Origin of the sequence: Aeromonas sp. 75A (assembly GCF_051919425.1) — a bacterium.
Classification (GTDB): domain Bacteria; phylum Pseudomonadota; class Gammaproteobacteria; order Enterobacterales; family Aeromonadaceae; genus Aeromonas; species Aeromonas veronii.
Genome location: NZ_JBQBES010000002.1, coordinates 2,592,501 through 2,704,448 on the forward strand (window position 1 = coordinate 2,592,501; position 111,948 = coordinate 2,704,448).

Consider the following 111,948-nt stretch of genomic DNA (forward strand, 5'->3'; position numbering starts at 1 on the left):
GAGTAGGGCGGGACACGTGACATCCTGTCTGAATATGGGGGGACCATCCTCCAAGGCTAAATACTCCTGACTGACCGATAGTGAACCAGTACCGTGAGGGAAAGGCGAAAAGAACCCCTGTGAGGGGAGTGAAATAGAACCTGAAACCGTGTACGTACAAGCAGTGGGAGCCCTTCGGGGTGACTGCGTACCTTTTGTATAATGGGTCAGCGACTTACATTTTGTAGCGAGGTTAACCGTATAGGGGAGCCGTAGGGAAACCGAGTCTTAACTGGGCGTCTAGTTGCAAGGTGTAGACCCGAAACCGGGTGATCTAGCCATGGGCAGGTTGAAGGTTGAGTAACATCAACTGGAGGACCGAACCCACTAACGTTGCAAAGTTAGGGGATGACCTGTGGCTGGGGGTGAAAGGCCAATCAAACTCGGAGATAGCTGGTTCTCCCCGAAAGCTATTTAGGTAGCGCCTCGGACGAATACTACTGGGGGTAGAGCACTGTTTGGGCTAGGGGGTCATCCCGACTTACCAACCCCATGCAAACTCCGAATACCAGTAAGTAATATCCGGGAGACACACGGCGGGTGCTAACGTCCGTCGTGAAGAGGGAAACAACCCAGACCGCCGGCTAAGGTCCCAAAGTTCTGGTTAAGTGGGAAACGATGTGGGAAGGCTCAGACAGCTAGGATGTTGGCTTAGAAGCAGCCATCATTTAAAGAAAGCGTAATAGCTCACTAGTCGAGTCGGCCTGCGCGGAAGATGTAACGGGGCTCAAACCAGGCACCGAAGCCGCGGATTCACACTTATGTGTGAGTGGTAGGGGAGCGTTCTGTAAGTCTGCGAAGGTGTATCGAGAGGTATGCTGGAGATATCAGAAGTGCGAATGCTGACGTAAGTAACGATAAAGGGGGTGAAAAGCCTCCTCGCCGGAAGACCAAGGGTTCCTGTCCAACGTTAATCGGGGCAGGGTGAGTCGACCCCTAAGGCGAGGCCGAAAGGCGTAGTCGATGGGAAGCAGGTTAATATTCCTGCACGACTTGTAATTGCGATGGGGGGACGGAGAAGGCTAGGTGGGCCAGGCGACGGTTGTCCTGGTGAAAGTGCGTAGGTGGTGTTTCCAGGCAAATCCGGAGACACAACACTGAGACACGAGACGAACGCACTACGGTGCGGAAGCCATTGATGCCCTGCTTCCAGGAAAAGCCTCTAAGCTTCAGATTACAAGTCATCGTACCCCAAACCGACACAGGTGGTCGGGTAGAGAATACCAAGGCGCTTGAGAGAACTCGGGTGAAGGAACTAGGCAAAATAGAACCGTAACTTCGGGAGAAGGTTCGCTCCTGACAGTGAAGTCCCTTGCGGATGGAGCAGTTGGGAGTCGCAGTGACCAGATGGCTGGGACTGTTTATCAAAAACACAGCACTCTGCAAACACGAAAGTGGACGTATAGGGTGTGACACCTGCCCGGTGCCGGAAGGTTAATTGATGGGGTTAGCGCAAGCGAAGCTCTTGATCGAAGCCCCGGTAAACGGCGGCCGTAACTATAACGGTCCTAAGGTAGCGAAATTCCTTGTCGGGTAAGTTCCGACCTGCACGAATGGTGTAACCATGGCCATGCTGTCTCCACCCGAGACTCAGTGAAATCGAATTCGCCGTGAAGATGCGGTGTACCCGCGGCTAGACGGAAAGACCCCGTGAACCTTTACTACAGCTTGGCACTGAACATTGAACCTACATGTGTAGGATAGGTGGGAGGCTTTGAAGGCGTGACGCTAGTTGCGCTGGAGCCGTCCTTGAAATACCACCCTTGTATGTTTGATGTTCTAACGCAGGGCCCTGAATCGGGCTCGCGGACAGTGCCTGGTGGGTAGTTTGACTGGGGCGGTCTCCTCCCAAAGAGTAACGGAGGAGCACGAAGGTTGGCTAATCCTGGTCGGACATCAGGAGGTTAGTGCAATGGCATAAGCCAGCTTAACTGCGAGACGGACAGGTCGAGCAGGTACGAAAGTAGGTCATAGTGATCCGGTGGTTCTGAATGGAAGGGCCATCGCTCAACGGATAAAAGGTACTCCGGGGATAACAGGCTGATACCGCCCAAGAGTTCATATCGACGGCGGTGTTTGGCACCTCGATGTCGGCTCATCACATCCTGGGGCTGAAGTCGGTCCCAAGGGTATGGCTGTTCGCCATTTAAAGTGGTACGCGAGCTGGGTTCAGAACGTCGTGAGACAGTTCGGTCCCTATCTGCCGTGGGCGTTGGATGATTGAAGGGAGTTGCTCCTAGTACGAGAGGACCGGAGTGAACGAACCTCTGGTGTTCGGGTTGTCACGCCAGTGGCACTGCCCGGTAGCTAAGTTCGGAATCGATAACCGCTGAAAGCATCTAAGCGGGAAGCGAGCCCTGAGATGAGTCATCCCTGACCCCTTGAGGGTCCTAAAGGGCCGTTGGAGACCACAACGTTGATAGGTGGGGTGTGTAAGCGCGGTGACGTGTTGAGCTAACCCATACTAATTACCCGTGAGGCTTAACCATACAACACCCAAGAAGTGTTCTGGGCCTTGTAGCGAATGAGCGAACTACTCAAATTCAGTGATAGTGACAAGCCAAGCGCAACATCACTACTCACGTCAGCTTTCCAAGATTGAAGATTTTGCCTGGCGGCCATAGCGCCGTGGAACCACCTGATCCCATGCCGAACTCAGAAGTGAAACGCGGTAGCGCCGATGGTAGTGTGGCATTCGCCATGCGAGAGTAGGACACTGCCAGGCAACAAATTAAACGGTGATGTGAAAACACATAGCCGGCTGCGAGGATGACACCTCAAAAGAAGCAGCAGAAGATTTAGCGCAAGCTAACCGAATGCGGAGCGGTAGTTCAGTCGGTTAGAATACCGGCCTGTCACGCCGGGGGTCGCGGGTTCGAGTCCCGTCCGCTCCGCCACTAATTTGAAGGCCTTCCCAGATGGGAAGGCCTTTTTGCTATGGGCGATTTTGTCCATAAGACCCACAGATTTGCACACCAGAATCAACACAAAGCCCAGTCTGACCACCGGGCTTTTGTATTTTTAGCGTGTTAAACCGCCAGTGTTAGCATTTATCTGCAGGAAGAGAACTAAAACCCTGTCACCTCCACCATTTTCTATCTATATCAAGCCCTTATCTGATGGATTACTTGCCATTTTAACTGGTTTACTTTTGGCCAAACTCTGTTCATGGTGCGCGATTAGGGTTGTATCTCGCTTATAACTCGGTAGAGTAAGGGCATCTTGAGTTTGCCTGTCCCGCGCCTAGCTTGCCGGGTTCCAGGTGTAACTTGGCCAGTTTTTATCAACCTTAAGTCAGTGGTATCGATATGGAACAAGTAAACAAGTCCACCTTCAGCGATGTACTGGAATATGTGCGTATGTCCCGTCGCCAGAACAAACTCAAGCGTGAAATTGCGGATAACGAGAAGAAGATCCGTGACAACCAGAAGCGCGTGCTGCTGCTCGACAACCTGAGCGACTACATCAAGCCGGGCATGAGCATTGATGATGTACAGGCGATCATCGCCAACATGCGTGCCGACTATGAAGAGCGCGTGGATGACCACATCATCAAGAACGCCGAGCTATCCAAAGAGCGCAAAGATCTGAGCACCAAGCTGAAGGGCATGAGCTCTCACAAATAAGCGTTGCGCTTCGCTTAAGAGACACCGGCCACTGGCCGGTGTTTTGTTATCAGCTCGGATCTCTGCCACTCCTGCAACAATCGGCTCCCCTTTTTAGAATTGCCCTGTTACCATCACCACAAAGCGGTCAATAGTTTCAAGCCATTGACTTGAAAAGACTAAGCTTGAGTGAAACACAATAAATTGCGCAACCATGGTGGGGCTGATATGGGCGCATCAGAACAGACGGATTTGACACAAGTGGCATCTCAAGATTCATCTGTCCAGACCTCGGACGGGAACCCAAAGCGCAAGCGCCGTCCCTGGTGGCGTTGGCTGTTCTGTTTTCTCTTTTTATTGTGCCTGGGGGCGGTGATTGCTCTGGTTGGCTATGAGATGAAAACCTCGAAGCTGCAATCTCAGGAGATCTCCCGCTATGCCGCCAAGCTCACCTATCAGGTCGAGCCTGGCCAGAGCAAGCAGATCGCCTTCCCTGAGGATGGCCCATTCGACAAGCGGCTCGGCTATGTGCAACTGCCGATGATGCAGGAGCGTTTGCTTCAGCGGGGCTATGAAGTCAGCAAGCAGGTGCATTTCTCCGACGCGCTCTATGACTACGCCAGTCGTGGCTTCTTCGTGCCCTATACCGAGAAGGTGCAGGCTGGCCTGACGTTGCACGATTGCCGCGCAGAACCTTTCTATCAATTCAAGTATCCGACCCATCACTATCCGGATTTTGACTCCATTCCGCCGCTCGTCATCCAGTCGCTGCTGTTTATCGAGAACCGCGACTTGCTGAGCAATGAAGAACCGTTGGCCAACCCGGCGGTCGACTGGCCCCGTTTTGCCAAGGCCGCACTATCTCAAGTGGGCAAGGCGCTCGATATGCAGGATCAATCTGCCGGTGGCAGTACCCTGGCGACCCAGGTGGAGAAGTATCGCCACTCGCCGGATGGCCTGACCCTGTCGCCGACCGAGAAGATCCGTCAGATGGCCTCTGCCAGCGTGCGGGCCTATCGTCTCGGGCCGGAAACCCTCGAAGCGCGCAAACTGGTCGCCTGGGCCTACCTCAACTCGGTACCGCTCTCGGCTGCGCCGGGATATGGTGAAGTACATGGTCTGGGAGATGGCCTCTGGGTCTGGTTTGGTGCCAATGTCGATGACGTGAACCGTCTGCTGGACCCCGCCCGCAACCAGAACGCACCGCTGGCCGAACAGGGACTTGCCCTGCGTCAGGTTGTCTCGCTGATGATTGCGCACCGCCGTCCCTCTTACTATCTGGCTCAGGGGCGAGAGGCATTGGCTACCCTGACCGACAGCTACCTGCGCCTGTTTGTGCAGGAGGGAATGATTACGCCACTTCTGATGGAGGCGGCGCTCAAGGCCAAGATTACGTTCCGTGACTTCCTGCAGTCCCCGGCTATCACCCGGGTGAACAATAACAAGGGGTTGCAGGTTGCCCGTACTCGCCTGAGCCGTCAGCTCGGGGTGCAGCTCTATGACCTTGACCGGATGGATCTGACCGCCGATACCAGCCTCAACATGCCGCTGCAGAACGAAATCTCCCGTTATCTGCAACAGCTGGCCGACCCGACGTTTGCCGCTCAGGTGGGACTGTTTGGTGAGCGCCTGCTCTCGCCGGAGAAGACCGGCGATGTGCGCTACAGCTTCACCCTGTTCGAGAAGTCGGCGGAAGGGTTCAAGGTGCGGGTACAGACCGACAACACCGATCAGCCGTTCGATATCAACGAAGGTTCCAAGCTGGAGTTGGGCTCAACCGCCAAGTTGCGGGTGCTGACTACCTATCTGGAGATCGTAGCCGAGCTGCACGATAACTATGCCGGGATGCCAGTCGAGAATCTGCGCAAGCTGGCTGCCGTCTCTCAGGACAACCTCAGTCGCTGGGCCATCTCCTATCTGATGACGGCTCAGGACAAGAGCCTGCCTGTAATGCTGGAAGCTGCGCTGGATCGCAAATACTCCGCCAGCCCCAACGAAGGGTTCTTTACCGGTGGCGGCATGCACACCTTCAACAACTTCCGCCGCGAGGATAACAATCGTATTCCGACGTTGCGTGACTCTCTGCGTGAGTCGATTAACTTGCCCTTTGTGCGGTTGATGCGCGATATCGTGCGCTACAGCCTCTACAAGGAGGGCAACCGTGCCCAGTTGCTGAAGGATGACAAGGATCCCCGTCGTCAGGAGTATCTGGCCAAATTTGCCGACAAAGAGGGGCAGACCTATCTGCTGCGCTTCTGGCGCAAATATCGCGGCAAGACTCCCGAGGAGCAGCTCGATACCTTCCTCGACGGTCTCAAGCCGAGTGCGGTACGTCTGGCGGCGGTTCACCGCTACCTGATGCCGGAAGCCAGCGAAGCGGCTTTTGCTGCCTTCCTGGCGGTGCGGTTGCCGAGAGAGAAGCTGAGCGCCAAGCGGGTTAATCAGCTCTACGTCAGCTATGGCCCGGGCAAGTATTCACTGCCGGATCAGGGCTACATCGCCCGGGTTCACCCGCTGGAGCTGTGGTTGCTGGCCTATCTCAAGCAGTTCGACAAGGCGACCTTTGCCGACGCGGTGGCGGCCAGTCGTGACGAGCGGCAGGAGGTCTACAGCTGGCTGTTCAAGACCCGTCATCGCAGTGCCCGTGACAGCCGGATCCGTACCATGCTGGAGGTTGAAGCCTTCCTCGATATCCATCAGCGCTGGGCCAAGCTCGGTTACCCGTTCGACCATCTGGTGCCTTCGCTGGCGACCGCCTTGGGCAGCTCCGGCGATCGTCCGGCTGCACTGGCCGAGTTGATGGGGATTATCCAGAATGGCGGTGTCCGCTCGCCAACTTTGCGTATCGAGCATCTCTCGTTTGCCAAGGGGACGCCCTTCGAGACCGAGTTTGAGCCGCAGCACACCGAGGGCACCCGGGTGATGCCGGCAGAGGTGGCTGCTGCCCTGCGCAGTGCGCTCTCCAAGGTCGTTGAAGGGGGCACGGCAAGACGTATCGCCGGTGCCTTTACCCTGCCGGATGGCACTGTGCTGCAGATGGGGGGCAAGACCGGGACCGGGGATAACCGGATTGAAACAGTGGGCCGTTATGGCAACGTGACCAGCTCGCTGGCGCGCAACCGCACCGCAACCTTCGTCTTCTATCTGGGTGAGGATCACTTCGGTACCCTGACCGCCTATGTACCGGGTAGCCAGTCTGACAAGTTCCGTTTCACCTCGGCGCTGCCGGTACAGGTGCTCAAGGGGATGGCTCCTCTGCTGACGCCTTACCTGCAACCGGGCTCCCATACCCAGTGTCTGGCGAACCAGTGATACGCACGAATTACCGCTCATCACGCAGATAACTAACCAGAGAAAAAACGGGGAGGCTGACAGCCTCCCCGTTTTTATTTCCTTATCGGACGCAGTGGCGCTCGATTGCGATCAGGCGTTCAGTACGAACTGCTCGATCACCTGAGCCACGCCATCTTCATCGTTGCGGGCAGTGGTGTGCTGGGCGAGAGCCTTGATCTCGTCGGTGGCATTGCCCATCGCAACCCCGAGGCCAGCGTACTCGATCATGTGGCGATCGTTGCCCGCATCCCCGACGCAGATCACCTGATCGGCGGTCAGGCCCAGGTGCTCGGCCAGCGCGGCGACGCCGGTTCCCTTGTTGCTCTGCTTGTTCATGAACTCGAGGAAGAAGGGGGCGCTCTGTACCACGGTATAGCGCTCATAGAGCTCTGCAGGCAGTCGCTCGATGGCGCGGGAGAGCTGGGGCGGCTCGTCGATCATCATCACCTTCATGATCTGCTCGTCGGCAGGCAGGGTGGCGAAGTCGATCAGATTGATCGGCATGCCGATCAGGCGGGATTCGTGCTCGGTGTAGGTGCTGACACGGGGACTGATGAGGCCCTGGGTGACCGAGAAACCATGGACGTTCACTTCCAGCTCATCAGCCAGTTTGGCGACGGCGCTGGCGTCACTGCCGGTCAGCAGCTGGCTGCGGATGATGCGCTGATCGGCCACCTGTTGCACCAAGGCGCCGTTGTAGCAGATGACGTAGTCATGCTCTGTGGTGAGGCCGAGCTCTTCCAGATAGCGGCTCATCCCTTCCAGCGGGCGGCCGGAGGCCAGCACAACGGTTACCCCTTTGGCGCGCGCGGCGCTGATGGCGGCGTGGGTGCGGGGAGTAATCTGGCCCTGCGGGTTGAGCAGGGTGCCATCCATATCCAATGCGATCAGCTTGTACATCTCTCACTACCTGAGTCTGGGTGGCCCGCCCGGTGGGGCCAAGGAAGTGGCGAGTGTAGCGAAAATCGGCGGCGGGATCACGGTCGGCACAGAGAGCGGTCCGTGTAGGTTGAGCTATTTGTGCCCCTCGTAAGGGGTCATCTCCAGGGTTTCATCATGGATAGTCAGGCGGGTAGGGCCTCGGGTGATGGTAACCTTGCGTTTGAAGCTGGCCATCTCGACCTCGATGCCGGAGTAGAGGTGCTGGGTGGCAATGACCTCCATCTGAGCCATCAAGTTTCGCAGCTCCTCCTGGTTGGCGGTGAGCTGCTCATCGAGCTGGGCCAGTTCGGCCAGCTGATGGTCCCGGATCGGTTTGAGCTTGCGCAGGGTATCCGGATTGCGCTTGTCGCCGGGCAGTTGCAGCAACTTCATGACCAGCTCCTTGATTTTCTCCAGCTGGGCCTGACACGCCTGCTGGCGCAGCTTGAGCTGGTGTTCCTGCTCCTTGTGGGTGAAGTAGCCGCCAAGGATCTGCAGCCGGGTATGGTTGGCGGCCTCGGCCCCCAGGCTGGGGGCCATGATCAGGCGATTGGCAATGCTGGTGCCCCCCAGCAGAGTGCCTTTGCGCATGTTGCTATCGCCTACCTTGATATCTTGTCCGCTGCGGGAGTAGCAGTGGCTGAGCTGGCTCTGGATCTGGATATCCCCCCCGCTTCCAGCTGGGCATACTGGGCGTAGCTGGCGTGGATTTCCCCTTGTGCATTGAGCTGGCAAAGGTACTCTCCCTGCTCGTTGCGGCGGCCAATGATGCCGTGGCGTACCGTGATGCTGCCCCCCGCCTCGATCCAGCCCCCTTCGATAAAGCCGCCAATCACGATGTCACCGCTGACCCGGATCTTCATGCCCGGGTTGACGTCGCCGCTGACGATTAAGCCCCCTTCAAAATCAATGTGACCGTGGCGGGCATCCACCTGTTTGACGCTGAGCACCTCGTCCACCTTCATGCCCGCTTTCTCCTGACAGGGCAGGCCAGCCCGACCGGCAATCAGCAGGTCGGGATCGTCGGGGGAGATAAAGGTGCCCTCGCCAGCACTCATCGGGCTGTCTTTGCCATCCTTGGCGGGCAGGTCCTGACCGGTCACGGTAAAACCGGGTACCCCGACGGTGGCCGGATGACGGCGCATCAGCGGAGCGCCGGCCTTGACGGTGACGATGGAGCCGAGATCCCGCAGGTCGACCTTGCCATGACCCAGCTCCTGCGGTTTGAGGATCCGTTCGGCCGGGGTCTCCACCAGCCGCTCATAGCGAGTGTCCTGACCATTGACAGCAGGCTGGCCGTTGGCAATCACCAGCTTGAGCTGACTGCCGGGGGCGGCCTCCTTGGCTGACTGGATGGCAGCGGTGAGCAGTTGCTCACTCACCCCCTGTTTGATTTCGCTGATGGCGATCGCCTCTTTCAGCTGTTCCAGCGTCACATACTTGCCCCCCCAGTCGGCAGTGATCTGGGCGATGGCGCTCATGCGATCCTTCTCCACGATTACGGCGAGTCGGGCATCCTGACGCTTGCCGACAGGGATGGGGTTGGCGGGGACGGGGGCGGCAGGGTTGGTGAGCAGGCTATTAAGCAGGCTGATGGCCTGTTTGATCCCCTCGGGCAGCGGCTGATAGCGGCGACAGTTGGAAGCGAGCAGCAGAGCCTGCACATCCTGTTCCGTGACAGGTTTGGTGAGACCGGCGGCAATCCGCAGGCAGACCAGTTCCATATCGCTTGATAGCAGCAACCACTCTTTGCTTAACACCGCATCTCCTTGCTGGATGAGAACGGAACGATCGGCTCGCTCCTCTACTGTCATTTAATCTCTCAATGATTAACAAAGCGAGTCACCAACCCTGAGAGTGGGCAGTATTCAGATATTTCCTCTGAATGGTCAATGAATTGAAGTCAAATCGGTGATGGCGGCCGGATAAATATGGGTGCTGTTTGGCAACGGCATGAAAAGGCGGATCGCAGCGCCAGCAACATAGGGTCGCTGGCAGGGGCGGTAGTTATCAGCTGCGCTGGGCTGTTCTGGCCAGGGTGAGGTAATCGCCGAGTACCGGCTCACCCAGCATATGGCGGCGCAGCATGTCGAGGGCAGCAAAGGCGAGGATCTTGCGGCGGCTCTCCGGGTCGGGGTGGCTGACCTTGACCGTCTGACCGATGTGCTTGCCATCGGCGCTGAGCTGCAGTGGCACTCCCTCCGGCCCCTCTCGCCCTATGGTCAGTTGCAGGCCCGCATCGGTGGTCGGCAGTTGCGCCAGCTCATCGGCCAGTTGCGCGCTGAAGTTGGCCTCCAGCCTGGGATGGCCGTGACAAAGCGCCAGCAGCGCACCTCCACTCTCCCCCTCCAGCAGAGTCAGCGGTTTGTCTTGCAGCAGCGCCAGGATCTGCTGCGCCGGTTCCGTATCTCCGCTGCCAACCAGCCAGGGGCGGATCGTATCCAGCAGTCGGCGCTCTGCACTCTCCATGTCAGCGGCACTGGCGCCGTGGCCGATCAGCTTCAGCTCGATAAGGGGCATGGAGGAGCGGTAACCCAGCTCGATGCTGGCTGGCCAGGGTTCGGCATCCAGCATATCGCTGAGGGCTGATTCCGAGATGCCGAAGGTGTAAAAGCGACGCAGCTCGGTATCGATCTGCGCACCGGCCAGCTGTTTGAGGCGCGGCAGAATTTGCTCGCGCACCATCTGCTTGAATTCGAACGGCACGCCCGGGGTGAAGAAGAGCTGACTCTGGCCACTTCGCACCACAAAGCCGCAGGCGGTGCCGACCGGGTTGTCGAGGATCTCGCTCCCCTGCGGCAACCAGGCCTGTTTGGCATTGCTTTGTGCCATGGGGCGACCACGGCTGGCGTAGCGCGCTTCGATGGTAGCGAGCCAGTCGGGGAAGAGGGTAAGTGGCTGGTCAAAGGCTTCAGCGGCTGCCTGAGCGGTCAGGTCGTCGGCAGTGGGCCCGAGCCCGCCACACACCAGCACCACCTCGGCGCGGTTGGCACTCTCTTGCAGCACCGTTTTCAGGTCAGCGAGGTTGTCACCCACCGTCAGGCGACGGCGCACCTGCCACCCCTGCTCCAGCAGCAGAGCGCTGAGCCAGGCCGCGTTGGTATCCACCACCAGGCCCGTCACTATTTCGTCTCCGGTACTGATGATCTCGATACGCATGGCAGGCTCCTTGGATTAAACGGGTGGCAACGGTTGGCCTCGGGCCAACACAATCAGGCTTTGTTGTGCTCGAAGTAGTAGCTGATCCGGGTACGCGGATTGAGGTACTCGAACACGGCGGGCGGCAGCCGTTTGGGGTGGATCACCTTGGCGATCGACAGTTCGGCTTGCTGCAGGTCGATGATGGCGGCTTCTTGACGGGGAATGCGCGGATCGTAGACCAGCACCGAGGGGTAGAGCAGGCGGGAAGCGTTGACCGACATCACCAGCCCCACCTGACCGTTGGAGAGTTGCACCACGCTGCCGGGGGGGTAGATCCCCATCAACCGGATCAGCATGCTGAGGTACTCCGGATTGAACTGCGCCTTGCGCTGCTTGTAGAGGCCGCTCAGGGCCGAGTAGGGCACCTTGGCCTGCATATGGCAGAGGTTATCGTACTCGTTGATCAGCGACACCATCTGGGTCAGCGGATCGAGCTGGCCACCCTTGAGCCCTTCCGGCCCGCTGCCATCGAGATATTCATGGTGATGGAGCACGATCCCCTTCGCCTCGGCCGGGAAATCCTTGGCCAGATTGAGCAGATCCAGCCCGTAGCGCGGGTGCTGGGCCATCAGGTTCTGCTCCGGCTTGGTCAGCGGCTCGGTCTTGCGCAGGATCTGGCTCGGGATCTTCAATTTACCGATGTCGTGGAATAGAGCCCCCATGCCGACCTGACGGATCTCGTCGGCCGTCATGCAGCACTCCTTGGCCAGCAGCATGCTGAGCACGCTCACATTGAGGGAGTGGAAGTAGAGGTTGTTGCCATCCTCGCTGTCGGAGACCAGATGAAGCACCATCTCGTCAACCGAGAGCAGCTGTTCGGTCATGGCGTTGACCAGTTCCTGCGCCTCGCCGATGGCATTGAGGGGGCGGGACTGGATCTTGCTCATCACGCTGCGCACCTGCGCCAGCGACTGCTGGAACTGCTTCTCGCACTGCTGCAGGTTGCGGCGATAGAGTTGCAACTGCTCGATGCGGCGATCCTTCTCCTGCTGCATCTGGGCCTGACGCTGGGCGGCGTCTGCGCTCTCTTGTTGCTGAGGCTGTACCTGATTGAGAGGCTTGGGCGGAACGTCGCTCTTGTCGGGAATGATGGTGACCAGTTTCAGGCCGAGACGGCGGATCAGCTCGATCTCTTCTTCACTTTTGATCTTGAAGCTGGAAAACAGGAACGGGTGTTCGCGCCACCCCAGTGGCAGGGATACATAGTTGCCGACTTGCAGTCGATCTACGGAAATCTTGATACCGGTCATTATCTTGGAAGCAGGAGACACACTGAGCCGTATGCTAGTCAAAGGCGGGGGTGAATACAAAAGGTATCTGATGACAGGGCAGGAGCTTTATTATAGGCTTCTGGATGTCCAGACATATTTACTGATGCAGTACAGGGAGTAAGCATGCCGATCAAGATCCCGGATCAGTTACCCGCCGCCGAAGTGCTGGGGCAGGAGAACATCTTCGTGATGACGGAATCCCGGGCCGTCACCCAGAACATCCGCCCGCTGCGGGTGCTCATCCTCAACCTGATGCCAAAGAAGATTGAGACCGAGATCCAGCTGATGCGGATGCTCTCCAACTCGCCGCTGCAGGTGGATGTGGATCTGCTGCGCATCGATGACAGGGAGTCAAAGAACACGCCGCAGGCCCATCTGGAGAACTTCTATCACGACTTCGAGCAGGTGCGTGGCAACAACTACGACGGCATGATCATCACAGGGGCGCCGCTCGGGCTGGTGGAGTTCGAAGAGGTGGTCTACTGGCCGCGCATCGTCGAGATCATCGAGTGGTCCCATCAGCATGTCACCTCCACCCTGTTCCTCTGCTGGGCGGTGCAGGCGGCGCTGAAAGCCTTGTATGGTATGGAGAAGCAGACCCACGGCGAGAAGCTCTCCGGGGTTTATCGCCACCATCGCCTCGATGAGCACGAGCCGTTGCTGCGCGGTTTCGATGACGAGTTCGTCGCCCCGCACTCCCGTTACGCGGCGTTTGATGGCGATCTGATCCGTGCCCAGACCGACTTGCAGATTTTTGCCGAGTCAGAAGAGGCGGGGGTCTATCTGGCGGCGACCAAGGATTGTCGTCAGGTGTTTGTCACCGGGCACCCGGAGTACGATGCCCTGACGCTGGACGGGGAGTATCAGCGGGATCTGGCGGCAGGGCTCGACCCGGCCATTCCGGTCAACTACTACCCGAATAATGATCCGAGCCGGACGCCGCGCGCCAGCTGGCGCAGCCATGGTCATCTGCTGTTTGCCAACTGGCTCAACTACTACGTCTATCAGCTCACCAGCTATCGGGTGGAAGATATCGGCAAGGTCTTCACCTACGACCAGGGAGGTAAATAGTCAGTCGCCCTGCGCCAGCCGCTCGGCCAGCTGGTCTAGCCATTGGCGGTGGCAGGCCAGGGTAAACGCCTTGGGTCTGTGGGCCTTGATGGCGGCCATCGCCTCTTGCTGTGGCTGGCCGAGGGTCATCAGCAGCGCGGCGGCGACCAGACCGGTACGACCGCTGCCCCCTTTGCAGTGGATGACCAGATGTTTGCCATCGCCCAGCAGCTCGCGCAGCTGTGGCAGCGCCTGTTGCCAGGCCGCCTCGAAGTCGGTGTCGGGGGCCAGATCATCCTCGATGGGCAGATGGAACCAGCGCATCCCTTCGTGCTCGACCTGCTGGCCGAGCTGCGCCAGTTCGAGTCGGATCAACTCGGCGCTTGTCATCAGGGTCACCACCCCGTGGGCACCGGCCAACCGCAGTTGATCGAGCGCCAGGGTCAGCGGCACCTGCTGGGTGCCGGGGCAGGGTGTCAGCAGCAGCTGACCGTCGACACGGGGAACCTCAAGGCTCCAGAAGGGGTGATACGGGTGCATGGCGGATCCTCGCGTGGTGGCCGCAGGGTTGCGGCCGGTGAATGGCGCCAAGGATAGGCGGGGCAGGGGGGATGTCAATGGCCGTTGTGTTTGCCCCGGTTTACGGGCAGAGTCTAAAAAATTGAGCGGTTCAAGGAGTTAAGATGAGAAACCTGGATCAACTGGATTTGGATATCCTGGCCCATCTGTTTCGGGATGCGGGCATGACCAACAAGGATCTGGCCGCGCTGGTGGGCGTTGCCCCCTCCACCTGTCTGGAGCGGGTGCGCAAGTTGCAGCAGGATGGCGTGCTCAAGGGAGCGCACTGCGAAGTGGATTATCAGGCCCTCGGTGGCCACATTCAGGCCATGGTCTCCCTGCAGCTGGCCCGTCACAGCCGCCAGATCATCGATGCTTTCCGCGATGCCATTCTGGCGTTGCCCGAAGTGATCAGTCTGTTCCACATGGGGGGCAAGGATGATTTTCTGGTGCACCTCTGTGTCTCCGATACCGAGCACCTGCGCAACTTCGTCTTCGATCACTTCACCTCCCGCGAGGAGGTGGTGCACCTCGAAACCTCGCTGGTGTTCGAGCACAAGTTCAGCCGCTCCCTGCCCTGCTTTCCCCAGCCATAACGGCCAGTGGGCCGATAGTATGAATAGATAGAAAAAACCGCCAGCTGGCGGTTTTTTCCATTCTGCTATCGATTGAATTTGCACGGGTGGCTCAATTGGCGGCGGTGCGTTCATCCTTGGCCGTCTGATAGAGGCTCTTCTGATAGGCCATGCTGCCCCACAGGGCCAGACCAAGGGCATCCTCCTTCAAGGCGTCCGGCTGCGCCGCCAGGGTCAGCTTCTCGCTGGCATTGTCGTAGACATAGCCCTCTGCCGCCCGTTCCGGTTGCAGGATCACCACATCCTTGCCGCGCATCAGGGCGAAGTTCTTGTCGTACTGCATGATGGCGCGCCCCGGCCAGTCAGCGGGCATGCGGGTCAGATCCTTGCCGAGCATGGGGTAGTCGGCACTGATCCCCATCAGTGAGAGCAGGGTCGGCGCCATGTCGATCTGGCTGACGATGCGCGGATCCTTTCTCGGCGCAATACCGTCGCCTACGATAACCCCCGGAATATGGAAGCGGGGAATGGGCACCAGACTGGCGCCACCGACCCGGCTATCGTGGTCGGCTATAACCAGAAACAGGGTATCCTTCCAGTATTCGGACTGTTTAGCCTTCTTGAAGAACTCGCCGATGGCGTAATCCGCATACTTGGCCGCGTTGTTGCGGGTCTGCTTGGGCTGCTCGAAGAGTTCGATGCGGTTGTCCGGGAATTCGAACGGATCGTGGTTGCTGGAGCTGAACACCAGACTGAAGAAGGGTTTACCCTCCTTGTGCAGCGCTTTGAAGGTCTCGTCGGCCTTGGCCATCAGATCCTCATCGGAGGCGCCCCAGGAGCCCTTGAACACCGGATTGTCGAAATCCTTTTGTTCGACGATGGTGGTAAAGCCGTTGCCGAGGAAGAAGCTACGCATGTTGTCGAAGTGGCTCTCGCCGCCATAAATAAAGCTGGTGTCGTAACCCCGCTGTTTGAGCAGATCCGCGATGGTAAAGAAGTTGGTCTGGCTCTTGCCGAGTTTGACCACCGCCTGTGCCGGGGTCGGCGTGAAGCCGGTTAGTACCGCCTCGATACCGCGCACCGAGCGGGTGCCGGTGGCGTAGAGTTGATCGAAGGCCCAGCCCTGCTGCGACAGGGCGTCGATGTTGGGGGTAAGCGGCAGGCCGCCGAGGGAGCCGACAAACTGGGCGCCCAGGCTCTCCTGCAGCAGGATCACCAGATTCTTCGGTTTACCTTGGAAGCTCGCCTGGTTGAAGGTCTGGCTGGGCAGCAGATCGGAGTTGAAATCACTGGCCGGACGGCCACTCTCCTTGCGCATGACCTCGAGCACCTTCTGAGGGGTCATCTCGCCGTAAAACTGGCCGGCATCTTCCTCGGCGCCCATCTGCTTGATGGCAAAGAAGAGGGAGTAGGCGGAGTTGACGGTGAGCGAGTTGACCAGCGGATCCTCGGCAAAGGCGACCATGGCCGGGTTCAGGGCGCGGTGGCCGAGACTGGAGCGGGCACCGAGAAAACCTATGGCCAGAATGAGCAGGGCGAAGGCCGGACGCAGATACCAGCGGGGGAAGCTGAGACCATGCACCAGACGGCCGCTCAGCCACCAGCCACCGGTCAGCGCGGCGCCACTGAAGAGTAACGCCAGCAGCAGCTCGGCTTTGCGGCCCGCCCACAGCATGGCGAACACCTCTTTCGGATAGATGAGGTACTCCACATAGAGACGGTTGGGGCGCACGCCATACTCGGTGACAAACGAGGGGGTGGAGATCTCGAGGAACAGCATCAGCCAGAGTCCGACGGTCAGCCAGACGCGCATCAGTTGCAGCCAGCCTCGGCCGATGGCATGGGGGCCTGCCAGTAGCAGAGTGAGCATGGCGGGGACACCCCAGACCCAGCAGAGGGTCGCAAAGTCGACCCGGATCCCTTGCAGCAGCATCTCCTGCCAGCCGGCCACGGCATCCACCCGTTCCAGTTGCCAGAGACCGAGGGCGATTCGGCTGAAAGAGAGAGAGAAAAGCGCGAGTGCGCAGAAGACGGCGAAGGGCCAAAACGGGCCGAGTCGCTGTTTTAGATCTGTCATGTTTGTTCCTGAATGAGACTCTAAACGTCTGTCCACAGACGTTTTTCTAGTTGTTGTGAGGTTATGACAGATCGAATTGGTTAAGGTTGCATTCAAGTTTGTTAAAAGTCGGCATTAACACATTTATCATCTAAAAATGTGATGCCACGCCACTAATGAGCACAGAATAATCTGCTGGATAAAATGTGAGCCACAGCGTGTATGGATGGGGAGTTGGTGTTTATAATTGCCGCGAATTATCTCAATCGGAGCCGAAGGGATGCCGGTCTTTATCGATGTCGAGTATGTGCGGGGATGGCGCCTGTTTTTGGTGTTATCGGATGGCACCACGGGGGTGCTGGATCTGACCCCCTGGCGAACCCAGCCGCTGTTTGCAAAGCTGGAGAGCGAGCGTCACTGCGCCCGGGTCTTCATCAACCGTCACCACCAGCTGGAGTGGCCTGTTGGCTGCACGCTATCCGCCCATGAGGTCTATCACCTCATCTCTCCCATTGATGAGCGGGAAGCCTTCAGCTAATCCCCATTTTTTGTGAGCCAACGCCAGATTCCTGTTGCTGGAATGTTTGCCCGTTTGCCTTTCTGAGCCAACTTGGGTAAAACCTGCGCAACATTTTGCCAACTTGCCTTCGCTTCACCTGACAGAGGCTTGCCGCTTTCGCGCCGCAGGCCTTTTTTGCGGCCTGACGGCAAACCTTTCCCTTGCTGAAAGGTTTGATTGGTTGAATGAAAATAACAAAACAAACAAATACATAAGGAAAATGTATGGCTTGTCATATGCGCACTCCTCTTGCCCTGCTGGTGGGCGGGCTCGCCTGTCACGGCGCCGCCGGTCAGGAGTCGGTGCAACAGCTGGATCCCATGGTGGTGGTGGCAACCCGCCCCGCCAGCACACTTGAAGTGACGCTGGATCCCAAGAAGCCCGGTTCCCCCATGCCCGCTGCCGACGGCGCCGGTTATCTGAAGAATGTCACCGGCATGAGCATGGTGCGCAAAGGGGGGCTGGGTGGCGATCCCGTGCTAAGGGGAATGGGGATGTCCCGACTCAACGTGCAGATGGATGGCGGTATGCTGGCCGGTGGGTGTGGCGGCCGGATGGACCCGCCCACGGCCTACGTGTTCCCCCAATCCTTTGACCGGATCCGGGTGCTGAAGGGGCCGCAATCCCTCGAGCAGGGGGCCACCCTGGCGGGAACCGTGCTGTTCGAGCGGGACAGGCCCGAGTTCACCGCACCGGGCCTCAAGGCCGATGCCTCGGCCCTCTTTGGCAGCTTCGGCCGCGATGACCAGATGGTGGATATGACGGCGGGTTCGACCGACGGTTATCTGCGCGGTCAGTTCACCCACTCCGACAGCGACGATTACCGCGATGGTCACGGTAACAAGGTGCGATCTTTCTATCGCCGCGAGAACGGCACCGCCCAGCTGGGCTGGACGCCGGGGGAGCACACCTGGCTGGAACTGACCGCCGAGCGCAGCAATGCCCGCGCCGCCTATGCGGACCGCACCATGGATGGCCCCATGTTTGATCGCGAATCCTTCGGGCTGAAGCTCAAGCAGGAGCAGATCACCACTCACTGGCAGCGCAGCGAGCTGACCCTGTGGGACAACTACATCGACCACATCATGGACAACTTCAGCCTGCGGCCAAACAGCGGCATGAAGATGCTCTCCAACCCGGATCGCCGCAATACCGGCGGGCGCTGGGCCAACGATATCGCCCTGCCTGCCGACTGGCTGCTGACCGCCGGGCTAGATAACAACCGGGATCAGCATCGCAGTCGGAGTGGGGTCGACTATGCCACCAAGGATCGCCAGCGCACCCTGCGTTTCGAGCAGCAGGGCGGCTTCGCCGAACTGGGTCGTCAGCAGGGGGCTCACAGCTACAAGGGCGGTTACCGTCAGGATAGGGTAGAGACCACCCGCTATGGCGCCGGTGAACAGACCCTCTACAGCGATACCCTGAGTCTTAACAGCGGGTTTGGCCGCTACGAGTACCAGTGGTCGCCACGCTGGTCCAGCTATTTGGCCTGGGGGCAGGCAGAGCGTGCGCCGGACTACTGGGAGCGCAGCAAGGACAGTACCCCGTTCACCCTCAACCCGGAGCGCAGTCGCCAGTGGGATGCTGGGTTGGCCCTGCGCAGTCGCGAGCTGGACCTGACCCTCTCCCTCTTTAGCGCCGATATCAAGGACTACCTGCTCTACAACAGCAAGTCGAACAAGGTGCGCAATATCGATGCCCAGACCCGGGGTGGCGAGCTGGAGGGGCGCTGGCAGTTTGCCGAGCAGTGGCGTCTCGATGGTGGTTTGGCGGTGGTCTATGGCGAAAACCAGAGCGACAACAAGCCGCTGGCCCAGATGCCGCCGCTCGATGGCAAGCTGGCCCTTGGTTGGCAGCCAAATGAGGCGCTGAACTTCACCCTGCTGGGGCGCGCGGTGGCGGCGCAGGATCGGGTAGATCTCTGGTCCGGTACCGTTGCGGGTCAGGATCAGGGGGAAACTCCGGGCTTCTTCACCATGAACCTGAGTGGCGCTTGGCAGTTTGCCAAGGGGTGGCAGCTCTCGGCCGGGGTGGACAACCTGTTCGACACCTTCTACTACGAGCACCTCTCCAAGTCGGTGCACGCCAGTCAGGCAGGCCTGGGCTACGAGCAGAGCGGCCGCATCCCCGAGCCGGGCCGTTCCTACTGGCTCTCGCTCAACTACCGTTTTGCCTCGGCAGGGGTGCTCTAACCAGTTGAGTCAGATAACGTTTTCAGTCACAGACACCGCTGTGTGAGCATCGCTATCATGGTGAAAAACAGGCGTATCAGACGCCTGCTCTCACAGCGGGAACATAACAATGAAACAGGGAACGTTACGCTATGGCGGCCTGCTCGGGGCCGCCCTGTTACTTGCGGCTTGCGGCGGCAGCGGTAGTTCAGGAGGGGAGAGCGCTCCCCCCGTCGTCAATCCGCCGGTCACCCACCCTCCGGTCGCCACGGCCAGTCATGCCTGCTATGGCGACGATCAACCCGCCTGCAACCTGCGCATCTATCAGGTGATGGTGGAGTCGTTTGCCGATGGTGACGGCAGTGCCAACTACGGCGTCGGCTATGGCCCCTCCCAGCACAACGGCGATCTGCAGGGGATCATCGACAGTCTCGACCACATCAAGAGTCTCAACGTCAACGCTATCTGGCTCACCCCGGTGTTCGACTCCTGCGCGGGGCAAGGCGGCGATAACAAGCTCGATGCCACCGGCTACTTCGCCTGCGACTTTTTTACCGTTGATCCCAACTTTGGCAGCAATGCCAAGCTCAAACAGCTGGTAGACGGGGCGCACCAGCGCGGCCTCTATGTCTTCCTCGACGGGGTGTTTGGCCACGTCAACAAGGTGGGGGTGAGCAAGCCCTCGCCAGAGGGGCGTCTGCCAGCCCTCACCAGCGGCGGTGCGGGTTATCCCGGCCAGCTGGTGGATTACAGCAAGCTGGAGAGCCTCGCCTACTTCAAGGAGGTGGCCCGCTACTGGGTCGAGCAGTACGGCATCGACGGCTGGCGCCTCGATCAGGCCTATCAGCTTGGGCTGGATGATTGGCGCGCCATTCGCAGCGAGGTGGAGCAGGCCAGCGCAGCGCGCAAGGCCGCCGGTCAGCAGTGGGGCACCCTTGGCTACATGGTGGGTGAGGTGTGGAAGGGGGCTGACGACATTCGCGCCCAGGCTTACGGCAGCAGCGACAATCCGGCGCTCTCATCTGCGTTCGACTTCCCGCTACGCTACGGCATCGTGCAGGCGCTGGCGGTGGAGGAGTCCGGCAAGGGCGGGCAGGGGGCCAGCGTGCTCGATGCCAGCTGGAACAAGGTGGAGAACTACCCGAATCACGCCATGCCGAACCTGATGCTGGGCAACCACGATCTGGTGCGTTTTGGTGATCTGCTGGAGCGCGGCAACTTCAAATCGACCGAGTACTGGCAGCGCCACAAGGCGGCCTTCAGCTTTATGGCTGCCCGATCCGGCCCCATCACCTTCTACTATGGCGAGGAGTTTGGCGACGAGGTGCCGGGCTTTGCTGCCAAGGTCAGCGGTGACTGTGCGGCGCAGGGGCTCTGTGACGATCACGTGGCCCGCAGCGATGGCAAGGTGCCCGCTGTCACCGGTTTTGTGCCGGGTAGCGAACAGGCCGAGCTGAAAGAGTGGCTGGCCCAGCTACTGGCGATGCGTGCCGCGCACCCCGCTCTCTATCAGGGGGAGCGAGTCAAACTGGTGGCCGAGGGCAGTCTCTATGGTGACATCAAGCAGACGGCGGGGGAGCAGATAGTCTACCTGCTCAACCTCTCCACCACGGCGCTCAGCTACAACCTGCCGACGGGCAAGTTGCGCAGCGGCAGTGCGCTGGTAGACCTGCAAAGCGGCGAGAGTCTGGCCATTGGCGGCAGCAGCGTAACGGTGGAGATACCGCCCTTGAGCGGGCGTTTCCTGCGTCTGCAATAAGACAGCCGCAGCACGCTTTGATATGAGAGAGGGCCCCTTCGCGGGGCCCTCTCTGTCATTGTGGGCGACAAAGTCATGGCGGGTTATGCGGTGGTCTGGCCCCGGTTTTCCAGCCGCTGGCGGAAGGCACGGGCCAGTCGCTCGTAGAGATCCTGCGCCTCCTTGTCTTCGATATCGCCGCGGATCCAGGGGTTGTCGACGATCTCCAGCAGCACGCAGTCGCGCCCTTGCTGGCGCAAGTCGAGCCCGTAGAGGCCATTGCCGAGCTGATGGACGGCACGGCGGGCGGTCTGCAGTACCCGCTCCGGCACCTCGTTAAGCGGCAGCGCCTCGATGCGGCTCATGTCGAGGGGGTGCTTGCGGCGGCGGATGCGGTTGCCGGGTTCGGGCCGGTAGCGGCGACAGGCGAACAGCGGCGAGCCGTCGAGAAAGCCGATGCGCCAGTCGAACTCGGCGGGGATCCGGCTCTGCACCAGCAGCAAGGCGGATCTCCCCAGCCCCTCGTCCAGCAGGCGAGCCAGCTGCTGCTCGTCGCTGGCCATGGCCAGATCCCGTCCCTGCGCCCCGTCGGGCACCTTCACCATCAGCGGCAGGCCGAGCCGCTGCACCAGCTCGTCCACGTGGTGGCGGCCGCGGCGGGTCACCACCATGGTGGGCGGCATGGGCACGCCGCTGCGCACCATCAGCTCGTAGAGATAGAGCTTGTTGCTGCAGGCGAGGATGGCGCGGGAGCTGTCGATCACCGGCATCTTGAGCTGCTCGGCGCGGCGGGCAAATTCGAAGGTGTAGTGGCCGACTGCCGTCTCGGAGCGCAGCCAGAGGGTGTCGAACTCCGGCAGCCGCTCGATGGCTGACGGCGCCAGGATCTCGGCCCGGATCCCCTGCGCCGCGGCCGCCTTGATAAAGCGCTCCAGCGCCAGCCCGTCACTGCTGGCACGGCCATCATCTGGGTCGACCAGAATGGCGAGCTGGTAGAGCGGCGCCGCCTGCTCCTCGTCACCGGTCCCCACCAGTGCCTGAGCGTGGTGTAGCATCAGCTCTTTCTCGCTTGGGCTCAGCTCCAGCGGCGACAGGCTCTGCTGCTGGCGCACCGACCAGCCGTGGCGGCCGCGCTTGAGGGTCAGCTCCTGCAGCGGCAACTGGCTGAGGCCATAGTAGTAGCGGGCCAGCCCCGCCAGCTCGCTCTGTTCACACTGGCCGAAGATGGCGCGCACTCTAATCCGATCCTCGCTCTGCTGGGCCAGCCACCCTTGTGCCTTGCGCCACAGTTTGGCCGGTGGCTGCTGGGGTTGCAGTCTGCTGATGGCCTGCAGACCCGGCAGACAGTGGTGGCCGCGTGCCTGGGCCAGCAGCGAGCAGTAGTAGCCTGCGCTCAGGTGCTCCAGATTGCGGCAGAGGTTGATGATGCGGGGTCGGCCGCCGGTGGTCGGCACGCCATGTTGCAGATAGGTGCGGGCGGTCAGCAGATAATCGGCATGGCAAGGCCAGTCGCCCAGCTCTTCGACGATGACATAGGTACTCATATTTTCGGCTCCACAGATCAGACTGCCTTAACAGGCAGGATCCCCAGTGGGCTTCGATGCACCGACAAGCACGACAATGGCGCGAGGGGAAACAAGAGGTTACAGTGCCTAATATGACGCCTTGGTAACTTGTGATACAAGTCGCATTTTTGGTGCTGAGGATAAATAACCGAACAAGGACTCCCCGTGTTGACCGTACGTGCGGCCCGAACCGATGATCTGGGCGCCATCGTGAATCTGGAACGCTACTGTTTTCCTCCCGAAGTCGCCTTTGGCCGCAGCCGCTGGCACTATCTGCTGGCCCACGCCAAGGGGCGCACCCTGTTGCTGCTGGATGAGAAGCATCAGCTGATGGGCTATCTCTGCCTGCTGGAGCACAGAGGCTGGGATCGGCTGGTCATTCAGGCGCTGGCTATCCGCTGGACGGTGCGCCGTCTGGGCTGGGCCCGCCGCCTGCTGGAGCAGGTGATCCGCGAGGGCAAGGCCGCTGGCTGGGGGGCGATTCGCCTCGAAGTGGGGGACGCCAACGAAGAGGCGCTGGCGCTCTATCAGGGATTGGGATTTCGTCCCCAGCAGCGGCTGGCGGACTACTATGGCCGCGACCAGCACGCCCACCGGCTGGTGCTGCCGCTGGTGAGCGACGAGGAGCGTGAGCGGCGCAGAGTGGCTCGCACTCAGGCGCGCAAGCCATCTTCACAGGCCAACTGATCATGTTGAACGAGCAGAATTGAGGAGCAGGATGAGCTGCGACAACTGTCTTGCCACCGCCATCAGGGCAAAGCTGGGGCGCTGTCCGGTCTGCGCCATCCAGACCTTCATCATCGGTCTGAGTGGCTGGCTGGTCTGGTGGTGGTGTGGCGCCGATACCTCGGTCAACGCCCTCACCGGCCTGCTGTTCGCGCTGGGAGGCTCGGGCCTGTTGCTGCTCCATCTGGTGGTATTTGTCTGGCGCAAGGCGACCGGACGTGAATTGAGCGATGAATGAATCTGAATAGATTCAAACAGATAAATAACAATATCGGTGTAGATATGGAGGTTCAGATGATTGCAATGGTAACGGGCGCCTCGTCCGGTTTTGGTGAAGCTATCAGCCGCCAGCTGGTGCAGGCGGGCTACAAGGTGATCGGCACCGGTCGCCGTGCCGAGCGGCTGGCTGCGCTGGCTGACGAGCTGGGCGAGCAGTTCCTGCCGCTGGCGTTCGATGTGCAGGACAAGGCGGCCACCCGCGCCGCCATCGCTGGCCTGCCAGCCGCCTGGAGCGAGGTGGATCTGCTGGTCAACAACGCCGGTCTGGCGCTGGGTCTGGAGCCGGCCCACAAGGCGGATCTGGAAGATTGGGAGCAGATGATCGCCACCAACATCAGCGGTCTGACCCTGCTCACCCGATTGCTGCTGCCGGGCATGGTGGCGCGCAATCGCGGCCACGTCATCAACATCGGCTCCATCGCCGGCACCTACCCCTATCCGGGCGGCAACGTCTACGGCGCCACCAAGGCGTTCGTGAAGCAGTTCAGCCTCAACCTGCGTGCCGATTTGGCGGGCACCGCCATCCGCGTCACCAACGTGGAGCCGGGCCTGTGCGGCGGCACCGAGTTCTCCAACGTGCGCTTCCACGGTGACGATGCCAAGGCGGCCTCCGTCTATCAGGGGGTGGAGGCGATCCAGCCGGAAGATATCGCCAATACCGTGCTCTGGGTGAGCCAGCAGCCGGCTCACGTCAACATCAACAGCATCGAGATCATGCCGGTGGCGCAGACCTTCGGCCCGCTCAATATCAGCCGTCGCTGATCGCTGCATTGGTTGAAACAAAGAGGCTCCTGTGGGAGCCTCTTTGCGTTGGCGAGCCGGTCACAGGCTCATGATCTTCTTGAACTCCTCCGGCGAATACTTCTTCTCGCTGCGCTTGGTGAGATCCGTCATCAGCTTGTAGCGCAGCGTTTTGGCCATCTGATAGGTCTGCTCCAACTGGCCATAGGAGTAGTCGGCAGCCAGCCCGATGGCGGTAGCCTTGTCGCTGGCGTAGGCCTGCTTGAGGCTCTTGTCGAGCAATGCCACCTCCTTGTAAAGCTTGCTGCTCTCCTTGCTCCAGACGCCGCGCAGCAGCGGCAGGTACTTGTCCGGATCGGTGCTGGCCAGCGCGGTCAGGCTGCGGAACTGCCAGTAGGCGGAATCATCGGAGTAGCTGTCGCTACCGGTGCGATAGGGCAGGGGGTAGGATTCCAGCGCGTTGTAGAGCGGCACCATCACAGATTCGGCCAGCACGCCATAGCTCTGCCAGATGAGCCCCTGCAGCTCTTTGGGCATCTCCTTGCGCAGTTGGATGACGTGGGATTCCAGCTGGCGATCGACGCGGATCGGCCGCTCCGCCTTGCCGGCCAGCGGTGTGCCGTCATAGGTGGCGCTCAGCACCCTGGCCACGTCCGGCACGGCGATGGGGGCATCCGGCTTCATAAAGAGCGGATATTGCGCCTGCCGGGTCGCTTGTTTGTGGGAGGCCGTCAGCATGTTCTGGCCGAGCCACTCCCGATCCACGTTATACGGGTCAGCGATGACCCCGAACGCCTTGGCGAAGTTGAACTCTTTCGGGTCGGCGTTATCCAGCAGTTTGTGTTCGCGTACGAACTCCAGCAGCTTGGGCGAGTGCAGCACATCTGCGCCGTCGAGATTGACGCCGTGGATGCGCAGGCCGTTGGCCACCATGGCGTAGCTGTCGTCCGGCACCCGCACCGCGATCCAGTGGTGGCCGGAGCCGATCTCCATCAGCCAGGCCTCGTTCACATCCGCCAGATAGAGGCTGTTGCCCTCACCGGCACCATATTGCTCCACATAGCGGCCGAGCAGCTCGACCCCCTCTTTGGCCGTCCTGGCCTGCGGCAGGATCAGGGTCGGGATGATGGCTTCAATCACTCCCTTCTCGATCAGCGGATCGGTTTTCCGGGCCTTGTCGTTGACCTCGGCACTGGTGGTGGCCGAAATGGCGACGTTGAACTCGTTGATGCCGCGCTCCTCGTAATACTTGCCGTCGGGGTCGCTGGCTGTGGCATCCCAGTCACGAATGGCTGAGTAGGCGAAAAACGCCTTTGGCATCGGCACTTCCAGTCCGTTGCCCAGCCTCCAGACCTTGCCCTCGTTCTGCTGCGCGGGCCGGAAGGCGAGGTACTTGTTCCAGTTGTTGACGCCAAAATCCTCGTTTCTGGCGATCATCACGCTGCCGTCGGCGCTGGCCCCCTTGCCGACGATGAGGCCGGTACAGGCGTCGGCACTGGTGCCAAGCAGGGTGAGCAGGGTGGCAGAGAGAAGACTCAAGGTGTGTTTTTTCATAGGTGTACCCGAAGGGTTGCGGTGAGTGAGAGTCAGGCGAGGGGATGAGGTGTGGGGAGGCTGCAACTCCGAACTGGCAGCGGAGTGAGCACGGCAGATTGGTCTGCCTGTTATTGGTTTTTCGAACAGATCATCCATGACACGGCTGGCTGGTTGTGATGTGCGCCAAAATTGTATTCCTGAGTGGTTGTTTATTTTGTGATCGAGCTGCTGTTCCTGACTTTTCTCTGGCGTCGTGGTGCGCGGACGGCGAAATGTGCCAAAACAGCGTGAACCGGCAGCAGATGAGTCATGATTCTGACGCCAGCCTTGCGTGTGGGGCGTGGTGAGATCCGCCATAGCGCGGGATCTTGCAACATCTGACAAGTTGGCCTGTAACTTGCTGGTTTAATTGATAATGGTGGGGCCTGACGCCCCATGTGACCGGATCAGCCTGTGCCCATTGCCGCAGATGCGCACTGAATTGGAGCCCCCATGGATATCAAACCCTACAGCCAGCAGCTTGCCCAGAGCGCATCCAACAACCGTGCCCTCGCTACCCTCAACAGTGCCAGTAGCGGCGGTCAGGGCGGTGGCTGGGAGGAGATGGTCAGCCTCTCCACCCAGCGCATGACCGGCCAGGCCCAGCAGGTGCTGACCTACGAACATCTGGCCAAGAACAACAAGTTGCCACCGGCGCTGGATATGAGCTCCGACAAGGGGGGCGTGGTGCAGCAGCTGGTGGACAAGGCGCTTGGTTTCGATCGCAAGAAGTTCAACGAGATCGAAGAGAAGCTCAAGACCATCGCCGATAACAAGAAGCTGACGCCGGAAGAGCGGGCGGAGCAGAGCAAGCCGCTCAACGAGCAGCGAGAGGCGATGCTGAAAGAGGCAATGGATCGTCTGACCGGCAAGAAGAGCTCATCCAAAGATGAGGCCAAAACTGCCTGATCCTGCCGCTGTTCTGAGATCTACCCGGTCGGCACCGATGGGCCAGTGTCGACCGCCGATGGGCAAGCTTCTGCCACCTCTTTTGACCTCACCTCCCCACAGGCGCACAATGTCCGCGCATTGAGCCAGTCGAGGAGTCCGCCGTGTACAACTTCCAATATGCCAATCCGACCCGTATCTGTTTCGGCGAGGGGCAGATCGCCAGCCTGCCCGAACTGATCCCGCCCGGCAGCCGGCTGCTGGTGCTCTACGGCGGTGGCAGCATCAAGCAAAACTGCGTCTATGAGCAGCTGACCCGGGCGCTGGAAGGGGTGACGTGGCAGGAGTTTTCCGGCATCGGCGCCAACCCCAGATTCGAGCTGTTGATGGAGGCGGTGGCGCAGGTGAAACGCGAGCGCATCGACTTCTTGCTAGCCGTCGGCGGTGGCTCGGTAGTGGATGGCACCAAGTTTGTTGCGGCGGCCGCCTGCTATGAGGGGGATGATCCCTGGGATATCTGCGGTAAACAGGCGAGCGTGCACAAGGCGCTGCCGATGGGCTGTGTGCTGACCCTGCCGGCGACCGGCTCCGAGAGCAATCCCACCTCGGTGGTGAGCCGCGGGGATGTGAAGATCTCCTTCAGAAGCTCGCTGGTGCAGCCGCAATTTGCGGTGCTCGATCCGGCGACCACCTACAGTCTGCCGCCTCGCCAGACCGGCAATGGAGTGGTGGATGCCTTCGTCCATATTGCCGAGCAGTACCTCACCTTTCCGGTGGGAGGCGAGGTACAGGATCGGCTGGCGGAAGGTTTGCTGCAGGTGCTGGTGGAGAACGGCCCCAAGGCGCTGGCGGAGCCGACCAACTATCAGGTGCGGGCCAATCTGATGTGGGCGGCCAGTCTGGCGCTCAACGGCCTTATCGGTTGCGGGGTGCCGCAGGATTGGGCCTCTCACGCCATCGGCCATCAACTGACGGCGCTCTACGGGCTCGACCACGGCCAGAGCTTGGCGGTGGTGCTCCCTTCGCTGCTCCGTGAGCGGGCGAGCCAGAAGCAGGACAAGCTGGCTCAGTTCGCCGAGCGGGTGTGGCATTCGACCCGCGAGGACAAGGCCCTGCGCATCGAGGAGGCGATCATCCGTACCGAGCAGTTCTTCCAGAAGATGGGACTGGGGACCCGGCTTGCCGACTATGGCCTCAGCGAAAGCTGCATTCCGGCGGTCTGCTCCAACCTCAAGCGGGTGGGGCGCACCGCGCTCGGTGAGCAGCAGGATATCGACCCGGATCGGGTGGCACGCATTCTCGCCCGGGCGCTATAAGTCGGCGCCGGTTTGTGTCCCTGGCTGATTCATTTTCCCAATTAAAGAGGGCCGCTTGTTGCGGCCCTCTTGCATGACTGGTTAGCCGATCACTCGGTGCGCGCCTTCAGATAACCGGCGTAATCCGGGATCTGTACGCTGAACGCTTGCCGCATATGGGGGCTGTCCATGATGAAGTCGGCGGTCGCTTCGTTGGTGGCGACCGGGATGTTCCAGACCGCCGCAAGGCGCAGCAGCGCCTTCACGTCCGGATCGTGCGGCACCGCATTGAGGGGATCCCAGAAGAAGATCAGCACGTCAATCTTCCCTTCGGCAATCAGGGCGCCGAGCTGCTGGTCGCCCCCCATGGGGCCGGAGAAGAGGCAGGTGATGGGCAGCTGCGCCTTCTTGCCGAGCATGGTGCCGGTGGTCCCGGTCGCATAGAGATGGTGGAGCTTGAGCTCCTCCTTGCGGCGCATCACCCAGTTCAGCAGGGGGGTCTTCATGTTGTCGTGAGCCACCAGTGCCACCCGTTTGTGGGGCGCCATCTCGCGTGCAATCTGTTCCATGGAAATCGTCCGTAGCATTGTTATTGGAAGAGAGTCGTATCCTAATCGAAAGCCATGACAGATGCTGTGTCGGGCGTATTAACTGTGATCCTGTCGAAAAGTTTTCGGGTCATGCGACTCAAATATGGCGGTCCAAATAAAGAGACCCGCGCTGGCGGGTCTCTTTGCTTGCTGGCCTGCTGGCTCAGGTGCCGTGGTGCAGTTGCGACTGCTGGTAGTTCTCCAGCCCGATGCGATCGATAAGGTCTAGCTGGGTCTCCAGCCAGTCCACGTGCTCCTCCTCATCCTCCAGGATCTCCTGGAACAGGTCGCGGCTGATGTAGTCCTGCACCGACTCGGCATAGGCGATGGCTACCTTGAGGTCGGGGATGGCATCCATCTCCAGCGAGAGGTCGCAGCGCAGCATCTCTTCCACCGTTTCACCGATACGCAGCTTGCCCAGATCCTGCAAATTGGGCAGCCCTTCGAGAAACAGCACGCGCTTGACCAGCTCGTCGGCGTGTTTCATCTCATCGATGGACTCGTGATACTCCTTGTGCCCGAGCGCCTTGAGGCCCCAGTCATCGTAGATGCGGGCGTGCAGGAAGTATTGGTTGATGGCAATCAGCTCATTGGCCAGCACCTTGTTGAGGTGGGCAATGATCTTGGGATCTCCTTTCATCGACAGTGCTCCTTGGTTCGTGCCTGAGGCTCCGATCGTTAGAGTTTAGTCCAGAAAAGTGACAACAAGGGGTCTGGCGAGCCAGCTCGCCTGAGAAAAGAGGTGACCCTGTTGGCGGGTCGCATCAGAAAAGAGGTGTCCGGATCAGGCCACTTCGTAGTAGAGCACGGGTTGCTCCTGCTCCATCTTGTCGAGCTCGGCGGCAATGATCTCCATGGTCATGCGCACGCATTTTCCACATTGGGCGCCCACCTCGAGCGACTGCTTGAGTTGGCGGAATTCGCTTTTACCTGACTGCACCGCTTTGCGGATCTGGGTATCTGTGATGCCGCGGCACAAACAGACGTACATGATGGTCACCTCTTGTGGAATGAGATGAAATCTAAATGAGAATGGTTCGCAGTGCAAATAACCATTGGTAATAAGATCCCCTGCTTGCCACTGTGCAACCCCTTGGGGACAATGCTGGCAACCAGAGGAGATCACCATGCTCAAGAAACTGTTCAGCGCCCTGTTCGGGGGCGAGCCGACCAAGGTTGTGGAAGTGACCCCGACCGAATATGCCGGCTATCTAATCTATCCGGAACCCATGGCAGAAGGTGGCCAGTATCGGCTGGCGGGCCGCATCACCAAGGAGCTGGACGGCGTGCTGCAAACCCACCGTTTCATCCGCTCCGATCTGTTTGCCAATCCGGCCGATGCCGAGCGTTTCATGGTGCAGAAGGCCCACACCTTTATCGATCAGATGGGGGATCGCATGTTCGAGCCCCGCAAACCGGCTGACAGCCAAGCTTCATGACACTGCAAGAGGTCACCCTGCTGCGCGAGGCGCTGGCCCGCGCCGGTGAGCGGCGACTGATCTGGCTGGAGGGGGAGGAGGCCGAGTGCATTGCCCGCGCCCAATCCCTGCTCGGCGAGACCGTCTTCTGGCTGGGTGCCGGGCCCGAGTGCTATGCCCCTCAACCCGCTGCCAAGGCGCTGCAGCGGCTCGGTCAGGAGTGCGACACGCTGGTATTCAATGCCTTCAGCGGCTTTCACCCCGATGCCTTCGGGGCGCTGGCAGGCACTCTATGCGCCGGTGGCTTGCTGTTGCTGCTGACGCCGCCAAGAGTAGAGTGGCCTGCATGGCCGGATCCTGACCGGATCCGGCTGGTGGCCCAGCCGGAAGAGGCGAGCCGGGCCGGCCACGGCTTTATCGCCCGACTGGTGCGGTTGCTGGAAGGTGATCCAGCCCTCTCTCTGGGGCCGCCGGTTTGCTCGCAGCCGTGGCAACCGCTTGGGCCCGAACGCAGACTGAGCTGCGATCAGGAACAGGCACTACCTGCTATCCACAAGGTGTTGCACGGTCATCGCCGCCGGCCGCTGGTGCTGAGTGCCGACCGCGGTCGTGGCAAGAGTGCGCTGCTGGGCCTGGCTGCCGCCGAGCTGCTGCGCCAGCAGCCCCGGCTGAACATAGTTGTTACGGCCCCCTCGCAGGCAACGGTGGCGACCCTGTTTGCCCACGCCGCTTGCGGGCTAGATTCTACGCCGGAACAGCTGACCGGGCTGAGCTACTGTGCGCCGGATCGGCTGGTGCACGAGGCGATTAATCCCGATCTGCTGCTGGTGGATGAAGCGGCCGCCATTCCGACCCCGCTGCTCGAGGCCATACTGGCCCGCCACAGTCGCATCGTGTTTGCCACTACCGAGCACGGTTACGAGGGGACGGGGCGCGGTTTTCACCTGCGCTTCAAACGGGTGCTCGATAGCCAGACCCCGGAGTGGCAGGAGATCCGCCTCTCTGAACCCATTCGCTGGAGTGAGCGTGATCCGCTGGAGCCGCTGATTTTCCGTCTGCTCGGCCTCAATGCCGAAGTGGCAACTCCCTTGCCGCCGACCAGCCCGAGCTGGCGTCTGGTCAACCAGGAGGCGCTGGAGAGCGACGAGACGTTGCTCAACCAGCTGTTCGGCCTGCTGGTGCTGGCTCACTACCAGACTACGCCGAGCGATCTCAGATCCCTGCTGGAGAGCCCGGATCTCGACATCCATCTGCTGGAGCAGGATGCGAGCCTGCTGGGTGTGGCGCTGGTGGCGCGGGAAGGGGAGATAGATCCCGAGCTGGCCGAGGCGATATGGGCCGGTCGCCGCCGTCCGCGCGGCCATCTGCTGCCCCAGTCGCTGCTGGCCCACGCCGGTTTTAAAACGGCGGGGGCGCGCAGCTACGCCCGGGTGATGCGTATCGCCATCCACCCCGAGCTGCACCGGCACGGACTGGGTTCGCTGCTGCTTGGCAGGCTGGAAGAACATTATCGTCAGGCGGGGATCGACTACCTCGGTTCTGCCTTTTCGGCCAGCGCCGACCTGCTCCCTTTCTGGCGCAAGGCTGGATTGACGGTGCTGCGCATCGGCTTGCAGCGGGATGCGGCCAGCGGCTGCCACGCAGCCCTGCTGCTCAAAGCGCTGAAACCCGAGCATGAGCCCGAGCTGGATCTGTGGCAGCAGCGTTTTGTATGCCAGTTGCCGACCCTGCTGGCGGGCGAGTTGAGCGAGCTGGATCCCGAGTTGGTATGGCAATGTTTGCAAGGCAGCACCGTCACCGCGGCTGAGCTTGGCGAGTTCGAGCGCGACGAGATTGAATGCTTTGCCCTGCATCACAAGCCGTTTGAACTGAGCCAATGTAGCCTGCAGTTGTGGCTGGCACGCCATCTGGCTGTGTTGGCTTCACTGACTCCTGAAGAGCGTTATCTGCTGATCGCAGCCATCTGGCAATATGCCGACTGGGGAAGACTGGCTGCGAGGTTGCAACTGGCGGGCAAGCCCGCCGTGACCAAGAGGTTGCGGGCGCTGCTGGCGCGTCTCTTGAGTTCCTCTACCACTCGATAGGTTTACCCTGCCAGTCGAGAAAGCTCAGCTCGCCATCCGGTTGCAGCCGGTTCATCAGGTTAATCAGATGGTCGGCGACCAGTTCGGGACTCTGCACATTTCCCGCCGGTACATTGGCGTGAAACGGGCGGGAGAGTTGGGTATCCACGGTGCCGGGATGGAAGGCCAGCAATTTGACGCCTGGGGCCCGCCGGGCCAGCTCGATGGCGGCACACTTGAGCAGCATGTTGAGGGCGGCCTTGGATGCGCGATAGCCATACCAGCCACCCGCTCGGTTGTCACCAATGCTGGCGACCCGGGCGCTGAGAACGGCCAGAGTGCAAGGCTCGCGGCCAAACAGCGGTAACAACTGGCTGATCCAGCGCAGCGGCAGCAGGGCGTTGGTCTGGTAGAGGCGGGTCATGGCATCGAGATTGATTGCTTCGAGTCGCTTCTCCGGCTGGATCTCCCCCTGATGCAGGATGCCGTTGCAGATCACCACCCGATGGGGTCTCGGCGCCAACTCCGCGATGCGGGCTACCGCAGGTGCCATCTGCTCATCGCTGTAATCACAACATAGCCAGTGCAGGGCTGGCGAAGAGGCGCCTGCTGGTGCGGGATGACGACTGATGGCAATCACTGGCCCGACACCCGCCGCCAACCAGTGTGTCACCAGAGCCGCCCCGATACCGCCAGAAGCGCCAATCACGACGATACCTTTACTCATCTCAGGCTCCTTGTGAGTGCATGATGGATTTCACCATCCGCCAATGTTGTCCTGATTGGCAGGTACGATCCCGCCAGCCTGCGGGATCAAGCGGTTAACGATGCAATCTTGCCGAGATCCGAGCCGCTGGGTGAATTCCATTCCTATACTGAAAGAAAACCGCAGCGGTCTGCTGCCCGCGCAACCTGAATGAGAGTCACCATGATGTCCAAAGATGGGGAAGAGCGTAAATCTATCCTGACCGAAAGTGGCACCAACGAGCTCGAGATCATCGAGTTTCACCTCAAGAAGCAGCTACCGGACGGCCGTGAAAAAACCGCTTATTACGGGATCAACGTCGCCAAGGTGCGCGAGGTGATCCGGGTGCCTGAGACCACAGATTACCCCAATGCCCAGCGTCATATGGTGGGGGTATTCTCCCTGCGGGATCGCCTCATCCCGCTGGTCGATCTGGCGGGCTGGCTCGGCATCAAGACCAACCCAGACCCCAGCCACAAGGTGGTGATCGTCACCGATTTCAACAAGATGGCCAACGGCTTCCTGATCGATAGTGTCAGCAGGATCCACCGGGTATCCTGGGAGGATGTGGAGTCACCCAGCCAGTTTCTGGAGGCGGGGGAGAACGACTGCGTGGTGGCCGTGGTCAGGCGTGATGGCAACCTCATCATGATCCTCGATTTCGAGAAGATCATCGCCGATATCAACCCCGAGCTCAGCATGGAGAAGTACGACGTCACCCAGGATCGCAAGGTGCTCATCGACGATCGCATGATGGCGCTGCGTCAGGGCAAAACCATTCTGGTGGTGGACGACTCGGCCTTTATCCGCAAGATGATCGAGACCACCCTGCGCACCGCTGGCTACAACGTGATTACGGCCAAGGACGGCGGCGAGGGGCTGGAGATGATGACGGATTTCGATCGTCTGGCCCAGGAGGAGAGAATGCCGGTGACCGGCTTCGTCAATGCGGTGATCACCGATGTGGAGATGCCGCGCATGGATGGTATGCACCTGCTCAAGCGGCTGCGGGATACCCCCTCCTACAAGGAGATGCCCATCGTGATGTTCTCCTCCCTGATGAGCGATGACAACCGTCAGAAAGCGCTGCAACTGGGGGCCAACGATACCATCACCAAGCCCGAGATAGGGCGCATGGTGGGGATGATGGATCACATGCTGCTGGGAATTGCCCCGCCTTCGCCCGCCAACAACATCTGACCTGCCATTAACTTGCCATTGGCCGGTCGAATCCACTGACCGGTTGCCTCAAGCGGCCACTCTTTGCCAAGGGGTGGCCGCGCTGTTTTGGCTGTTTGCTGCGATCCCGACGCCCCTTGTCTCCCGGATATGATTCATGTAATGATAATTATTATCATTTGTTGGTGTGAAGCATATGACAGCAACCTGGGTGAAGGGGTGGGTCGAGTCGACCGAAGGTGGCAGCAGCATGAGTCACTGGAAACAGCAGACCCGAGAGGGCAACCGGCTGTTTGACTGCGGCGAGTATCATCAGGCGTTGGCCCATTATCAGCAGGCGCTCTGGCTGGCTCGTCAGCAATTGGTGCAGTGGCATGACGCCGATGAGGCGGTGGCTGCGCTGGTTGTGGCTCACCACAATCTGGCGGATCTGCTGGTGGCCATGACCCTGCCCGATCGCGCCGCCGACCTGCTCTACTATGTGCACGACTGCCTGCTGGCGACCTGTCACTCCCCCGCTTGCTCCTCTCGCCTGCGAGAGGCGGCTTTGCGCCATACCCGCACAACCCGTGCCGAGTTGCTGACGTTCGTACAGCGCCACGGCAGCCACGCCGGGATCATGCGCTCGCTCGGTCACTGCCTGTGTCAGAGCGAGCCCTCATCCCGGCTCCATTAATCCGAACAGAGGTCATCATGAGCCATACCCTGCCAGCCCTGAACTATGCCTACGACGCACTGGAACCCCATATCGATGCAATGACCATGGAGATCCACCACAGCCGTCATCACCAGACCTATACCAACAACCTCAACGCCGCGCTGGAAGGATCGCCCGAGCTGGCCGTACTGCCGGTAGAGGAGCTGCTGCGCCGCTTCGACACCCTGCCAACCGCCCTGCAGGGGGCGGTACGCAACCATGGTGGCGGCCATGCCAATCACTCCCTGTTCTGGCTGGTGATGAGCCCGCAGGGGGGCGGTGAGCCGAGCGGTGAGCTTGCTCTTGCCATCGAGCGGGAATTGGGGGGATTCGATGCCTTCAAGCAGGCCTTCACTCAGGCTGCCCTGAGCCGCTTTGGTAGCGGCTGGGCCTGGCTGGTGGTGGACAAGGCGGGCAGATTGCAGGTGGAGAGCAGTGCCAATCAGGATAGCCCCCTGATGCATGGCCATACCCCGATCCTGGGGCTGGATGTGTGGGAGCACGCCTACTATCTCAAGTACCAGAACAAGCGCCCTGACTATATCGCAGCCTTCTATCAGGTGGTGGATTGGGCCGAAGTGGCCCGCCGCTATCAGGCGGTGCGAGGCTGACTTGGTCGCTGGGAATTGGTTTGCAGTACAGCCGCCACAACCCGCGCTGTAATAACAAGACCCGCCAGTTGGCGGGTCGTCTGTTTATGGTGTGGCAGTGCTGACGCTGGCGGCTGAAGGGGTCATCGGCAATGTGGGCAAGGCCGCGCTGGGCATCTCGGCGGTGGTTTGTGCCGCGGGTTTGGCGGGAGTGACCGGCTCAGTGGCTGCCGCTGCAGATAACGCAGGAGTGACTTGTTCAGTCGCGGCAGATGGAGTAGCCGACTCGGTGGCAACCGCGGCAGAAACTGCCGCTGGCTTGGCCTCATCCACCGCCGGTTTGGGCTGTTTGAGGCAGGGTTGCAGGCTGCCGATGGTGCTCAGTGACTGGCAAGGCACAGGCAGACCGATGGGCACAGGAGCGCCGAGGAACTTGGGTCCCTTGTCCAGCACATAGAGGTCGAGCAGCCCCATCAGGCGGGCAAAGACTTCCCGCACCCGGGTGCGGATCCCCTGATAGGCGCTGGGATCCTCGGCATTGAAGCCAACCGCGTCGATACCGAAATGGCGGGCGATGAAGATGGCCCGCTCGTTGTGAAAGCCCTGGGAGACCACGGTAAAGCGCTCCTGGCCGAACACCTCCTTGGCGCGAACCACAGAGTCGAGGGTGCGGAATCCGGCGAAATCCATATAGATGGCGGAGGCGGGGATGCCCGCTTTGATCAGGGCGCGGCGCATCTGGCGTGGCTCGTTGTACTGCACGGTAGCGTTGTCACCGGAGACGATGATGAAGTCCACCTTGGCATTGTTGTAGAGCTCGGCCGCCGCCTTGATGCGGTATTTGAAGTAGTGGTTGGGGCCGCCACCGGAGAGATATTTGGAGGTACCCAGCACCACCGCAACCCGGTTGTAGGGCACCTTGTCTACCCGATCGTAGGTGTAGTGACGGGCATCCGAGACGATCCACTCGCTGTAGCCCAGCAGCATGGCAATCAGGGCCAGCAGCAAAACGAGGCAGGCGAGGAGGATCTTGGCAAACTTCTTCATGCGCGGTGCGGTCAGGGTCTGAAGTTGGGAGTGGCTATCGGCATTCTATTACAACTCGGCCGCTGGCGTCAGGCTTGATAACGGGCGGGCACCTCATTCGGGCAGAGGTTGTCGCAGCAGAGGCCGGGAGAGCGGGAGGATAAAGAGAGGGGCTGCGGTGGCAGCCCCTCTGGTCGGTGAAGGTTTATCAGTGGGCGGAGTCGTTACCCTTGCAGGCGTCTGACTCCTTGTTGGCTTGCCACCAGGGCAGCAGATCCCGGGCGAGCCACGCCTGATAGGCGTCGCTGTCGTTGGCGATCAGCCGGTCCATCTCCCCTTCGAAGTCGCTCATCGCCTGCTGCCGATCCGGATTGCGCAGCGCCTGTGCCAGCGCCAGCCAGCTGGCGCCGCGACCGGTATCGTTGAGGAAGCGGTGCACGGTATAGGACCAGGAGTAGACCATCTCGCCACCCTGGTCGTAGTCAAGGTGGAGGATCGCCGCCAGTGTCGGGCGCTGGTTGGCAGGGCGGTTTGCCACGTTATCCAGACCCCGGGCAAAGCACTGGCCGTGGGCGATGTACTCAGCAATTCCCTCGGCCCACCAAGTGGTGCGGTTGAGCGGATAGTGGCCGAAGCTGCCGTACTGGTTGAAGCGACCATCCAGATAGTGAACGTACTCGTGGCGCAGGTTCCACACCTGGAAGGCAGGGCGTTTCCACTCCGCCTCATAGGCGAAGAAGCGGGCCTGATTGCCGGGGCGAGCCGGATCCCCCTCGATATAGATGCCGCCATTGTCGGTGGAGACGCCAAACAGCGCGCTGCCGTAGCGGCCCCAGTCGGCGGAGGAGTTGAAGATCACCAGCTCCAGCGCTTCGTTGTGGTCATCGGCCACCGGTTGCCAGCCAGTCTCCATCTGCTGGTGGAAGCGCTGCTCTTCATCACCCAGCTCGCGGCAGATCCCTTCGGCCTGAGCCTGGGTCAGATCCTGGGCGCGCAGACGCAGGGTTGGCGAGCAGGTGTGCTCGAACGGCAGAATATCTTCCATGCGGATCGGGGTACAAAGCCCGGCGAACTCGCCACTGACACAGGCTTCGCTGGTGCGATCCGTGTAGGTGAGGTAGTAGCTGGAGAGGGTCAGGGAGACCTCTTCCAGCATGGCAGCCGGATGCTGTCCACCCGGGATCAGCCCCTGCTGGCGCATGATGGCGATGACATCGCGATCCAGCTGTTGGCGATAGGCAATCGCCTTATCCGGACTGGTGTGATGGAGGTAGCGCATCATCTGATAGAGGCGGCTGTGGGCATCGAGGATGTTGTTGAAGATAAACAGATCCCGTGAGCCATCGCGCTGTTTCCAGAGGGCCAGCTCGCTCAGGCCCAGTTGCAGCAGGCTCTGGCGCAATGCCGCCTCCTGCTGCAGCACAGCTGCGCTGAAGTCAGCCTGCTGACCGTAAGAGGCGCTCTGATCGACCAGATTGAGCAGCTCGAACAGGCCATCGGCCCAGGGTTTGTGGCCATTGATCTGTTCCGCATGTTGCACCGCATAGCCGAGCGCCTGGTTGAGCTGGGCCAGCATGGGGGCGGCACTCTGGCGGAAGGCGGCTTGGCCAAGCTGTCCCTGCGCCGCCACGCTCCAGGCTTCCAGCACTGTGCCAGCCTGATCCTGTGGTTCAGCTCCCAGCAGCAGGGGGTGGTTAAGCAGATCAATCATTACCCCGGCCAGTGCCCGGGCGGCCTGATCACTCTCTTTACCAACGCCACCGTAGTAGTTGTGGGCACGCACATAGTAGAGCAGCTTGTCCATTGCCGGATGGGTCGGCTGGTTGGCCGCCAGCAGGGCACGCATGCCGCGTACCACCGCCATCAGCTTGGCATCATCGTGGCCGTAATCCGCCTGCCAGGCAGGACTGTTCTGGCCGCTCACGTCGGCTACCAGTTTGGCGGCATCGTTGTCGAGCAGATCCACATCGGGCTGCTCGGGCTCGGAGCAGAGACGACCGTTGGCACGCCGGCACTCCAGCTGCTCCTCCTTGCTGGCCAGCACTATGGGGCGATTGAGCACCCGGCTCTCCTGCCACGCTTTGCTCTCTGGCAGGGGTTGCCACTCGCCGCCGGCGACCGGGTATTGGTAGCCGCTATCTTGCAACGTTACCTGAACCTCGCTGCCAGCGGGGATCACCTGACGGCAGATGCGATAGCGGATGGTGTTGCTCCCCTCCTTGCGCTCCTGCGGCTCATCACACTCCTGCTGAGGCGTGAGCTGATCCAGCTGCCACTGATAGCGGCGCCAGACATGGATCTCGCTGACCTGAGCGGCAGCCTGACTGCCTGCCACCGGTTGCAGACGGAAGAAGATCTGCTCCAACCGGCCATCCCGCTCGCTCGGGGTCTCTTCAAGTACCTGCAACTGCTGCCAATCCTGCGGCTGATAGTGCCACTCCGACTCGGCGCAGCGGCCCTGTGCGTTGAGTTCGCAGCGATCCAGCTCCCTTTCACTCTGACCCAGGATGATGGCTTGCGGCAGCGGCAGACGATCCTGCCGCTGGGCGGTCGGCGTGCCCGCCAGTTGCTCCCAGCGACCCTGCTTGAGGCCATAACCGAAGTCATAACTGCTGGCGGGAATGAGCTTGCCCGCCGGAATCCGATCTTCACAGCGCACGAAGCGGATCTGCCAGCCCGCATCTACCTTGAGCTGCGGCTCGCCACACTGCTGCTCGGTCAGTGCGGCGAGATCGCTGCTCTGCCAGTCGAAGCGACGGTAGACCCTAAGCTGCTGGTAAGGCGCATTGCTGCTGCGCGCCTTGAGCTCGTAGGTGATCTCGGTGATGCGTGCGGCCAGTTGCCGGCTCGATTCGCCAGTCAGCTGATACTGTCGCCAGTCATTGGGGGAGTAGTTGGCTTGCGCCGAGGATGTCGCCAAAAGCAGGGGGCCTGCCAGCAGCAGCCACCCGGTACCTGAACGGTTCATTTTTATCCCTTTGTTCTTGTTTGTGTATTGTCTTGCGAGTAATCGCAAGGCAATTTACAGGGACTCAAAAGAATATCAACGATTTTTTAAATGACATATAAATCAATGATATAGCGTTGATTGATATGCTTGCTGTTTTTGAACTCCTGCTGCCGTAGTGAGGGCTCACATGCGACTTTATTGAAGAAGTTGTTAGTTGTGTAAAGTGTGTGTCAGATCTCATTTAATCAACACGAGACATGCAGCAAATGACCAGGAAAAGCGAGATGTCCCTATGGCTTAAGCCACATTATCTGGGCGGATGATGACTGGTGACTCAATCAGCAAAGCCAGCTATTTGTTCGTGAGGAGGCGGGATGAAAAGAGATTGGCCGCCTGTATGGGTAGCACAGGCGACCTGATAAGAGTTGCTTTCAACACCACCTGCTCATCTGTTTCGCGCCAATTTCAGCGTCACTACAGATGAATCATCAGAGATAGCTGACGGTCACGATCGCCATGTTGCTGGCATTGGTCACTTTGTAGCTGATAGTGCTGCTAATTGAGCTGATTTGACCAGCTTGCTGCAAGTGAGCCAAAGGCATGGTTTGCTTGTTGATGCCTGAATAGCAGGTCACGCTGCTGTCAGAAAAATCACATGGAGATTCGTAGATAGTGCCAGTAAACGTCACTGAACCATCAGCAGCAGAAGCAGTGGATGGCAACAAGGTGGTACCAAGCAGCAAGGAGGTGCATACAGAGAAAACTGTCTTGCGAACTAAACGGGAGGCGGTGTGTTGAGCTTTCATATCTATGTCCTTTTCGTCACAGGTGTTGTACGAAAAGGGCAACGCAATCAAAGAGTAATGCCATAAATCGGCAATAACATCACTCTTCTCAGATGGCAGCTCCGCTGTCTTAGGTATCAAAACCCTTAGACCGGTGGCTTTGCGTCCCGACCTTTCGATCGGTTTGCCCTTTACTCTATGTCTAGATGATAACACTCCACTTTGAGAAATCAATCGGCTTAAAAATCATGAGAGATGGATCACAGTTAGTCTGCATAATTAATAACGTATATTTATTTTTTATCTCAAATCTTGCCTGTGAATATTGCGGACAAGCCTCTATATTAGCGCGTCATATCTATGATTAATATGTAATGTAGTAGATGTATATTTATGTGTGGGCTGCCAATGATTTGATTACCTGATTACCTGATTACCTGATTACCTGATTACCTGATTACCTGATTACCTGATTACCTGATTACCTGATTACCTGATTACCTGATTACCTGATTACCTGATTACCTCTTTAGGGGGCGATTCATGAAGTGGTTGATAACTATTATCAAAAATAGATAGGTTGTCTTTGTTGTGTTTTTGTTGGAGTTTTGTGTGCGACTTTAAATTCATAGTCTGACAATATTACAATAGATGTCCTTTATATGAACTTTATTTATTTCATGATCTCGCTTTATGTTTTATTGTTGCCTTAACTCATTGTTTTTTATGTGTTTATAAAAAATTTATACAAATCAAAATGTATTTGATGTGCATCAAACGAGTCGTTAATTTGTTCGTCAAGCAAAAGCGGAATGCGGCTTTCTGCACAGACGACAAGGACGTATGTAGTTGTGCAGTTGAGGTGTAGCGGGAACTACCCCTGATGCGGTGTGCTGCTTTTGCTTATTTAAATAAACCTGAAGAGGCACAGTTTATTATTGGCATGACTTCTCATCGGCTTAATGAGAGACGAGCGCCAACAGTTGCTGTGCAGTATATCGCGGCATCACTTAATATCGTGACTCCAGCATGATTGGAGTGATGCAGTACAACACACGTTAATGTAGGTATAAACGAATGAAAGCTAATAAGATTCTGGTTGCTATGGGTGTTGGTTCCATGCTGCTGTGCGGCTCCGCTTTTGCTGCTGGTGGTGCCGGTTCCGGTAAAGTCACTTTTAACGGTGAAATCATCAACGCTCCTTGCTCTGTAGCCCCTGAGTCTGTTGACCAGGTAGTTGAAATGGGCCAGATCAGCACCAAAGAGCTGGCCAACGGTGGTGAGTCCAACTCCAAGCCGTTCAGCATCAAGCTGCTGAACTGTGAAATCTCCGACGCCGAAGATGCTGTCAAGGTGACTTTCAGCGGTGCCAAAGACCCGGTAGATTCCAGCCTGCTGGTGATCGGTGGTGGTGACGCCGCGGGTGCCGGTATCAAGATGACCGCTCCGGGTGGTGCTCCGATCGTGCTGGGTACTCCGACTTCAGCCTTTACCCTGGTTAATGGTGATAACGAACTGCCGTTCAGCGCCGTGCTGAAAGGCTATGCAAAACAAGACACCAACCCGCTGAAAGCCGGTGCTTTCACTGCAGTGACCAACTTTACTCTCTCCTACGAGTAATAGAGTGCCTTAACGTGTGACAAGGGTTGTGGTGGTGCGAGCCACCACAACTTCACACATTCTGTTTCCTCACATCGAACCCTAATCATGAAAACTTCAATGATGGCGGCCATGGTGCTGCAGCTGGTGATGATGGCGGGATCAGTCCACGCCAACGAACTCACGGATGGACTAGCCGAATCGGGCTGTACGCTGAAGGTGCTGCGCAGCATTCCGCTGCAGGCTCAGCAACCGGGTACGTTGAAAATCAGCGGTTGTCAGGTTGACGGGGCGACGGTGGCATCACTGCCTTTTATTTCCATGTCCGTGCGTGGTGCCATGAGCGATAAGCTGGGCATTCTCAATAACGGCCAATATCACAAGGTATCCGGTGAGCGCTTTATTGTCTCGGATATCGTCAACAGTGATCTGGAATTCAATTTGGGGCTCATCAGCAGTCAGCTGTTTCTTCCGGACAGTACGACGCTGTTAGAACTCAATTATATGTAAGCAAACCAATTGCTTAGTGTAGATACCTCATTACGTGAGACCTTTATGCAATTCCTAGAGTGAAAATATGAGCGTTTCAACATCAGACTCTGTGAGAAAAAAACATTATTCAAAAATGGCTTTTATGCTATGCGTGCCCGGCCTGATGGCGGTGGCAAATCACGCATGGGCAGAAACGGAGTTTAATATTGATGCGCTCGATCTGGATGAGCGGACCAAGATCGACCTCTCCCAGTTTGCCGACGAAGGCTACATCCTGCCCGGCGACTACTACCTCGAGATTGAGGTCAACAAGAACAAGCTACCCCTGCAGAAAATCCCTTTCTACGAGAACGATACTGGCAAGGGAAAGGGTGGGCTGGCCTGCCTGCCGCAAGACGTGATCCCCAAGCTGGCGCTGACCGACGAGGCCATCGCCAAGATCGATACCTGGCACGATGGCCAGTGTGCCAACCTGTTGGCGCTGGACGGCGTAGTGATCTCGAACGATATCGGTAACGGCTTGCTGCGCATTGCCATCCCTCAGGCGTGGATGAAGTACAGCGATCCCAACTGGATTCCGCCCGAGCAATGGGATGAAGGGATCCCGGGGATGATGCTGGATTACAACATCAATGCCCAGGTCAACGAAGGCGATGGTTACTCCAATCACAACATCAGCAGCTATGGTACGCTGGGGTTCAACTACGGCGCCTGGCGTTTGCGGGGTGACTATCAGGCCAGCTCTTACTGGGGTGATAATGAGCGGACGTCGACCGAGCTGAACCGTATCTATGCCTATCGTCCGCTGCCGAACATGGCCGCCAAGCTGACAGTGGGTGAGCAGCAGCTCAACTCCCAGTTAATCGATGGTTTCCGCTATACCGGCGTCAACCTGGCCAATGACGAGCGCATGCTGCCGCCTAGTCTGCAGGGTTATGCGCCGGAAGTGAGCGGTATTGCCAAGACCAACGCCAAGGTCACCATCTCCCAGTCCGGCCGGATCATCTATGAAACCAACGTGCCGGCGGGCCCGTTTCGCATCCAGGGGCTGGACAGCTCGGTGCGCGGCCGCCTTGATGTGCGGGTAGAGGAGCAAGATGGCAGTGTCAATTCGTTCCAGGTAGACACGGCAACCGTTCCCTACCTGACTCGCCCTGGCTATGTCCGATACAACCTGGCGGTTGGTGCACCTTCCGAACAGACGGATTCGGTGCACGATGTGCACGGCCCTGCCTTTGTGACCGGTGATTTCTCCTGGGGGGTGGCGAACTCCTGGTCGCTGTACGGCGGCAGCCTGATTGCGGGTGAATACAACTCCATGGGATTGGGTATCGGTCGTGATCTCTATGCCTTCGGCGCTATTTCCGCCGACCTGACCCAGTCCATCGCCAAGTTGCCGGGCCTGTCGACCAAGATTGGCCAGTCGGTACGGGTGAACTACGCCAAGCAGTTTGATGAATACAACAGCTCGATCACCTTCGCAGGTTATCGCTTCTCCCAACATGACTTCATGACCATGTCGCAGTTCCTCAATAACAAGGATCGGTTGGAGAACAACACTACGACCTCGAGCGATGATTACAATACCTGGGGTGACAAGGAGCTCTACACCATTACCGCCAACAAGACCTTCTGGGCGGAGGATGCAGCCAAGGCGCTGACGGTTTATCTGGACTACACCCACAGAACCTACTGGGATCACGAGGCAGAGGATCGCTACGGCCTCACTATCAACAAGAACGTGAACATCGGCAGCTTCAAGGATGTCTCCGTCTATGTGTCGGCCTACAAGACCAAGACCGAGAACTACGAAGATGACAAGAGCGTCATGTTGACCCTCAGCGTGCCAATAGGGGACAGAAAGAGCGCGGGATACAGCGTGCAGTCCTCCAACGGCAAGGTGACCCACCTGGCCACCTATCAGGACTACAGCCGACCGGATGATACCTATCAGCTGGGGGCGGGCGTGCAGAGCAATGGCCACGCCGTGGCGCGGGGTTACTACAACCACAACAGCGACATCGGAGCGGTCAGTCTCAATGCCTACAGCGTGCAGAGCGAATACACCTCGGTTGGTGCCAGCCTGCGTGGCGGTCTGACGGCGACCCAGCACGGTGCAGCCCTGCACCAGGCGACTCGTCGTGGCGGTACCCGTATGATGGTGGATACCGATAATACCTCCGGCGTCTCTTTCAACAATGGCCGCGCCGTGACCAACCGCTTTGGCGTCGCGGTGATCAGCGACATGACCGACTATCGCAAGAGCGACACCCGGGTCGATGTGGATCAGCTGAGCGACGACATCGATGCGATGAATGCCATCAAGCAGGGGACCCTGACCGAGGGCGCAATTGGGTATAATGCTTTCGAAATTGCGGAAGGGTTCAAGCTGCTGGCCAATGTCAGACTACCCGATGGCTCAGTGCCGCCGTTTGGTGCCACCGTCGTCAAGGATTCCGGCCGTGTGCTCTCGGTGGTGGATGAAGATGGCCTGGTCTATCTGACCGGGGTGAAACCGAATGAAGCGTTTGAACTCTCCTGGGGCGGGGCCCGCCAGTGCAAGATAGTGGCGCCGCAACAAGTAACCGATCTGTCGATGAAGACTCTCACTTGCAAGTAATGGGATACCGATGAAAAAGCTGCTCTCTTATATCTGTCTGGCTGCGCTTGGCATGACCTCACTCAACGTCAGTGCCGCCATTGTGCTGGATCGTACTCGTGCCGTTTATCCGGGCGGCGCCAAGTCCATCAGCCTCAACATCAAGAACGAGAACCAGAAGCTGCCTTACCTGGCGCAGGCCTGGATTGAAGATGCCCAAGGCCAGAAGATCTCTTCTCCCTTCGTGGTGCTGCCGCCGGTACAGCGTGTGGATGCCAACCAGAAGTCCATCGTGCGCATCGCCAGTGTGCCGGCCATCGACAGCTTGCCCAAGGATCGTGAGTCCATCTACTACTTCAACCTGCGCGAGATCCCGCCCAAGAGCGAGAAGAGCAACGTGATGCAGATTGCCGTGCAGTCCAAGATCAAGCTGTTCTACCGCCCCGAGGCTATTCTGCCGGAGCGTGGAGCCGTCTGGCAGGATCAGGTGCTGATCACCAAGCAGGGCAAAGCCCTCAAGGTCAACAACCCGACCCCTTACTACATCACCTACGTGGGCCTAGGTCATCCGCAGGGCAAGGAGCGGACCACTATCAAGGGTTTCTCCGCCTTTATGGTTTCTCCCAAGTCAGAGCTGACGGTCACTATCCCGGAAACCCTGGGCAACGAATTTGTGATCAGCTATGTCAATGACTACGGCGGATATATGGATATCAAATACCAGTGCGCAGGCAATGCCTGTAAAGCCGTGAAGAGCGAGTAAGCCTTATGCTACGTTCCATCTTCTGTTCAAGTCTTATGCTGTTGGCAGGAACGGCATTGGCAAATGGCTATGTGACGCCTAACCCAACCCATGATTACTATATATCGTTGGACAAGGCTGACATTCAAAACAGACCTGGTTTTACTACCAAAGCATTTGAGTGGAATTTGGGAGGGCAATACTCAGGTATCGTTACCTGCCCAGATAGAAGCATTCCACAATCTCCAGTGTACTATAAAGCGACAATGACTGATGGCTTGCCTCAAGCTGGTGATGGTTTTGTAAAACTAAATGACTTTTTGGATATGAAAGTCGAAATTTGGATAGCTGGTTGGAAGAAAAAATTTGTTACAGCCCCATTTCCGAATGAAAGTAACGATTACCCAAATTACTCTTGTACTAAAGGGAAAGAGACAAGAATAAATAATTTCGAAAGCGGTAGCCGTGGAAAGGTAACTTTTCGCGTGAGAAAACAAATAATTAATGGTGTGCAAATATCAGATCGTCAAGTTGTAGAGATGTATGGTCGTCTAGGGGCTACAACGACAGACTTTAATAGTTTGCCAATGTCTAGGATTACGATTACATCTGCAATTTTATATGTACCAGAAGAGTGCGTGATCAATGGTGGGCAGACGATTGAAGTAGAGTTTGGTGATTTGCCAGGATCAGGATTGGATGGAAATAACTTTGAAAAGACGGTTCCGCTGACATTTCAATGCCGTGGTGGTGTTTTCGAAGGGGATGCTTTGAAGATCAATCTTGGTATTTCTGGAAAACCAACCTCTTTCAGTCAAGACTATCTGCGGACAACTCGGGATGGCTATCAAGGTGGAAATGTTATTTCCGATTTAGGGATAAAATTCAAACAGCTGGATGGTTCTCAGCTGAAATTGAATACCTTCTATCCGGTTTCCATGCAGGGAAATATCGGTGACTGGGGCTTTATCGCGGCACCGGTAACCCCAGCAGGTGCAGATATTCCGGCGGGCGATTTCTATGCGACTGCCACCATCGTTGCCGAGTTCCAGTGAGGATTTGTAATATGTTGCGGACATTGTGGATAGGTTTGGCGCTTTGCCCGATGCTGGCCGTGACGGCGGCTCCTCGTGCCAGCAATGACCTGGAATTGCTTGGCAATACGGTTCATCTCCATGGCAGGATCATCGATCAGCCATGTGTGGTTTCTCCTGAATCCCTTGATCAGGAGGTCGAGATGGGGGTAGTTGACGTGAAGGAACTCTATGCCAACGGAGTCGGACAGCTAGTGCCGTTCTTCATTCGTCTGACCAATTGCAAGCCGGGTATTTTCCGCATGGCCAAGGTGACCTTTACTGGCTCGCAGGATACCGAACTCAGCGGCGGATTGGCATTCACGGCCGGGATTGCCAGGGGGGCAGGCATCCGCCTGTATGACGTGGCTCAATCACCTCTGAATTTGGGTAGTGCCTCCCGCGGCTATCTGCTAGGTGGTGCGGCAGATAATGAGCTGCAATTTTTTGCCAGAGTCGAAGGACATCCGGCGGCATTGACCGCCAAGAACATCCAGCCTGGCGACTATTCTGCCGTCGCCAATTTCATCGTTGCTTATGAGTAAACTCAGAAGTCGTTGCGCTGGATGACTTTTGTATTGCCATGGCTAGGCCAGGTGATGACGCCACCTAGATAACTGGAAAGGTAAATACCTCCGGGCAATTGAATGAACTTGGCTTTTTGTTTGGGGGGCGTTAGCGCCGCGACCAGAGTGGCGACCAGAGCGTTATTGGTCAGCGCCTGCTGGTCAATGAAATTGACAATGGTATTTTTTATCTCGACCGAAATATCGCTATTATCCCGCTCCAGATCCCCAACAGAATCCAGATTGAACAGTGTCTTTCCCTGATTGTCAGTGGCTATCACGGTGGCCACTACTATTTCTCTGTTCATAGTCACAATATATTTACTCTTTCTGGTCATTTCTACCCAGTTGTCTGGTGCCTGACAATCTCTGTGATATCTGACTGTGGTTTCTTGATTATTGTAATAGTTGTTGGAAACATTATTTCCCTGCTGGTTCATGGTTGTGATAACGCATTGAACTTCTTCGGCCACAGGGTGACCGCTACGCAACAGGAAGATATTTTCGGATAATTTCCTGCTGCTATTGTTGATGGAAAAATAGCTGATGGCTTCTTTTCCAACCAGAATTGAAATCTGCTCATCAGCTTTACGTGAAACAGGTTTTATCAAGGGCGACAGTGAATCTATTTTCACATTCAGTGCTTTTTCCGTCTCGCTGGTCATGTAGAGAGAAATCTGACCTAAATTGATAGCGCGTAGTGTATTTGCTGTCGCATAGTTATAAATGACGAGGGCTAGTGAAGTCAGCGAGACCAGCAGCAATGCAAACAGCAAAATACGCTTTGGGCTGAAATATCGGTCATATTTGCGGCGAGTATATTGCCGCCTGGCTTGAGGTGCAGGGGAAGGCGTCGGCGCATGAATTTCTTCCGCTGGTGCTGGTTCTTCACTTTCCCCAGCGAGCTCAATCGGAGCACAAAACATATAGCCAACCCGTGGAATGGTATCGATCGCATCCATTAAGCCGAAGGATTCCAGCTTTCTTCTCAACGAGAGTATCTGCCGGTTCAAATTGGTATCGGTATTGTCCTGATTTGGCCACAAGGCATCCTGCAGTTTGCTTCTTGGAATGACAGTGCCAGCCTCATCACACAGCATTTCGAGTAGCTCGGCTTCCTTGTTGCTGAGCTTGATGCCCTTGTCCCCTTTCGAGATTCGGAATATTGCAGCGGAGAAAAAGATATCCTCTGCAATTTTATAAATTCTGTTACTCATGTGTGACTCGTCTTACTGCCAAGGAGAGCATTTTACCACCACGCAGTCTTTGTTCAAATAATGATAAATCGTCAATTTCTTTTATTATCATATGGTTAGCTTTCCTACTAAATGCATGGTGGAGGGTATGGTACTACAGCCAATTAATTTGGTTCAAAAAATGTGCAAAAAAAGGCCGTTTATGTAATCGTTCTCACTTATTCAGACTGAGGAGGAGGATTTTGATACCACCAGCATTTTATTTTGAGTCATATGTGTATTTGGATGGCTCCATTGTGTCAGTTTTTGTCGCATGAATAATTATTGCGACCTAATAATATTCTGAAATTGTTTTCGTTGTGGCTTGAGATTGCCGCCAAGATCGGGCCAGGGGAGCCAGTGGTCGGGCACCATAAAGCCGGGCAGGGTGGCACGGATCCAGGCAGCCAGTTCGGAGTCGGGAACCGGCTCGCCGTGCCAGTCGATAAAGGCGGCGGGGCGTTGCCCCCACTCGTCGCTCGGTACCGGCACCACCAGCGCCTGAGCGACAGCGGGATGATCTACCAGTCGCTGCTCTATGGTTTCTGGCTGGATATTCTCCCCGCCCGAGATAAAGAGGTTATCGAGCCGCCCCTCTACCAGCAGTTCCCCTTCCGCAGTGAATCTCCCCTTGTCGCGAGTATGAAACCAGCCCTCGTCATCGAGGGGGCGATCCAGCTCGCCAGCCCGGTAGTAACCGGCAAACAGGGTGGCGCCGCGCAAGCAGATCTCCTGCTCCCTGATGCACACTTCCCGACCCGGTAGCGGTTTGCCAACTACGCCTGCATCGCCGGGGATAGCGGTACAGACCTGACTGCCCATCTCGGAGAGACCATAACTCACCTTGGGTTCGAGCCCCATGGCGCAGAGGCGCTTCACCAGCGGTTGCGGGATGGCGGCGCCACCGAGCAGCAACTCGCGCAGGCGGGTACGGGCGGGAGCAAAACCCTCTGCCAGCAGACGCCAGAGCTGGGTTGGCACCAGCGAGAGGTGAGTGATGGGCTGGCACTCCAGCCGCTCCTTGAGGGGCCGTTCACGTTGATCCAGCACCAGCGTGGCGCCCGCCAGAAAGACCCGAAACAGGATGGCGTAGCCGCCCACATGGAACAGTGGCAGGGAGAGCAGCCAGCCGCAGTCCTCATCGAGGGGAATGAGGCTGGCAGAGCCGCGTGCCGAGGCCAGGTGGTTGCAGAGCCGGTGCACCACCGCTTTCGGCGTGCCGCTGGAGCCGGAGGTGAGGATCATGTTGTTGAGCTGGGTCGATTCCAGCGGCCACGCTTCCTCTCTTGCCGGCAGTTCGCGCGTGAAGTCGAGCTGCAAGGGCTGCCAGTTGCCTGCCGGGATCTCCCCTGCCGACCAGAAGGCGTCGGCATCGAGTTGTACCGCCAGCTCGCGCTGCTTTTCGAGAGGAAAGGCGGGGTTGAGCGGGCAGAACACCACGCCGCTGCGCACGCAGGCCCACGCCAGCAGCACATCTTCCAGCGCACCGCGCACCACCGCCGCCAGATGATCGCCACGGCGCACGTCGGCCTGTTCCAGCTGTTGGCACAGGCTGTTGAGGCGGGCATCGAGCTGGCGGTAACTGAAGGGCGAGGCGGCGTGGATGGCAATGCGGTTCGGGGCTGTGATTGCCCGGTGGCGTACCGGGCAAGGTGTCTGTTCGGGTGAGCGGGAGGGGTCAATCACGGTAATACAGTTGCTCCAGTCGGCTCAGTTCCGGTTTGCCATCTTCCCCCAGCAGGTTGCCTGCCATCCAGCGGCGGGTATCCAGCCCCGGCGCCTGTTCCGGTGCCCATTCGCCTGCCAGATGAAAGAGCTGGTTCAGGCCCAGATCCGATTCGAAGCAGGAGGAGATGATCACCTTGAGCCGCAGTTCGCGGGCGCGGGCGATGAGCGCTTCGCAGTTTGCGAGTGAACCGAGCAGGGTGGGTTTGAGCACCAGCGCGCGCAGTTGCGGGATCGGCTCCCATGGCTTGTCCTGCGCCAGCAGTTCGTCCAGCGCCACCGGCATGCCGGTGCGGTTGGCGACAAAGGCGATGTCGGCAAAGTCGGCGCAGGGGTCTTCCAGATACTCGATGCGATTCGGGTCGAGGTGGCCGCAGAAGGTCCACGCCTCCTCGCGGGTCCAGCCCTGGTTGGCATCCAGCACCAGCTTGAGGGAGGGGAGGCGATCGCACAGCAGGCGGATCAGCGCCAGCTCGTCACGCATCGGGTAGCGCGCCACCTTCAGCTTGGCCTTGCCGGGCGTGCGGTGCAGCCACTCTTTCCAGTTGCGCAGCAGCTCCTGGGGGGAGCCTTGAATGAGGGGATAGGGTTCCGGCAGCGGGTTGCGCTGCTCGGGCCATGTCCGGCGCGCGCAGTCGAGGCCAAATTGCACCGACGGCAGCACGGGGTTCGGGGTGTCGCCAGCGGCCAGGGCCGCCAGTGTGGCAAGGGCTTCTGCCTCTGCCTGTTGCAGGCTCTCTTTCGAGAAGCCGGGCAGGGGGGCGATTTCCCCCCAGCCGTCGTTGATGCGCACCAACAGCCCCTCTCGCGCCACCTCCACCTTGCCGTGAAAGGTCAGTGGCTGGGTAAAAGGCAGTTGATAGCGATACAGGGCGAGTGTCATCAGGGGTTCCGCTTGTATTTGGAGAAGTCGGGGCGACGCTTTTCGTTGAAGGCGTTGCGGCCTTCCTGACCCTCTTCGGTCATGTAGAAGAGCATGGTGGCATTGCCCGCCAGCTCCTGCAAGCCCGCCTGACCATCACAGTCAGCGTTGAGGGCGGCTTTCAGGCAGCGCAGCGCCATCGGGCTGTTTTGCAGCATTTCGCGGCACCAGCGCACGGTTTCACGCTCCAGTTCCGCCAGCGGCACGACGGTGTTGACCAGACCCATGTCGAGGGCTTGCTGGGCATCGTACATGCGGCAGAGGAACCAGATTTCGCGGGCCTTCTTCTGGCCGACGATGCGAGCCATGTAGGAAGCCCCCCAACCGCCGTCGAAGGAGCCTACTTTCGGGCCGGTCTGGCCAAACTGGGCGTTGTCGGCGGCGATGGTCAGGTCACACATCATGTGCAGCACGTGGCCGCCACCGACCGCGTAGCCCGCTACCATGGCAACCACAGGTTTCGGGCAGGTGCGGATGTCGCGCTGGAAGTCGAGCACGTTGAGGTGGTGAGTCCCCTCGTCATCCCGGTATCCACCGTAGTCGCCACGGATCTTCTGGTCGCCGCCGGCGCAGAAGGCTTTCTCACCAAAACCGGTCAGGATGATGGTGCCGATCTGATCGTCATAACGGGCATCGGCCAGTGCCTGCAGCATCTCTTTGACGGTGCGGGGGCGGAAGGCGTTGCGCACCTGGGGACGGTTGATGGTGATCTTGGCAATACCATCGTTGGACTTGTGATAGAGGATGTCCTCGTAACCGGCGGAGCAATCCTGCCACTCAACCGGAGCATACAGTTCAGCTTCCGTCATTGCTTCAATCATGACTCGTCTCTTCTTGTTGGTTGACCCACTCCGCGAGGAGTCGGGCAAAGTTATCAGGCTGATGGGCGTGCAAATTATGGCCGCCATCCAGCACCAAGTGGTTGATTCTGCGATTTTGGTTTGCCAACTGGCAAGCCAGCTGATGAAATTTGTGATCCCTCTTACCACTCACCCAGGTGACCGGCAGCTGGCTCGCCATGAGCCAGGGGGCGAGATCCGGCTGCTTGCCTAGCGAGGTGGCGCGCAGCATGGTGGCGATGCCCTGACCGTCGTTGCCAAGGCGGCGGGCGATCTGGCTGGCCCGGGCCGCATCGTCAAGATCGGCAAACACCCCTTGCCGGTACCAGTCTGCCAGCACGTCAGCCAGGGGCTCACGCTCAAAGCGCTGCGCCCACTGTTCATCGTGCTGGATGCGGGCGGCCCGCTCACAGGCCGGTAACCCCGGGTTGCAGTTCTCCAGCAGCAGCCCCCGCAGCCCGGTGGGCTTGCGGCTGGCGTGGTAGAGGGCCAGTCGCCCACCCAGCGAATAACCCGCCAGCAGATAGCGTTCAATGTTGTGGCTGGCCAGCTCGGCGACCAGCCACTGGTGGCTCTGCTCAAAGTTGCTGACGGTGAGAGCGCTATGCTGACCATGACCTGGCAGATCGAGGGCGATGCAGCGGATGGCGGGCAGCCGGTCGATCACCGGTTGCCAGTCGCCGCCATCCCCCAGCAGGCCGTGCAGCAGCACCAGCGGCACATTGGCATCTTTATTTGCCACGGATGGCGGCCCCCAGCGCCTTGAGATCATCGGCCACCTGCTCGCTCGGTACCCGGATCTCGATCAAGGTAACGCCATGTTGGAGGGCGGCGCGGTAATCCTGTTCGAACTCGGGCAGGGTGGTCGGCGCCCGATAGGCGAGACCAAACATGGCGGCGGCATGTTCAAAGCTGAGACCGTGGGGCAGCCGGTAGTAGCTCTCCAGCAGCTCCCCTTCGGTGGGCACCGGCAACATACGAAAGATGCTGCCGCCATCGTTGTTAAGCAGGATCACCACCAGCGGTCGGCTCGCCTTGCTGAGCAGGGCCAGGCTATTGAGATCGTGCAGGGCGCTGAGATCGCCAATCAACAGGGTCGTTGGTTGGTCGCTCGACTGGGCAAACCCGTAGGCGGTGGCGATCAGGCCATCGATGCCGGAGGCGCCACGGTTGGTCATCACCCGGCTCGGCCCCTTGCCCGTTTCGCCGAGCATATCCATCAGTCGGGCTGGCATGCTGTTGCCGACAAACAGTTGCCCTTCGATCAGGCGGTTGAGGCGATGGCAGACCCCAAGCTCCGAGAAGTGCTCGCAGGCAGCGGCGATCTGCTGGCTGGCGTTGTGTTGCAGCTCGGCCAATGTGTGCCAAGGGGCTTGTGTGGTGACCGGATGGGCCGCAGCAAAGGCGCTGGCACTGCAGAGCAGCCGGTTGCGCAGCCGGTAGTCGGGATCGAGCCGCGCCGGTTGCGGATCCACCAGCCAGTAATCCTGCCATGCATGCTGTTTGATGAACTGGCCGAGCCGCTTGGAGACCAGTCGTGCGCCAAATTGTAACAGCACCTCGGCGCGGCCCAGCTCGGCGACGAATTCAGGGTCGTTGAGCGCCATATCCATATGGATGAGGTTGCGACTATCGAAGCGGATCTGGCTCTGCAGGTCCGCCAGCAGCGGCCAGCCGAGTTGCTCCGCCAGCGCAGCGGCGGTCTGTGCCTGCTTCGGGTCGGTAATGCGACCAGCCACAACGATGCCGCGCTGTTGCCGAAAGGTTTCCCACTCCGCCTGAGGTGGGCAGGTCGGCTCGCTTTGCTGCCACGGGCTCCACGGCTTGTGCGAGCCGAGCCAGTCACCGAGGGGGGCCAGATAGTCGGAGAAATCCTGATAGTGCTCGCCCGGGTAAAGGGGCTCGGGGTACATGCAGTTGAAGTGCACCACCCCGGGAGTGAGCGCCTGTTTGGCCAAGGCTTGGTCCACCGAGCTCAGCACAAACGCCGCCGGAATGGTCGGGGTGGGGCTCGGCAGGTTCTGTTGATAGACGGGGTAGTGGCCGAAGATCCCCTGCTGGTCGATCGCCTGATTGGCGCCGTTGTCGATAAGCTCGTGAGGGCGATCGGCGGAGAGAATAATCAGCGGCACGCCGGTCAGCTGGGCCTCTGCCACGGCGGGCCAGAGGTTGGCTACCGCGGTACCCGACGTCATGATCACCGCCACCGGCCGGTTGCTCCCCTTGGCCAGACCCAGCGCCATAAAGCCGAGGCCGCGCTCGTCAAAGTGCAAGTGACGACGAAAGCCCTGATGGGCGGCGGCGGCCATGGTCAGCGGCGCGGAGCGGGAGCCGGGGGCCAGCGCGATGTCGCGCACCCCGAGGCGAAAGAGCTCCTCCAGTAAGAGGGAGGACCAGACGTGGTTGAAGGTGGCGTGCTGGCTCGAAAACGGGGGGCAGGCAAACTCTTCGCTGGCAGGCTCTTTACGGGTGGGCATAGGGGCTCTCGTAGCGTGAAAAGGGTGAATGACTATCCCAGCAGGGAGAGCACATTGGCGATCTTGTTGTCGAGTTCGGCCCACTCGGCGACAGGCTCGGAACCGGCGACAATGCCGGCACCGGCAAACAGGGTGACGCTGCCCGGCTGAATGCGGGCGCTGCGAATGGCGACCGAGAACTCGGACGTCTCCCGACTCAGCATGCCGCAGGCACCGGCGTACCAGCCCCGATCGTAGGGCTCGAACTCGCGGATAAAGGCGAGCGCCGCCTCGCGCGGGGCACCGCCCACCGCAGGAGTCGGATGAAGGGCATCGAGCAACTGCCAGTCGCAGACGCCGGGCTTGAGTTCGGCCTCAATATCGCACTTGAGGTGTTGCAGCAGCCGCAGTTTGAGAATGCGTGGCTCGGTCAGGGTGGCATCGTGGGTCAGTGGTGCCAGACGGCTGAGGATGTCGGCGTGTACCAGCCGGTTCTCCAGCCGGTTCTTGCTGTCGGCCAGCAGCTCGGCGGCCAGTTGGGCATCCACCTCTTCATCGCCGGAGCGGCGAATGGTGCCCGCCAGCGCCTCGGTAAAGAGGTGGCGATCTTCCCGGCGGTAGAGCCGCTCGGGGGAACAGGCGATAAAGGCCTGCTCGGGGGAGAATTGAAAACCGAAGTGGAAGCAGTCCTGGGCGTGGCGGGCCCACTGGTCGAGCATGGCCCAGGGATTGATATCCGCATCATGGTTCGGACTGGTCAGCACGCTCTCCCGCGACAGCACCACCTTGGGAGTGTGGGCCTGAAAATCGGAGGCGGTGACGCGCTCCACCAGCGTCTGCCACTGGGCGGGGCCAGGGCAATCCTGTCGCTGCCAGGGCTGCTTTTGCAGGGCGGGCAGCGGGGCTTCCGGGCGCAGGGCATCGAGGGCGGCGTCGGCCGCCTGCAGTTCGGCCTCGAGATTGTTTTCATCCAGCCAGAGGTTGAGGCAGAGACTGACGCACTCGCCACGGCGCACCAGCTCGATGCGGGGCAGCACGAAACGGCAGGGGCCAAACCCTTGCCAGCCGGACTGGGCCGGATCGAACGCCAGTCCGCCATAGTAGCGAGGGCTATCGTCATGATGCTGGTTGGCTGTGTTCGTGCACACCTGCTTGATGGCGTGCGGCTCGGTCAGTTCATGGATGGCGCCCAGCGCGACATACTCGGGACGAGCCTCTCCACGGGCCTGCCAGTAGATGCGGGGATAGAGGGTTTGCGCCGCGAGCCAGCCCAGAAAGGAGCGGATTTCGATCGCCACTCGCAACCGTACGAAGCCGCTGACGTTGCTGTGACGCAGGGCGTCCAGTTGTTGCTTGATATGGGTCTGAGCCAACATGGATTCTTTTCTGAGCCGGGTAGTAACGAGCGATCCGGTAGCTGGATGCCGTAGGTTTATGCCAAAGGGCGATGATTTCCTATATATTATCTGCCCATTCGTCCATGTAAATCGCCCGCGGGAGCTTCACTCTCCGGGGCCAAGTATACCCAAATCCGGTTCGATAACCCTTAACACGATCAATATCCGATTGTTTGGCCATCACAAAATGACAAATACCTTCTCTGTTTGGTTGCTGGCGGCGCGTTTGCGAACATTGCCGCTCGCCTGCTCTTCCATCCTGCTGGGCTCGGGGCTGGCTGCCAGTCGTGGTGCCTTCGATGGCTCCATCATGGCGCTTTCCCTGCTGACCGCCATCCTGCTGCAGATCCTCTCCAATCTGGCCAACGATTACGGCGATGCGGTCTCCGGCGCCGACAACGGCGAGCGGATCGGCCCGCAGCGGGCAGTGGTCTCCGGTCTTATCACCAAAAAGCAGATGTGCGTGGCGATGGGGCTGACTGCGCTGGCGGCGGTGGCCAGTGGCCTGCTGTTGCTGGGCTGTGCCTTTGGCGGCCAGTGGCTGCAGATTTTGGCATTTGTGGTGCTGGGTGGCGCGGCCATTGTCGCTGCGGTGACCTACACTGTCGGTAAGACTCCTTACGGCTATCGCGGGTTTGGCGATATCTCGGTGTTCCTCTTCTTCGGCTTGCTGGGGGTGCTCGGCTCCTACTACCTCTTCACCAAGAGTCTGGAGTGGGAGCTGCTATTGCCTGCCACCGCCTGTGGCCTGCTGGCCACCGCCGTGCTCAATATCAACAATGTGCGCGACATCGAGACCGACGCCGCCAGCGGCAAGATCACCCTGGCGGTGCGCCTTGGCCGCAATCGCGCCATCGCCTATCACTGGGTACTGCTGGGGGCTGCGTTGCTGGCAACCATCGTCTTTATCCTGATCCAGCCCGCCAGTTTCTGGCCGTGGATCTTCCTGCCCGCCATGAAGCCTCTCAGCGATGCGGCCAAGACCCTTCGCGAAAGCTACGATGGCGAGGTGCTGACCGGTGCCCTCAAGAAGACCGCCATCAGCGCCTTTCTGTTCAGTCTGCTGCTCTCCATCGGGTTGGCGCTCTCCTGATGAGCGACCTGCTTGTTGTTATGTGAAACGGGCTCCCGAGGCGGGAGCCCTTTTTGTGTGCCGATGCAACGCGTTGGTACTGAATCAGTCAGACAGGAAGACTGCCATGCGTGCATCACTCAAACAGAAAATCATTCAGGTATGCCAGCAAAAAATCGCCCAGAAGGGGGAGACGGTCGGGCTCTCCTTTTATGCTTTTTTTGCCAATCGCAATGACGATCCCGATTTGTTGATGGAGGCGGCGACCTGGTGGATCCAGACCCACAAGCTCGATCACTTCGAGAAGGCCAAGAAAATTCTCTTGTTGGTCGAGCAGGAGTGATAGTCGGCTGCCATGAAACAGAGAGGGCTCCCAAGCGGGAGCCCTCTCTGTTGGTTAATGATGTTATTGACTAGCTGGCGCGCGCCACCTTGAGGGGGCGACGGGAGAAGAGCAGGGTATCCAGCAGCCAGATGGCGACCATGGAGGCGCCCACCAGCGGGAAGGTGATCCCCAGCAGGATCAGCAGGGCGATGGCACCGCGCATCGGCGGGAGTTTGGTGGGCAGTGGCGGCGCGGCGAGACGGCCCTGCGGGCGGCGGCACCACCAGATCCAGAGGCCGCTCATGGCGCTGGCCAGCACCATCAGACAGATGATCAGCATGGCGAGCTGATGGGGCCAACCGTAGAGCTTGCCCATGTGCAGCATGACGCCGCTCTCTACCGTCTTGGCGACCGTGCCGTAATCCTGCCAGCGCACATCGGCCAGCACCTTGCCGCTGTATTGATCGATATGCAGGGTGGCGTCGTTGCGCGGATCGTCGGCAAACAGGGCGATGGTGTAGACGCCGGTGGTGCCGACCGGCGGGGTGATGCTGTAGCCCGGACTCACTTTTCGGGCTGTGGCGATATCCACCACCTGTTGCAGCGGGATCCGTTGGCTGGCCATCACCACTCCCTCGTGCTCGCCGTGGTTCATGGCACCGTGATCGTGCCCCTCATCAACCGGCTGCGAGCTGGGCATGGGGGTATTCTCCACCGCCCAGGGGACGGTCTGCTCGTGAGCCTGATTCAGGGTGCGAGCCAGCGGTGCCGATTTGGGCACCTCGTTCCACATGGCGGCCGGGAAGCGGTTCCAGACTGCGGCAAACTGGTCGCCCCAGAAACCGGTCCAGGTCATGCCGCTCAACAGCAACAGCAGCAGGAAACCGGCGCCCCAGAAGCCGACCACGGCGTGCAGATCCCGCCACCAAAGGCGTCCGCGCTGGCTCACTCTGGGCCAGAGGATGCCGCCCACCCCGGGCCCCTTGCGTGGCCACCAGAGGTAGAGACCGCTCAGCAGCAGTACTAGTCCCCAGCCTGCAGCCAGTTCGATCAGCCGGTCCCCCGTGGTGCCGAGCAGCAGGTCGGCGTGCAGGGAGCGAGCCACCGCTTGCAGATTCCACTTGTTGTCCATGGTGCCGAGCAGGGCGCCGCTGGCGGGGTCCATAAACAGGGTCAGCTCGCGATCCCCCTGATTGACGATGAACTGGGCGCTCTGGTCGGGTGCGGCAGGCGGCAGGTATTTACGCAGGCTGGCATCGGGCATGGTCATCATCGCCTTGGCCAGTAGCTGGTCGGCACTCAGGGTCTGGCTGGCGGGGGTGACCTTCATCAGCTCGGGGTACATCAGGTTGTCGAGCTGGGGTTTGAACAGATAGACGATCCCGGTCAGTGACAGCAGGATCAGGAAAGGGGCGACAAAGAGACCTGCGTAGAAGTGCCAGCGCCAGATCCGTTGGTAATGACTCGAGTCCCTGTTTTTCATTGCACATCCTTGTTGGGGGGAAAACCTTTCGGCTGGTGGAATGTTTGTGGCGGCGCGGATAATAGCAGTAACGTTTCGTTAACTGCAATCACACATCTTGAGAGCGATTCAGTGCGGGATGTCGGTAACATGAGGTGCAGACGGTTTGCAGGATAGGATGATCACGCTTTGGGGAAAGCCTGTTTGCTGCTGGACTTTTCCTTATAAATTATTACCTTGTGGTAACAATTTGCAGGCGATGGTGGTGGTAACGGAATGGGAGCAGTCATGCAGCCACATGGGCAATTTGACATGGAGCGCAGGGGCCAGATGCTGATCTGCCGCCCGAGTGGTCCCTTCAATCTGGCAGGCGCCATGGCCTATGAGGCGCGCTTTCGTCACGAACTGGTCGGTCTGATGGATGGCCCCTGGGGGATTGTCGAGGTCGCGACCGAGTTTGAAGCGGCCGGGCCCGAGGTGCTGGCCCGTTTTCGTCGCCAGTTTGGCTGGTGTGCCGAGAGTGGCTGTCAGTTTCTGGCGGTGGTTTTCGTAGGGGGCTTCAAGCGCTATCTGGCGGATAACATCTTCAAGGGATTGCCCTTTCGGGCGGTACGTTACTTCGAGCAGGAGGCAGCGGCCATCCAGTGGCTGGGGGAGCAGCTCAACATCGCTCCCTGTGAACCTGCGAGCGCTTGACGACCCCGCATTCTGGTTGGCTCGGGTTTACTCCAGCTTGATAAACCACTTGTCCCGTTCGTCAACGCAGTCGGGTTCACCCATTTCGAATTCACGGCAGATCAACGGCCGTACCTCGTAGATACGGCACATCATTGTGTTGCGGTCGAGGGCGGCGCACCAGCCATCGTCCAGCCGGCGCATGACCGGTATCTCGCCTTCCCGTTCCAGTACATAACGGTCCGGCACGCCGGTATCGGTAAAGAGCATCACTTCGAGGCTGCAGCAGCAGGCTTCGCAGTTCTGGCAGCTCACATCGGTTTGGATTGCTTGGGTCATGGTGCCTGTCTTGCCGCATGGCGGCATCGGAGATATGAAACAGGCGCCTGTCAGGCGCCTGTGGTCTGGCTAACGACTTGCAAAGAACCTTAGCCCAGTTTGCGGGCGCGGTAGCTGCGCCCCTTGATCTTGCCTTCCTGCAACCGCTTGAGTGCGGCGCTCGCCACGCTGCGCTTCACCGCGACGTAGGAGTACTGCTCGGAGATCTGGATCTTGCCCACATCGGCACCGGCAATGCCGCCTTCACCGGTCAGGGCACCCAGAATGTCACCGGCCCGCACCTTGGTCTTGCGGCCTGCATCGATGGAGAGGGTCACCATCTGCGGGGCGATCGGCTTGATGTCGCGGCCGATGCTGTCGAGATCACCCAGCGGCATCGGAGCTTGCTGGTACTCTTCGATAAAGTTGACGCGCTGGGCCTCGTTCGGCTGATAGAGACTCAGGGCCAGACCCTGCTGGCCGGCACGACCGGTACGGCCGATGCGGTGCACGTGCACTTCCGGATCATAGGTCAGCTCGTAGTTGATGACGGCGCCCAGCTCCTTGATGTCGAGGCCGCGGGCCGCCACATCGGTGGCCACCAGAATGGTGGCGCTGCCGTTGGCAAAGCGCACCAGCACCTGATCCCGCTCGCGCTGTTCCAGATCGCCGTTCAGCGCCAGCGCTGAGAAGCCCTTGGCGGCCAGATGGTCGGCCACGTCGTTACAGGCGCGCTTGGTGTTGCAGAACACCACGCAGGAGCTGGGCTGGTAGTGACTCAGCAGCCAGGTGAGGGCGTCGAGGCGCTGACCGGCAGGCACTTCATAGAGCTTCTGTTCGATGGCGCTCCCCTCGTGCAGGGACTCCACGCTCACCTCGACCGGATTGCGCTGCACGCCGCGGCTCATCTGGGCGATCCCTTCCGGATAGGTCGCGGAGAAGAGCAGGGTCTGACGCTGCTGGGGGGCATAGCTGATGACCCGGTTGATATCTTCGCCAAAGCCCATGTCCAGCATGCGATCCGCTTCATCCAGCACCAGCGTCTTGAGGCCGGAGAGCTCCAGTGTGCCTTGCTCCAGATGCTTGAGAATGCGACCCGGGGTGCCGACGGCGATGTGGGCACCAAAGCTCAGGGTGGCGGACTGAGGTGCGGTCGGGGTGCCGCCGCACAGGGTGACCAGCTTGACGTTGGGCAGGGCGCGCGCCAGACGACGGATCTCCTGAGCCACCTGATCCGCCAGTTCGCGGGTCGGGCAGAGCACCAGCGCCTGCACTTCGAGGCGGTTGACGTTGAGCTTGGCCAGCAGGCCGAGGCCGAAGGCGGCGGTCTTGCCGCTGCCGGTTTTTGCCTTGGCGATCAGGTCTTTGCCATCGAGCACCAGGGGCAGGCTCTGGGCCTGGATCGGGGTCATCTGCAGGTAACCCAGGCTGGTGAGGTTCTCTTGCAGGGCGGGGGAGAGATTGAGGCTGCTAAATTCGCTGTTGTTCACAAAAGGACTCTATTTCGGAGAAAACGGGGATGCGCTAGCGCTAAGGCCGCGCATCATACCAGAATGTGGCACCGGATGTGGCGGATTTTTGAACGGCTGGTCACGAGGGGCCATGAAAGGTTCATTTGTTGCCAAACCGATCGCGGACGATCACCGACAATGCGATAAGGACTATTTTTCAAACACTCATCTAATTATTTATCGCGGATAAACGTTTTCTATTTTCAGTATTTTAATATAATGATTGGAAAATATTCCACGAGCAGTTATTGCGCTACAGGGAATGTTGCGAAAATGCTGATTAAATATTTTCAAAGAACATAAAAACGGCGCCACCATTACTCAACGTGATGTTTTAAAAGGATTTATGTCATCCGTGTTGCGCGATTAATATCAGTTCATTGCACAATTAATTTAAAAACGTTTGTATTATCCTGCCTCCATAATATTGCGCGGGATTGTGATGGCTATCTGATTTTTAAATGTGCAAATGTCTATGATGGCGCCGGTCAAAAATTACAATTTACTCAGGTGCTACAGGTATGGAATACGTTCACTTTGTGCTCGGACTGGTGATGGTCCTCGCTCTCTCTCTGCTGGCTAACCGCCACAACTGGAAACAGATCAAACTGCGTTATATCGGTCAACTGCTAGTGGTCGAACTGGCGCTGGCCTGGTTCATGCTGAACTCCGAAGTGGGTCTGGCGGTGGTGGGGGGCTTTGCGGCCGGCTTCACCAAGTTGATGGAGTTTGCCAAACAGGGTACCGACTTCGTGTTCGGTGGTCTGGTCAACGAAGGGGCCTTCTCCTTCTTCCTGATGGTGCTGATGCCCATCGTCTTCATCTCCGTGCTGATCGGTATTCTGCAGTACATCCGCCTGCTGCCGCTGGTGATCCGCGGTATCGGTACCGTGCTGGCCAAGATCAACGGCATGGGCAAGCTGGAATCTTTCAACGCCATCAGCTCGATGATCGTCGGCCAGTCCGAGAACTTCATCGCCCTCAAGAACATCCTGCCGCACCTGAACGAGAAGCAGATGTACACCCTGGCTGCGACGGCCATGTCTACCGTCTCCATGTCCATCGTCGGTGCCTACATGCAGCTGATCGAGCCGCGCTACGTGGTCGCCGCGCTGGTGCTCAACATGTTCAGTACCTTCGTGGTGCTCTCTCTGATCAACCCCTACGAGCCGGATAACTCCGTAACCGACATCAAGGCCATTGCCGAAGGTGACGAGCACCACACCCCGAAGAAAGAGAACTTCTTCGAGATGCTGGGCGAGTACATCATGGCCGGTTTCACCGTTGCCGTGATCGTGGGTGCCATGCTGGTGGGCTTCATCGCCCTGATTGCCCTGATCAACTACCTGTTCGAGATGGCATTTGGCGTGAACTTCCAGTTCGTCATGGGTTACCTCTTCTACCCGATCGCCTGGATCCTGGGTATCCCGAGTGGTGAAGCGCTGCAAGCCGGCTCCATCATGGCGACCAAGCTGGTGACCAACGAGTTCGTGGCGATGATGGATCTGGGCAAGGTGGCTGCCGAGCTCTCTCCGCGCACCGTCGGCATCCTCTCCATCTTTATGGTCTCTTTCGCCAACTTCAGCTCCATCGGCATCATCGCCGGTGCGGTAAAAGCGCTGAACGAAGAGAAGGGCAACATGGTTTCCCGCTTCGGCCTGAAGCTGGTCTACGGTTCTACCCTGGTCAGCCTGCTCTCTGCTGTTATCGCAGGCATCATGATCTGATCCTCTAGTGGTTCGCACCACTGCTTGGGCCCCTGACTTTGTCAGGGGCTTTTTTGTTTCTGGCTCACAGCTGCCAGCCGCACCACCAGCCGGCAACCAGCAGGGTGAGGGTGCAAAAGCCGGTTTCGATGGCGCCGCCACTGCGCAGCGGCCAGCCCGGCAGGCGGTAACGGCGCTTGATGGGCCAGAAGAGCGGAATGCCCGCCGGGGTGAGCCAGTCCCCCAACAGATGGCTGAGGTAGCCGACGATCAGGGCATCCTTGACCCCCATGGGCAGGGTGCCCGGCGGCAGGCTCTGGTTCAGCCCCCAGACAGCGGCGGCGACCGCCAGCAGACTGTGAGTGAAGCCGCGATGGCCGAACAGCCGCGACAGAGGTTTCGAGATCCACGGCAGGCGCTGCCCCAGCACCGATTTGGGGTGGTCGAGGTCGGGCAACAGGGCGCTGGCCAGCGCGGCAGGGATAGTCTGCCACAGGCTGGCATCGGCCAGCGCCGGAGTGAGCTGCAGTTTATGGGCGATCAGGGTGCAGGTAACGGAGAAGAGCAGGTGCCCTTGGGCGGTCATGATGATTACGGCGTGGACAAGATGGCGGCGCATCTTACCAGCCTGACGGTTGTGGTCAGCTCTTATTTTAAAAATCAGGATGTTACGGCGAAAAAGCGCCCATGTTGGGCGCCTTTAGGGTCTCTTTACAGCTTGCCTTTGACCAGCCACTTGTCGAGGGCGTTGGCGAAGCGCTGCTTGTCGGCGGCATTGAAGGGGGCCGGGCCGCCGGTCTGCACGCCGGCCGAGCGCAGCTCTTCCATAAAGTTGCGCATGCCGAGCCGCGCCTTGATGGTCTCGCGGGTGTAGATCTCGCCGCGGGGATTGAGCGCTTCGCCACCGGCATCGATCACCCAGGAGGCGAGGGGGATGTCGCCGGTGATCACCAGATCGCCGGGCTGAACCTGCTGGGCGATGACATGATCTGCCACATCGAATCCCTTCTCCACCTGCTGGGTTTTGATGAAAGGCGAGGGGGGGACCCGCAATCCCTGATTGGCCACCAGGGTGGTGACGACCTGGGCGCGGTGGGCGGCGCGGTAGAGGATCTCCTTGACCGGAATGGGGCAGGCATCGGCATCAACCCAGATGGGCATGGCATGGTTTCCTGTAGTGAAAGCGGATAGAAAACGAGAGCGGCCATGTTAACACAAGCCTCCCCTTCCCGGCGCGGGGCTGAGTCGGCCCAACCTTTGGTGTAAGCTGGGGCCAGCACATGAAACGAGAAGGAGACGAGATGGATCGGGTGCCCGGTGAAGTGATTTATGCCCTGACTCTGGATGGCAAGGGTGGCATGGCGCCGCTGACGGCGGGAAGCGAAGTCCCGGCGGCGCATCCCGGCTGGCTGCATCTGGATTACGGCAATCCCGATTCGGCGCGCTGGCTGTTGCAGACCCCCTTGCTCAGCGAGGCGGCCAGGGAGTCGCTGCTCGGCCAGAGCAATCGTCCCAAGCTGGTGCGGATGGGGGAGACGGTGCTGCTGATCCTGCGCGGCATCAACCACAACAAGGATCACAGGCCCGAAGAGATGGTGGCGCTGCGCATCTTCATCACCCCGGATCTCATTATCAGCAGCCGTCGTCGTCCGCTGCTCTCCGAGCAGGATGTCTTCAACCAGCTCAAGCTGGGGGGCGGCGCCGATACCCCGGCCGACTGGCTGGTGGAGATCTGCGATGCCCTGACCGATCGGGCGGGGGAGTTTGTCGAGGAGCTGCACGACAAGATCCTCGATCTGGAGGAGATGGTGCTGATGCGCGACATGCCCGCCAATGGCCGCTTGGCGCTGATCCGTAAGCAGCTCATCATGATCCGTCGTTACCTCTCCCCCCAGCGGGATCTGGTGGCGCGGCTGGCCAACGAGAAGATCAGCTGGCTGGATGAGGATGACCGCCGTCGTCTGCTCGATATCGCCGATCGGCTGCGGCGTTGGCTCGACGACCTCGATGCCGGAGTAGCGCGCACCGCTGTGCTGGCAGACGAGATCAACAATCTGATGGCGGAGGCGACCAACCGCCGCGCCTACCAGATGTCGGTGATGGCGCTGCTCTTTTTGCCCGCCAGCTTCCTGACCGGTCTGTTTGGCATCAACCTCGGTGGTATCCCCGGGGCCGAGAATCCGACCGCCTTCTGGGTCTTCTGTGGTTCGCTGGTGGCGCTGGCAAGCGGGCTGGCTATCTGGCTCAAACATCGGCGCTGGTGGTAAGGAGGCATAACCCATGTGGCAATCAATTGGCCTGACCCTGCTGCTGTTGCTGGGGCATACCCTGATCCGGCGGCTTATTCACAAGAGTCTGCTGGCGCTCGGCCAGAGCAGGCAGGTGAGCGAGAACCGGGTGCTCTACGTGGCCCATGTGTTCCACTTCCTGCTCGGCTGCGCCACCCTGCTGGTGCTGGCCGGGGTGTGGGGGCTCGACTTCTCCCGACTGGTGGTGCTCGCCTCCTCCTTCTTTGCAGTATTGGGGGTCGCCATGGTGGCCCAGTGGTCGATCCTCTCCAACATCACCGCCAGCATCACCATCTTCTTCGCCTTCCCCTACAAGATTGGCGACCGGATCCGCATCCTCGACAAGGATGATTCGGTCACCGGCGTCATCACCGAGATCGGCCTCTTCTATGTGCGGGTGCGTGATGACAACGGCGATCTGGTCACCTATCCGGCCAACCTGATCCTGCAAAAGCCGGTCAGAAAGCTGGAGGGCAAGGTGGTGGAACCACTGCAACCGGAATAGAAAGCAACCGGAATAACAAAAAGGCTCCCTCGGGAGCCTTTTTACTGTGCGGTGGGTGGCGCTAGCGCTCGAAGAAGCGGTAGAGGTGCTCCACCTGAACCGGGCAGTCGGCCACCTGATGCAGATGTTCGCGGGCCTGCTCGACGGTGCCGAAACTGACCGGGCAGCCGAGGGTGTCGGTCAGCTCGTAGAGGGCGCCATCCTTGCCTCTGAATTCGATGAGCCAGCCGGGAATGGCCACATCGTGGAGTATTTCAGCCTCTTGCAGGATCTGTTGCTGATAGAGCTTACGAAGTTCACTGACTGTCATGATGCTCTCCTGTGGGGAATATCCAGCTCCAGTCTATGCCTGCCCTTTATATGCGGCAACGGGATCATCCCCGCAGGACCTCCCATGCCCAGCGGATGCGGATAAAGGTCTCTGCATTGCCGCCCCGATCCGGATGGTGCTGCAATGCCAGCTCCCGCCAGCGGCGGCGGATCGCCTCCTGACTCGTTCCTTCATTCAACTCGAACAGGGCCAGCGCCTCGGCTTTGTGCCCCTCCCCGTCATAAGCGCGCCAGAAGCGGTTGAGCAGGGCCTCAACTTCAGCACGGTCGGTCTGCCAGAACACCTGCCAGTCGAGATAGTAGCTACGCAGATTTTCGCCAACAGTAAAGCCGTGGTTGGCCTCCTGATTCCCGGCCAGCGGTTCGAGCCGGATATCCAGGGTGCTGATCACCAGCCACCATCCCTCTTGCCAGAGCTCGGCCTGCAGCTGGTAGAGGGCGTTCATGATCAGGAAGTTGACCCGAAACAGCTGCAGCTGCTCGTCGTCGGCCAGCCGAGGGATCTCCCCCTGCTGGCGCAGAGCGGCCATCAGTTCATGCACCTTGTAGCTTCCCGCCGCCTGTTGCAATAGCACCAGCAGCGGGGCGATCAGCGGATTGTGGTTGGCTTCGCTCATTCGGCGCTCTGTTCTTTGGGCGGCTGCAGGGCGATCAGCAGCTCACCCGCCTGCGGGGTGACGGGGCCGGTAACGATCTGGGGCTTGCCCTTGCCATCCATGATGAAGAGCGGGATGGCGCCGGGATTGGCGGTCTGATACTGGGCCCAGTCGAACGCCTCGCTCAGGCGGGTCGCCTTGATCTGGCCGCCCCGGCTCAGCAGGCTGCTCAGCCTGGCATAGTTGATGTCGGGGCCGAACAGGTTCTGGCGAGCGCGAAAGGTGGCGCTCTCCCGGTTGGCCTTGCCGTGCTGCTCGCTGGAGCGCAGGGAGTAGACCTGCTCCTCGCCGTAGAGGTGGGCAAAGTGCAGCACCCCGAGGGCGTTGTTGTGGCGGTTGGGGGAGAGTGCCAGCACGGTACTGATGCTGGTAAGCGGCAGGTGCAGCTCGGCATGTTCCGACTGGGGGTTGCCGAAGTAGCAGGGCAGGTTGCTCATCCGCGCCTGTTTGCAGAACTCCCAGGCGGGATCGCAGAGCTGCACTGGCACCCCCTGATCCGCCAGCGCCCGGCCGATGGCCCGCGCCACCGAGTTGGCCCCTATGATGAGCCAGGTGTTGGGGGCGCTCTGGCGCATCTTGAGCAGGCTGGCCAGCGGGGCCGAAGTGAGGCTCTGCAACACCACGGTGGAGATGATCACCGCAAATACCAGCGGCACCAGCTTGTCGGCATCAGGGATCTCGGCCTGATGCAGGCTGATGGCAAACGAGGCACTGACCGCCGCCGCGACTATGCCGCGCGGGGCGATCCAGCTCAGCAGGGCGCGAGCCCGCCAGGAGAGATCCGAGCCCCAGGTTGAGACCAGAATACAGAGCGGGCGCGCCACGAACTGCACCACGCAGAGCAGCGCCAGCACCATGGGGCCGAGCTGCCAGAGCTGGGCCAGATCGAGGCGCGCCGCCAGCAGGATAAACAGGCTGGAGATAAGGATGACCGCGAGATCCTCCTTGAACGCCAGCACCTCCTCCAGATCCAGCCCCTCCTGATTGGCGAGCCAGATGCCGAACACGGTCACCGCCAGCAGGCCGGACTCGTGGCTGAGCCAGTTGGAGAAGCTGAAGGTGACCAGCACCAGCGCCAGCACCCCGAACTTGTGCAGGCTGACCGGTAGCCAGTCCTTGCGAATGAGCAGGGTGGTCAGCCAGCCCGCCACTACGCCGATCAGAGAGCCGACCCCCACCGTTTTGGCCAGAGCCAGCAGGGTGTGGCCGATGAGATCTCCCTGACTGCCGAGGCGTACCGCTTCGAATACCAGCACCGCAAACAGGGCGCCGATGGGGTCGATGACGATCCCCTCCCAGCGCAGGATGCGGTCCACCTCCCGGGTGGGGCGGATCACGTTGAGCATGGGGGCGATCACCGTCGGGCCCGTTACCACCAGCACAGCGCCGAGCATGGTGGCAACCCGCCAGTCCAGCCCCAGCAGGAAGTAACCGGCGCTGCCGATGACGGCGAAACTGACCAGCATGCCGGTGGAGCAGAGATTGCGCACCACCTTGCCGATCCCCTTGAGCTCGGCCAGATGGAGGGTCAGTGCCCCCTCGAACAGGATGATGGCCACCGACAGGGAGACCAGCGGAAACAGCAGATCCCCGAGCAGGGCATCGGGGTCGAGCAGGCCGCTGACCGGGCCCAGAGTCAGGCCGGTGAGCAGCAGAAACAGGATGGCGGGTACCCGCAGCGACCAGGCAAGCCATTGGGCCAGCACGGAGACCAGGGCGATCCCGGCCAGAGAGAGGGCAATCATGCAGACCTCGATTCAGGCAGTGAGTATGGAGCTAGTGTAGTGGCTAAGTTGGTCAGATTGACACCCGAAGGCGCGTGCATCATGGCCGGGATGGGGAGATGTGCGACAGTCGGCGTCATTGTGGCTGGCGGTGGTGTGCAGGGCGCCAGCCAGACGCCAACCGTGGTGATGGGGTGGCCTTGGGGCCGGATTAGATGGGGCTCTCCTTGTGGAGCTCGCCGACACAGTCGGCCAGCGCCAGTACCAGTGCGGAGCGCACCATCTGATCGAGCCGGTTGAGCTGCATCTGGTAGAAGGCCCAATCCTCTTCGCTGGCGGGGGGCTCCAGCTTCATCATGCCGCCCTGGTTGACCCCGTGCAGGCGGTCGAGCAGATCGCGGATCGGCTTGTCGCTGAAGCGGTAATCCTTGGGGTCTCGCACCAGAAAGTCGCGGATCTTGATATAGGCTTCGATATCCTGATAGCGCTCGAGCGAGATGAGGCCGAGGGCGAAGATGAGCTTGAGGCGCACCTCCAGCTGGCCGAGGGGGCCGCTCTGGTTGAGCAGGGGTTCGATGGCGTATTTGACGGCATACTCCTCCTGACGGAACGCGCGTCGCATCAGGGAGTCGACCGCCTCTTCCAGGATGGTCACGGCTTCGAGAAAGAAGCCGCGGGGGCCATCCTGCTCGTTCAGTCGTTCCAGTACTTCATCTTCCTGGTGTGTGGTCATAGGTGCATAGGGTCCAGCTGACAGGGAGAGAGTGGGCCTCTCTCCCGGTTTCTATCATATGGGGCACATTCCCTTGCCATTCAAGCGCTTGGCGCGCTATCAGTGGTGGCTGAATGCGCCGCAAGCAGGGTCATTACAGGGTTTCGTAACGGGCGACGATGGCGCGAACCACCTCGCTCTCTTCATCCAGTCCGGTGACGCGGGCCAACGCTTTGGCCGGGCCCAGCTCCGCCAGCAGGGCTTGTAGCTCCACCGCCTGCGGGTCATCGGCATTGCGATAGTGGAGCGCCGCGGCGATCCCCTCCTGCAACTGCTCGTTGGGCAGGCCGTACTCCATGGTGCCGAGCAGCGGCTTCACCAGTCGATCTCCCGCCGCCAGCTTGCGCAGTGGCTGACGACCGACCCGGTCAATCTCGTCCACCAGATAGGGGTTGGCGAAGCGGGCCAGGATCTTCTCGATGTAGGCGGCGTGCAGGCGCGGGTCGAAGCCGTAGCGTTTCACCAGCACGGCACCACTCTCCTCCATGGCGCGGCGCACCTTGCTGCGGATCACCGGATCTTCGATCGCCTCGCGCACTGTGTGGTAGCCTCGCAGCTTGCCGAGGTAGGCGGTGACGATGTGGCCGGTGTTGAGGGTGAACAGCTTGCGCTCGACGAAGGCCATCAGGTTGTCGGTGGGCTCCATGCCCGCCACCTGTGGCAGCGCCCCCTTGAACTGGGTCTGGTCGACGATCCACTCGCTGAAGCTCTCTACCGTCACTTCCAGCGGGTCATCGTTGGCAGCCGCGGCGGGCGGCACGATGCGATCCACCGCTGAGTCGACGAAGCCGATACAGGATTCGAGCGTGGCATGATACGCGACCGGCAGGTACTTGAGTACCTCCCGCTTGAGGTGGCTGGTGCCGCGCACCATGTTTTCGCAGGCGATGACGTTGAGCGGAGTCAAGTTGCCGGCATCGAAACGGGCCTGCAGCCCCTTGGCCAGGGTGCTGGCAATCTTGTCCAGAATGTTGGGGCCCACTGCCGTGGTGACCAGATCGGCGGTGATGATGCGGGCGATCACCTCGTGACCGGCGGAGCTCACCGCCGCCACGTTGCGCACCACATCCAGCTTCTGATCCGCCCCTACTACATGGACCTTGTACTCCTGACGGTGGTTGAGCTGGTCGATCAGGGTGTCGTTGACGTCGGCGAAGGTGACCTGATGGCTGGCATCCGCCAGCACTTTGCCGATAAAGCCGCGACCGATGTTACCAGCACCAAAATGCAATGTTTTCATGATATTAACCTCTTGAACCAAAGACGATGAAAGATGATTACGCAGCCTGTTCGGCACCCAGCAGATCCAGGAAGGCCTGGGGATCCGTGGTGCTGGCCAGCCGGTCGATGAGACCGGGTTCATCCAGTGCATTGGTCAGGCGGGTTATCACCTGCATGTGTTCGTCGTTGCGGGCGGCGATGCCGATCACCAGCCGCGCTACCTCATCGGCAGCCTCGCCAAAGGCGACCCCGGCCGGGTACTGGCAAATGACGATGCCGGTACGCTTCACAAACTCCTTGGCGGCGATGGTGCCGTGGGGCACGGCGATGGACTCGCCGAGGTAGGTGGAGACCAGCTGTTCGCGCTCCAGCATGGCGTTGACGTAGTCGGGCGCCACATAGCCGCGCTCGGCCAGCAGTCGGCCTGCGGTCAGGATGGCGGCCTCCTTGTTGTCCGCTTTCAGTCCCAGATGCACGTCATGACGGCTCAGGGTAAAGACTTCGGCTGCTTGCGGCTCGTAGCTGTCGTCGTTGGCGGCCACCAGCAGCTGCGGGTTGGCGACATCATCGTTGGCGGCGCGGCTCAGGCTCTGTACCAGCTCCTGATAGAGGCCGTTGTCGAGGAAGTTGGTGAGCGAGATATGGTGAGCGTTCGGCGCATGGCGACGGGCCCGCTCGGTCAGATCCTTGTGGGTGATGACCCAGTCCACCTGATCGTCGAGCTGATCGATGGCGCGGTTGGTGACGCTGATATCGAGCCCTGCGGCCTGCACCCGCTTGCGCAGCATGCCGGCGCCCATGGCGCTGGAGCCCATGCCCGCATCGCAGGCGACCACAATATTGCGTACCGCCATCAGTTCGCCGCCCGGCTTCTTGGCCGCTGCGGTTTCGGGCTTGCCGCCCTTCATGGCTTTCATCTTGCGGGTGGCTTCACCGAGGGCATCGGCCTCGTCGGCTTCCGGTTGCTGGGCGCGAACGAACACGGCGGCGACCAGGAAGGAGACCAGAGTCGCGCTGATGATGGAGAGGGCGACCCCGATCAGGGAGGCTTTCGGCGTCATCAACAACACGGCGAAGATGGAGCCCGGTGAGGCAGGGGAGACCAGACCGGCGTTGAACAGGGTCAGGGTAAAGACCCCGGTCATGCCACCGGCGATCACCGCCAGAATGAGGCGCGGGTTCATCAGCACATACGGGAAGTAGATCTCGTGGATGCCACCGAAGAAGTGAATGATGGAGGCGCCAGCCGCGGACTGCTTGGCCGCACCACGACCGAACACCATGTAGGCCAGCAGCACGCCCATGCCCGGGCCCGGGTTCGCTTCAATCAGGAAGAAGATGGAGCTGCCGTGCTCGGTGGCCTGCTGGATCCCCAGCGGCGAGAAGATGCCGTGGTTGATGGCGTTGTTGAGGAACAGGATCTTGGCCGGTTCGACGAAGATGGAGGTGAGCGGCAGCATGTGGTTTTACCAGGAAGCCGACGCCACCGGCCAGCAGGCCGGAGAGCACCTTGACGAAGGGGCCAATCACGAAGAAAGCGAGGATCGCCAGCAGCATGCCGATAAGCCCGGCGGAGAAGTTGTTGACCAGCATCTCGAAGCCGCTTTTGACGCGACCATCCATCGCCTTGTCGAAGCGCTTGATGGCCCAGCCACCGAGCGGGCCGACCATCATAGCGCCCATAAACATCGGGATGTCGGTGCCCACGATGACGCCCATGGTGGTGATGGCACCGACCACGCCGCCACGCTCACCGCCCATCAGTTTGCCACCGGTGTAGCCAATCAGCAGCGGCAGCAGGTAGGTGATCATGGGGCCGACCAGCTTGGCCAAGGTTTCATTGGGCAGCCAGCCGGTGGGAATGAAGAGGGCGGTGATAAAGCCCCAGGCGATAAAGGCGCCTATGTTGGGCATGACCATATTGGACAGGAAGCGTCCAAAATTCTGTATCTTGACTTTGGTATCCGGTGATAACATGTCGGGACCCCGTTTTAAGCCTGTTTGATTAAAAGTGGTAGTCGGGATGGCCGGTTTTGCCGAACCGCCATCCCGGTCGTCTAAGCAACTTCAATCTACCAGCTTGCGATCAAATTAGGCTGAAAACGGGGTGTCTTGTGATCCAGATCTCGGATACCCAGCGATACCCCCTCCATAACTAGTGACCCACATCACATTCCCATGCTGTAATTCGGCTACATTTCGATCTTTTCTGTTTTGCATGGTCATTTTTTGTGACTCAAATCACTAAAGTTGTTTTGTGGCTCTCTTGTTGAATAGTGACTTTCGTCACAAATTCAATTTTTGTATTCGAATGGGACAAATCACTCAATTACTCATCAGTGGGTAGTGACGATGGATCTATCGCAACACTCCATTGCTTACCAATGAATCAATAAATTTGTAACCCGCTTTCAGTTTTTACGGTCGGTGATGAGGGCTCTTTTGCTGCTGGCTGATGGGAATGGGCGCCAATATGCAGGATGCTATCGAGCGGCAGATGTTCGGGGCGCTTGCTTGCCGCGCAGGCCAGACTGCAGATAAAAACAAACCGCCAGCAGGCGGTTTGTCGGTTTTTACGAGCTATCCCCTGTCGGGGGCTGCGGTTTAGTAGAAACCGGCATCCTCGGGGGAGGGGCGGGTCTTGAAGCGGCGATGGAGCCACATGTACTGCTCCGGCGCCTTGCGCACAGCGGCTTCAATCTCGCGGTTGGCGCGGGCGGCATCGACCATGTCGTCACCGCTGGGGTAGTCGGCGAGCGGTGCCCCGATATGCAGGGTGTAACCCTCTCTGGTGCGGATGTTGTAGCAGGGGAGGGTGACGGTGTTCTTCACCCGCGCCAGGGTGGCGGTGCCGGTGATGGTGGCGGCCTGCTCCACCGCGAAGTAAGGCACGAACACGCTGGCGTGGCTGCCGTAGTCGTGATCCGGCGCGTACCAGAGGGCGTCGCCGTTGCGCAGCGCCTTGATCATCCCCTTCACATCCATCCGGTCTACCAGATATTTGTTGGAGGCGCAGCGACCGTGATACTGGGCATACTCCAGCACCGGATTGGTGTTGGGGCGATAGACCCCCACGCCGGGGCGCACCAGCCCGAAACAGCGGGCGTTGAGTTCCAGCGTCAGGAAGTGGCAGGAGAGCAGCAGCATGCCCTGACCTTTTTCCATGGCGGCGATGACGTGCTCTTCCCCTTCCACCTTCATCAGGTTGCGCATCCGCCAGTCTGGCCAGAACCAGGCGATCCCCACCTCGAACACGGCGCAGCCCACGCTCTCAAAGTTTGCCTTAAGCAGTTTCTCCCGCTCATCCCGGGTCAGCTCGGGCATCGCCAGCTCCAGATTGCGACGGGCAATCTTGACCCGGGACTTCAATATCCTGGCGGCGAGACGACCGAGCTGACGGCCCAGCCACATCTGGCTGCGCCACGGCAGCAGGGTCAGCAGCCAGAGCAGGCCGAGGCCGAACCAACTGGCCCAGTAACGGGGATGAAACAGGCGGGGCTCCAGGCGGGGAGCGTTGTCATGGGCCATGGCTAATCTCTTGTTCGCAAACACAATCGGGGGATTCTAGCCGAAAAGGGGGGGCGGGGGCGAATGGCTGTGTGCTGGTCAGAGGGGTAGCCTGCGTCCGGTTAGCGTGACAGCGGCGGCAACTGCGGTCGGCTTTTTCTACACCGGATAAAAGAGTGTGATAAAATCGCCCGCTGATTTTTCAGGTTTTGAGAGTCGATACAGATGAAGATCACCCTGCCCGATTTTGAAAAAGCCCGCGTTCTGGTCGTTGGCGATGTCATGTTGGACCGTTACTGGCATGGCCCTACCGGTCGGATCTCCCCCGAGGCGCCGGTGCCCGTGGTCAAGGTTGAACACATTGAGGAGCGTCCCGGTGGCGCGGCCAACGTGGCCCTCAACTCCGCCGCCCTTGGCGCTCACGCCGTGCTGCTTGGCCTGACCGGTCAGGACGAGGCTGCCGATGCCTTGGCTGGCCAGATGGCTGGCGTCAAGGTGGCCTGTGATTTCGTTCGTCTGGCCGACTTCCCGACTATCACCAAGCTGCGGGTGCTGTCACGCAACCAGCAGCTGCTGCGTCTGGACTTTGAAGAGCCCTTCCACTCCGTCGATGCCACCCTGCTGATGAGCAAGGTCGAGCAGGCGCTGCCGAATAGCGACGTGATGATCCTCTCCGACTACGGCAAGGGTGCTCTCAACGACGTGCCAGGCATGATCCAGCGCGCCCGTGCCGCCGGTATTCCGGTGCTGGTCGATCCCAAGGGGACCGACTTCGAGAAGTACCGCGGTGCCACCCTGCTGACCCCCAACATGTCCGAATTCGAGGCCGTGGTGGGCAAGGTGAAGAGCGAAGAGGAGCTGGTCACCAAGGGGCTGGATCTGGTCAAGCGTTTCGAGCTGGATGCCCTGCTGGTCACCCGTTCCGAGAACGGCATGACCCTGATCCGCGAAGGTCAGCCGGAGCTGCATCTGCCGGCTCAGGCCCACGAGGTTTACGATGTGACCGGTGCCGGTGATACCGTCATCTCCACTCTGGCTACCTCACTGGCGGCAGGCAAGAGCCTTGACGAAGCCTGTGCGCTGGCCAATACCGCTGCCGGTATTGTGGTCGGCAAGCTGGGTACCTCTACCGTCAGCCCGGTCGAGCTGGCCAACGCCCTCTACACCGAGCAGGAGACAGGCTTCGGCGTGATGTCCGAAGCCCAGCTGAAAGTGGCGGTTCGTGCCGCCCGTCTGCGTGGCGAGAAGGTGGTGATGACCAACGGCTGCTTCGACATCCTGCACGCCGGCCATGTCTCCTATCTGGCCAATGCGGGCAAGCTGGGGGATCGCCTGATCGTGGCGGTCAACACCGACGAGTCGGTTCGCCGTCTGAAAGGGCCGGGTCGTCCGGTCAACCCGACCGAGCGCCGCATGGCGGTGCTGGCTGCGCTGGGCGCGGTGGACTGGGTAGTGCCGTTTGGTGAAGATACCCCGCAGCGCCTGATCGCCGAGATCCTGCCGGACCTGCTGGTCAAGGGCGGTGATTACAAGCCGGAGGATATCGCCGGTTACGCCGAGGTGACCGCCAATGGCGGCGAGGTGCGCGTTCTCAACTTCGAGGATGGCTGCTCCACCAGCGACATCATCAAGACGATCCGCGAGCGCGGCTAACGCGCTGCTGGCCCCGCAATCTGGCGGGGCTCACTATCGGCGGTAGCAAGCCGACAGAAATACGGATAACAAAAAGGCGACCTTGCGGTCGCCTTTTTCATGTCCGATAGCGGCTATCGGCCTTTGGCTTTTGCCGTGGCAGGCATCAGACCCTGGTTTACTTCCACCAGATCCTGCGCTTCCAGAATACCGGCAGCCTGTTTCAGGCTCAGGATATTGAGAATGTAGTTGTAACGGGCTTCCGAGAGCTTCTGCTTGGCCTCGTACAGCTTGCGAGTGGAGTCCAGCACGTCGACGATGGTACGGGTACCCACTTCGTAACCGGCTTCGGTCGCCTTCAGGGCGCTGTCGGCGGAGACCACAGACTGGCTGTAGGCGCGCACCGAGCCGATGCTGGCGTTCACGTTGTTGTAGGAGGAGCGCACAGTGCTCTGCACCGAGCGGAAGTTCTTCTCCAGCAGTTCGCTGGCTGCTACGTAGTTGTATTGAGCCTGCTTCACCTTGGAGCTGGTGGCGCCACCGCTGTAGATGGGCAGCTTGAAGGTCAGACCGATATTGGCCTGATTGTCATTGCCGCCCGGAATGCTATCCAGCTTGTAATCGGTATTGCTGGTTTGCAGTCCGGCACCCAGATCCAGAGTCGGCTCATGGCCGGTCTTGGCGAGATCGATCTGCTCCTTGGCAATGTCCTTGCTGATGCGGGCACTGTGCAGTTGCAGGTTCTTGTCCAGCGCCAGCTCCAGCCACTTGTCGGAGCCGAAGGCGGTCTTCTGCGGGCTGAAACGATCTGTGTTCAGCACGTCCAGATTGCGGTGATCGATACCGGTCAGCTCGCGCAGGGTCTCGTAGCTGTTGTCCAGCGAGTTTTCTGCATTGATCTCGTCAGCCAGCGCTTGGTCGCGGGAGGCTTCGGCTTCATGGACGTCGGTGATGGCGGTCAGGCCCACTTCGAAACGCTGCTGGGTTTGCTCCAGTTGACGCTCTACCGCAACCTTGTTGGCACGGACGAACTCCAGGGTATCCATCGCCTTGAGCACATCAAAGTAGGCTTTGGCGGTGCGCACCATCAGGTTCTGGATCTCGAGGTTGTAGGCGACATCTGACTGAGTGGCCTGCTTCTCGCTGATATCCAGATTGACCCAGTTACTGCGACGATAGAGGGATTGCGACAGCGTCACTTCACCCTTGGCGTTGGTATTGCTCTGGGTATCGTTCTTGTTTTGCAGATAATTGAGCCCGGCACCCAGATCGATCTGGGGCAGCAGAGGAGCACGGGATTCGTTGATCTTCTCGAAGGCCTGGTCGCGAACGGCTTTGGACTGCAGCAACTGCGGGTCTTTGATCTGGGCTTGCTGGTAGATGTCGAGCAGGTTTTCGGCATGGGCACCGGCACTGACGCCCAGCAACACCATGACTGACAAAAGTGTTCTTTTCATAGATCGTTTTAACCTTATGTAGTAACCCAAACTGGTTGCTGGAGAGGCAAATATTGTCACCGACCAAGCTTGATTGCAGCTTAATCACTCTACTATAAGCAAAATTTAATGCTAAGAGTCTCAGGTCCGGTGACGGGAACGTCAAGAACCGGACGCAGTTTTCTCCCCGCGCGCCTAGCCAAATGGCCTGTGGCTGCTAAAATCCACCCCTCATTACCATGGCACGCCGAGTGAATGAACGTTCATTCATGTTCCTCGGATTTTATGGTCAAACTGATACAAGTCAAGCTGACGGGAGCCTCGGATGTCGCAGCAACCCTTGCCGCAAGATCGGCATTACGCCGCCGATGATGTGAAAATCATTGAAAAATCAGCTGGATATAACGGCTTCTTCAAGGTGAACGTCTATCGTTTGCAGCATCGGTTATTTGCAGGCGGCTGGAACCAGCCCATCGTGCGCGAGCTGTTCGAGCGGGGCCATGCTGCCGCGCTGCTGCCCTATGATCCGGTGCGCGACCAGATCGTGCTGGTGGAGCAGTTCCGCATCGGCGCCATGGAGACCAGTCCGACCCCCTGGCTGCTGGAGCTGGTGGCCGGCATCATCGACGAAGGTGAGACCGCCGAGGCGGTGGTGCGTCGCGAAGCGGTGGAAGAGGCCGGTATCGAGGTTGCCCGCTGCGAGCATGCCATCAGCTATCTGGTGAGCCCGGGCGGTAGCACCGAGCGGATCGAGGTCTTTGTGGGCGAGGTGGATGCCAGCAAGGCCGAGGGGCTGCACGGTCTGGCTGATGAGGGTGAGGATATCCGGGTGCATGTGGTGAGCCGCGAACAGGCCTACGCCTGGCTCAAAGAGGGACGCATCGACAATGCGGCCTCGGTCATTGCCCTGCAGTGGCTTGCCCTCAACCATGGCGAGCTGCGTGCCCGCTGGTTGGCGGATCGCTGAGGTGGCGCTGACCCTGCAACAGAGCAGGCGCTATGTGCCGGATTTGATGTCTTTGCAGAGAACCTGCGAGGTCAACTACATGGCGTTGATGAAACTGCTGCCGCCTGATGGGGAAGTCGGCGCCGAGCGCCGCTATCGGGTCGGCAACGATCTGCAGTTCCAGCTCACCATCATTGGCGAGAGTCGCTTCACCAATCAGGTGATCCTGAGCCAGCACAACCCCGAATTGCCCGAATATTTACAAGCTCAGATAGAGATTCGTTTGTATCATGATGTGCGGATGGCGGAAGTGTGTGCAGCGCAACAGATTTCCCGTTTGCAACCACGTTATGATTATCCCAATAAAAAGATGCACCAGCGGGACGAAAAGGAGCAGGTAAATCTGTTTCTGGCCGAATGGCTAAAATTTTGTCTCAGACATGGTACCAGCCCGATCAATATCTCCAGTTGAACAAATAAAAAGAAGCGTGATTTTGGAAACAGAGCTCCCCCAGGCGCAGGACGGCAGTGTGCGCCTGTTGCAAATTACCGACACCCACCTCTTCGCGAGTGCCGAAGGGCGGCTGTTGGCTGTGCGCACCGCAGAGAGTCTGGCCGCCGTGCTGGAACAGGTGCAGGCCAATGAACACCCCTACGAGGTGATTCTGGCGACCGGCGATCTGTCGCAGGATCACAGCCCGGAATCCTATCAGCGTTTCGCCTCCATGATGGCGCCTCTGGGCCGCCCCATCTACTGGCTGCCGGGCAATCACGATGACAGTCCGCTGATGACCGAATATCTCCATGCCGCCGGGATCAGCGAATCCAAGCAGCTGGTGGGCGACCACTGGCAGGTGATCCTGCTCGACACCCAGGTGCGCGGCAAACCCCACGGCATGATTGGCGATCACCAGTTGGCCGCCCTCGATCGCGCCCTGCGTCAATATCCTGATCGCCACGCTCTTATCACCCTGCACCATCAGGCGGTGCCGGTGGGCTGCGCCTGGCTGGATCAACACAATCTCAAGAATGCCGATGACCTGTTCGCCGTGCTGGCTCGTCATCCGCAGCAGAAGACCATCCTGTTTGGCCACGTCCATCAGGAGTTTGACGAGGTGCACCGCGGGGTGCGGCTGATTGCCAGCCCCTCCACCTGCATTCAGTTCAAACCGCTCTCTGATGGCTTTGCGCTGGATGAATCCGGCCCGGGCTGGCGCTATCTCACCCTCTATCCGGATGGGCGGGTGGCCAGCGAGGTGTGGCGCCTGCCGGTGGGGCAGTTTGTGCCCGACCCCAACGCCACCGGTTATTGAGGAGAGCATTCCATGAAGTCGGTTCTCCTTTATCTGCACGGTTTCAACTCCTCACCGGGCTCCGCCAAGGCGCAGCAGATGGCTGCCTGGGTGGCCGCCAACCGGCCCGACATCGAGGTGATCATTCCGGCCCAGCCCAATACGCCAGCGGCGGCCTGGGCGGCTATCGAGCAGACCATCGCCGATCTGCAGGGTCGTTATGGTAGTGAATTCAAACTCGGCGCCGTGGGCAGCTCCCTCGGTGGCTTTATGGCGACCCGGGTGAGCGAGCAGTACGGCTGCCGCGCTGCACTGATCAATCCGGCGGTGCGCCCGCATGAGCTGCTTTGCGACTACCTCGGCCCCCAGACCAATCCCTATACGGGTGAGCAGTACGAACTGCTGCCTGAACATATGGATGAGCTGCGGGCACTGGCGGTACCGGTGGCGGCGCCGGAGCGACTCTGGATCCTGCAACAGCAGGGAGATGAGGTGCTCGACTATCGCAAGGCGCTGGATGAATACCGCTTTGCCCGCCTCTCGCTGGAGTGCGGCGGCAACCACGCCTTTGTCGCGTTCGAGCGCTACCCCGCCCAGATCATCCGTTTCCTCGGGTTATAGTCAGGTTTGAGTCAATAAGGGCGGTCTCGCCCTGCTTGTTCTTCTCCAGATCAAGCTTTCGGTGCGGGGAGTTTGTTCTACCCCCGCCTAGCAGTTAAGATTCCCTCCAAACGTCAATTCGCAAGGCCCTCCATGTCTACTCAATACAATGCGGATGCCATTGAGGTCCTCAATGGCCTTGAGCCGGTGCGTCGCCGCCCCGGCATGTATACCGACACCACCCGGCCCAATCACCTCGGCCAGGAGGTCATCGACAACAGCGTCGATGAAGCGCTGGCAGGTCACGCCCGCAATCTGGAGGTGATCCTGCATGAAGACCAGTCCCTCGAAGTGATCGACGACGGCCGCGGCATGCCGGTCGATATCCACCCGGAAGAGGGGGTCAGCGGGGTGGAGCTGATCCTCTGCAAGCTGCACGCGGGCGGCAAATTCTCCAACAAGAACTACCAGTTCTCCGGCGGTTTGCACGGGGTGGGTATTTCGGTCGTAAACGCCCTCTCCGATCGGGTCGAGGTGACGGTACGTCGCGACGGTCAGGTCTATGACATCGCCTTCGAGCGTGGCGAGAAGGTGCAGGAGCTGACCATCACCGGTACTTGCGGCCGTCGCAACACCGGCACCCGGGTGCGCTTCTGGCCGCAGGCGAGCTACTTCGATTCGCCCAAGTTCTCGGTCACCAAGCTGGAGCACCTGCTCAAAGCCAAGGCGGTACTCTGCCCCGGCCTCACCATCAAGTTCCTCGACAAGAACACCGGCATCAAGCTGGAGTGGTGCTACGAAGATGGCCTCAAGGATTATCTGGTCGACGCGGTCAAGCAGTTCACCTGCCTGCCGGAGCAGCCCTTTATCGGCTCCTTTAGCTCCGAACAGTCGGCGGTGGACTGGGCACTCTGCTGGCTGCCTGAAGGGGGAGAATGCCTCGCCGAATCCTATGTGAACCTCATTCCTACCGCCCAGGGCGGCACCCACGTCAACGGTCTGCGTCAGGGCTTGCTCGACGCCATGCGTGAGTTCTGCGAGTTCCGCAACCTGCTGCCGCGGGGGGTCAAGCTGACACCGGAAGATATCTGGGATCGCTGCGCCTACATCCTCTCCATCAAGATGCAGGATCCGCAGTTTGCCGGCCAAACCAAGGAGCGCCTCTCCTCCCGCCAGAGCTCGGCGTTTGTCTCCGGCGTAGTGAAGGATGCCTTCAGCCTCTATCTGAACAGCAACACCGAGCTGGCAGAGCAGATCGCCGAGATCTGTATCTCCAGCGCCCAGCGCCGGATGCGCGCCGCCAAGACGGTGGTGCGCAAGAAGATAACCCAAGGCCCGGCGCTGCCAGGCAAGTTGACTGACTGTAACTGCGCCGACCCCATGCAGGGGGAGCTGTTCCTGGTGGAGGGTGACTCTGCGGGCGGCAGTGCCAAGCAGGCGCGGGATCGCGAGTTTCAGGCCATCATGCCGCTGCGCGGCAAGATCCTGAACACCTGGGAGGTGGAGGCCGGTCAGGTGCTCGCCTCGCAAGAAGTTCACGATATCTCGGTCGCTATCGGGCTCGACCCCGACTCCGAGGATCTCAGCGGCCTGCGCTACGGCAAGGTGTGCATCCTCGCGGATGCGGACTCGGACGGTCTGCACATCGCCACCCTGCTCTGCGCCCTGTTTGTGAAGCACTTCCGCACGCTGGTGGAGAAGGGTCACGTCTATGTGGCCATGCCGCCCCTCTACCGGATCGATATCGGTAAAGAGGTCTACTACGCCCTCGACGAGGACGAGAAGAACGGTGTGCTGCAGCGGGTCGAAGCCGAGAAGAAGAAGGGCAAGGTGATGGTGACCCGATTCAAGGGTCTGGGTGAGATGAACCCGAAACAGCTGCGGGAAACCACCATGGATCCCAACACTCGCCGTCTGGTGCAGCTCACCATGGAGCCGGCAGGAGAGAGTGAAGGGGATGCGGCTGACGAGACCCTGCAGCTGATGGACATGCTGCTGGCCAAGAAGCGGGCGAGCGATCGCCGCGAATGGCTGGAAGAGAAGGGCAACCTCGCCATCATCTAAGCCGGTCAAGTGCGTGACTTGAGTGGCAGGAAGAGCCGTTAACTCTCGCGAGTGCGACCCATATACAAGGAGACAGGATGATAGCCAATACTCCCGAGCCCCCTTACTACGCAGTAATTTTTACCTCTCTGCGAACTGACGAAGATGCGGGTTACGGCGCGATGGCCGAATGGATGGTCGAGCTGGCTCAGCGACAGAGCGGCTTTCTGGGTGTGGAGTCAGCCCGTGACGGTCTCGGCATTACTGTCTCCTACTGGCGCGATCTCGAGTCCATTCGCAATTGGAAGGTGGAGCTGGAGCACAAAGAGGCCCAGCGGCTCGGACGTGAGAAGTGGTATAGCGCCTTCAAGACACGCATTGCACGGGTAGAGCGCGATTACGGCCTGTAAGGTGCTCGCCCCTCGATTTTTTGCGGCCAAGGCCGCGACCCAAATAATGAAGAGAACTATCACATGAGTGATGCTATCGAGCTCAGTCTGGACGGGGTAGAGCGCCAGCCAATGCGCACCTTTACCGAACAGGCTTACTTGAACTACTCCATGTACGTCATCATGGATCGGGCCCTGCCGCATATCGGCGACGGCCTCAAACCGGTGCAGCGGCGAATTATCTACGCCATGAGCGAGCTGGGGCTGTCGGCACTGTCCAAGCACAAGAAGTCTGCCCGTACCGTGGGTGACGTGCTGGGTAAGTACCACCCCCACGGCGACAGCGCCTGTTATGAAGCCATGGTGCTGATGGCCCAGCCCTTCTCCTACCGCTACCCGCTGGTGGATGGTCAGGGCAACTGGGGGGCGCCGGACGATCCCAAATCCTTCGCCGCCATGCGTTATACCGAAGCGCGGCTGTCGCGCTTCTCCGAGCTGCTGCTCTCCGAGCTGGGCCAAGGGACGGTGGAGTGGACGCCGAACTTCGACGGCACCATGAAGGAGCCGGTGGTGCTGCCCGCCCGCCTGCCACACATCCTGCTCAACGGGGTGACCGGTATCGCGGTGGGGATGGCGACCGACATCCCGCCCCACAACGCGCGGGAGGTGGCCTACGCCTGTGCCGAGCTGCTCGACAACCCCAATGCGGGGCTGGATGTGTTGATGCAGCACATTCAGGGGCCGGACTACCCGACCAACGCCGAGATCATCACCCCGCGCGACGATATCCGCAAAATCTACGAGACCGGCAAGGGCTCCATCAAGCAGCGGGCGGTCTGGAGCGAGGAGGATGGCGACATCGTCATCACGGCGCTGCCTCATCAGGCCTCCGGCGCCAAGATCATGGAGCAGATCGCTGCCCAGATGGTGGCGAAAAAGCTGCCGATGGTCACCGATCTGCGCGATGAATCTGACCACGAGAACCCGACCCGTCTGGTGATCGTGCCGCGCTCCAACCGGGTGGATGTAGAGGGGCTGATGGCCCACCTGTTCGCCACCACGGATCTGGAGAAGAACTACCGGGTCAACCTCAACATCCTCGGCCTCGACAACCGGCCGCAGGTGAAGTGCCTCAAGACCATCCTCAGCGAGTGGATCCAGTTCCGTCGCGAGACCGTGCGTCGCCGTCTGCAATTCCGCCTCGACAAGGTGCTGGCTCGCCTGCACATCCTCGAAGGCTTGCTGATCGCCTACCTCAACATCGACGAGGTGATCGAGATCATCCGTACCGAGGATGAGCCGGGCAAGGTGATGGTCGAGCGCTTCAACATAACCGAGACCCAGGCCGAAGCAATTCTGGAGCTGAAACTGCGCCATCTGGCCAAACTCGAAGAGTTCAAGCTGCGCGCCGAACAGAGTGAACTGGCCGAAGAGCGCGACAAGCTGGAGCTGATCCTGGGCTCCGAGCGTCGCCTCAACACCCTGCTCAAAAAAGAGCTGCTGGCCGATGCCGAGAAGTACGGCGACGATCGCCGCACCCCGCTGGTGGAGCGGGCTACCGCCGTGGCGCTGACCGAGAAAGAGCTTATTCCCAGCGAACCGGTCACCGTCATCCTCTCCGACAAGGGGTGGGTGCGCGCCGCCAAGGGCCACGATGTCGATGTGGCAGGGCTCTCCTACAAGGCGGGGGACAGCTATCTGGCCCACGCCTGTGGCCGCAGCAACCAGCAGGCGGTGTTCCTCTCCACGTTGGGGAGAACCTACGCCCTCGAATCTCACACCTTGCCCTCCGCCCGCAGTCAGGGCGAACCGCTCACCGGCCGCTTTGCGCTGGGGGCCGGTGAAGAGGTGCGTCATCTGGTGATGGGCAACGAAGGCGAGCCGTATCTGATCGCGAGCGACGCCGGTTACGGCTTTGTCTGTACCTATGACGATCTCATCGGCAAGAACAAGAACGGCAAGGCGCTGCTCACCGTGCCGGAAGGGGGTCTGGTAATGGCACCCCAGAAGATTGGCTCACCGGAGACCGATCTCTGCATGGCCATCTCCAACGAGGGGCGGATGCTGCTGTTCCCGATGAATACCCTGCCGGTGCTCGGCAAGGGCAAGGGCAACAAGCTCATCAGCATTCCGTCGGCGCGCGTCAAGGCGCGGGAGGAGTTTGTGGTGATGGCCGCCGTCATCCCGCAGGGCCAGTCGGTCACCCTGTTTGCCGGCAAGCGCAAACTGACCCTCAAACCCTCTGATCTCGACTACTACCGCGGCGAGCGCGGCCGCCGCGGCGCCAAGCTGCCCCGCGGTTTGCAGCGCGTCGATCGTATCGAGATTGAACCCGCCGCCGGTGCCGAACCGGCAGCCGGGGAAAATCAGGAAGGGTAATTAATATAGAAGGGCGCGAAAGCGCCCTTTCTGTTTAATATAAATTATTTCACGGGAGATGAAGAGAGATATTTTTTGCTGACCCATCCATATACGCCACTCTTGCTAATATATGCCCACTGATTTTCTTGATGGTGCAATAAAACAAAGTCCCCTTTAGAAAGAGATGTATTTATATTAGCTTTGATAGTTGGTGATGTACGCACGTTCAATTTTTTAGGAATAACATACCTTACCAATACCTTCGTAGATGCAGGTGTAGGTTTTTTGCTTTTTTCCTGATTTTCTATCGGAGATGAGTAGGTATAGGTGTTTTTATGGCAAGTTTTACTCCATGAAATACATGAGTTTCCACATGGCTGCCCCTTTTTACAGTTTTTGGCATAGGCTGGGGGAATTATTAGAAGGATGCTTGAGAATAATATAATCATCGTTTTTTTCATAAATAGTAAACTCACTTAAGCTGGGTTTATGTGTTTGGTTGGCTTTAGCAATATTATCAGAGTTGAGAAATGATATTCTGTGACTTATATCATTTATATTGCAGGTATTAATGATTGCCATTTTATGGCCGTTTCTGGCAACAAAATGATCTTTATCACACCTCTCAATTGACAAATGTGTTACTTTGTTTTTTTTTGTAATTAAAACCAGAGAGTCTAATATGAAGAAATTTCTATTTTTTATAGTGTTAACATCACTTATGAGTGGTTGTGCTGTATCTTATGACCCAAGTACATCATCAAAATCCACTCCGGTTGATTTTCCTCCACTTGGTCAGGTTAATACTGCATATGTGGGTGACAGCATGATGTCAAAAGGAATTCTTGTTGAGGGGGAGGCCATTGTACTTAAAAACGCTATAGATGGTGTGGCTTATGATATACCAAGTGGAACTTACGACAAACTAGGTTCTAATAATACAGCTGATGTATTTAAAACAGTTACTAGAGAAGGGCAAGTTGTTATACAAAATCCTTTCGCCGATCCGTACCAAGCGCTTGGAGTGAAGAAAAATAATCCAAATGAATTATGTGTTATTACGGTTTTCGGCATGTATTCTTGCTATGCTGCAAATTTTGAAGTAAAGAAAGTTTCTTCAATTAACTCGGCATCATTTCAGCAAACTTTGATTTATAGTGGTAAGATCGGAAATAAAATAAATATCGGGTATCGTGAAACTAGTAATGACATTGCTCGCCCTGCATTTAATAATGATGTCGAGTATGATTTAGGTGAATCACAAGAAATCGGCTATAAAGGTGCTGTAGTTGAAGTGATTTCTGCTGATAATCAAAAAATAACATATCGAGTGGTAAAGTCATTTAGATAGTTATATATGGCCATAGGTTTGCTTGGTGAAGCGTAATCAGACGATCTGCTGCAATTCGGCTGGAACGCCAACGGATCTCTCCTGTCCATAACCACCGAGATTGCGGTGTGGACGATTACGCTTTGCTAATCGACCCTACTTCTCTCTGTTTTCTTTAACGTGCTGCTGCTTGTCGGTGGCTTCTGTTGTGATGGTTTGCTCCCCCTCATCCCCGACCCTTCTCCCGCAAGGGGAGAAGGGAGCCCAGATCGCAGCAATTTTGGAATGCGTGACAGCTACGACTACAGGTTGGCAGACGCTGACCCCCTCTCCCCTTGGGAGAGGGTCAGGGTGAGGGGAAGCCCGCAGGTCTGATTAGCGAAGCGTAATCAGACGATCGCGAAAACAGGTTGCCGCAATTCTGCTGGTGTTCCAGCTGATCTCTTCTCTATATCCATCATCCATCGCCACCGGGATTGCGGTACGGACGATTACGCTTCGCTAATCGACCCTACTTCTCTCTGTTTTCTTTAACGTCCTGCTGCTTGTCGGTGGTTTGCTCCCCTCATCCCCGACCCTTCTTCCCTTATCTATGGCAAAGAGTGGGAGCAGAGATCGCAGCCATTGATAGTGACCGTGGAATGGCGTGATAGCTAAGCCTGACAGCTACGGCTACAGAGTTGCAGGTGCTGATCCCCTCTCCCCTTGGGAGAGGGTTAGGGTGAGGGAAAGCTGACGATAGGGGCAAACGACGCAACAGGCGCTAGGTTGCCAACCTGAAAAGGAGCCATCCATCCCGCCAAAAGAGAGGGCCCCGCCATCCATGATGGCGGGGCCCCTTGTATTATCAGCCGCGTTGCTGATTCAACCGTTCGCGCTGGCAGGGGCCACTGAAATGGCTGGCCCGAATCCAATTAGACAGGAATGGCTGTTGCCGCCGGAGGCGGGGTGATCTTGGAGGCGATCAGCTGGCGCAGGCGGGGCACCAGCAGTAGCAACACCACGCCGCCCGCCATCGAGCCCCAGCCCAGCATATTGAATACCGAACTGTAGCCCGGGTTGGTGGCGACTGGGGTGCTGCCGATATTTTGCGGCATGGCGCCGGAGACATAGCCTGCCAGCACCGAGGCAACGCCGGTCACCATCATCCAGCAGCCCATCATCAAGCCTTGCAGGCTGGCGGGGGCCAGCTTGCCAATCATGGCGTAACCGATGGGGGAGATCAGCAGCTCGCCAAAGCTCTGCAGCACATAGCTGATGGCGATCCACTTGAAGGCGACCAGCCCGTCGGCCCCCGCCAGATGGATGCCGAGCGGCAGCACCAGCATGCCGAGCCCCATGCAGAACAGGGAGGCGGCAAACTGGGAGGGGATGTCGATATTCCACCCCTGTTCGCGCAGTCGCTTGAACAGCAGCGCCATCAGGGGGCCACCGATGACGATGACGATAGTGTTGATGTTCTGGATCCACTGGGGGGCGACCCGCAGCCCGAACACGTTGAGGTTGATGTTGTGCTCGGAGAAGAGCATCAGCCCCATGGGCGCCAGCTGGTAGAGCGACCAGAAGATGAGGGAGCCGAGGGCGAGGATCAGGTAGGCCACCATGCGGCTGCGCTCGGCGGCGTCCGGGTGGCGGGCGGTCATCACGCAGAGCAGCACCAGCACCACGGCGCCTAGGATCAGCACGAAGCTGCCGCTGAAGCTGGCGTGGGTCAGCAGCAGACGCAGCGCCGGCACCAGCATGGCCAGAATGGCGATCCCGGCCAGCATACGGCGGTAGAAGCCGCTCCCTTTGACATGGCGCAGCGGGGTGCTGATATCCGCCAGAATCGGCCAGCAGGCGAAGGTGGCAATGATGGCGATGATGTTGCCCAGCGTCGCAAACAGGAACAGGGTGCGGTAATCCTCGGTGAGCTGGAAATACCCCGCTACCGTGAAGCCCATAAAGAAGCCCAGATTCATCCCGGCGTAGTTCCACAGGAAGGCGCTCTCGCGGCGGTGATCATCCGGGGCGAAGCGCTGGGTCAGCATCATGTTGAGGCAGGTGACGTTGAGGCCGCTGCCGGTAAGGAACATGGCGAGCCCCCAGTAGAGGCCGGTGATCCCCATCTCGGCGATGAAGTAGCAGCCGATCACCTGCAAGACCATCCCCATCACGAACAGGTTGCGGTTGCTGAGGTAGCGCCCGCCGAGATAACCGCCAAACAGGTGCAGGCCATAGTTGAAGGCCCCGAAGACCCCCATCATGGCGTTGGCCTGGGATTCGCTAAAGCCGAGCCGCTTGGTGGCGTAGAGCACCAGCGTGGAGTAGAGCACGGCAAACCCCAGGGTCGAGAAGGTCTGGATAAAGAACAGCGCCCCGGAGCCGGGGGGAATGGTGGGGTGTTGATTCGAAGCGCTCACGGTCTGTCTCCTGTGAGAGAAGAAAGTCATTACTCGTCCTGAGAGCGTACCGGTCTGCTGCCGGCTAGCCTTGTGCGCTTCCATGCTGGTCTGAAGGCCGGTCTGTCATTTAGCGGCCAAGCGGTGCAAATAGCCATACCTGAAATTTAATCCGGCGCGATTAATTGCTTTTTATTGATCTATTCCGCCTTTTTATGCGCGATTGAGCCGTGGTTGTAGCTCGGCTTACCACGCGATTGCGGCACGGTTAATGTGATCCAGTCGGCTATTTAGTGCCGATTATGGCGCTGTAGCGGGATCTGTATCCCGCTTTGTTGCCCCGAAACGCAGCTGGCGCCAAGTTGTTGTATTGCAGGTTGTTTATTCATCCTTGGGCATTGAGTGAATAATTATCGGGAAGAGAAGGGGTTGCCTCAAGGTGACTTGCGTGTGTTCTCTCTTTGCTGTCGAGAGGGTGAGGGGAGGATAGAACAACGCCCGGCAGGCCGGGCGTTGGTGCGACTGATGGGCGGTGAAAGCGGCCTTAGAAGTCGTGGTAGAGCGGCCAGCCGAGCAGCGGGTGCTTGAGCCCGGCGCGCATCTCGACGTTGTCGAGCTTCTCCGGCGAGGCGTTCTCTTTTTGCAGCAGCTGGTACTGGCGCACAAAGCCGAGGGTGTGGAGCAGGTTGGGCACAAAGCCCGGGCTCAACTCCTGGCGCAGTGCGGTGGCCATGTCGGCGGGCAGTGCGCTCAGCATCAGAGCGAGTTGGGCGGCGAGATAGTCGGTGTCGTACCAGCCCTCGTCGAGCTCAATTTCCCGCGCCAGTTTGCGCTTGAGATCCTGCTTCACCTTGAGCGGGGCGGCGCCACTGCCCTTGCCGCAGAGGATGCGGTAGAGCAGCGCTTCGGCCAGCTTGTCCTCCATGGTGGGGTGGTCGCTCTCGCAGGCGAAGAAGTGCTGGTCGATGAGCTCCATCAGGCGGCTCTTGTTGTGCTCGGTCAGCGCCTTCTCGTACTCCTGCCACCCTTGCCACTCCTCCACATCGGGCGGCTCGAGATCTTGTCCAGCAGGCGGGCATCCACATCACCGTAGAGGCTGTTGCCAGCCTGCTTGGGGCTGACGGTAATGAGCATCGACCAGCCCTTCTGGAACGGCTTGATGGGGCCTTCAGGCGCCTGCAGCAGCGCCAGCGCCTTGGCCGGATCCCGTGCCGAGAGCTCCTGCAGGCCGAGGCTCACCACGCCGATGACGTCGTGGGCGGCCTGCTCCAGCAGGTGCATCTTGTACTTGTTGTAGTACTTGTCGGCGAATTTGAGGCTCATCAGCACCGCCTTGCCCTTGATGGCGGCGAGCTGTTTCTGACTCAAGAGTTCGTTGTCGCGGCCAAAGCGCAGCACCTGGGTCAGAAAGGGGCCCTGGTTGGCATCGCGAATGACTAACTGCATGAATGGACTCCTTAATCCAGAAAGCTGAACATGTCGTCGACGTCGCCGTACTCGTCTTCCTCGACCTTGTTCTTCTCTTTGGCCTGCATCACCAGTTCGGCGGCAAACTTGTTGATGATGCCGTCCCAGCTGGAGTGCTCGTTGCGCAGCAGCGCCTTGATGGCTTTCTCCACCTCGGGGGCCAGCTCGCGAATAAGCATCAAGAGGCTGCGCGGGTCATCCAGCGCGTAGTCGTGGACATCCTCGCTCTGCTGGCGCTCGCTGTAGCGCAGGGACTCTTCGAGATCTTCCTCTTCGGCGTGCAGCACGTCGCGATAGCCTTCGTCCTCTTCATAGCGATCGCCGCGATAGAACTCGATAAAGGGGATGGCGAGGTAGAAGAGACCGGCCGGATCTTCGGCCACGCACTCGAGGATCTCGCGCTGCTTGGCTTCGCTATCCTGGGTGCGGATCAGGTAGTTGAGGAAGTCGAAGGTGTGCTGTTGCAGCTCGTCGGCGTTGTTCTTGATCGCCTCTTCCCAGTAGAGCGGCTGCTGGCAGACGATGTCGCGGATCCGCTCCGGGGTCATCAGCTCGGAGATGATGGAGGGGAAGGAGATATCGTGCTGGCCGTTAATCTGGGTCAGGGTAACGATATCAATGTTTTCAATCACTTCTGCCAGCTGGTCGTCAGACATGGTCTTGGCGATCAGCTCGAACTTCTCGCTGGCCTGCTTCGGCTCGATAACGGCCAGCTCTTTGATCTCGATGGCGGTAATTTCTATCAGACTGTTGCTCATGCCTTGCCCCAATTAGAAACGGACTTCGTCGTACATATCCTGATCGCCGTCGTCATCACCATAGCGGTCATTGCCGCCGTGGTAGTCGGCGTCGGCATCTTCCCCGTCTGCATCTTCTTCGTCGCGCAGCTCATAGTCGTCATCGCCGCGGTGGCTACCGCGGGGTAGCGGGTTGTCGAGCAGGAACAGCACGGCGCAGGCTTCCATCAGCTGATCTTCGCTCTGGGCCCGCACCGCCTTGACCAGCGGCAGAGCGGCGTTGTTGAAGCCGACGCTCACCTTGAACTCGTCCCAGCCCGGCTGCTCGCCGCTGGTGAGCCACTTGTTCCACTGCGACTTGGCCTTGGCCGGGAACTGCACCCGGCCATAGAGGGCCAGCGGCAGATACTCGGGCATAAACTCCAGCATGCTCATGTCGGCCAGCAGCAGGCTCTTCATCTGGTCGGTGAACTGTTCCAGCCCCTTGGGGTCGTCCTGATCCCGGTAGGATTCGATGTTTTCGCTGGCATCGCTTTGCAGCGACTTGAGCCGCGCCTGGTCCCATCTCTTTTGCATAGTTGCTCTTTCTGCCTGCTGTTTCAGGGGTAGAACTGATCCCACATCTCCTGCATGGCGGAGGCGGGGTCGGTCACGATGACGTTGTTGAAATCCTTGATAAAGGCGGCCCGCTGTTTCGGATCGGACAGCACTTCATAGGCCTGCTTTACCTGGTGCAGCTTGATGGCTGCCTGCTCTTTCTCTTCTTCACTGGCCCCGTGCAGCTTGTCGGGGTGGTACTGGTTCGACAGCCGACGATAGGCTTTCTTGATGTCGTTTTCGCTGGCGTTGGACTTGACGCCCAGCACCCGAAAGTAGTTGTTCATGGCAGATCCTGCATCACTGGCATCATAGGATTCACGCTGCGAGTGCCTGATGGTGGGGATTGGCAAACCAGGCACGGCAAAAACCCGTCATTTTAACGGAAACAGCCCGCCAACGCGATGAGTTGGGCGATCAATTAACGGGCGAGATGAAGAGGTGTCAGTTGAGCGTCTATTGTTGCCAGTCGGTCTGGCCAGTGCAAGGGGCGGGCACGGGAAGGCGATGAAAAAATGGTCAGGGGCGAGTGTGGGGTGAGATGGCGGCGGCAGCGCAAATCGGGCTGCCGCCGCAGAGGTTACTCCTCCCAGAAGGAGGCGGAGGTGTGGTAGATCATCTTCTTGCTCATCCCGCCATCGACCACCAGATTGGCACCGTTGATAAAGTCGTTGCGAGGATCCGCCAGAAAGAGGCAGGCGCGGGTGATGTCGTCGGGGCGCCCGACCCGGCCACTCGGGTGCTGGCGGTGATCCGCCTCGGTCAGGGTGTGGTAATCCTCCGCCTGGATCCAGCCCGGACTGATGGCATTGACCGTGATGGGATGGTCGGTCAGTGAGTTGGCGAGGGACTGGGTGAGAGCGACCAGCGCCCCCTTGGAGGCGCCGTAGGCATCCCAACCCGGTTCGTTCTGCTGCCAGCGGGTGGAGGCGATATTGATGATGCGGCCATAGGGCAACCCGCGGTTGGCCTGCACAAAGGCGCGGGCGCAGAGCATGGCACCGCGCACATTGACCGTCATCACCTGATCGAACTGGGCTGTGCTCAGCTTCTCGAAGCGGGTGTGGAACTTGCTGATGGCGCCGTTGTTGATGAGCAGATGGACGCCGCCATGCTGTGCGCGCACCTCGGCAAAGAGCCGCGCGATGGCCTGCTCGTCCCGCAGATCGAGCGGATGAAAGTGGATCTCGGGATGGTCGAAAGCGTGAGGGGCCAGATCGGTGGCGATCACCCGATAACCCGCCTCGGCCAGCCCGATGCAGAGCTGGCGGCCAATCCCGCCAGCGGCGCCGGTGACCAGTGCGATTTGTTTACCGTTCATAGTGCCGCTCCATTGCGTGCCCGCAGCACCTTGATGAGGGCTGACACCTCCTGCTGACCAAACCCTTGCGCCACCCCTTCCTCAAACAGATTGGCGGCAAAACGCGGGAAGCGGCTGTCGATCCCGGCATCGCTGGCGTGACCGGCGAGGCGGCTGATGGCGGCGCTCCAGGTTTTCAGGCTGGCGTAGGGGTGATCGAAATCGCCGCTCGCCAGCGTCTTGCCAAGGTGGGCCACATCGCCACCGAGAATGGGCGAGAGCTCGCTGAACTGGGCGCACACCTTGGCTACCGGCAACCCTTCCGCCTCGCAGATCAGCGCGCCGTGCAGGGCACCGAGCAGACCACCGGCAAAGTAGGCGGCAACGGCACAATCTTGTGCCGCAGCGGCGCCCACCGCCTCGGCCACATGGTCGAGGGTGGGGGCGAGCAGGCGCAGTACCGGCTCGGCGTCGCTAAAGGCGGCGCTGGCCCCTGAGCAGATGATGCTGGCATCAGTGGTGCCGATCTGATCCGGGAAGCAGAGGATGGCGCCATCGAGATAACGGGCGCCGCGGGCGTGGCTCCAGCTCTCCAGCGCTCTGGCCCCCTGCGGGCTGCCGGTGGAGAGCTGCACCAGCAGCTTGCCCGCTACGGCGTCGCTCGCCTCGTCCAGCAACTGCTGGCTGACGGCGTAGTTATCGACGCAGACAAGGGTGATATCGCTTGCGGCGATGGCCGCGCCAACCGAGGGGGCGAGTGTCGCACCCAGCGCTTGCAGCGGGGCCGCCTTGGCGGCGCTGCGATTCCAGACGGTGACCGGATGGCCCGCCTTGAGCAATGTGGTGGCGAGGGCGGAGCCCATGGCCCCGAGGCCGATGACAGAGAGAGGGCGCATGATGGCTCCTGACGGTGTTGATAGACGCTGATATAGGAAATTGGGATGCCTTGTGGCAGGTAAGCCACTATATTTGCCCCGTGTCGCCGTGAAAAATGGCTTTTATGACTGTCTGGTATAGGTGAATTCTATGGATGTGCGAACCCTGCGTGCGTTTGTGGCTGTCTTCGAGGAGCGCAACATCACGGCGGCGGCCACCCGCCTCTTCATTACCCAACCAACCCTCTCCACCACCATCAAGACGCTGGAGGATGAGCTGGGGGTGACCCTGTTTGTGCGGCAGGCGCGCGGGGTGGAGGGGACCGAAGCGGCGCACCGGCTCTATCCCCGCGCCAAGCGGCTGATCGCCGATACCGACTCCCTCGCCCGCGAGTTTCGTGAAACCTCCCCCTGTCTCGAGGTGACGGTGGGGATTGAGGCGGATCTGGGTGATGGCATGGTGGGGGCGCTGGTGCAAGGGGCGCTTGCCCACGAGGAGATCCTGCTGACTCTGGAAGAAGGCTGCTGTGGCGATATGCGGCTGGGGTGTGAATCCCTGCGCTGCGGCGACGAGCTCTTTATCCCCCTGCTGGAGGAGGAGTTTGTGCTGGTGCTGCCACCGGCTCACCCGCTGGCGGGCAAGGGGACGCTCACCCCGGCGGTGCTGGCGGACGAGCCCTGGGTCACCTGCCCGCGCCACGACTCCCACTTGCGGCTGATCGCCATCCTCGGCAATCAGGCGCCCCTCTATCCACGGCGGGCGGGGTCGCTGCGACTGGCGGCGACTATGGTGGCCGCCGGGGCGGGGATCGCCTGGCTTCCCCGTTCGCTTTGTTTGCCCGGTTGTTCGGTCGCCGAGCTGGCGGCCTCTTCCTTCAAGCGGCGGGTGGGGCTCTGCTACGCCCCCGATGCGTTGCGCTCGATGGCGGTAACTGCCCTGCTGGAGCAGGTACGCGGGATGCAGCTCCCCGCCTGATGTCGGGATAAAAATGTCGGCATAAAAAAGGGCCATCCGGTGGGATGGCCCTGTTAAAGGCAACGAAGTTGCGTGGCTAGAGCGACGCCCACCAGAGCCGCAGTTGCAAGCCCCACTTCGAGCTCCAGCCGGTGGTGGTGCTCACAAGCGTCCCATCCTTGATGACGAGAAAAGTCGGGGTGACCCCTACCTGCCACTTGGCGGCCAGCGCTCCCGACTCGTCATTGTGGGTCGGGAAGGTGAGCCCCTTCTTGCTCATCCCTTTGCCTAACTGCTCCGAATTGCCGGAGCGAAGCGCCACCGTCAGCACGTTTTCCCCCTCCTGCCAGAGCTGTTGCACGGCCGGGGTGGTGAAACGGCAGACACCGCACCAGCTGGCCCAGTAGTAGACCAGCAGCGGATTGCCCTGACTTAAGGTAGCGAGATCCGTGCTGCTGCCATCCTGCAGGGTGACGGGGGCGCTCATCGCCCCCTCTGGCAGGGTCGGGCTGCGCCACAGATCGAGCAGGGTCGAGATGACCAGCGCCATCAGCAGCAGCCAGAGCGCCTCCTTGCCCCAGCGGCGCCAGCGGGGTTGAGGGTTGGTAGTCATCCCTTACCCCTGCTTGGCCAGTTCGGCCTTCACCAGTTGCTCCAGCTCCTCATAAGGAATGGCGCCCGGCACCAGCTGGTTGCCAATCAGGGTCGCCGGAGTGCCCTGTACCCCGAGGATGGTGCCGATGCGCAGGCTGTTGCGCAGCTCCTCGGTTGCCTTGGCGGCCGGTTTGATCGCGGTGTTGCCAGTGGCGGCCAGCGCCTTGTTGATGTCCGCCTCGGTCAGCATCCCCTGCTTGCTCATCAGCTTGTCGTGCAGGGTGAGGAAGCGGGCGGGATCCTGTTGCCACAGGGTCAGGCTGTATTGGGCCGCCTTGGCGGAGGTCTGCCCCTTGAACGGCAGCAGCTTGATCACCAGTCCCAGATCGTCCGGATAGGCCTTGAGCAGCTTGGTCAGCTGGGGATCGAACTGCTTGCAGTAGGGGCAGTTGTAGTCGGTGAACAGCACCAGCGTCAGCTTGGGGTTCTTGGCGCCGAGGCGCGGGCTGGTGGCGCTGTTGAACAGCATCCTTGTTGCCCTTGATGAAGTTGCCAAGCTGCGCCTCCTGGGCTGCCGCGTTCTGTTTCTCCCAGGATTCGGCGGCCTCGTCGAGGATCTTGGGGTTGGCGATCAGGGTCTCGCGGATCAGCTCCTTGATGCGCGCCTCCTGCTCCGGGGTGAAGGGGGAGGCGTGAAGAGCCGGAGCAGTCAGCGAGCCGGCAAACAGGGCGGTGAACAGGGCGATGGAGCGCAGGTTCATGGAGTTCTCCTTAAAAATGGGTGGCGTTGGTCTGGATCAGACCGGCCTGATTCAAGAGGGTAAGCAGATCGGCCTTGTTCAGCAGGGGGGAGAGGATCTCTCCCTGTGGCAGGCCGGGGCCGTAGATCTGGTTGAAGGGGACGGCTGCCGCCCCGCGCTGGCGCAGGAAGGCGGCGATGGTGTCGTCCGGTTTGCTCCAGTCGCCGCGCAGGGCCACCACATCGGGGGCCGAGAGGGCGGTTTGCACCTCATCGCGTAGCAACACGTTGTATTTGTTGGCCTTGCAGGTGACGCACCAGTCGGCGGTGACGTCGATAAAGACCCGCTTGTTCTGGGCGAGGGCATCGGTGATGGCGCGTTCCGAGAGCGGCTGCCAGACCACCTTGTCAACGTTGGCCGAGCCCTGCGCGCTAAAGGCACCGCTCAGCAGCAGGGGGCTGCCAATCAGGGCGGCGAGGGCGATCGCCAGCGTGAAGCCGCGGATGCCGTAACGCCAGATGATGCCAATCAGCAGTGCCAGCAGCATGGCAACCATCAGCCAGCCGGTGGCATAGCTGCCGAGATGGTTGTCGAGCAGGCTGGTGAGCCAGAGGCTGGAGCCCAGCATCATCAAGCCGAGCAGGATGCGCAGATGGTTCATCCAGCGCCCCGGTTTCGGCAGCCAGAGGGCGAGCCGTGGCAGGGCCGCCACCAGCAGCCAGGGCAGGCTCATGCCAATCCCGAGGGCGGTGAAGATCAGCCAGAGCTGGCCGAGTGGCGCCGCCTGCGCAAAGGCCACCGCGGTGCCGAGGAACGGTGCCGAGCAGGGGGTCGCCAGCAGAGTGGCGAAGCTCCCCTGCAGGAAGTGACCGCCGAGGCCGTTGCCGCCGCTGGTGGCAAGGCGGGTGCTGAGGGCGCTGGGCAGGCGGATCTCGAACAGCCCCAACAGGTTGGCGCAAAACAGCAGGGTGACCAGCACCATCAAGCCGATAAAACCGGCGCTCTGGAACTGGATGCCCCAGCCGACGGCCCCTTGCGTGGCGCGCAGCAGGCTGCTCATGGCCGCCAGCACCCAGAAGGAGGTGATGATCCCGGCGCTGGAGGCGAGGAACTGCTTGCGCACCGTTCCCTGTTCACGATCCTGATGTTGCAACACAGTTCCCAGCTTGAGCGCCAGCACCGGCAGCACGCAGGGCATCAGATTGAGGATAAGGCCGCCGAGCAGCGCCGCCCCCAGCAACCAGAAGAGGGGCTGGCCCGGCGCTGGCAATACGAGCGCTTCGCCGATCGTCCCCTTGCCTTGCCACGCCAGTTCGCCACTGGTGAGCAGCAGGCCGAGGGATTGGCCGCGCAGATCCGGCGCATCCCCCTGCCAGCCATCGCTCACCGGCACCCGGGCGATCAGGGTGTTGCCTTCGACCTCAAGCGCCGGTTTGCCAAACTCGGCCCCCTCCAGAGCATCGATAAAGAGCGCTGGTGATTGCCAGCCTTCTGCCCGCTCGGCGCGCAGTTGCAGCTGGTTGTGCTGATAACCGAGCTCGACCCGTGTTTCGGCAGGCAATTGCTGGGGCAGGGTACTCATCGCCTTCGCCCAGCCGAAGTCGAAACCGGCCGGAGCCTGACCATCCACCGCGAGGGTGAATGGGAAGTCGGTCAGGATGCAGACATTGCTGCAGGTGGAGAGGCGCAGAGTCCCTTTGAGCGGTTGGCCGGCGGGGTAGTTGAGGCTCAGAGGGAAGGTCACATCCCCCTGATAACCCTGGGTGCTGAGCCCGGCTACCTCGAAGTGGCGTGGCACCGGCCAGCGCCACTGAAAGTCACCGACCGGTTCGTCCCACAGGATCTGGGGAGCAATGCCCCCTTCTCCCGGGCTGTGCCAGTAGGTTTTCCAGCCCGACTCCAGCTCGACATCGAGCAGGATGCGGGTCTGATCTGCCGTGCTGCGGTCGGCCTGCAGCCGTATCCGGGCGTGATCATTCTGTGGGCTGGTGAGCCAGCCCGTGTCGCTGGCCAATCCTATGGATTGCCACAGCAGACCGCCCAGTAGCAGGGCCGCCTTGAAGAGATTCGACATCTTTTTGGTCTCGCAAAAATGAGTGACAGCTAACGAAAGAACGCAGCCAAACTCATTCCCGCCAGACGCACAGGGTGAGGTGCAGACGCCGCTCGGGCGGCGAGATGACTCTGGGAGGGGGCAGTGGCGGTGTGTAGCGCCAAAGGGGGGCCAGCAGTGCAATCAGCAGGGCGACGGCAAAGAAGAGCTGTTCGACGCAGAGCAGGGTGGCGGCGCTCAGCCATTTGCCATTGAGCTGGCAACTGGTGGGCTGCGGGCTGGCCGGTTTGGCATCCTCTTGATCCGTTGCCGAGCCTGGAACGGGCAGTGCCTGACAGCTGAGGGCGTGATCGAGCAGGGCAAGCCGGGCCAGCGGCTGGGCAGCACAATTGAGCACCAGCAGGCAGACCAGCAGCAGGAGATGTTTCGCTACCCGTTGTTGCAACATCATGTTCGCCCCGTCCATCAAGATGGGGCCATCCTAACGACCAATGGCGGGTGGGGCAAGTCGGCGGCGTATTGATGAGCAGTACTGTGGGTGGCGCGACGGGGAGGGTGGTCGGTTCTGTTTGGCGAACGCTTGTTCGCTAAAAGGGGGATCAGTATACTGCGCCGAGTTAAAACTCGAGGTGTTCGATGCTCAAAATTGCCCGTGTGCTGCTGCTTGGTCTGCTGCTCATTTTCTGGTTCCTGTTCGGCCTGCTGCTCTGTCTGGTTCGTCCGCGCCATCCCAACAACGTCTATGTCTTTGCCCGCATGTATCACGCGGTCTGCCCGCTGATCGGGCTGCGAGTCAAAGTGACGGTGGCAGACGAGGTCAAATCGGTCGGCCCTGCGGTCTACGTCTGTAACCACCAGAGCAACTTCGACATCTTCACCGTGACCGGTGCGGTGCAGCCCGGTGTGGTGGCAGTGGGCAAAAAGAGCCTGCTCTGGCTGCCGCTGTTCGGCCTTATCTTCTGGCTCTCCGGCAACGTGCTGATCGACCGCTCCAACCGCTCCCGTGCCATCGGCACCATAGGTCAGGTGGTGGATCGCATCAAGAACCGTGGCACCTCCATCTGGATGTTCCCGGAAGGGACCCGCTCCCAGGGGCGTGGCCTGCTGCCGTTCAAGGCAGGTGCTTTCCACACTGCGGTACAGGCTGAAGTGCCCGTGGTGCCCATCGTCTGCTCCAGCTACTTCGGTCAGGTCGACCTCAATCGCTGGGACAACGGCGAAGTGCTGGTGGAAGTGATGGCGCCGGTCTGCAGCAAGGAGCACGGTGCCAGCGGCATTCGCGATCTCTCCGATACCTGCCGCGCCCGGATGGAGGCCAAGCTGACCGAACTGGACAGCAAGCTGGGCCACAGCCACGCCGCCTGACGGATAGCGCAGACGAATCGACAAGGGAGCCAGAGGCTCCCTTTTTGTTGGTAAAAATCACCACCTGGTTGGCTATTCTCACCAATAAACGCTTCTTGAATTTCCTCGGTAAATTCCCATCTATATGTAAAATAACAATAATTTTTCTTGGCACGGCTCTTGTAATGCAATGGGAAGAGATAGCCATCCCATCAACAAGGAGCCAGACCATGAGCGTATTCAGCCGCCTGACCGACGTGATAAATGCCAACCTGCACAGCCTGCTCGACAAGAGTGAAGAGCCGGAGAAGATGCTGCGCCTGATGATCGAAGAGATGGAGCAGGTGCAGGTCGAGATGCGTACCCAGGCCGCCCGCGTGATTGCCGAACAGAAACAGCTGGAGCGTCACCAGCAGGGGTTGCAGGCGCAGATCCTGGAGTGGTCGGCCAAGGCCGAGCTCGCCATTCAGAAGGGACGTGAGGATCTGGCCCGCGCAGCCCTCACCGAGAAGCTGGCGGAGGTCAAAAAATGTGAACAGCTGGAGCAGGACAAGGCCCGGGTGGCCGAGGTGCTGGCCCAGCTCACCGCCGACAGCGAGCGACTGGCTGCCAAGCTGACCGAGGCGCGCGAGAAGCAGAAACTGCTGACCCTGCGCGAGCAGACGGCCCATAGCCGCATTCGTGCCCGCGCCCAGGTGGACAACCAGCGGATGCATGAGCTGATGGCGCGCTTTGACGGTTTTCAGGGCCGGGTCGATCAGCTGGAAGCCCAGCTGGAGGCGGCCACCCTGGGGCAGAATCCCTCGCTGGAGGCCCAGTTCCGCGAGCTGGAGCTCAATGACGAGATCGAGCGCGAGCTGGCTCGCCTCAAAGGCCAGAAGGCGGAGGTGTAATCATGAGCCCCTGGCCCAAGGATCTGGTGCATCGCAAGCTGACCGGGGTCTGCGCCGGTATTGCCAGGCGGTTGGGGGTCTCCAGAGTCACGGTGCGGGTGGTGGCACTGCTCGCCCTGATCCTGATGCCGCCGCTGGCACTGGCCGCCTATCTGCTGGCGGTGCTGGTGATGCCGCCCCGTTATGAATTGAAGCGCTGGCTGGATTGACCGAAGGGTTGCCAAGCCGGCAGACAAGTTACTGATAAGGAGCAAGTTATGCTGGAATTTTTCATCTTGCTGGTGGTGCTGCTGGTCATGGCACTGACCGGTTTTACCCTGGTAGCCATGTTGCTGGTGAGCGGCCTGTTCGTGCTGCTTGGGGCGCTGGGCGGCATGCTTGCTCTGATCATCAAGCTGGCCCCCTGGTTGCTGCTGGTGCTGGCGGTTTGCTGGCTGATCAGCAACCGCAGCAAGCGTTCCAATACCTACCTCTAACCCGCCTGAGGTTGTGCAAGACGTTGTGTGATGCTCCCTGATTTCCCCTTTCCGGCCACTCATCGAGTGGCCTTTTTTTGCCTGTCGTCCTCAAGGCTGGGTGGCTGCGGGTAACCACTGGGGGCTCCAGCTCTGCCAGAGTGCCGGGCTGTGGATCAGCTGCTCCTTGAAGGATTTCGGCTGCTGCTTGAGGCGATATTCGATGCGCAGGGCTGCCCCCTTCTCGCCGACTTCCTGTTGCCACGCCAGCGTCAGTGGCCCCTTGCCGCGCAGGGCGCGAGCGCCCTTGCCGCTCTGGTGCTGACGCAGACGGCGCAGCGGATCCGTGCTGATCCCGGTATAGAGCAGGCCGGTGGCGGTGCGCACCATGTAGACAGACCAGCGGGAAGGGGCGGATGGTTGCTGTACCGGTGTGGTGGTCGCGGGTTCTCTCATTCAAATTCTCTGTGCCAAACTCAGAGGCAGCTCAAGGAGGTGCGATGAGAGTCTGGTTTTGGTTGTGGTTACTGTTGTCGGTCCCGGCTCTGGGGGAGACGATCCGTCTCTACGATTACCATCAGCATCCCCCCTTCAACACCGGAGTGGATGCAGGGCTGAGCCGCGAGCTGGTCAAGTATCTCAATGAAAAGCTGGGGGGTGAACCCAGAATCGAGCTTTGGCTGGTCAATCGCGCCCGGCTAGCGCTGGAGATGGCGGATCCCGACTTTGACGGTCTGGTGGTCTGGGTCAATCCCGCCTGGGTGGGAGATCCCCATCGTGAGCGTTATCTCTGGACCTTTCCGGTGATGCGCGACACCAACGAGCTGGTCTCGAACATTGACAACCCGGTCACCTATCGCGGGCCAGACTCCCTCAAGGGGTTGGTGTTTGGCGGGGTGGAGGGCTACCGCTATCAGGGGATCGATGATGCCGCTGCACGGGGAGAGCTGGTGCGTCAGGATGCCAAGAAGGTGAAGACCAATTTTGAGCTGCTGGTGCGCGGCCGCATCGATGTGACGCTGGTGAGTGGTTCATCGCTGGGCTTTTTCATCGACGCACAGCACTATCAGGGCAAGCTGTTTATCTCACCCTTCCCCCAATCCAGCTATACCCGCCATATCCTGCTGCCCAAATCCCGTCCCGAGCTGCATGCCACCCTCAACGACATCGCCGAGCAGATGGACAGGGATCCCCGTTGGCACAAGGTGCTGGAGTCCTATCGCGGTACGCCCTGAGGGCGGCGCTTGAGCCGGTGTAGCGGCAACAGGCTCACTAGCAGACCAGCCCAGACGAAGGCGAAACCGACCGCCTTGATGGGGTCCGGCGCCTCACCAAACCAGTAGATGGCGAGCAGGAAGGCGAGGCTGGGCTCGATATATTGCAGCAGCCCCACCGTGCTCATCCGGGTTCTCGCCACCGCGTAGCAGAAGAGCCCCACCGGCAGCAGAGTAGCGGGCGCACTGCCCATCAGCAGCAGCTTGTCGGCCAGATCCCCGTTCACGAATGCCCCTTCCCCGTGCCACGCCAGCGTGCCGATGATGATCAGCGCGACGGGCAGTTGCACCATGGCTTCCAGATAGAGGCTGGTGCCGGTGTCGTAGTGGATCTTCTTCTTGATAAGGCCGTAGCAGGCGAAGTTGGCCCCCATGATGAGGGAGAACCAGGGGAGTTGGCCGTAGCAGAAGAGCATGTAGGCGAGCCCCGCCAGCGCCAGGGCGACCGCCAGATGCTTTTGCGGGGTGAGTCGCTCTTTGAGGAAGATGACGGCGAATACGATATTGAACAGCGGGGTCATAAAGAAGGCGAGGCTGGTGGTCAGCACCTGCCCGGTAGTGAGGCACCAGGTGAACATGCACCAGCTGATGGACATAACGGGGCCCGCCAGCAGAATGAGGCCGAGCTGGCGCGGCTCGCTGCGCAGTTGTGCCCAAGGCACCTTGTGGCCAAGCAGCAAAAACAGGGCACCCAGCAGCACCACAGACCAGAGCACCCGGTGGGAGATCAGCTCCCACATGTTGACCTCGGGCATGAATTGATAATAGAGCGGCAGCATCCCCCACAGGATGAAGGAGAGGGTCGCGGTGCCGGTACCTAGCCAGTTTTTCATTATTATCCGTTTATTAAATTAAACACCCATGGCGATAGTAGGGGGCGCGCCCTGTTTCCACAAGAGGGAAAACAAGGAAATGCTGGTACTATCAACGTCATGCAGCGAATCGATAAGTTGTTTGGGCAAATCAGGGCCTGCCGTCTGTGCGAGGCTCATCTGCCGCTGGGGCCTCGTCCGGTGATCCGCGGGGCCGAGAGTGCCCGCCTGCTGATCATCGGTCAGGCGCCCGGCACCCGGGTGCATGCCAGCGGTATCCCGTGGGATGACCCCTCCGGTGACAGGCTGCGCCAGTGGCTTGGTGTCGATAAGGCCACCTTTTACGACCAATCCCGCATCGCCATCATGCCGATGGGGCTCTGCTATCCCGGCAGGGGAAAATCCGGCGATCTGCCACCCAGACCCGAGTGCGCACCCACCTGGCACGACAAGGTGCTGATGCTGCTGCCCAATATCGAGCTGACCCTGCTGATCGGACAATATTCACAAGCCTACTATCTGCGGGGGGCAGCCAAGGGATCGCTCACCGAGACGGTGCGCAGCTGGGCCGACTATGGCCCCGGCTGGCTGCCGTTGCCGCATCCCTCCCCGCGCAATACCCTCTGGCTCAAAAAGAATCCTTGGTTCGAGGATGAGATCGTCCCCCATCTGCAGCAAAGGGTCGCCCCGCTTCTGGGGAGACCCTGAGTATTAGAGCGCTGGCTCGGCCAGTGGTTTTGGCTTGCTGCGGGCCATGGCGATGAGCGGCAGGACGATGCAGATACAGCCCAGCAGCAGCGGCAGACCGGGCTGCTCGTCAAACAGCCACACCCCGATGGCCACTGCCATCAGCAGACCGGTGTACTCCGCCGAGGCGATCTTGCTCGCCTCCGCCTTGCGATAGGCCACCACGCACAATCCCGCATAGACCATGATCAGCGCCGAGGAGCCAAAAGCGGGCCACCACATCTGCCACTGCCAGTTGCCCCCTTCCCACCAGGCCAGCGCCAGAATGAAGGGCATGCTCAGCACGTTGGTGAAAAAAAGGGTCTGGGCGATGGGCTGCTTGAGCGGGATCCGCTTGATCAGCAGGTTGTTGAGCGCCATCGACAGCGCCACCCCGAGCGCCGCCAGCGCGGCCCAGTTCACTTCGGTCGGGCGCAGCACGATCAGTACCCCGATAAACCCGATAACCGCGGTCAGCACCTTCTGGCGCGAGATCGCTTCTCCTGCCATCCACACCGCCAGCGGCACCATCATCAGGGGGGCGGCATAGAAGAGGGCATTGGCAGTGGCGAGCGGCAAGCGGGTGAGGGCCACCACCATCAGGCAGACGCCGACCGCCCAGATATGGGCCCGCAGCAGGTGCCACTTGATGGCCACCGGCGGGTTGCGGCGCCATGACCAGAGCAGCCAGGGCATCAGCAGAATGGCGGCCGAGAGCTGGCGGAAAAAGACAAACTGGAAGATGGGCTGATCCGGCTCCAGCACCTTGACCAGCGCATCGGAAAAAACTGCCACCATATTGCCCAGCACCAGATAAAGGATGCCGATCCCTACTGCATTCATACCACCTCCCACTTCAGATGAGCGGAGGGTAGCGTGCCGGTTGATATCCAGTAAAATGATAAAAAATGACCACTCATGAGATATTTAGATAATGAAGCTTCCTCCCCTGCGCGCGGTGCAATATTTCGAGGTAGTGGCCCGGCTGCTCAGCTTCTCCCGTGCCGCCCTTGAACTGAACGTCAGCCAGAGTGCGGTCAGCCACCAAATTCGTCTGCTGGAAGATTTTCTGGGTGAGCGCTTGCTGCTGCGTCAGGGGCGTCTGCTCTCGCTGACAACCCAGGGGGAGAGTTACTTTGAGGGGATTGCCGCCGGGCTCAGCCAGATTGCCCAGAGCAGCGAACAGTTGCGTGGTGGCGGCGAGATGCGAGTCCGGCTCGCGGTCTACAGCTCCTTTGCGGTGAAGTGGCTGATCCCCCGCCTGGCCGGATTGCGCCAGCTCTATCCCGAGCTGGATCTGAGTCTGGAGATGGTGGCGGAAGATCCCGAACTTTCCGATCGGGTGGCGGACTGCTTTATCACTGTGTCACCCAACGGGCGTGGCTACTGGCACGATCTTATCTATCAGGAGCGGCTCTTTCCGGTCTGTAGTCGCCGCCTGTTGCAGCAGATCAGCGGGGAGTGGCCCGAGGCCATTTGGCAGCTGCCGCTGCTCTCGGTGCAATCCATCTACAAGGCGCGGGGGGAGGATTGGCAGCGCTGGGCCAAGGCGGGCGGGCTGGTGATCCCGGACGAGGCGCGGATGCACCATTTCAGCCATGTGCTGCTGGCGATGGAGGCGGCGGCCTGGGATCAGGGGGTGGCATTCGTGAATGATTACATGCTGCGGCCCGATGATCCCCAGCTGGTGGCCTTGCCGGTACACCAGCTGGAGACGGGGGATGCCTTCTACTTTACCTGCAAGCGCTCGCGGGCCCATGAGCCCGCTATCAGCCGGTTGCGCCAGTGGCTGATGATGGAGACACGCCAGAGCATGCCGTTGTAATTGCTCGGGTTATCAGGCTCTCTTGAACTGGCTTAGGACAAACAGGCTGGTGGCACAGACGACGACCGAAGGCCCGGCCGGGGTGTCCTGATACCAGGATAGGGTCAGCCCCCCCAGCACGGCGAGACAGCCGATCAGCGCGGCAAAGCCAGCCATCTGCTCCGGCGTCTGGCTGAAGCGGCGGGCGGTGGCGGCGGGAATGATCAGCAGGGAGGTGATGATCAGCGCGCCGACAAACTTCATCGCCACGGCAATCACCAGCCCGATCAGCAGCATCAGTACGCAGCGCAGCACATCGACCCGGATCCCTTCTACCCGTGCCAGCTCTTCCGAGATGGTCATGGAGAGCAGGGGATCCCACAGTCGCCACAGGGTAAGCAGTACCAGCGCGCCACCGCCGTAGATCCAGAGCAGATCCATCGGTTGTACCGAGAGCAGGTCGCCGAACAGGTAGGCCATCAGATCCACCCGCACGTTATCCATAAAACTCAAGGTAACCAGACCGAGCGACAGGGCGCTGTGGGCCAGAATGCCGAGCAGGGTATCGGTCGCCACCTGCTGGTTGCGGCTCATGATCACCAGCAGCATCGCCATGGCGAGGCAGCAGACCACTACCGCCAGAGTGAGATCTACCTGCAGCAGGATGCCCAGCGCGATGCCGAACAGGCAGGCGTGGGAGAGGGTATCGCCAAAATAGGCCATCTTGCGCCATACCACGAAGCTGCCGAGGGGGCCGGCCAGCAGGGCGATGCCGAGACCGGCCGCGAGGGCGTATAACAGAAAGCTGTCCACTTGAATGTCCTGTTGCTTGCGCTATTTGCTGTGAGCGTTGTTGCGAGAAGGCAGTCGGATGACGGGAGCCTGCGGTTCATGATGATGGTGTTCGCCGTCGCAGTGGTGATGGTGGGTATAGACAGCCAGCACCTCCTGCTCCGGTCGCCCGAACAGACGGGCAAATTCGGGGTGGCGCGCCACGCTTTCCGGCTCGCCATGACAGCAGACGTGGCGATTGAGGCAGATCACCTCGTGGGTGCTGGCCATCACCAGATGCAGGTCGTGGGAGACCATCAGCACGGCGCAATTGAACTCGGCGGCGAGCTGGCCGATCAGGGCGTAGAGCTCGATCTGGCCGGTGATATCAACCCCTTGCACCGGTTCGTCCAGCACCAGCAGCTCGGGCTTGACCAGCAGGGCGCGGGCCAGCAGTACACGCTGCATCTCACCGCCGGAGAGCTTCTGCATCCGGTTCTCCAGCAACCCTTCGGCGCCCACCCGGACCAGAGCTTCCTCGATGGAGAGACGGCTGTTTTTGCCCAGCTGCAGGAAGCGGCGCACCGTCAGCGGCAGGGTGGGATCCAGATAAAGGCGCTGGGGCACATAGCCGACTCTCAGATCGCGGCTGCGGGTGATCTTGCCCGAGTCCGGGGTGAGCAGACCCAGCACCAGCTTGCTCAGGGTGCTCTTGCCTGCCCCGTTGGGGCCGACTAACGTGGTGATTTTGCCTTTATTGAGGGTAAAGGAGACCTTGTCGAGCACAGAGCGTCCATCAAACGAGAGAGAGACCTCTTTCAGCTCTACCAGTTGGCTCATGACAACTCCGGGGTTTACAGCCAGTGAGAGTTATAATATAACAAAAAGCAGCTGTTATATTATCACATACTCACCCCCTGACGAGATTCACCAATGAGAATTATTGCGCTTTTCACTGCCCTGCTGGCGGTGAGTTTGCCTGTTCGTGCCATTGAGGTACTGACCACCATCAAGCCGCTAGGCTTCATCGCAGCAGCGATCACTGACGGCGTGAGCGAGCCCAAGGTATTGCTGCCGACCGGTGCCTCTCCCCACGATTTCTCCCTGCGTCCGTCCGATATTCGCAGCATCAACAGTGCCGATCTGGTGGTGTGGGTTGGCCCCGAGCTGGAAGGTTTTATGGCCAAGCCGCTGGCCAACCATCCCCATGCTCTGGCCCTGACTCAGGTTGAGGGGATGCCGCTGTTCAACTACGCGACTCAGGATAGTCACGACTCCCATAATCATGATGATCACGATCATGCCACCCACGAGCATGGTGATCATGATGAAGGGCATGAGGGACATCATCACGAAGGGGTCGATCCCCATATCTGGCTTGGGCCTACGCAGGCCAAGATGATTGCCAAGGCGATCGCAAGTGAATTGGGCAAGCTGGATCCGGCCAATCAGGCTCGCTATGACGCCAACCTCGCCACCTTTGATGCCAAGGTGGATGCCAAAGACAAGGTGATTACCGGCCAGATGAAGGCAGTGAATGAGAAGGGGTACTTTGTCTTCCACGAGGCGTATGGCTACTGGGAGCGCCATTACGGCATGAGTTCAAAAGGTCACTTTACCGTGAGCCCTGAGCGTCGCCCGGGCGCCAAGACCCTGGTGGATATCCGCAAGGCACTGGAAGAGAAGCAGGCGAGCTGCATTTATGCCGAGCCGCAATTCTCACCGGCTGTGATCGAATCGGTGGCACGCAATACCGGCGCCAAGGTGCTGTTGCTGGATGAGGTGGGTGAACAGGTGCCGCTCGGCCCGGATGGTTATCCCCAATTCATGCAGCAACTGGCAGACGCATTTGCCCAGTGTCGCTGATCAGCGGCTGAGCCTCTCATCCGGAGGGGCTATACTGACCTCCAGCATCTGACATGGAGTGTCCGGTATGAAATGGTTGTTGATCCCGGCTTGCACGTTGGCGCTATGTTGCGCCAACGTGCAAGCTTCGCGTCTTTCCGAATATATTGCCAGTCCGGACCTGCGGGCCAAGCTGCAGGAAGTGTATGGTGGCCGGGCCATCCAGCGCGCCGAGGCATTTTCTCGCTTGCTCACCCCCAGAGCGGGTACAACCGACCAGCAGAAAATCGAGCTGGTGAACAACTACTTCAACAATCTCACCTACAGCGAGGATCCCAAGCTGTGGGGGGATGAGGATTACTGGGCCAATCCGCTGGAGTTCATCGGTGCCCGGGGTGGGGATTGCGAGGATTACAGCATCTCCAAGTACTACACCCTGATGGAGCTGGGGGTGGATGAGAAGAAGCTGCGACTGGCCTACGTCAAGGCGGTGCGTTACAACCAGTTCCACATGGTGACGCTCTACTTCCCGACACCCAAGGCTGACCCACTGGTGCTCGACAACATCAACAGCCGGATCCTGCCTGGTAGCAAGCGTACCGACCTCATTCCCGTTTACAGTTTCGATGCCAAAAGCATCTGGATCATGAAGTCACGGCGGGAAGGGACGCTGGCGGGGAGTGCCGATCGGTTGGCGCAGTGGACATCGATGAAGACCCGTTTCTCCAGCGAGCAACTGCGCTCTCCTCGTCGTCAGTTATAGCTTGCCCGCCGCCTTCAACTCATCGAAATATTTCGCTGCGCCCGGATGCTGCTCAATACTCAGCACCGGGCCGGTTTTATTGCGTGCCCGGTGAAACATATTGGCGTAGCCATAAGTTTGCTCATTGAACTTGGTTTGCTGGGTCAGCATGGCCTTGGTCAGGCGATAGACAGACTCTTCCGGCATGGTGGCATTGGTGACCAGGGTGGCGGCAATGGCAAAGGTGGGAGTTGCCTTCAGATTGCCGGGGTAGATGCGGGCGGGCACCTGACTACGTTGGTAATATTTGACCCCCTTGAGTAGCTGATCACGGGTGACCCCATCGATGGGGAGGAAGCTGACTGCGCAACGTTTGGCGGTGTCGAGCACAATCCGGTTAGGGTGTCCCATCACCAGTGCAAATGCGTCGATCTGCTTGCTGCAGAGCGCATCCGGCAGGTTGGCCATGCTCTTCAGATCGAGATCCTGCTCTTTCGCTCCCAAGATGTTGAACAGGGTCAGCGCCGTCTGGCGTGTTCCCGAGTTCTTCAACCCCATGTCGATGGGGGCGAGCTTGAGCTGTTCCAGTGAAGTGATATCGCCATCGGCACGGATCACTATGGTGAAGGGCTCGGCATGGGTGGCAAACAGGGCGCGCAGCTCAGGTTGCGGCTGCGTGGCAAAAGGGCCCAAGCCCTGGCTTGCCTGATACAGCCAGTCTGACTGCACCATGGCGTAGGAGGTCTCGCCACTCTTCAGCCGCGTCAGGTTTTCTATTGAACCCGATGAACTCTGCAGTGTGCACGCAAGTTGCTCGTCGACCTCATGAGCCAGACGGCAAAACTCTTTGGTTATCTGGTGATAAATCCCCTGCTCACCACCGGTAGTGAGAGTCACGGTTTCAGCCATCAGGCCGGGTTGCCATAGCAGGGGCAACAGCATGGCGAGCTTCTTCATGATTGCGTCTCCTTGGCATAACCATCGATACCCCAGGTCCGCAGTTTGTCGATGTCGTTACACTCTCCCGATTCTGCTAGCAGGGTATAACCAGCGGCATGCATGGTCTGGGAGAGCAGATTCCAGTAGAGCGGCTCATCGGTCAGCTGACAGCTGATAAAAATGGGATTGAGCGGGTCAAGTTGATTGAAGGTATCCGCATTGAGGGGAATGGCGCTGAAGGCGAGCTCACCCCCCTGTTCCTGCAACGCAGCCAAGGTAGACTGGCCGTGGGCGGGAAAGGTGGCTACATCCCAGCGCCAATCCAGTGTTTTTCCTCGCCCCTGGCTTAGCAGAGGGGCGATCTCGGACCATTGCGGGTGATTGAGTAGGGAGAGGGGCAGCAAGACCCCTTCTATATGAGAGTGCTGCCACTGTTGCAGGGCGCTCTGGATGGTTGCGAGATCGCTGTCGGCACCGAGGGGCTGACTGGGCAAGAAACGCTGATAGAGCGCGATCTCCCCTTGTGTGGAGACAAATTTTTGCAGTTGCCCGCCTTCCGGCAGTGGGCTCACTCCTTGCAGCGGCTGTGGGGGCGTCAGTGGCAGCTGTTTTCCCAGCTGGGTGATTTTGAGTCGTTGTTGCAGCAGATCCCGTTTGCGTTCGGAAACCAATTGGTTGATGGAAAGTGCCACTTCTTTGAGGTCTTGCAACCAGGGAGTGGGCAGGGTGCTGTTGAACTGGTGTTTGCGGATACGGATCAGCTGCAGGTTGATCTGCTCCAGGGGCTGCAGCAGGCGTTTGCACACCAGGGAGATGATCAGGGTAAATACGACGAGGCCCGCCAGCAGCGCCAGACCGGTGCGACTGATGGCATTCCACAGATGCTGATAGGCGTAGCCGCTATGTCCTTCAAGGGTCAGAGTGCCCAGCATGCGCCAGCCATCGGTCAACTCTTGCTCAATCTTGACGGGGGGCATGCCGATAACCGAGGGAAGCCAGCCGGGGACATTTTGCTGGGTAGAGTGGAAGACCTTCTGAAACAGCAACTGGCCATCAGGATCGATCAGGGTGACCGAGCTGACGAAGCCGCCGTCGAACATGGCATTGACGATGGTCTCGGCCAGTACATTGTCGTCATTGAGCAGGGTTCCTTGCAGCACCAGCCCGAGAGCGGTGATGGCGGTTTCCAGGTTGGCTGACATCTGGTCGAGGATGGATTGGCGGACCGTCGTGACTTCCAGTGCAAACAGCAGCGCTGCACCGATCAGGAACAGGACGACAATTATTCTGATTAACAGTTTTGCTAACGACATATCCACTCCATGGAAAAGTTATCGCAACATTTCAGGTTTCTATTCAGTATCGAATCCGACCCGGTTCTTAAAAATAGGAAAAAATGGTTAAAAAAGACGATCATTTCTGCCCATCCGGGCGGGTTATGCATAAAATGTGAGGTTCATGCAGATTGTGATGAACTATTTGTAACTATTTGTGTCCAACAAACAGTTTTATACGGTTTTGTCACAATTGACATCGCAACTCACACTCTTTAGATCTAAATACAGGATAGCGGATGAAACGTCTCCGTCCCTTGGTAGTACAGGCTGCCAATTGGGAACCACCGGTTCCCCGCAAACACTTTTACGCCATGCTGATGCTGACGGCCATGACCCTGTCAGCAGTGGCATTATTGCCAGCTCCGGGTGACATCCTCGAGCGGCCGCTGCGTCTTGAGTTGCCCATTGATACCGCCGGTACGGCAACCAACGAAAACAACACCGACTTTAACGAAATCCCCGATCACGAACTGGTTGATCAGAGTGCGCCGGATGACGACATCCCGGTCGACACCACCCCCCAGTGGCAGGATTACCGGGTCCGCAACGGCGAAAACCTGACCGCCATTTTTAACAATCTCGGTCTCTCCACCACCACCCTCTACAAGGTGCTGGACGCGGACAACAAGAACTATCTGGCGCGCCTCAAGCCGGGCCAGAATATCGAGCTGCTGATCGATCAGGACAACATCCTGCAGCAACTCAAAATCCGCCTGAACATCAAGCAGACGCTGGTGATGGCGCGCAGCGATGATGCCTATACCGCCTCCATGATCAATGAGAAGGTCGAGTGGCAACCGCAGCGTTACAACGGCGTGATCAACGGCAGCTTCTATGTCAGTGCCCGCAATGCGGGGATTCCGGCCAACCATATCCAGAAAATTGCCAACCTGTTCCAGTGGCGAATGAATTTCGCCAAGGATCTGCAGAAGGGCGACAAGTTCAAAGTGCTGGTACGCCAGGAGACGGTGGAAGGCAAGAGCACTGGCAACAGCCAGCTGCTGGGTGTGGAAGTGACCAGCCAGGGCAAGACGGTGTCGGCCTGGCTCTCCGATGACGGCAACTATTACGACGGTCAGGGCAACAGTCTGGAGCGCGGATTCCGCCGCTACCCGACCCACAGCCGCTATCGGATCAGCTCCAATTTCAACCCGGCGCGCAAACATCCGGTAACCGGTATGGTGCGTCCTCACGAGGGCACCGACTTCGCAGTGCCGGTGGGTACGCCAGTGCTGGCGACCGGCGATGGCGTCGTCCAGAAGGCAACCAGCCACCCGCTGGCGGGCACCTATATCGTCATCAAGCATGGCCGTACTCTCTCTACCCGTTATCTGCACCTGAGCAAGCTGCTGGTCAAAACCGGTCAACGAGT

100 protein-coding genes, 1 tRNA gene, 2 rRNA genes, 4 pseudogenes and 1 riboswitch (2 of these 108 running past the window's edge) are annotated in these 111,948 nt (G+C 59.6%); of the genes and pseudogenes, 52 read left to right on the plus strand and 55 right to left on the minus strand.

Going from position 1 to position 111,948, the window contains the following annotated elements; all coding sequences use genetic code 11:
• The 5 genes from ACTG2T_RS12155 to ACTG2T_RS12175 all read left to right on the plus strand — a co-directional run.
• Window positions 1-2,528: ribosomal RNA gene (locus ACTG2T_RS12155) — 23S ribosomal RNA — on the plus strand (it extends 362 nt beyond the left edge of the window).
• Between the two features lie 121 nt (window positions 2,529-2,649).
• Window positions 2,650-2,764, plus strand: a 5S ribosomal RNA gene (rrf, locus tag ACTG2T_RS12160).
• A gap of 95 nt (window positions 2,765-2,859) precedes the next feature.
• Window positions 2,860-2,936 (plus strand) — tRNA-Asp (locus tag ACTG2T_RS12165).
• Window positions 2,937-3,347: 411 nt separating this feature from the next.
• Window positions 3,348-3,665: a PTS system regulator TmaR gene (tmaR, locus tag ACTG2T_RS12170; protein WP_127006015.1), complete on the plus strand. Its 318-nt coding sequence runs from the start codon at window positions 3,348-3,350 to the stop codon at window positions 3,663-3,665.
• Window positions 3,666-3,872: 207 nt separating this feature from the next.
• Entirely contained in the window at window positions 3,873-6,956 is a 3,084-nt protein-coding gene (locus ACTG2T_RS12175; RefSeq protein WP_330125730.1) for a transglycosylase domain-containing protein, read from the plus strand.
• Between the two features lie 111 nt (window positions 6,957-7,067).
• Here the strand turns inward: ACTG2T_RS12175 and yidA are convergent, their stop codons facing one another.
• From yidA to ACTG2T_RS12195, 4 genes and pseudogenes are all read right to left on the minus strand, one after another.
• On the minus strand, window positions 7,068-7,877 hold the full coding sequence (gene yidA / locus ACTG2T_RS12180; protein WP_005363212.1) for a sugar-phosphatase: 810 nt from the start codon (window positions 7,875-7,877) through the stop codon (window positions 7,068-7,070).
• A 114-nt stretch (window positions 7,878-7,991) separates the two neighbouring features.
• A pseudogene (locus ACTG2T_RS12185) lies at window positions 7,992-9,658 on the minus strand (FapA family protein).
• 250 nt (window positions 9,659-9,908) lie between these two features.
• The gene (locus tag ACTG2T_RS12190) at window positions 9,909-11,057 is read right to left on the minus strand and encodes a competence/damage-inducible protein A (RefSeq protein ID WP_330125732.1); all 1,149 of its coding nucleotides are present in this window, start codon (window positions 11,055-11,057) and stop codon (window positions 9,909-9,911) included.
• A 53-nt stretch (window positions 11,058-11,110) separates the two neighbouring features.
• Window positions 11,111-12,349, minus strand: a complete 1,239-nt coding sequence (locus ACTG2T_RS12195) for an HD-GYP domain-containing protein (protein ID WP_005336014.1) — start codon at window positions 12,347-12,349, stop codon at window positions 11,111-11,113.
• 144 nt (window positions 12,350-12,493) lie between these two features.
• Between ACTG2T_RS12195 and metA the strand changes: the two genes are divergently transcribed.
• A complete protein-coding gene (metA, locus tag ACTG2T_RS12200; RefSeq protein WP_042053667.1) occupies window positions 12,494-13,441 on the plus strand; it encodes a homoserine O-acetyltransferase MetA in 948 nt (315 codons plus the stop codon).
• Here the strand turns inward: metA and ACTG2T_RS12205 are convergent, their stop codons facing one another.
• Window positions 13,442-13,960, minus strand: coding sequence for a cyclin-dependent kinase inhibitor 3 family protein (locus ACTG2T_RS12205; RefSeq protein ID WP_040067125.1), 519 nt, complete (start codon window positions 13,958-13,960; stop codon window positions 13,442-13,444).
• 143 nt (window positions 13,961-14,103) lie between these two features.
• Between ACTG2T_RS12205 and ACTG2T_RS12210 the strand changes: the two genes are divergently transcribed.
• Complete coding sequence (locus ACTG2T_RS12210; protein WP_005336001.1) at window positions 14,104-14,574, plus strand: Lrp/AsnC family transcriptional regulator; 471 nt, start codon at window positions 14,104-14,106, stop codon at window positions 14,572-14,574.
• A 91-nt stretch (window positions 14,575-14,665) separates the two neighbouring features.
• Here the strand turns inward: ACTG2T_RS12210 and ACTG2T_RS12215 are convergent, their stop codons facing one another.
• Entirely contained in the window at window positions 14,666-16,630 is a 1,965-nt protein-coding gene (locus tag ACTG2T_RS12215; protein ID WP_330125733.1) for an LTA synthase family protein, read from the minus strand.
• 259 nt (window positions 16,631-16,889) lie between these two features.
• On the opposite strand from ACTG2T_RS12215, the gene ACTG2T_RS12220 reads away from it, so the two are divergent.
• The gene (locus tag ACTG2T_RS12220) at window positions 16,890-17,147 is read left to right on the plus strand and encodes a DUF2442 domain-containing protein (protein WP_005335997.1); all 258 of its coding nucleotides are present in this window, start codon (window positions 16,890-16,892) and stop codon (window positions 17,145-17,147) included.
• Here the strand turns inward: ACTG2T_RS12220 and ACTG2T_RS12225 are convergent.
• On the minus strand, window positions 17,144-17,404 hold the full coding sequence (locus ACTG2T_RS12225) for a hypothetical protein (RefSeq protein WP_127006022.1): 261 nt from the start codon (window positions 17,402-17,404) through the stop codon (window positions 17,144-17,146). The two genes, ACTG2T_RS12220 and ACTG2T_RS12225, sit on opposite strands and share 4 nt — an antisense overlap.
• Between ACTG2T_RS12225 and ACTG2T_RS12230 the strand changes: the two genes are divergently transcribed.
• Entirely contained in the window at window positions 17,393-19,360 is a 1,968-nt protein-coding gene (locus ACTG2T_RS12230) for a TonB-dependent copper receptor (protein ID WP_330125734.1), read from the plus strand. The two genes, ACTG2T_RS12225 and ACTG2T_RS12230, sit on opposite strands and share 12 nt — an antisense overlap.
• 109 nt (window positions 19,361-19,469) lie before the next feature.
• Window positions 19,470-21,098 carry an alpha-amylase family protein gene (locus ACTG2T_RS12235; protein WP_330125735.1) on the plus strand — a complete coding sequence of 543 codons (1,629 nt, stop codon included), beginning with the start codon at window positions 19,470-19,472 and terminating at the stop codon, window positions 21,096-21,098.
• Between the two features lie 83 nt (window positions 21,099-21,181).
• Here ACTG2T_RS12235 and ACTG2T_RS12240 read toward each other — a convergent pair whose 3' ends face one another.
• Window positions 21,182-22,621 carry a RimK family protein gene (locus tag ACTG2T_RS12240; protein WP_330125736.1) on the minus strand — a complete coding sequence of 480 codons (1,440 nt, stop codon included), beginning with the start codon at window positions 22,619-22,621 and terminating at the stop codon, window positions 21,182-21,184.
• A 186-nt stretch (window positions 22,622-22,807) separates the two neighbouring features.
• Between ACTG2T_RS12240 and ACTG2T_RS12245 the strand changes: the two genes are divergently transcribed.
• The 3 genes from ACTG2T_RS12245 to ACTG2T_RS12255 are packed head-to-tail and all read left to right on the plus strand — an operon-like array spanning window position 22,808 to window position 24,409.
• Window positions 22,808-23,329, plus strand: a complete 522-nt coding sequence (locus ACTG2T_RS12245) for a GNAT family N-acetyltransferase (RefSeq protein WP_021231662.1) — start codon at window positions 22,808-22,810, stop codon at window positions 23,327-23,329.
• Between the two features lie 31 nt (window positions 23,330-23,360).
• Window positions 23,361-23,606, plus strand: coding sequence for a DUF3624 family protein (locus ACTG2T_RS12250; protein WP_042053656.1), 246 nt, complete (start codon window positions 23,361-23,363; stop codon window positions 23,604-23,606).
• 56 nt (window positions 23,607-23,662) lie between these two features.
• Window positions 23,663-24,409 (plus strand): SDR family oxidoreductase, encoded by a 747-nt coding sequence (locus ACTG2T_RS12255; protein ID WP_064335364.1) that lies wholly within the window; start codon window positions 23,663-23,665, stop codon window positions 24,407-24,409.
• A gap of 60 nt (window positions 24,410-24,469) precedes the next feature.
• On the opposite strand, the gene ACTG2T_RS12260 is transcribed toward ACTG2T_RS12255, so the two are convergent.
• Window positions 24,470-25,942 (minus strand): C69 family dipeptidase, encoded by a 1,473-nt coding sequence (locus ACTG2T_RS12260; protein ID WP_330125737.1) that lies wholly within the window; start codon window positions 25,940-25,942, stop codon window positions 24,470-24,472.
• Window positions 25,943-26,416: 474 nt separating this feature from the next.
• Here ACTG2T_RS12260 and ACTG2T_RS12265 point away from each other — a divergent pair, with 474 nt between their 5' ends.
• Complete coding sequence (locus tag ACTG2T_RS12265) at window positions 26,417-26,872, plus strand: hypothetical protein (protein WP_019446593.1); 456 nt, start codon at window positions 26,417-26,419, stop codon at window positions 26,870-26,872.
• Between the two features lie 143 nt (window positions 26,873-27,015).
• Window positions 27,016-28,167, plus strand: a complete 1,152-nt coding sequence (locus ACTG2T_RS12270) for an iron-containing alcohol dehydrogenase (RefSeq protein ID WP_279624086.1) — start codon at window positions 27,016-27,018, stop codon at window positions 28,165-28,167.
• An 89-nt stretch (window positions 28,168-28,256) separates the two neighbouring features.
• Here the strand turns inward: ACTG2T_RS12270 and ACTG2T_RS12275 are convergent, their stop codons facing one another.
• From ACTG2T_RS12275 to ACTG2T_RS12285, 3 genes are all read right to left on the minus strand, one after another.
• Window positions 28,257-28,715, minus strand: coding sequence for a methylglyoxal synthase (locus tag ACTG2T_RS12275; RefSeq protein WP_005363178.1), 459 nt, complete (start codon window positions 28,713-28,715; stop codon window positions 28,257-28,259).
• A 184-nt stretch (window positions 28,716-28,899) separates the two neighbouring features.
• Entirely contained in the window at window positions 28,900-29,376 is a 477-nt protein-coding gene (gene bfr / locus ACTG2T_RS12280) for a bacterioferritin (RefSeq protein ID WP_330125738.1), read from the minus strand.
• A gap of 144 nt (window positions 29,377-29,520) precedes the next feature.
• Complete coding sequence (locus ACTG2T_RS12285) at window positions 29,521-29,727, minus strand: bacterioferritin-associated ferredoxin (protein ID WP_005335965.1); 207 nt, start codon at window positions 29,725-29,727, stop codon at window positions 29,521-29,523.
• Between the two features lie 136 nt (window positions 29,728-29,863).
• Between ACTG2T_RS12285 and ACTG2T_RS12290 the strand changes: the two genes are divergently transcribed.
• Window positions 29,864-30,175 (plus strand): HlyU family transcriptional regulator, encoded by a 312-nt coding sequence (locus ACTG2T_RS12290; protein WP_139735494.1) that lies wholly within the window; start codon window positions 29,864-29,866, stop codon window positions 30,173-30,175.
• A complete protein-coding gene (locus ACTG2T_RS12295) occupies window positions 30,172-32,238 on the plus strand; it encodes a tRNA(Met) cytidine acetyltransferase TmcA (RefSeq protein WP_330125739.1) in 2,067 nt (688 codons plus the stop codon). The genes ACTG2T_RS12290 and ACTG2T_RS12295 overlap by 4 nt, the downstream gene beginning before the upstream one ends.
• Here ACTG2T_RS12295 and ACTG2T_RS12300 read toward each other — a convergent pair.
• The gene (locus ACTG2T_RS12300) at window positions 32,225-32,944 is read right to left on the minus strand and encodes an SDR family NAD(P)-dependent oxidoreductase (RefSeq protein WP_330125740.1); all 720 of its coding nucleotides are present in this window, start codon (window positions 32,942-32,944) and stop codon (window positions 32,225-32,227) included. The two genes, ACTG2T_RS12295 and ACTG2T_RS12300, sit on opposite strands and share 14 nt — an antisense overlap.
• A gap of 201 nt (window positions 32,945-33,145) precedes the next feature.
• On the opposite strand from ACTG2T_RS12300, the gene ACTG2T_RS12305 reads away from it, so the two are divergent.
• The 3 genes from ACTG2T_RS12305 to ACTG2T_RS12315 all read left to right on the plus strand — a co-directional run bounded on the left by ACTG2T_RS12305 (window position 33,146) and on the right by ACTG2T_RS12315 (window position 35,449).
• Window positions 33,146-34,162, plus strand: a complete 1,017-nt coding sequence (locus ACTG2T_RS12305; RefSeq protein WP_005335957.1) for a chemotaxis protein — start codon at window positions 33,146-33,148, stop codon at window positions 34,160-34,162.
• Window positions 34,163-34,337: 175 nt separating this feature from the next.
• Window positions 34,338-34,817 (plus strand): DUF2753 family protein, encoded by a 480-nt coding sequence (locus ACTG2T_RS12310; protein ID WP_330125741.1) that lies wholly within the window; start codon window positions 34,338-34,340, stop codon window positions 34,815-34,817.
• Between the two features lie 17 nt (window positions 34,818-34,834).
• On the plus strand, window positions 34,835-35,449 hold the full coding sequence (locus tag ACTG2T_RS12315; protein WP_330125742.1) for a superoxide dismutase: 615 nt from the start codon (window positions 34,835-34,837) through the stop codon (window positions 35,447-35,449).
• 84 nt (window positions 35,450-35,533) lie between these two features.
• Here ACTG2T_RS12315 and ACTG2T_RS12320 read toward each other — a convergent pair whose 3' ends face one another.
• The 3 genes from ACTG2T_RS12320 to ACTG2T_RS12330 form a co-directional block, all read right to left on the minus strand.
• Window positions 35,534-36,475 carry a SanA/YdcF family protein gene (locus ACTG2T_RS12320; protein WP_120415349.1) on the minus strand — a complete coding sequence of 314 codons (942 nt, stop codon included), beginning with the start codon at window positions 36,473-36,475 and terminating at the stop codon, window positions 35,534-35,536.
• A gap of 187 nt (window positions 36,476-36,662) precedes the next feature.
• Window positions 36,663-39,422 (minus strand): collagenase, encoded by a 2,760-nt coding sequence (locus tag ACTG2T_RS12325; RefSeq protein ID WP_330125743.1) that lies wholly within the window; start codon window positions 39,420-39,422, stop codon window positions 36,663-36,665.
• A 470-nt stretch (window positions 39,423-39,892) separates the two neighbouring features.
• Entirely contained in the window at window positions 39,893-40,210 is a 318-nt protein-coding gene (locus ACTG2T_RS12330) for a fimbrial protein (protein ID WP_139495150.1), read from the minus strand.
• 91 nt (window positions 40,211-40,301) lie between these two features.
• A riboswitch (cyclic di-GMP riboswitch) is annotated at window positions 40,302-40,388 on the minus strand.
• 878 nt (window positions 40,389-41,266) lie between these two features.
• Between ACTG2T_RS12330 and ACTG2T_RS12335 the strand changes: the two genes are divergently transcribed.
• From ACTG2T_RS12335 to ACTG2T_RS12360, 6 genes are all read left to right on the plus strand, one after another.
• The gene (locus ACTG2T_RS12335) at window positions 41,267-41,809 is read left to right on the plus strand and encodes a fimbrial protein (protein WP_026034942.1); all 543 of its coding nucleotides are present in this window, start codon (window positions 41,267-41,269) and stop codon (window positions 41,807-41,809) included.
• 99 nt (window positions 41,810-41,908) lie between these two features.
• Window positions 41,909-42,298: a hypothetical protein gene (locus tag ACTG2T_RS12340; RefSeq protein ID WP_309508207.1), complete on the plus strand. Its 390-nt coding sequence runs from the start codon at window positions 41,909-41,911 to the stop codon at window positions 42,296-42,298.
• 67 nt (window positions 42,299-42,365) lie between these two features.
• Window positions 42,366-44,900 carry a fimbria/pilus outer membrane usher protein gene (locus tag ACTG2T_RS12345; RefSeq protein WP_330125435.1) on the plus strand — a complete coding sequence of 845 codons (2,535 nt, stop codon included), beginning with the start codon at window positions 42,366-42,368 and terminating at the stop codon, window positions 44,898-44,900.
• A gap of 10 nt (window positions 44,901-44,910) precedes the next feature.
• Window positions 44,911-45,642: a fimbrial biogenesis chaperone gene (locus ACTG2T_RS12350; RefSeq protein WP_127006036.1), complete on the plus strand. Its 732-nt coding sequence runs from the start codon at window positions 44,911-44,913 to the stop codon at window positions 45,640-45,642.
• Window positions 45,643-45,647: 5 nt separating this feature from the next.
• The gene (locus ACTG2T_RS12355) at window positions 45,648-46,676 is read left to right on the plus strand and encodes a fimbrial protein (protein WP_330125436.1); all 1,029 of its coding nucleotides are present in this window, start codon (window positions 45,648-45,650) and stop codon (window positions 46,674-46,676) included.
• A gap of 11 nt (window positions 46,677-46,687) precedes the next feature.
• Complete coding sequence (locus ACTG2T_RS12360) at window positions 46,688-47,239, plus strand: fimbrial protein (protein WP_019445472.1); 552 nt, start codon at window positions 46,688-46,690, stop codon at window positions 47,237-47,239.
• 2 nt (window positions 47,240-47,241) lie between these two features.
• On the opposite strand, the gene ACTG2T_RS12365 is transcribed toward ACTG2T_RS12360, so the two are convergent.
• The 7 genes from ACTG2T_RS12365 to ACTG2T_RS12395 form a co-directional block, all read right to left on the minus strand.
• Window positions 47,242-48,477: a winged helix-turn-helix domain-containing protein gene (locus ACTG2T_RS12365; protein WP_330125437.1), complete on the minus strand. Its 1,236-nt coding sequence runs from the start codon at window positions 48,475-48,477 to the stop codon at window positions 47,242-47,244.
• A gap of 300 nt (window positions 48,478-48,777) precedes the next feature.
• The gene (menE, locus tag ACTG2T_RS12370) at window positions 48,778-50,181 is read right to left on the minus strand and encodes an o-succinylbenzoate--CoA ligase (protein WP_330125438.1); all 1,404 of its coding nucleotides are present in this window, start codon (window positions 50,179-50,181) and stop codon (window positions 48,778-48,780) included.
• Window positions 50,174-51,103 (minus strand): o-succinylbenzoate synthase, encoded by a 930-nt coding sequence (gene menC, locus ACTG2T_RS12375; RefSeq protein WP_330125439.1) that lies wholly within the window; start codon window positions 51,101-51,103, stop codon window positions 50,174-50,176. Before menC ends, menE begins: the two co-directional genes overlap by 8 nt.
• On the minus strand, window positions 51,103-51,963 hold the full coding sequence (gene menB / locus ACTG2T_RS12380) for a 1,4-dihydroxy-2-naphthoyl-CoA synthase (protein WP_005354934.1): 861 nt from the start codon (window positions 51,961-51,963) through the stop codon (window positions 51,103-51,105). Before menB ends, menC begins: the two co-directional genes overlap by 1 nt.
• A complete protein-coding gene (menH, locus tag ACTG2T_RS12385; protein WP_330125440.1) occupies window positions 51,956-52,753 on the minus strand; it encodes a 2-succinyl-6-hydroxy-2,4-cyclohexadiene-1-carboxylate synthase in 798 nt (265 codons plus the stop codon). Before menH ends, menB begins: the two co-directional genes overlap by 8 nt.
• Entirely contained in the window at window positions 52,713-54,458 is a 1,746-nt protein-coding gene (gene menD, locus ACTG2T_RS12390) for a 2-succinyl-5-enolpyruvyl-6-hydroxy-3-cyclohexene-1-carboxylic-acid synthase (protein WP_330125441.1), read from the minus strand. The genes menH and menD overlap by 41 nt, the downstream gene beginning before the upstream one ends.
• 32 nt (window positions 54,459-54,490) lie before the next feature.
• Window positions 54,491-55,813 carry an isochorismate synthase gene (locus ACTG2T_RS12395; protein WP_150389764.1) on the minus strand — a complete coding sequence of 441 codons (1,323 nt, stop codon included), beginning with the start codon at window positions 55,811-55,813 and terminating at the stop codon, window positions 54,491-54,493.
• Window positions 55,814-56,021: 208 nt separating this feature from the next.
• Between ACTG2T_RS12395 and ACTG2T_RS12400 the strand changes: the two genes are divergently transcribed.
• Window positions 56,022-56,927 (plus strand): 1,4-dihydroxy-2-naphthoate polyprenyltransferase, encoded by a 906-nt coding sequence (locus ACTG2T_RS12400; RefSeq protein ID WP_330125442.1) that lies wholly within the window; start codon window positions 56,022-56,024, stop codon window positions 56,925-56,927.
• A gap of 106 nt (window positions 56,928-57,033) precedes the next feature.
• A complete protein-coding gene (locus ACTG2T_RS12405; RefSeq protein WP_033136028.1) occupies window positions 57,034-57,249 on the plus strand; it encodes a DUF6500 family protein in 216 nt (71 codons plus the stop codon).
• 70 nt (window positions 57,250-57,319) lie between these two features.
• On the opposite strand, the gene ACTG2T_RS12410 is transcribed toward ACTG2T_RS12405, so the two are convergent.
• The gene (locus ACTG2T_RS12410; RefSeq protein WP_319919716.1) at window positions 57,320-58,714 is read right to left on the minus strand and encodes a PepSY-associated TM helix domain-containing protein; all 1,395 of its coding nucleotides are present in this window, start codon (window positions 58,712-58,714) and stop codon (window positions 57,320-57,322) included.
• A gap of 267 nt (window positions 58,715-58,981) precedes the next feature.
• Between ACTG2T_RS12410 and ACTG2T_RS12415 the strand changes: the two genes are divergently transcribed.
• On the plus strand, window positions 58,982-59,389 hold the full coding sequence (locus ACTG2T_RS12415) for a hypothetical protein (RefSeq protein WP_330125443.1): 408 nt from the start codon (window positions 58,982-58,984) through the stop codon (window positions 59,387-59,389).
• 27 nt (window positions 59,390-59,416) lie between these two features.
• Here ACTG2T_RS12415 and ACTG2T_RS12420 read toward each other — a convergent pair whose 3' ends face one another.
• Complete coding sequence (locus ACTG2T_RS12420) at window positions 59,417-59,707, minus strand: YkgJ family cysteine cluster protein (protein WP_330125444.1); 291 nt, start codon at window positions 59,705-59,707, stop codon at window positions 59,417-59,419.
• An 89-nt stretch (window positions 59,708-59,796) separates the two neighbouring features.
• Window positions 59,797-61,176 carry an ATP-dependent RNA helicase DbpA gene (dbpA, locus tag ACTG2T_RS12425; RefSeq protein WP_005335919.1) on the minus strand — a complete coding sequence of 460 codons (1,380 nt, stop codon included), beginning with the start codon at window positions 61,174-61,176 and terminating at the stop codon, window positions 59,797-59,799.
• Between the two features lie 542 nt (window positions 61,177-61,718).
• Between dbpA and ACTG2T_RS12430 the strand changes: the two genes are divergently transcribed.
• Window positions 61,719-62,924 carry a NupC/NupG family nucleoside CNT transporter gene (locus ACTG2T_RS12430; protein ID WP_005363118.1) on the plus strand — a complete coding sequence of 402 codons (1,206 nt, stop codon included), beginning with the start codon at window positions 61,719-61,721 and terminating at the stop codon, window positions 62,922-62,924.
• Window positions 62,925-62,988: 64 nt separating this feature from the next.
• On the opposite strand, the gene ACTG2T_RS12435 is transcribed toward ACTG2T_RS12430, so the two are convergent.
• Together ACTG2T_RS12435 and ACTG2T_RS12440 are read right to left on the minus strand one after the other, a co-directional pair.
• Complete coding sequence (locus ACTG2T_RS12435) at window positions 62,989-63,489, minus strand: metal-dependent hydrolase (RefSeq protein WP_064341727.1); 501 nt, start codon at window positions 63,487-63,489, stop codon at window positions 62,989-62,991.
• Between the two features lie 125 nt (window positions 63,490-63,614).
• Window positions 63,615-64,064, minus strand: a complete 450-nt coding sequence (locus ACTG2T_RS12440; protein WP_005335916.1) for a YaiI/YqxD family protein — start codon at window positions 64,062-64,064, stop codon at window positions 63,615-63,617.
• Window positions 64,065-64,204: 140 nt separating this feature from the next.
• Here ACTG2T_RS12440 and zntB point away from each other — a divergent pair, with 140 nt between their 5' ends.
• Window positions 64,205-65,170 carry a zinc transporter ZntB gene (zntB, locus tag ACTG2T_RS12445; protein ID WP_005341467.1) on the plus strand — a complete coding sequence of 322 codons (966 nt, stop codon included), beginning with the start codon at window positions 64,205-64,207 and terminating at the stop codon, window positions 65,168-65,170.
• A gap of 13 nt (window positions 65,171-65,183) precedes the next feature.
• The gene (locus tag ACTG2T_RS12450) at window positions 65,184-65,696 is read left to right on the plus strand and encodes a mechanosensitive ion channel domain-containing protein (protein WP_005335914.1); all 513 of its coding nucleotides are present in this window, start codon (window positions 65,184-65,186) and stop codon (window positions 65,694-65,696) included.
• A gap of 61 nt (window positions 65,697-65,757) precedes the next feature.
• On the opposite strand, the gene ACTG2T_RS12455 is transcribed toward ACTG2T_RS12450, so the two are convergent.
• The 7 genes and pseudogenes from ACTG2T_RS12455 to lpxL all read right to left on the minus strand — a co-directional run bounded on the left by ACTG2T_RS12455 (window position 65,758) and on the right by lpxL (window position 73,927).
• Window positions 65,758-66,006: a hypothetical protein gene (locus tag ACTG2T_RS12455; protein ID WP_005363113.1), complete on the minus strand. Its 249-nt coding sequence runs from the start codon at window positions 66,004-66,006 to the stop codon at window positions 65,758-65,760.
• 64 nt (window positions 66,007-66,070) lie between these two features.
• On the minus strand, window positions 66,071-66,643 hold the full coding sequence (locus ACTG2T_RS12460; RefSeq protein WP_323892962.1) for a DNA-J related domain-containing protein: 573 nt from the start codon (window positions 66,641-66,643) through the stop codon (window positions 66,071-66,073).
• Window positions 66,640-68,427 carry a cation:proton antiporter gene (locus ACTG2T_RS12465; RefSeq protein WP_323892959.1) on the minus strand — a complete coding sequence of 596 codons (1,788 nt, stop codon included), beginning with the start codon at window positions 68,425-68,427 and terminating at the stop codon, window positions 66,640-66,642. Before ACTG2T_RS12465 ends, ACTG2T_RS12460 begins: the two co-directional genes overlap by 4 nt.
• A 190-nt stretch (window positions 68,428-68,617) precedes the next feature.
• Window positions 68,618-69,139 (minus strand): MltR family transcriptional regulator, encoded by a 522-nt coding sequence (locus tag ACTG2T_RS12470; protein WP_005335907.1) that lies wholly within the window; start codon window positions 69,137-69,139, stop codon window positions 68,618-68,620.
• A gap of 133 nt (window positions 69,140-69,272) precedes the next feature.
• Window positions 69,273-70,418, minus strand: coding sequence for a mannitol-1-phosphate 5-dehydrogenase (locus ACTG2T_RS12475; RefSeq protein WP_323892956.1), 1,146 nt, complete (start codon window positions 70,416-70,418; stop codon window positions 69,273-69,275).
• Between the two features lie 37 nt (window positions 70,419-70,455).
• Window positions 70,456-72,376, minus strand: a pseudogene (locus tag ACTG2T_RS12480) (PTS mannitol transporter subunit IICBA).
• 627 nt (window positions 72,377-73,003) lie between these two features.
• Window positions 73,004-73,927 carry an LpxL/LpxP family Kdo(2)-lipid IV(A) lauroyl/palmitoleoyl acyltransferase gene (lpxL, locus tag ACTG2T_RS12485; RefSeq protein ID WP_068979037.1) on the minus strand — a complete coding sequence of 308 codons (924 nt, stop codon included), beginning with the start codon at window positions 73,925-73,927 and terminating at the stop codon, window positions 73,004-73,006.
• Window positions 73,928-74,131: 204 nt separating this feature from the next.
• Here lpxL and hldE point away from each other — a divergent pair, with 204 nt between their 5' ends.
• The gene (gene hldE / locus ACTG2T_RS12490; protein ID WP_323892954.1) at window positions 74,132-75,559 is read left to right on the plus strand and encodes a bifunctional D-glycero-beta-D-manno-heptose-7-phosphate kinase/D-glycero-beta-D-manno-heptose 1-phosphate adenylyltransferase HldE; all 1,428 of its coding nucleotides are present in this window, start codon (window positions 74,132-74,134) and stop codon (window positions 75,557-75,559) included.
• Window positions 75,560-75,672: 113 nt separating this feature from the next.
• On the opposite strand, the gene tolC is transcribed toward hldE, so the two are convergent.
• Entirely contained in the window at window positions 75,673-76,995 is a 1,323-nt protein-coding gene (tolC, locus tag ACTG2T_RS12495) for an outer membrane channel protein TolC (RefSeq protein WP_330125445.1), read from the minus strand.
• A gap of 304 nt (window positions 76,996-77,299) precedes the next feature.
• Between tolC and nudF the strand changes: the two genes are divergently transcribed.
• From nudF to parC, 7 genes are all read left to right on the plus strand, one after another.
• Window positions 77,300-77,941 (plus strand): ADP-ribose diphosphatase, encoded by a 642-nt coding sequence (nudF, locus tag ACTG2T_RS12500; protein WP_005335901.1) that lies wholly within the window; start codon window positions 77,300-77,302, stop codon window positions 77,939-77,941.
• Window positions 77,904-78,392 carry a DUF1249 domain-containing protein gene (locus ACTG2T_RS12505; RefSeq protein ID WP_234917839.1) on the plus strand — a complete coding sequence of 163 codons (489 nt, stop codon included), beginning with the start codon at window positions 77,904-77,906 and terminating at the stop codon, window positions 78,390-78,392. The genes nudF and ACTG2T_RS12505 overlap by 38 nt, the downstream gene beginning before the upstream one ends.
• Window positions 78,393-78,414: 22 nt before the next feature.
• A complete protein-coding gene (gene cpdA, locus ACTG2T_RS12510) occupies window positions 78,415-79,233 on the plus strand; it encodes a 3',5'-cyclic-AMP phosphodiesterase (RefSeq protein WP_041202814.1) in 819 nt (272 codons plus the stop codon).
• 12 nt (window positions 79,234-79,245) lie between these two features.
• Entirely contained in the window at window positions 79,246-79,833 is a 588-nt protein-coding gene (locus tag ACTG2T_RS12515; protein WP_106844055.1) for a YqiA/YcfP family alpha/beta fold hydrolase, read from the plus strand.
• Window positions 79,834-79,965: 132 nt separating this feature from the next.
• On the plus strand, window positions 79,966-81,876 hold the full coding sequence (gene parE, locus ACTG2T_RS12520) for a DNA topoisomerase IV subunit B (protein ID WP_005335894.1): 1,911 nt from the start codon (window positions 79,966-79,968) through the stop codon (window positions 81,874-81,876).
• A gap of 77 nt (window positions 81,877-81,953) precedes the next feature.
• On the plus strand, window positions 81,954-82,265 hold the full coding sequence (locus tag ACTG2T_RS12525) for an antibiotic biosynthesis monooxygenase family protein (RefSeq protein WP_330125446.1): 312 nt from the start codon (window positions 81,954-81,956) through the stop codon (window positions 82,263-82,265).
• Between the two features lie 63 nt (window positions 82,266-82,328).
• A complete protein-coding gene (gene parC, locus ACTG2T_RS12530) occupies window positions 82,329-84,623 on the plus strand; it encodes a DNA topoisomerase IV subunit A (protein WP_330125447.1) in 2,295 nt (764 codons plus the stop codon).
• Between the two features lie 44 nt (window positions 84,624-84,667).
• Here the strand turns inward: parC and ACTG2T_RS12535 are convergent, their stop codons facing one another.
• On the minus strand, window positions 84,668-85,066 hold the full coding sequence (locus tag ACTG2T_RS12535; RefSeq protein WP_129503245.1) for an SH3 domain-containing protein: 399 nt from the start codon (window positions 85,064-85,066) through the stop codon (window positions 84,668-84,670).
• A gap of 221 nt (window positions 85,067-85,287) precedes the next feature.
• Here ACTG2T_RS12535 and ACTG2T_RS12540 point away from each other — a divergent pair, with 221 nt between their 5' ends.
• On the plus strand, window positions 85,288-85,956 hold the full coding sequence (locus ACTG2T_RS12540) for a hypothetical protein (RefSeq protein ID WP_129503246.1): 669 nt from the start codon (window positions 85,288-85,290) through the stop codon (window positions 85,954-85,956).
• Between the two features lie 893 nt (window positions 85,957-86,849).
• Here ACTG2T_RS12540 and ACTG2T_RS12545 read toward each other — a convergent pair.
• The 7 genes and pseudogenes from ACTG2T_RS12545 to ACTG2T_RS12575 all read right to left on the minus strand — a co-directional run bounded on the left by ACTG2T_RS12545 (window position 86,850) and on the right by ACTG2T_RS12575 (window position 93,313).
• Window positions 86,850-88,337, minus strand: coding sequence for a peptide MFS transporter (locus tag ACTG2T_RS12545; protein ID WP_330125448.1), 1,488 nt, complete (start codon window positions 88,335-88,337; stop codon window positions 86,850-86,852).
• A gap of 523 nt (window positions 88,338-88,860) precedes the next feature.
• Window positions 88,861-89,762, minus strand: a pseudogene (atcC, locus tag ACTG2T_RS12550) (cold adaptation protein AtcC).
• Between the two features lie 11 nt (window positions 89,763-89,773).
• Entirely contained in the window at window positions 89,774-90,541 is a 768-nt protein-coding gene (gene atcB, locus ACTG2T_RS12555) for a cold adaptation protein AtcB (protein ID WP_005343119.1), read from the minus strand.
• A gap of 12 nt (window positions 90,542-90,553) precedes the next feature.
• On the minus strand, window positions 90,554-91,096 hold the full coding sequence (gene atcA / locus ACTG2T_RS12560; protein WP_330125450.1) for a cold adaptation protein AtcA: 543 nt from the start codon (window positions 91,094-91,096) through the stop codon (window positions 90,554-90,556).
• A 23-nt stretch (window positions 91,097-91,119) separates the two neighbouring features.
• Complete coding sequence (gene atcJ / locus ACTG2T_RS12565; RefSeq protein ID WP_005343121.1) at window positions 91,120-91,404, minus strand: cold adaptation protein ActJcold adaptation protein ActJ; 285 nt, start codon at window positions 91,402-91,404, stop codon at window positions 91,120-91,122.
• Window positions 91,405-91,697: 293 nt separating this feature from the next.
• Window positions 91,698-92,438 (minus strand): SDR family NAD(P)-dependent oxidoreductase, encoded by a 741-nt coding sequence (locus ACTG2T_RS12570; protein WP_064341627.1) that lies wholly within the window; start codon window positions 92,436-92,438, stop codon window positions 91,698-91,700.
• Window positions 92,435-93,313 carry an NAD(P)-dependent oxidoreductase gene (locus tag ACTG2T_RS12575; protein ID WP_330125451.1) on the minus strand — a complete coding sequence of 293 codons (879 nt, stop codon included), beginning with the start codon at window positions 93,311-93,313 and terminating at the stop codon, window positions 92,435-92,437. The genes ACTG2T_RS12570 and ACTG2T_RS12575 overlap by 4 nt, the downstream gene beginning before the upstream one ends.
• 130 nt (window positions 93,314-93,443) lie before the next feature.
• On the opposite strand from ACTG2T_RS12575, the gene ACTG2T_RS12580 reads away from it, so the two are divergent.
• Window positions 93,444-94,268 (plus strand): LysR family transcriptional regulator, encoded by an 825-nt coding sequence (locus ACTG2T_RS12580; protein WP_330125452.1) that lies wholly within the window; start codon window positions 93,444-93,446, stop codon window positions 94,266-94,268.
• A 76-nt stretch (window positions 94,269-94,344) separates the two neighbouring features.
• On the opposite strand, the gene ACTG2T_RS12585 is transcribed toward ACTG2T_RS12580, so the two are convergent.
• From ACTG2T_RS12585 to ACTG2T_RS12600, 4 genes and pseudogenes are all read right to left on the minus strand, one after another.
• The gene (locus ACTG2T_RS12585) at window positions 94,345-94,860 is read right to left on the minus strand and encodes a protein disulfide oxidoreductase (protein WP_330125453.1); all 516 of its coding nucleotides are present in this window, start codon (window positions 94,858-94,860) and stop codon (window positions 94,345-94,347) included.
• A 3-nt stretch (window positions 94,861-94,863) separates the two neighbouring features.
• Window positions 94,864-95,602 (minus strand): annotated as a pseudogene (locus ACTG2T_RS12590) (DsbA family protein).
• Window positions 95,603-95,612: 10 nt separating this feature from the next.
• Complete coding sequence (locus ACTG2T_RS12595; RefSeq protein ID WP_330125455.1) at window positions 95,613-97,655, minus strand: protein-disulfide reductase DsbD family protein; 2,043 nt, start codon at window positions 97,653-97,655, stop codon at window positions 95,613-95,615.
• 52 nt (window positions 97,656-97,707) lie between these two features.
• Window positions 97,708-98,085 carry a hypothetical protein gene (locus ACTG2T_RS12600; RefSeq protein ID WP_139730643.1) on the minus strand — a complete coding sequence of 126 codons (378 nt, stop codon included), beginning with the start codon at window positions 98,083-98,085 and terminating at the stop codon, window positions 97,708-97,710.
• A 185-nt stretch (window positions 98,086-98,270) separates the two neighbouring features.
• Between ACTG2T_RS12600 and ACTG2T_RS12605 the strand changes: the two genes are divergently transcribed.
• From ACTG2T_RS12605 to pspG, 4 genes are all read left to right on the plus strand, one after another.
• Window positions 98,271-98,999, plus strand: a complete 729-nt coding sequence (locus tag ACTG2T_RS12605) for a 1-acylglycerol-3-phosphate O-acyltransferase (RefSeq protein WP_005335875.1) — start codon at window positions 98,271-98,273, stop codon at window positions 98,997-98,999.
• A gap of 209 nt (window positions 99,000-99,208) precedes the next feature.
• On the plus strand, window positions 99,209-99,871 hold the full coding sequence (gene pspA, locus ACTG2T_RS12610; protein WP_058057954.1) for a phage shock protein PspA: 663 nt from the start codon (window positions 99,209-99,211) through the stop codon (window positions 99,869-99,871).
• A gap of 2 nt (window positions 99,872-99,873) precedes the next feature.
• Window positions 99,874-100,080, plus strand: a complete 207-nt coding sequence (locus ACTG2T_RS12615; protein WP_005335873.1) for a PspC domain-containing protein — start codon at window positions 99,874-99,876, stop codon at window positions 100,078-100,080.
• A 48-nt stretch (window positions 100,081-100,128) separates the two neighbouring features.
• The gene (gene pspG, locus ACTG2T_RS12620) at window positions 100,129-100,347 is read left to right on the plus strand and encodes an envelope stress response protein PspG (protein WP_005335871.1); all 219 of its coding nucleotides are present in this window, start codon (window positions 100,129-100,131) and stop codon (window positions 100,345-100,347) included.
• Window positions 100,348-100,437: 90 nt separating this feature from the next.
• Here the strand turns inward: pspG and ACTG2T_RS12625 are convergent, their stop codons facing one another.
• Window positions 100,438-100,782 (minus strand): GIY-YIG nuclease family protein, encoded by a 345-nt coding sequence (locus ACTG2T_RS12625; RefSeq protein WP_047434463.1) that lies wholly within the window; start codon window positions 100,780-100,782, stop codon window positions 100,438-100,440.
• Between the two features lie 44 nt (window positions 100,783-100,826).
• Here ACTG2T_RS12625 and ACTG2T_RS12630 point away from each other — a divergent pair, with 44 nt between their 5' ends.
• Complete coding sequence (locus ACTG2T_RS12630) at window positions 100,827-101,561, plus strand: substrate-binding periplasmic protein (protein WP_330125456.1); 735 nt, start codon at window positions 100,827-100,829, stop codon at window positions 101,559-101,561.
• On the opposite strand, the gene rarD is transcribed toward ACTG2T_RS12630, so the two are convergent.
• On the minus strand, window positions 101,543-102,433 hold the full coding sequence (rarD, locus tag ACTG2T_RS12635) for an EamA family transporter RarD (RefSeq protein WP_042052465.1): 891 nt from the start codon (window positions 102,431-102,433) through the stop codon (window positions 101,543-101,545). The genes ACTG2T_RS12630 and rarD overlap by 19 nt on opposite strands.
• A gap of 99 nt (window positions 102,434-102,532) precedes the next feature.
• Here rarD and ACTG2T_RS12640 point away from each other — a divergent pair, with 99 nt between their 5' ends.
• Entirely contained in the window at window positions 102,533-103,120 is a 588-nt protein-coding gene (locus tag ACTG2T_RS12640; RefSeq protein WP_330125457.1) for a uracil-DNA glycosylase family protein, read from the plus strand.
• A 3-nt stretch (window positions 103,121-103,123) separates the two neighbouring features.
• Here ACTG2T_RS12640 and ACTG2T_RS12645 read toward each other — a convergent pair whose 3' ends face one another.
• Window positions 103,124-103,981, minus strand: coding sequence for a DMT family transporter (locus ACTG2T_RS12645; RefSeq protein WP_149152160.1), 858 nt, complete (start codon window positions 103,979-103,981; stop codon window positions 103,124-103,126).
• Between the two features lie 91 nt (window positions 103,982-104,072).
• Between ACTG2T_RS12645 and ACTG2T_RS12650 the strand changes: the two genes are divergently transcribed.
• Complete coding sequence (locus ACTG2T_RS12650; RefSeq protein ID WP_330125458.1) at window positions 104,073-104,963, plus strand: LysR substrate-binding domain-containing protein; 891 nt, start codon at window positions 104,073-104,075, stop codon at window positions 104,961-104,963.
• A 12-nt stretch (window positions 104,964-104,975) separates the two neighbouring features.
• Here the strand turns inward: ACTG2T_RS12650 and znuB are convergent, their stop codons facing one another.
• Together znuB and znuC are read right to left on the minus strand one after the other, a co-directional pair.
• A complete protein-coding gene (znuB, locus tag ACTG2T_RS12655; protein ID WP_005354863.1) occupies window positions 104,976-105,755 on the minus strand; it encodes a zinc ABC transporter permease subunit ZnuB in 780 nt (259 codons plus the stop codon).
• Window positions 105,756-105,776: 21 nt separating this feature from the next.
• Window positions 105,777-106,553 (minus strand): zinc ABC transporter ATP-binding protein ZnuC, encoded by a 777-nt coding sequence (gene znuC, locus ACTG2T_RS12660; protein ID WP_330125459.1) that lies wholly within the window; start codon window positions 106,551-106,553, stop codon window positions 105,777-105,779.
• A gap of 93 nt (window positions 106,554-106,646) precedes the next feature.
• On the opposite strand from znuC, the gene znuA reads away from it, so the two are divergent.
• Window positions 106,647-107,579, plus strand: coding sequence for a zinc ABC transporter substrate-binding protein ZnuA (gene znuA, locus ACTG2T_RS12665; protein ID WP_150389734.1), 933 nt, complete (start codon window positions 106,647-106,649; stop codon window positions 107,577-107,579).
• Between the two features lie 67 nt (window positions 107,580-107,646).
• Entirely contained in the window at window positions 107,647-108,321 is a 675-nt protein-coding gene (locus ACTG2T_RS12670) for a transglutaminase-like cysteine peptidase (protein WP_005335848.1), read from the plus strand.
• Here the strand turns inward: ACTG2T_RS12670 and ACTG2T_RS12675 are convergent.
• The gene (locus tag ACTG2T_RS12675; RefSeq protein WP_330125460.1) at window positions 108,316-109,257 is read right to left on the minus strand and encodes a TAXI family TRAP transporter solute-binding subunit; all 942 of its coding nucleotides are present in this window, start codon (window positions 109,255-109,257) and stop codon (window positions 108,316-108,318) included. The genes ACTG2T_RS12670 and ACTG2T_RS12675 overlap by 6 nt on opposite strands.
• The gene (locus tag ACTG2T_RS12680) at window positions 109,254-110,552 is read right to left on the minus strand and encodes a LapD/MoxY N-terminal periplasmic domain-containing protein (protein ID WP_330125461.1); all 1,299 of its coding nucleotides are present in this window, start codon (window positions 110,550-110,552) and stop codon (window positions 109,254-109,256) included. The genes ACTG2T_RS12675 and ACTG2T_RS12680 overlap by 4 nt, the downstream gene beginning before the upstream one ends.
• A gap of 260 nt (window positions 110,553-110,812) precedes the next feature.
• On the opposite strand from ACTG2T_RS12680, the gene mepM reads away from it, so the two are divergent.
• On the plus strand, window positions 110,813-111,948 hold the 5' portion of the coding sequence (gene mepM, locus ACTG2T_RS12685; protein ID WP_042081590.1) for a murein DD-endopeptidase MepM. Its footprint extends 202 nt past the window's final position; the window shows 1,136 of its 1,338 coding nt (coding positions 1-1,136); it begins with the start codon at window positions 110,813-110,815; its stop codon lies beyond the right edge, outside the window.

Excerpts from the sequence above, each read along its gene's own strand:
- ACTG2T_RS12255 (WP_064335364.1), top strand. The coding sequence starts at position 23,663 with ATGATTGCAATGGTAACGGGCGCCTCGTCCGGTTTTGGTGAAGCTATC.
- ACTG2T_RS12525 (WP_330125446.1), top strand. The coding sequence starts at position 81,954 with ATGATAGCCAATACTCCCGAGCCCCCTTACTACGCAGTAATTTTTACC.
- ACTG2T_RS12355 (WP_330125436.1), top strand. The coding sequence starts at position 45,648 with ATGCTACGTTCCATCTTCTGTTCAAGTCTTATGCTGTTGGCAGGAACG.
- ACTG2T_RS12325 (WP_330125743.1), bottom strand. The coding sequence starts at position 39,422 with ATGAACCGTTCAGGTACCGGGTGGCTGCTGCTGGCAGGCCCCCTGCTT.
- pspG (WP_005335871.1), top strand. The coding sequence starts at position 100,129 with ATGCTGGAATTTTTCATCTTGCTGGTGGTGCTGCTGGTCATGGCACTG.
- ACTG2T_RS12315 (WP_330125742.1), top strand. The coding sequence starts at position 34,835 with ATGAGCCATACCCTGCCAGCCCTGAACTATGCCTACGACGCACTGGAA.
- menD (WP_330125441.1), bottom strand. The coding sequence starts at position 54,458 with ATGCCCACCCGTAAAGAGCCTGCCAGCGAAGAGTTTGCCTGCCCCCCG.
- ACTG2T_RS12435 (WP_064341727.1), bottom strand. The coding sequence starts at position 63,489 with ATGACCGCCCAAGGGCACCTGCTCTTCTCCGTTACCTGCACCCTGATC.
- ACTG2T_RS12190 (WP_330125732.1), bottom strand. The coding sequence starts at position 11,057 with ATGCGTATCGAGATCATCAGTACCGGAGACGAAATAGTGACGGGCCTG.
- ACTG2T_RS12625 (WP_047434463.1), bottom strand. The coding sequence starts at position 100,782 with ATGAGAGAACCCGCGACCACCACACCGGTACAGCAACCATCCGCCCCT.
- ACTG2T_RS12295 (WP_330125739.1), top strand. The coding sequence starts at position 30,172 with ATGACACTGCAAGAGGTCACCCTGCTGCGCGAGGCGCTGGCCCGCGCC.
- bfr (WP_330125738.1), bottom strand. The coding sequence starts at position 29,376 with ATGAAAGGAGATCCCAAGATCATTGCCCACCTCAACAAGGTGCTGGCC.
- ACTG2T_RS12420 (WP_330125444.1), bottom strand. The coding sequence starts at position 59,707 with ATGACCCAAGCAATCCAAACCGATGTGAGCTGCCAGAACTGCGAAGCC.
- ACTG2T_RS12215 (WP_330125733.1), bottom strand. The coding sequence starts at position 16,630 with ATGACAGATCTAAAACAGCGACTCGGCCCGTTTTGGCCCTTCGCCGTC.
- tolC (WP_330125445.1), bottom strand. The coding sequence starts at position 76,995 with ATGAAAAGAACACTTTTGTCAGTCATGGTGTTGCTGGGCGTCAGTGCC.
- ACTG2T_RS12465 (WP_323892959.1), bottom strand. The coding sequence starts at position 68,427 with ATGATTGCCCTCTCTCTGGCCGGGATCGCCCTGGTCTCCGTGCTGGCC.
- ACTG2T_RS12505 (WP_234917839.1), top strand. The coding sequence starts at position 77,904 with ATGGCGAGCTGCGTGCCCGCTGGTTGGCGGATCGCTGAGGTGGCGCTG.
- ACTG2T_RS12680 (WP_330125461.1), bottom strand. The coding sequence starts at position 110,552 with ATGTCGTTAGCAAAACTGTTAATCAGAATAATTGTCGTCCTGTTCCTG.
- menH (WP_330125440.1), bottom strand. The coding sequence starts at position 52,753 with ATGATCTCAAGGCGCTGGGGGCCGCCATCCGTGGCAAATAAAGATGCC.
- ACTG2T_RS12405 (WP_033136028.1), top strand. The coding sequence starts at position 57,034 with ATGCGTGCATCACTCAAACAGAAAATCATTCAGGTATGCCAGCAAAAA.
- nudF (WP_005335901.1), top strand. The coding sequence starts at position 77,300 with ATGTCGCAGCAACCCTTGCCGCAAGATCGGCATTACGCCGCCGATGAT.
- ACTG2T_RS12225 (WP_127006022.1), bottom strand. The coding sequence starts at position 17,404 with ATGACAAGCCATACATTTTCCTTATGTATTTGTTTGTTTTGTTATTTT.
- ACTG2T_RS12330 (WP_139495150.1), bottom strand. The coding sequence starts at position 40,210 with ATGAAAGCTCAACACACCGCCTCCCGTTTAGTTCGCAAGACAGTTTTC.
- ACTG2T_RS12640 (WP_330125457.1), top strand. The coding sequence starts at position 102,533 with ATGCAGCGAATCGATAAGTTGTTTGGGCAAATCAGGGCCTGCCGTCTG.
- ACTG2T_RS12400 (WP_330125442.1), top strand. The coding sequence starts at position 56,022 with ATGACAAATACCTTCTCTGTTTGGTTGCTGGCGGCGCGTTTGCGAACA.
- ACTG2T_RS12515 (WP_106844055.1), top strand. The coding sequence starts at position 79,246 with ATGAAGTCGGTTCTCCTTTATCTGCACGGTTTCAACTCCTCACCGGGC.
- zntB (WP_005341467.1), top strand. The coding sequence starts at position 64,205 with ATGGATCGGGTGCCCGGTGAAGTGATTTATGCCCTGACTCTGGATGGC.
- ACTG2T_RS12285 (WP_005335965.1), bottom strand. The coding sequence starts at position 29,727 with ATGTACGTCTGTTTGTGCCGCGGCATCACAGATACCCAGATCCGCAAA.
- tmaR (WP_127006015.1), top strand. The coding sequence starts at position 3,348 with ATGGAACAAGTAAACAAGTCCACCTTCAGCGATGTACTGGAATATGTG.
- ACTG2T_RS12575 (WP_330125451.1), bottom strand. The coding sequence starts at position 93,313 with ATGCGCCCTCTCTCTGTCATCGGCCTCGGGGCCATGGGCTCCGCCCTC.
- ACTG2T_RS12670 (WP_005335848.1), top strand. The coding sequence starts at position 107,647 with ATGAAATGGTTGTTGATCCCGGCTTGCACGTTGGCGCTATGTTGCGCC.
- atcA (WP_330125450.1), bottom strand. The coding sequence starts at position 91,096 with ATGCAAAAGAGATGGGACCAGGCGCGGCTCAAGTCGCTGCAAAGCGAT.
- ACTG2T_RS12265 (WP_019446593.1), top strand. The coding sequence starts at position 26,417 with ATGGATATCAAACCCTACAGCCAGCAGCTTGCCCAGAGCGCATCCAAC.
- ACTG2T_RS12275 (WP_005363178.1), bottom strand. The coding sequence starts at position 28,715 with ATGGAACAGATTGCACGCGAGATGGCGCCCCACAAACGGGTGGCACTG.
- ACTG2T_RS12250 (WP_042053656.1), top strand. The coding sequence starts at position 23,361 with ATGAGCTGCGACAACTGTCTTGCCACCGCCATCAGGGCAAAGCTGGGG.
- ACTG2T_RS12205 (WP_040067125.1), bottom strand. The coding sequence starts at position 13,960 with ATGCACCCGTATCACCCCTTCTGGAGCCTTGAGGTTCCCCGTGTCGAC.
- ACTG2T_RS12615 (WP_005335873.1), top strand. The coding sequence starts at position 99,874 with ATGAGCCCCTGGCCCAAGGATCTGGTGCATCGCAAGCTGACCGGGGTC.
- ACTG2T_RS12540 (WP_129503246.1), top strand. The coding sequence starts at position 85,288 with ATGAAGAAATTTCTATTTTTTATAGTGTTAACATCACTTATGAGTGGT.
- ACTG2T_RS12410 (WP_319919716.1), bottom strand. The coding sequence starts at position 58,714 with ATGAAAAACAGGGACTCGAGTCATTACCAACGGATCTGGCGCTGGCAC.
- ACTG2T_RS12605 (WP_005335875.1), top strand. The coding sequence starts at position 98,271 with ATGCTCAAAATTGCCCGTGTGCTGCTGCTTGGTCTGCTGCTCATTTTC.
- ACTG2T_RS12300 (WP_330125740.1), bottom strand. The coding sequence starts at position 32,944 with ATGAGTAAAGGTATCGTCGTGATTGGCGCTTCTGGCGGTATCGGGGCG.
- atcJ (WP_005343121.1), bottom strand. The coding sequence starts at position 91,404 with ATGAACAACTACTTTCGGGTGCTGGGCGTCAAGTCCAACGCCAGCGAA.
- ACTG2T_RS12455 (WP_005363113.1), bottom strand. The coding sequence starts at position 66,006 with ATGACAGTCAGTGAACTTCGTAAGCTCTATCAGCAACAGATCCTGCAA.
- ACTG2T_RS12290 (WP_139735494.1), top strand. The coding sequence starts at position 29,864 with ATGCTCAAGAAACTGTTCAGCGCCCTGTTCGGGGGCGAGCCGACCAAG.
- metA (WP_042053667.1), top strand. The coding sequence starts at position 12,494 with ATGCCGATCAAGATCCCGGATCAGTTACCCGCCGCCGAAGTGCTGGGG.
- ACTG2T_RS12580 (WP_330125452.1), top strand. The coding sequence starts at position 93,444 with ATGGATGTGCGAACCCTGCGTGCGTTTGTGGCTGTCTTCGAGGAGCGC.
- parE (WP_005335894.1), top strand. The coding sequence starts at position 79,966 with ATGTCTACTCAATACAATGCGGATGCCATTGAGGTCCTCAATGGCCTT.
- ACTG2T_RS12365 (WP_330125437.1), bottom strand. The coding sequence starts at position 48,477 with ATGAGTAACAGAATTTATAAAATTGCAGAGGATATCTTTTTCTCCGCT.
- ACTG2T_RS12345 (WP_330125435.1), top strand. The coding sequence starts at position 42,366 with ATGAGCGTTTCAACATCAGACTCTGTGAGAAAAAAACATTATTCAAAA.
- menB (WP_005354934.1), bottom strand. The coding sequence starts at position 51,963 with ATGATTGAAGCAATGACGGAAGCTGAACTGTATGCTCCGGTTGAGTGG.
- parC (WP_330125447.1), top strand. The coding sequence starts at position 82,329 with ATGAGTGATGCTATCGAGCTCAGTCTGGACGGGGTAGAGCGCCAGCCA.
- rarD (WP_042052465.1), bottom strand. The coding sequence starts at position 102,433 with ATGAAAAACTGGCTAGGTACCGGCACCGCGACCCTCTCCTTCATCCTG.
- yidA (WP_005363212.1), bottom strand. The coding sequence starts at position 7,877 with ATGTACAAGCTGATCGCATTGGATATGGATGGCACCCTGCTCAACCCG.
- ACTG2T_RS12220 (WP_005335997.1), top strand. The coding sequence starts at position 16,890 with ATGCCGGTCTTTATCGATGTCGAGTATGTGCGGGGATGGCGCCTGTTT.
- hldE (WP_323892954.1), top strand. The coding sequence starts at position 74,132 with ATGAAGATCACCCTGCCCGATTTTGAAAAAGCCCGCGTTCTGGTCGTT.
- ACTG2T_RS12675 (WP_330125460.1), bottom strand. The coding sequence starts at position 109,257 with ATGAAGAAGCTCGCCATGCTGTTGCCCCTGCTATGGCAACCCGGCCTG.
- ACTG2T_RS12430 (WP_005363118.1), top strand. The coding sequence starts at position 61,719 with ATGGAATACGTTCACTTTGTGCTCGGACTGGTGATGGTCCTCGCTCTC.
- ACTG2T_RS12415 (WP_330125443.1), top strand. The coding sequence starts at position 58,982 with ATGCAGCCACATGGGCAATTTGACATGGAGCGCAGGGGCCAGATGCTG.
- ACTG2T_RS12210 (WP_005336001.1), top strand. The coding sequence starts at position 14,104 with ATGAGAAACCTGGATCAACTGGATTTGGATATCCTGGCCCATCTGTTT.
- lpxL (WP_068979037.1), bottom strand. The coding sequence starts at position 73,927 with ATGGCCCATGACAACGCTCCCCGCCTGGAGCCCCGCCTGTTTCATCCC.
- ACTG2T_RS12235 (WP_330125735.1), top strand. The coding sequence starts at position 19,470 with ATGAAACAGGGAACGTTACGCTATGGCGGCCTGCTCGGGGCCGCCCTG.
- ACTG2T_RS12320 (WP_120415349.1), bottom strand. The coding sequence starts at position 36,475 with ATGAAGAAGTTTGCCAAGATCCTCCTCGCCTGCCTCGTTTTGCTGCTG.
- znuC (WP_330125459.1), bottom strand. The coding sequence starts at position 106,553 with ATGAGCCAACTGGTAGAGCTGAAAGAGGTCTCTCTCTCGTTTGATGGA.
- pspA (WP_058057954.1), top strand. The coding sequence starts at position 99,209 with ATGAGCGTATTCAGCCGCCTGACCGACGTGATAAATGCCAACCTGCAC.
- ACTG2T_RS12350 (WP_127006036.1), top strand. The coding sequence starts at position 44,911 with ATGAAAAAGCTGCTCTCTTATATCTGTCTGGCTGCGCTTGGCATGACC.
- ACTG2T_RS12260 (WP_330125737.1), bottom strand. The coding sequence starts at position 25,942 with ATGAAAAAACACACCTTGAGTCTTCTCTCTGCCACCCTGCTCACCCTG.
- ACTG2T_RS12460 (WP_323892962.1), bottom strand. The coding sequence starts at position 66,643 with ATGAGCGAAGCCAACCACAATCCGCTGATCGCCCCGCTGCTGGTGCTA.
- ACTG2T_RS12650 (WP_330125458.1), top strand. The coding sequence starts at position 104,073 with ATGAAGCTTCCTCCCCTGCGCGCGGTGCAATATTTCGAGGTAGTGGCC.
- ACTG2T_RS12630 (WP_330125456.1), top strand. The coding sequence starts at position 100,827 with ATGAGAGTCTGGTTTTGGTTGTGGTTACTGTTGTCGGTCCCGGCTCTG.
- ACTG2T_RS12470 (WP_005335907.1), bottom strand. The coding sequence starts at position 69,139 with ATGACCACACACCAGGAAGATGAAGTACTGGAACGACTGAACGAGCAG.
- ACTG2T_RS12600 (WP_139730643.1), bottom strand. The coding sequence starts at position 98,085 with ATGATGTTGCAACAACGGGTAGCGAAACATCTCCTGCTGCTGGTCTGC.
- ACTG2T_RS12440 (WP_005335916.1), bottom strand. The coding sequence starts at position 64,064 with ATGCCCATCTGGGTTGATGCCGATGCCTGCCCCATTCCGGTCAAGGAG.
- menC (WP_330125439.1), bottom strand. The coding sequence starts at position 51,103 with ATGACACTCGCCCTGTATCGCTATCAACTGCCTTTTACCCAGCCACTG.
- ACTG2T_RS12305 (WP_005335957.1), top strand. The coding sequence starts at position 33,146 with ATGATGTCCAAAGATGGGGAAGAGCGTAAATCTATCCTGACCGAAAGT.
- atcB (WP_005343119.1), bottom strand. The coding sequence starts at position 90,541 with ATGAGCAACAGTCTGATAGAAATTACCGCCATCGAGATCAAAGAGCTG.
- ACTG2T_RS12310 (WP_330125741.1), top strand. The coding sequence starts at position 34,338 with ATGACAGCAACCTGGGTGAAGGGGTGGGTCGAGTCGACCGAAGGTGGC.
- ACTG2T_RS12585 (WP_330125453.1), bottom strand. The coding sequence starts at position 94,860 with ATGACTACCAACCCTCAACCCCGCTGGCGCCGCTGGGGCAAGGAGGCG.
- ACTG2T_RS12240 (WP_330125736.1), bottom strand. The coding sequence starts at position 22,621 with ATGAGTACCTATGTCATCGTCGAAGAGCTGGGCGACTGGCCTTGCCAT.
- ACTG2T_RS12175 (WP_330125730.1), top strand. The coding sequence starts at position 3,873 with ATGGGCGCATCAGAACAGACGGATTTGACACAAGTGGCATCTCAAGAT.
- ACTG2T_RS12195 (WP_005336014.1), bottom strand. The coding sequence starts at position 12,349 with ATGACCGGTATCAAGATTTCCGTAGATCGACTGCAAGTCGGCAACTAT.
- ACTG2T_RS12570 (WP_064341627.1), bottom strand. The coding sequence starts at position 92,438 with ATGAACGGTAAACAAATCGCACTGGTCACCGGCGCCGCTGGCGGGATT.
- ACTG2T_RS12645 (WP_149152160.1), bottom strand. The coding sequence starts at position 103,981 with ATGAATGCAGTAGGGATCGGCATCCTTTATCTGGTGCTGGGCAATATG.
- ACTG2T_RS12340 (WP_309508207.1), top strand. The coding sequence starts at position 41,909 with ATGATGGCGGCCATGGTGCTGCAGCTGGTGATGATGGCGGGATCAGTC.
- ACTG2T_RS12335 (WP_026034942.1), top strand. The coding sequence starts at position 41,267 with ATGAAAGCTAATAAGATTCTGGTTGCTATGGGTGTTGGTTCCATGCTG.
- ACTG2T_RS12475 (WP_323892956.1), bottom strand. The coding sequence starts at position 70,418 with ATGAAAACATTGCATTTTGGTGCTGGTAACATCGGTCGCGGCTTTATC.
- ACTG2T_RS12395 (WP_150389764.1), bottom strand. The coding sequence starts at position 55,813 with ATGTTGGCTCAGACCCATATCAAGCAACAACTGGACGCCCTGCGTCAC.
- ACTG2T_RS12360 (WP_019445472.1), top strand. The coding sequence starts at position 46,688 with ATGTTGCGGACATTGTGGATAGGTTTGGCGCTTTGCCCGATGCTGGCC.
- znuA (WP_150389734.1), top strand. The coding sequence starts at position 106,647 with ATGAGAATTATTGCGCTTTTCACTGCCCTGCTGGCGGTGAGTTTGCCT.
- ACTG2T_RS12535 (WP_129503245.1), bottom strand. The coding sequence starts at position 85,066 with ATGAAAAAAACGATGATTATATTATTCTCAAGCATCCTTCTAATAATT.
- ACTG2T_RS12595 (WP_330125455.1), bottom strand. The coding sequence starts at position 97,655 with ATGTCGAATCTCTTCAAGGCGGCCCTGCTACTGGGCGGTCTGCTGTGG.
- ACTG2T_RS12450 (WP_005335914.1), top strand. The coding sequence starts at position 65,184 with ATGTGGCAATCAATTGGCCTGACCCTGCTGCTGTTGCTGGGGCATACC.
- ACTG2T_RS12230 (WP_330125734.1), top strand. The coding sequence starts at position 17,393 with ATGGCTTGTCATATGCGCACTCCTCTTGCCCTGCTGGTGGGCGGGCTC.